Source organism: Domibacillus enclensis (assembly GCF_900156125.1).
Taxonomy (GTDB): domain Bacteria; phylum Bacillota; class Bacilli; order Bacillales; family Domibacillaceae; genus Domibacillus; species Domibacillus enclensis.
Genome location: NZ_FTLX01000001.1, coordinates 570,478 through 685,820 on the forward strand (window position 1 = coordinate 570,478; position 115,343 = coordinate 685,820).

115 protein-coding genes, 1 other RNA gene, 1 pseudogene and 3 other annotated features (1 of these 120 running past the window's edge) are annotated in these 115,343 nt (G+C 48.1%); of the genes and pseudogenes, 15 read left to right on the forward strand and 102 right to left on the reverse strand.

The window, feature by feature from the left end:
- From dnaK to gpr, 7 genes are all read right to left on the reverse strand, one after another.
- Positions 1-1,592, reverse strand: the 5' portion of a protein-coding gene (gene dnaK, locus BW952_RS02950; RefSeq protein ID WP_045851025.1) for a molecular chaperone DnaK. It extends 241 nt beyond the left edge of the window; only the first 1,592 of its 1,833 coding nucleotides appear in the window; its start codon is at positions 1,590-1,592; its stop codon lies off the left edge, out of view.
- A 40-nt stretch (positions 1,593-1,632) separates the two neighbouring features.
- On the reverse strand, positions 1,633-2,205 hold the full coding sequence (gene grpE, locus BW952_RS02955; protein ID WP_414735803.1) for a nucleotide exchange factor GrpE: 573 nt from the start codon (positions 2,203-2,205) through the stop codon (positions 1,633-1,635).
- A gap of 30 nt (positions 2,206-2,235) precedes the next feature.
- Positions 2,236-3,270 (reverse strand): heat-inducible transcriptional repressor HrcA, encoded by a 1,035-nt coding sequence (gene hrcA, locus BW952_RS02960; protein WP_045851027.1) that lies wholly within the window; start codon positions 3,268-3,270, stop codon positions 2,236-2,238.
- Between the two features lie 90 nt (positions 3,271-3,360).
- A complete protein-coding gene (gene hemW / locus BW952_RS02965; protein WP_045851028.1) occupies positions 3,361-4,485 on the reverse strand; it encodes a radical SAM family heme chaperone HemW in 1,125 nt (374 codons plus the stop codon).
- Between the two features lie 62 nt (positions 4,486-4,547).
- Positions 4,548-6,377 carry a translation elongation factor 4 gene (lepA, locus tag BW952_RS02970; protein WP_045851029.1) on the reverse strand — a complete coding sequence of 610 codons (1,830 nt, stop codon included), beginning with the start codon at positions 6,375-6,377 and terminating at the stop codon, positions 4,548-4,550.
- 89 nt (positions 6,378-6,466) lie between these two features.
- Positions 6,467-7,549, reverse strand: coding sequence for a stage II sporulation protein P (gene spoIIP, locus BW952_RS02975; protein WP_045851030.1), 1,083 nt, complete (start codon positions 7,547-7,549; stop codon positions 6,467-6,469).
- 58 nt (positions 7,550-7,607) lie between these two features.
- Complete coding sequence (gene gpr / locus BW952_RS02980; protein WP_045851031.1) at positions 7,608-8,609, reverse strand: GPR endopeptidase; 1,002 nt, start codon at positions 8,607-8,609, stop codon at positions 7,608-7,610.
- Between the two features lie 182 nt (positions 8,610-8,791).
- Here gpr and rpsT point away from each other — a divergent pair, with 182 nt between their 5' ends.
- Positions 8,792-9,046, forward strand: a complete 255-nt coding sequence (gene rpsT / locus BW952_RS02985) for a 30S ribosomal protein S20 (protein ID WP_045851032.1) — start codon at positions 8,792-8,794, stop codon at positions 9,044-9,046.
- A gap of 31 nt (positions 9,047-9,077) precedes the next feature.
- Here rpsT and holA read toward each other — a convergent pair whose 3' ends face one another.
- Entirely contained in the window at positions 9,078-10,097 is a 1,020-nt protein-coding gene (gene holA / locus BW952_RS02990) for a DNA polymerase III subunit delta (protein ID WP_045851051.1), read from the reverse strand.
- 201 nt (positions 10,098-10,298) lie between these two features.
- On the opposite strand from holA, the gene BW952_RS02995 reads away from it, so the two are divergent.
- Positions 10,299-10,430 (forward strand): YqzM family protein, encoded by a 132-nt coding sequence (locus BW952_RS02995; protein WP_045851033.1) that lies wholly within the window; start codon positions 10,299-10,301, stop codon positions 10,428-10,430.
- A 45-nt stretch (positions 10,431-10,475) separates the two neighbouring features.
- Here the strand turns inward: BW952_RS02995 and BW952_RS03000 are convergent, their stop codons facing one another.
- From BW952_RS03000 to BW952_RS03010, 3 genes are all read right to left on the reverse strand, one after another.
- Positions 10,476-12,755 (reverse strand): DNA internalization-related competence protein ComEC/Rec2, encoded by a 2,280-nt coding sequence (locus tag BW952_RS03000; RefSeq protein ID WP_045851034.1) that lies wholly within the window; start codon positions 12,753-12,755, stop codon positions 10,476-10,478.
- 18 nt (positions 12,756-12,773) lie between these two features.
- On the reverse strand, positions 12,774-13,187 hold the full coding sequence (locus BW952_RS03005; RefSeq protein WP_045851035.1) for a deoxycytidylate deaminase: 414 nt from the start codon (positions 13,185-13,187) through the stop codon (positions 12,774-12,776).
- Positions 13,188-13,272: 85 nt separating this feature from the next.
- Positions 13,273-13,902 (reverse strand): helix-hairpin-helix domain-containing protein, encoded by a 630-nt coding sequence (locus BW952_RS03010; protein WP_045851036.1) that lies wholly within the window; start codon positions 13,900-13,902, stop codon positions 13,273-13,275.
- A gap of 77 nt (positions 13,903-13,979) precedes the next feature.
- Between BW952_RS03010 and BW952_RS03015 the strand changes: the two genes are divergently transcribed.
- Positions 13,980-14,807 (forward strand): pyrroline-5-carboxylate reductase dimerization domain-containing protein, encoded by an 828-nt coding sequence (locus BW952_RS03015; RefSeq protein WP_045851037.1) that lies wholly within the window; start codon positions 13,980-13,982, stop codon positions 14,805-14,807.
- 663 nt (positions 14,808-15,470) lie between these two features.
- Here the strand turns inward: BW952_RS03015 and BW952_RS03020 are convergent.
- The 8 genes from BW952_RS03020 to BW952_RS03055 are packed head-to-tail and all read right to left on the reverse strand — an operon-like array spanning position 15,471 to position 20,439.
- Positions 15,471-16,205, reverse strand: coding sequence for a class I SAM-dependent DNA methyltransferase (locus BW952_RS03020; protein WP_045849743.1), 735 nt, complete (start codon positions 16,203-16,205; stop codon positions 15,471-15,473).
- A complete protein-coding gene (gene rsfS / locus BW952_RS03025; protein WP_045849744.1) occupies positions 16,202-16,552 on the reverse strand; it encodes a ribosome silencing factor in 351 nt (116 codons plus the stop codon). The genes BW952_RS03020 and rsfS overlap by 4 nt, the downstream gene beginning before the upstream one ends.
- Positions 16,553-17,122: a bis(5'-nucleosyl)-tetraphosphatase (symmetrical) YqeK gene (yqeK, locus tag BW952_RS03030; RefSeq protein WP_045849745.1), complete on the reverse strand. Its 570-nt coding sequence runs from the start codon at positions 17,120-17,122 to the stop codon at positions 16,553-16,555.
- Positions 17,091-17,681: a nicotinate-nucleotide adenylyltransferase gene (locus BW952_RS03035; protein ID WP_045849746.1), complete on the reverse strand. Its 591-nt coding sequence runs from the start codon at positions 17,679-17,681 to the stop codon at positions 17,091-17,093. Before BW952_RS03035 ends, yqeK begins: the two co-directional genes overlap by 32 nt.
- Positions 17,678-17,971 (reverse strand): ribosome assembly RNA-binding protein YhbY, encoded by a 294-nt coding sequence (gene yhbY, locus BW952_RS03040; protein ID WP_045849747.1) that lies wholly within the window; start codon positions 17,969-17,971, stop codon positions 17,678-17,680. The genes BW952_RS03035 and yhbY overlap by 4 nt, the downstream gene beginning before the upstream one ends.
- 1 nt (position 17,972) lies before the next feature.
- Positions 17,973-18,806, reverse strand: a complete 834-nt coding sequence (aroE, locus tag BW952_RS03045; RefSeq protein ID WP_045849748.1) for a shikimate dehydrogenase — start codon at positions 18,804-18,806, stop codon at positions 17,973-17,975.
- A 14-nt stretch (positions 18,807-18,820) separates the two neighbouring features.
- Positions 18,821-19,918, reverse strand: coding sequence for a ribosome biogenesis GTPase YqeH (yqeH, locus tag BW952_RS03050; RefSeq protein WP_045849749.1), 1,098 nt, complete (start codon positions 19,916-19,918; stop codon positions 18,821-18,823).
- Positions 19,915-20,439, reverse strand: a complete 525-nt coding sequence (locus BW952_RS03055) for a YqeG family HAD IIIA-type phosphatase (RefSeq protein WP_045849750.1) — start codon at positions 20,437-20,439, stop codon at positions 19,915-19,917. The genes yqeH and BW952_RS03055 overlap by 4 nt, the downstream gene beginning before the upstream one ends.
- Positions 20,440-20,724: 285 nt before the next feature.
- Here BW952_RS03055 and sda point away from each other — a divergent pair, with 285 nt between their 5' ends.
- Together sda and sigK are read left to right on the forward strand one after the other, a co-directional pair.
- Positions 20,725-20,868 (forward strand): sporulation histidine kinase inhibitor Sda, encoded by a 144-nt coding sequence (gene sda, locus BW952_RS03060; protein ID WP_045849751.1) that lies wholly within the window; start codon positions 20,725-20,727, stop codon positions 20,866-20,868.
- 44 nt (positions 20,869-20,912) lie between these two features.
- Entirely contained in the window at positions 20,913-21,671 is a 759-nt protein-coding gene (sigK, locus tag BW952_RS03065; RefSeq protein WP_045849752.1) for an RNA polymerase sporulation sigma factor SigK, read from the forward strand.
- A gap of 135 nt (positions 21,672-21,806) precedes the next feature.
- Here the strand turns inward: sigK and mtnN are convergent, their stop codons facing one another.
- The 18 genes from mtnN to cymR form a co-directional block, all read right to left on the reverse strand.
- On the reverse strand, positions 21,807-22,502 hold the full coding sequence (gene mtnN / locus BW952_RS03070; protein ID WP_045849753.1) for a 5'-methylthioadenosine/S-adenosylhomocysteine nucleosidase: 696 nt from the start codon (positions 22,500-22,502) through the stop codon (positions 21,807-21,809).
- A 122-nt stretch (positions 22,503-22,624) separates the two neighbouring features.
- Entirely contained in the window at positions 22,625-23,275 is a 651-nt protein-coding gene (locus tag BW952_RS03075) for a DUF1510 family protein (RefSeq protein ID WP_045849754.1), read from the reverse strand.
- Positions 23,276-23,382: 107 nt separating this feature from the next.
- Positions 23,383-23,859, reverse strand: a complete 477-nt coding sequence (gene greA / locus BW952_RS03080; protein ID WP_045849755.1) for a transcription elongation factor GreA — start codon at positions 23,857-23,859, stop codon at positions 23,383-23,385.
- A 108-nt stretch (positions 23,860-23,967) separates the two neighbouring features.
- Complete coding sequence (gene udk / locus BW952_RS03085; protein ID WP_045849837.1) at positions 23,968-24,603, reverse strand: uridine kinase; 636 nt, start codon at positions 24,601-24,603, stop codon at positions 23,968-23,970.
- 5 nt (positions 24,604-24,608) lie between these two features.
- Positions 24,609-25,880 (reverse strand): peptidase U32 family protein, encoded by a 1,272-nt coding sequence (locus tag BW952_RS03090; RefSeq protein WP_045849756.1) that lies wholly within the window; start codon positions 25,878-25,880, stop codon positions 24,609-24,611.
- A 24-nt stretch (positions 25,881-25,904) separates the two neighbouring features.
- Positions 25,905-26,834, reverse strand: coding sequence for a peptidase U32 family protein (locus tag BW952_RS03095; protein WP_045849757.1), 930 nt, complete (start codon positions 26,832-26,834; stop codon positions 25,905-25,907).
- The gene (locus BW952_RS03100) at positions 26,831-27,478 is read right to left on the reverse strand and encodes an O-methyltransferase (RefSeq protein ID WP_045849758.1); all 648 of its coding nucleotides are present in this window, start codon (positions 27,476-27,478) and stop codon (positions 26,831-26,833) included. The genes BW952_RS03095 and BW952_RS03100 overlap by 4 nt, the downstream gene beginning before the upstream one ends.
- Positions 27,479-27,591: 113 nt before the next feature.
- The gene (mltG, locus tag BW952_RS03105; RefSeq protein WP_045849759.1) at positions 27,592-28,695 is read right to left on the reverse strand and encodes an endolytic transglycosylase MltG; all 1,104 of its coding nucleotides are present in this window, start codon (positions 28,693-28,695) and stop codon (positions 27,592-27,594) included.
- A 172-nt stretch (positions 28,696-28,867) separates the two neighbouring features.
- On the reverse strand, positions 28,868-29,152 hold the full coding sequence (locus BW952_RS03110; RefSeq protein WP_045849760.1) for a DUF1292 domain-containing protein: 285 nt from the start codon (positions 29,150-29,152) through the stop codon (positions 28,868-28,870).
- A 13-nt stretch (positions 29,153-29,165) separates the two neighbouring features.
- Positions 29,166-29,582: a Holliday junction resolvase RuvX gene (ruvX, locus tag BW952_RS03115; RefSeq protein ID WP_045849761.1), complete on the reverse strand. Its 417-nt coding sequence runs from the start codon at positions 29,580-29,582 to the stop codon at positions 29,166-29,168.
- Positions 29,579-29,854 (reverse strand): IreB family regulatory phosphoprotein, encoded by a 276-nt coding sequence (locus BW952_RS03120; protein ID WP_045849762.1) that lies wholly within the window; start codon positions 29,852-29,854, stop codon positions 29,579-29,581. Before BW952_RS03120 ends, ruvX begins: the two co-directional genes overlap by 4 nt.
- Before the next feature lie 79 nt (positions 29,855-29,933).
- The gene (gene alaS, locus BW952_RS03125; RefSeq protein WP_045849838.1) at positions 29,934-32,564 is read right to left on the reverse strand and encodes an alanine--tRNA ligase; all 2,631 of its coding nucleotides are present in this window, start codon (positions 32,562-32,564) and stop codon (positions 29,934-29,936) included.
- 64 nt (positions 32,565-32,628) lie between these two features.
- Positions 32,629-32,836: a binding site (T-box leader), on the reverse strand.
- A gap of 52 nt (positions 32,837-32,888) precedes the next feature.
- A complete protein-coding gene (locus BW952_RS19310) occupies positions 32,889-33,053 on the reverse strand; it encodes a hypothetical protein (RefSeq protein ID WP_169714078.1) in 165 nt (54 codons plus the stop codon).
- A gap of 48 nt (positions 33,054-33,101) precedes the next feature.
- Entirely contained in the window at positions 33,102-35,468 is a 2,367-nt protein-coding gene (gene recD2, locus BW952_RS03130; RefSeq protein WP_045849763.1) for an SF1B family DNA helicase RecD2, read from the reverse strand.
- Between the two features lie 17 nt (positions 35,469-35,485).
- Positions 35,486-36,142 carry a tetratricopeptide repeat protein gene (locus tag BW952_RS03135; protein ID WP_045849764.1) on the reverse strand — a complete coding sequence of 219 codons (657 nt, stop codon included), beginning with the start codon at positions 36,140-36,142 and terminating at the stop codon, positions 35,486-35,488.
- Positions 36,143-36,220: 78 nt separating this feature from the next.
- The gene (gene mnmA, locus BW952_RS03140) at positions 36,221-37,342 is read right to left on the reverse strand and encodes a tRNA 2-thiouridine(34) synthase MnmA (protein ID WP_045849765.1); all 1,122 of its coding nucleotides are present in this window, start codon (positions 37,340-37,342) and stop codon (positions 36,221-36,223) included.
- 7 nt (positions 37,343-37,349) lie between these two features.
- The gene (locus BW952_RS03145) at positions 37,350-38,483 is read right to left on the reverse strand and encodes a cysteine desulfurase family protein (protein ID WP_094031936.1); all 1,134 of its coding nucleotides are present in this window, start codon (positions 38,481-38,483) and stop codon (positions 37,350-37,352) included.
- Positions 38,484-38,495: 12 nt separating this feature from the next.
- Positions 38,496-38,915, reverse strand: a complete 420-nt coding sequence (gene cymR / locus BW952_RS03150; RefSeq protein ID WP_045849767.1) for a cysteine metabolism transcriptional regulator CymR — start codon at positions 38,913-38,915, stop codon at positions 38,496-38,498.
- A 176-nt stretch (positions 38,916-39,091) separates the two neighbouring features.
- Between cymR and BW952_RS03155 the strand changes: the two genes are divergently transcribed.
- Positions 39,092-40,372 (forward strand): replication-associated recombination protein A, encoded by a 1,281-nt coding sequence (locus BW952_RS03155; protein WP_045849768.1) that lies wholly within the window; start codon positions 39,092-39,094, stop codon positions 40,370-40,372.
- On the opposite strand, the gene BW952_RS03160 is transcribed toward BW952_RS03155, so the two are convergent.
- From BW952_RS03160 to BW952_RS03205, 10 genes are all read right to left on the reverse strand, one after another.
- Positions 40,369-41,631 (reverse strand): EAL and HDOD domain-containing protein, encoded by a 1,263-nt coding sequence (locus BW952_RS03160; protein WP_045849769.1) that lies wholly within the window; start codon positions 41,629-41,631, stop codon positions 40,369-40,371. The genes BW952_RS03155 and BW952_RS03160 overlap by 4 nt on opposite strands.
- A gap of 159 nt (positions 41,632-41,790) precedes the next feature.
- The gene (locus BW952_RS03165; RefSeq protein ID WP_045849770.1) at positions 41,791-42,552 is read right to left on the reverse strand and encodes a tRNA threonylcarbamoyladenosine dehydratase; all 762 of its coding nucleotides are present in this window, start codon (positions 42,550-42,552) and stop codon (positions 41,791-41,793) included.
- 38 nt (positions 42,553-42,590) lie between these two features.
- Positions 42,591-42,776: non-coding RNA, 6S RNA (ssrS, locus tag BW952_RS03170), on the reverse strand.
- 90 nt (positions 42,777-42,866) lie between these two features.
- Positions 42,867-44,639: an aspartate--tRNA ligase gene (gene aspS, locus BW952_RS03175; RefSeq protein WP_045849771.1), complete on the reverse strand. Its 1,773-nt coding sequence runs from the start codon at positions 44,637-44,639 to the stop codon at positions 42,867-42,869.
- A complete protein-coding gene (hisS, locus tag BW952_RS03180) occupies positions 44,640-45,917 on the reverse strand; it encodes a histidine--tRNA ligase (protein ID WP_045849772.1) in 1,278 nt (425 codons plus the stop codon). It abuts the gene before it with no gap.
- A gap of 60 nt (positions 45,918-45,977) precedes the next feature.
- Positions 45,978-46,188, reverse strand: a binding site (T-box leader).
- Positions 46,189-46,243: 55 nt separating this feature from the next.
- Complete coding sequence (gene dtd / locus BW952_RS03185; protein WP_045849773.1) at positions 46,244-46,687, reverse strand: D-aminoacyl-tRNA deacylase; 444 nt, start codon at positions 46,685-46,687, stop codon at positions 46,244-46,246.
- Positions 46,688-46,707: 20 nt separating this feature from the next.
- Entirely contained in the window at positions 46,708-48,906 is a 2,199-nt protein-coding gene (locus BW952_RS03190) for a RelA/SpoT family protein (RefSeq protein ID WP_045849774.1), read from the reverse strand.
- 117 nt (positions 48,907-49,023) lie between these two features.
- A complete protein-coding gene (locus tag BW952_RS03195) occupies positions 49,024-49,539 on the reverse strand; it encodes an adenine phosphoribosyltransferase (protein ID WP_045849775.1) in 516 nt (171 codons plus the stop codon).
- A 1-nt stretch (position 49,540) separates the two neighbouring features.
- Entirely contained in the window at positions 49,541-51,868 is a 2,328-nt protein-coding gene (gene recJ, locus BW952_RS03200) for a single-stranded-DNA-specific exonuclease RecJ (RefSeq protein ID WP_045849776.1), read from the reverse strand.
- Between the two features lie 412 nt (positions 51,869-52,280).
- Complete coding sequence (locus BW952_RS03205) at positions 52,281-52,613, reverse strand: LapA family protein (protein ID WP_045849777.1); 333 nt, start codon at positions 52,611-52,613, stop codon at positions 52,281-52,283.
- 128 nt (positions 52,614-52,741) lie between these two features.
- Here BW952_RS03205 and BW952_RS03210 point away from each other — a divergent pair, with 128 nt between their 5' ends.
- Positions 52,742-53,785: a C45 family autoproteolytic acyltransferase/hydrolase gene (locus tag BW952_RS03210; RefSeq protein ID WP_045849778.1), complete on the forward strand. Its 1,044-nt coding sequence runs from the start codon at positions 52,742-52,744 to the stop codon at positions 53,783-53,785.
- Positions 53,786-53,817: 32 nt separating this feature from the next.
- Here the strand turns inward: BW952_RS03210 and secDF are convergent, their stop codons facing one another.
- Entirely contained in the window at positions 53,818-56,079 is a 2,262-nt protein-coding gene (gene secDF, locus BW952_RS03215; RefSeq protein ID WP_045849779.1) for a protein translocase subunit SecDF, read from the reverse strand.
- 117 nt (positions 56,080-56,196) lie between these two features.
- A complete protein-coding gene (locus tag BW952_RS03220; protein WP_045849780.1) occupies positions 56,197-56,511 on the reverse strand; it encodes a post-transcriptional regulator in 315 nt (104 codons plus the stop codon).
- Between the two features lie 111 nt (positions 56,512-56,622).
- Between BW952_RS03220 and spoVB the strand changes: the two genes are divergently transcribed.
- On the forward strand, positions 56,623-58,125 hold the full coding sequence (gene spoVB, locus BW952_RS03225) for a stage V sporulation protein B (protein WP_231581297.1): 1,503 nt from the start codon (positions 56,623-56,625) through the stop codon (positions 58,123-58,125).
- 36 nt (positions 58,126-58,161) lie between these two features.
- Here spoVB and yajC read toward each other — a convergent pair whose 3' ends face one another.
- From yajC to nadB, 14 genes are all read right to left on the reverse strand, one after another.
- Entirely contained in the window at positions 58,162-58,431 is a 270-nt protein-coding gene (gene yajC / locus BW952_RS03230; RefSeq protein ID WP_045849782.1) for a preprotein translocase subunit YajC, read from the reverse strand.
- Positions 58,432-58,467: 36 nt separating this feature from the next.
- Positions 58,468-59,607, reverse strand: coding sequence for a tRNA guanosine(34) transglycosylase Tgt (gene tgt, locus BW952_RS19195; RefSeq protein WP_045849783.1), 1,140 nt, complete (start codon positions 59,605-59,607; stop codon positions 58,468-58,470).
- On the reverse strand, positions 59,608-60,651 hold the full coding sequence (queA, locus tag BW952_RS19200) for a tRNA preQ1(34) S-adenosylmethionine ribosyltransferase-isomerase QueA (protein WP_045849784.1): 1,044 nt from the start codon (positions 60,649-60,651) through the stop codon (positions 59,608-59,610).
- A 16-nt stretch (positions 60,652-60,667) separates the two neighbouring features.
- Positions 60,668-60,874: a DUF2905 domain-containing protein gene (locus BW952_RS03240; protein ID WP_045849785.1), complete on the reverse strand. Its 207-nt coding sequence runs from the start codon at positions 60,872-60,874 to the stop codon at positions 60,668-60,670.
- Positions 60,871-61,875 (reverse strand): Holliday junction branch migration DNA helicase RuvB, encoded by a 1,005-nt coding sequence (ruvB, locus tag BW952_RS03245; RefSeq protein WP_045849786.1) that lies wholly within the window; start codon positions 61,873-61,875, stop codon positions 60,871-60,873. Before ruvB ends, BW952_RS03240 begins: the two co-directional genes overlap by 4 nt.
- A gap of 15 nt (positions 61,876-61,890) precedes the next feature.
- Positions 61,891-62,493 (reverse strand): Holliday junction branch migration protein RuvA, encoded by a 603-nt coding sequence (gene ruvA, locus BW952_RS03250; protein ID WP_045849787.1) that lies wholly within the window; start codon positions 62,491-62,493, stop codon positions 61,891-61,893.
- Positions 62,494-62,573: 80 nt separating this feature from the next.
- Complete coding sequence (locus tag BW952_RS03255; RefSeq protein WP_045849788.1) at positions 62,574-63,383, reverse strand: uroporphyrinogen-III synthase; 810 nt, start codon at positions 63,381-63,383, stop codon at positions 62,574-62,576.
- Between the two features lie 97 nt (positions 63,384-63,480).
- Positions 63,481-65,352, reverse strand: a complete 1,872-nt coding sequence (locus BW952_RS03260; protein WP_045849789.1) for a PTS fructose transporter subunit IIABC — start codon at positions 65,350-65,352, stop codon at positions 63,481-63,483.
- A gap of 1 nt (position 65,353) precedes the next feature.
- Entirely contained in the window at positions 65,354-66,280 is a 927-nt protein-coding gene (gene pfkB / locus BW952_RS03265; protein ID WP_045849790.1) for a 1-phosphofructokinase, read from the reverse strand.
- Complete coding sequence (locus tag BW952_RS03270; RefSeq protein ID WP_045849839.1) at positions 66,277-67,029, reverse strand: DeoR/GlpR family DNA-binding transcription regulator; 753 nt, start codon at positions 67,027-67,029, stop codon at positions 66,277-66,279. Before BW952_RS03270 ends, pfkB begins: the two co-directional genes overlap by 4 nt.
- 233 nt (positions 67,030-67,262) lie before the next feature.
- Complete coding sequence (gene safA / locus BW952_RS19760; protein WP_052698377.1) at positions 67,263-67,748, reverse strand: SafA/ExsA family spore coat assembly protein; 486 nt, start codon at positions 67,746-67,748, stop codon at positions 67,263-67,265.
- Between the two features lie 65 nt (positions 67,749-67,813).
- Complete coding sequence (gene nadA / locus BW952_RS03280; protein ID WP_045849791.1) at positions 67,814-68,914, reverse strand: quinolinate synthase NadA; 1,101 nt, start codon at positions 68,912-68,914, stop codon at positions 67,814-67,816.
- Positions 68,901-69,761, reverse strand: a complete 861-nt coding sequence (gene nadC, locus BW952_RS03285) for a carboxylating nicotinate-nucleotide diphosphorylase (RefSeq protein ID WP_045849792.1) — start codon at positions 69,759-69,761, stop codon at positions 68,901-68,903. The genes nadA and nadC overlap by 14 nt, the downstream gene beginning before the upstream one ends.
- Positions 69,715-71,301: an L-aspartate oxidase gene (gene nadB / locus BW952_RS03290; RefSeq protein ID WP_045849793.1), complete on the reverse strand. Its 1,587-nt coding sequence runs from the start codon at positions 71,299-71,301 to the stop codon at positions 69,715-69,717. The genes nadC and nadB overlap by 47 nt, the downstream gene beginning before the upstream one ends.
- Positions 71,302-71,399: 98 nt before the next feature.
- Here nadB and BW952_RS03295 point away from each other — a divergent pair, with 98 nt between their 5' ends.
- Both BW952_RS03295 and BW952_RS03300 read left to right on the forward strand, forming a co-directional pair.
- A complete protein-coding gene (locus tag BW952_RS03295; protein WP_045849794.1) occupies positions 71,400-72,503 on the forward strand; it encodes an IscS subfamily cysteine desulfurase in 1,104 nt (367 codons plus the stop codon).
- A 23-nt stretch (positions 72,504-72,526) separates the two neighbouring features.
- Positions 72,527-73,063, forward strand: a complete 537-nt coding sequence (locus BW952_RS03300; RefSeq protein WP_045849795.1) for a transcription repressor NadR — start codon at positions 72,527-72,529, stop codon at positions 73,061-73,063.
- Between the two features lie 31 nt (positions 73,064-73,094).
- On the opposite strand, the gene pheA is transcribed toward BW952_RS03300, so the two are convergent.
- The 29 genes from pheA to BW952_RS03445 all read right to left on the reverse strand — a co-directional run bounded on the left by pheA (position 73,095) and on the right by BW952_RS03445 (position 97,169).
- A complete protein-coding gene (gene pheA / locus BW952_RS03305; RefSeq protein WP_045849796.1) occupies positions 73,095-73,964 on the reverse strand; it encodes a prephenate dehydratase in 870 nt (289 codons plus the stop codon).
- 33 nt (positions 73,965-73,997) lie between these two features.
- A complete protein-coding gene (locus BW952_RS03310) occupies positions 73,998-74,453 on the reverse strand; it encodes an ACT domain-containing protein (RefSeq protein WP_045849797.1) in 456 nt (151 codons plus the stop codon).
- A 32-nt stretch (positions 74,454-74,485) separates the two neighbouring features.
- Positions 74,486-75,775, reverse strand: a complete 1,290-nt coding sequence (gene obgE, locus BW952_RS03315; RefSeq protein ID WP_045849798.1) for a GTPase ObgE — start codon at positions 75,773-75,775, stop codon at positions 74,486-74,488.
- Positions 75,776-75,789: 14 nt separating this feature from the next.
- Positions 75,790-76,317: a Spo0B C-terminal domain-containing protein gene (locus BW952_RS03320; protein WP_052698378.1), complete on the reverse strand. Its 528-nt coding sequence runs from the start codon at positions 76,315-76,317 to the stop codon at positions 75,790-75,792.
- Between the two features lie 158 nt (positions 76,318-76,475).
- Positions 76,476-76,760 carry a 50S ribosomal protein L27 gene (gene rpmA / locus BW952_RS03325; protein WP_045849799.1) on the reverse strand — a complete coding sequence of 95 codons (285 nt, stop codon included), beginning with the start codon at positions 76,758-76,760 and terminating at the stop codon, positions 76,476-76,478.
- Positions 76,761-76,773: 13 nt separating this feature from the next.
- Positions 76,774-77,106 carry a ribosomal-processing cysteine protease Prp gene (locus BW952_RS03330; protein WP_045849800.1) on the reverse strand — a complete coding sequence of 111 codons (333 nt, stop codon included), beginning with the start codon at positions 77,104-77,106 and terminating at the stop codon, positions 76,774-76,776.
- 12 nt (positions 77,107-77,118) lie between these two features.
- Entirely contained in the window at positions 77,119-77,427 is a 309-nt protein-coding gene (gene rplU, locus BW952_RS03335; protein ID WP_045849801.1) for a 50S ribosomal protein L21, read from the reverse strand.
- Positions 77,428-77,439: 12 nt separating this feature from the next.
- Positions 77,440-77,513: a sequence feature (ribosomal protein L21 leader region), on the reverse strand.
- A 47-nt stretch (positions 77,514-77,560) separates the two neighbouring features.
- The gene (locus BW952_RS03340; protein WP_045849802.1) at positions 77,561-78,385 is read right to left on the reverse strand and encodes a M50 family metallopeptidase; all 825 of its coding nucleotides are present in this window, start codon (positions 78,383-78,385) and stop codon (positions 77,561-77,563) included.
- Positions 78,378-78,815 carry a hypothetical protein gene (locus tag BW952_RS03345; protein WP_139325408.1) on the reverse strand — a complete coding sequence of 146 codons (438 nt, stop codon included), beginning with the start codon at positions 78,813-78,815 and terminating at the stop codon, positions 78,378-78,380. Before BW952_RS03345 ends, BW952_RS03340 begins: the two co-directional genes overlap by 8 nt.
- A 292-nt stretch (positions 78,816-79,107) precedes the next feature.
- Positions 79,108-79,914 (reverse strand): septum site-determining protein MinD, encoded by an 807-nt coding sequence (minD, locus tag BW952_RS03350; RefSeq protein ID WP_045849804.1) that lies wholly within the window; start codon positions 79,912-79,914, stop codon positions 79,108-79,110.
- Position 79,915: 1 nt separating this feature from the next.
- Positions 79,916-80,593, reverse strand: coding sequence for a septum site-determining protein MinC (gene minC, locus BW952_RS03355; RefSeq protein ID WP_045849805.1), 678 nt, complete (start codon positions 80,591-80,593; stop codon positions 79,916-79,918).
- Between the two features lie 66 nt (positions 80,594-80,659).
- Complete coding sequence (mreD, locus tag BW952_RS03360; RefSeq protein ID WP_045849806.1) at positions 80,660-81,172, reverse strand: rod shape-determining protein MreD; 513 nt, start codon at positions 81,170-81,172, stop codon at positions 80,660-80,662.
- Positions 81,169-82,062 carry a rod shape-determining protein MreC gene (mreC, locus tag BW952_RS03365; RefSeq protein WP_045849807.1) on the reverse strand — a complete coding sequence of 298 codons (894 nt, stop codon included), beginning with the start codon at positions 82,060-82,062 and terminating at the stop codon, positions 81,169-81,171. The genes mreD and mreC overlap by 4 nt, the downstream gene beginning before the upstream one ends.
- A 107-nt stretch (positions 82,063-82,169) precedes the next feature.
- Positions 82,170-83,180 carry a rod shape-determining protein gene (locus BW952_RS03370; RefSeq protein WP_045849808.1) on the reverse strand — a complete coding sequence of 337 codons (1,011 nt, stop codon included), beginning with the start codon at positions 83,178-83,180 and terminating at the stop codon, positions 82,170-82,172.
- 134 nt (positions 83,181-83,314) lie between these two features.
- Positions 83,315-84,022, reverse strand: coding sequence for a RadC family protein (gene radC / locus BW952_RS03375; RefSeq protein WP_045849809.1), 708 nt, complete (start codon positions 84,020-84,022; stop codon positions 83,315-83,317).
- A gap of 16 nt (positions 84,023-84,038) precedes the next feature.
- Positions 84,039-84,626, reverse strand: a complete 588-nt coding sequence (locus BW952_RS03380) for a Maf family protein (protein WP_045849810.1) — start codon at positions 84,624-84,626, stop codon at positions 84,039-84,041.
- A 110-nt stretch (positions 84,627-84,736) separates the two neighbouring features.
- Positions 84,737-85,312 carry an SPOR domain-containing protein gene (locus BW952_RS03385; RefSeq protein WP_045849811.1) on the reverse strand — a complete coding sequence of 192 codons (576 nt, stop codon included), beginning with the start codon at positions 85,310-85,312 and terminating at the stop codon, positions 84,737-84,739.
- 71 nt (positions 85,313-85,383) lie between these two features.
- Positions 85,384-85,800, reverse strand: a complete 417-nt coding sequence (locus tag BW952_RS03390) for a type II secretion system protein (RefSeq protein WP_076496190.1) — start codon at positions 85,798-85,800, stop codon at positions 85,384-85,386.
- A 5-nt stretch (positions 85,801-85,805) separates the two neighbouring features.
- Positions 85,806-86,630, reverse strand: coding sequence for a hypothetical protein (locus BW952_RS03395; RefSeq protein WP_045849813.1), 825 nt, complete (start codon positions 86,628-86,630; stop codon positions 85,806-85,808).
- Positions 86,627-87,235, reverse strand: coding sequence for a PilN domain-containing protein (locus tag BW952_RS03400; protein WP_045849814.1), 609 nt, complete (start codon positions 87,233-87,235; stop codon positions 86,627-86,629). The genes BW952_RS03395 and BW952_RS03400 overlap by 4 nt, the downstream gene beginning before the upstream one ends.
- 6 nt (positions 87,236-87,241) lie before the next feature.
- Complete coding sequence (gene pilM / locus BW952_RS03405; RefSeq protein WP_045849815.1) at positions 87,242-88,192, reverse strand: type IV pilus biogenesis protein PilM; 951 nt, start codon at positions 88,190-88,192, stop codon at positions 87,242-87,244.
- Positions 88,193-88,207: 15 nt separating this feature from the next.
- A complete protein-coding gene (locus tag BW952_RS03410) occupies positions 88,208-88,951 on the reverse strand; it encodes a prepilin peptidase (protein WP_045849816.1) in 744 nt (247 codons plus the stop codon).
- A gap of 5 nt (positions 88,952-88,956) precedes the next feature.
- Complete coding sequence (locus BW952_RS19765) at positions 88,957-89,412, reverse strand: type II secretion system protein (RefSeq protein ID WP_045849817.1); 456 nt, start codon at positions 89,410-89,412, stop codon at positions 88,957-88,959.
- Positions 89,413-89,535: 123 nt separating this feature from the next.
- A complete protein-coding gene (locus BW952_RS03420) occupies positions 89,536-90,750 on the reverse strand; it encodes a type II secretion system F family protein (protein ID WP_045849818.1) in 1,215 nt (404 codons plus the stop codon).
- 4 nt (positions 90,751-90,754) lie between these two features.
- Positions 90,755-91,792 (reverse strand): type IV pilus twitching motility protein PilT, encoded by a 1,038-nt coding sequence (locus BW952_RS03425; RefSeq protein WP_045849819.1) that lies wholly within the window; start codon positions 91,790-91,792, stop codon positions 90,755-90,757.
- Between the two features lie 4 nt (positions 91,793-91,796).
- Positions 91,797-93,455 carry a GspE/PulE family protein gene (locus tag BW952_RS03430; protein ID WP_045849820.1) on the reverse strand — a complete coding sequence of 553 codons (1,659 nt, stop codon included), beginning with the start codon at positions 93,453-93,455 and terminating at the stop codon, positions 91,797-91,799.
- 13 nt (positions 93,456-93,468) lie between these two features.
- Positions 93,469-94,767, reverse strand: coding sequence for a VanW family protein (locus tag BW952_RS03435; RefSeq protein ID WP_045849821.1), 1,299 nt, complete (start codon positions 94,765-94,767; stop codon positions 93,469-93,471).
- Positions 94,768-94,771: 4 nt separating this feature from the next.
- A complete protein-coding gene (locus BW952_RS03440; protein ID WP_045849822.1) occupies positions 94,772-95,602 on the reverse strand; it encodes a PRC-barrel domain-containing protein in 831 nt (276 codons plus the stop codon).
- Between the two features lies 1 nt (position 95,603).
- Positions 95,604-97,169, reverse strand: coding sequence for a hypothetical protein (locus BW952_RS03445; protein WP_045849823.1), 1,566 nt, complete (start codon positions 97,167-97,169; stop codon positions 95,604-95,606).
- A 120-nt stretch (positions 97,170-97,289) separates the two neighbouring features.
- Between BW952_RS03445 and BW952_RS19860 the strand changes: the two are divergent.
- The 4 genes and pseudogenes from BW952_RS19860 to BW952_RS03460 form a co-directional block, all read left to right on the forward strand.
- A pseudogene (locus BW952_RS19860) lies at positions 97,290-97,373 on the forward strand (prepilin-type N-terminal cleavage/methylation domain-containing protein); the annotation flags it as partial.
- A 99-nt stretch (positions 97,374-97,472) separates the two neighbouring features.
- The gene (locus tag BW952_RS19640; protein WP_231581299.1) at positions 97,473-97,787 is read left to right on the forward strand and encodes a hypothetical protein; all 315 of its coding nucleotides are present in this window, start codon (positions 97,473-97,475) and stop codon (positions 97,785-97,787) included.
- Positions 97,735-98,385, forward strand: coding sequence for a hypothetical protein (locus tag BW952_RS03455; protein ID WP_139325410.1), 651 nt, complete (start codon positions 97,735-97,737; stop codon positions 98,383-98,385). The genes BW952_RS19640 and BW952_RS03455 overlap by 53 nt, the downstream gene beginning before the upstream one ends.
- Entirely contained in the window at positions 98,385-100,703 is a 2,319-nt protein-coding gene (locus BW952_RS03460; RefSeq protein ID WP_045849826.1) for a hypothetical protein, read from the forward strand. The genes BW952_RS03455 and BW952_RS03460 overlap by 1 nt, the downstream gene beginning before the upstream one ends.
- Before the next feature lie 43 nt (positions 100,704-100,746).
- Here the strand turns inward: BW952_RS03460 and BW952_RS03465 are convergent, their stop codons facing one another.
- The 3 genes from BW952_RS03465 to BW952_RS03475 all read right to left on the reverse strand — a co-directional run bounded on the left by BW952_RS03465 (position 100,747) and on the right by BW952_RS03475 (position 107,810).
- Positions 100,747-103,629 (reverse strand): VWA domain-containing protein, encoded by a 2,883-nt coding sequence (locus BW952_RS03465; protein WP_045849827.1) that lies wholly within the window; start codon positions 103,627-103,629, stop codon positions 100,747-100,749.
- Positions 103,630-103,686: 57 nt separating this feature from the next.
- Positions 103,687-104,988, reverse strand: a complete 1,302-nt coding sequence (locus BW952_RS03470) for a bifunctional folylpolyglutamate synthase/dihydrofolate synthase (protein WP_045849828.1) — start codon at positions 104,986-104,988, stop codon at positions 103,687-103,689.
- Between the two features lie 179 nt (positions 104,989-105,167).
- Positions 105,168-107,810 (reverse strand): valine--tRNA ligase, encoded by a 2,643-nt coding sequence (locus tag BW952_RS03475; RefSeq protein WP_045849829.1) that lies wholly within the window; start codon positions 107,808-107,810, stop codon positions 105,168-105,170.
- Positions 107,811-108,059: 249 nt separating this feature from the next.
- Between BW952_RS03475 and BW952_RS03480 the strand changes: the two genes are divergently transcribed.
- The gene (locus BW952_RS03480) at positions 108,060-108,245 is read left to right on the forward strand and encodes a hypothetical protein (RefSeq protein WP_231581301.1); all 186 of its coding nucleotides are present in this window, start codon (positions 108,060-108,062) and stop codon (positions 108,243-108,245) included.
- On the opposite strand, the gene BW952_RS03485 is transcribed toward BW952_RS03480, so the two are convergent.
- The 7 genes from BW952_RS03485 to hemA all read right to left on the reverse strand — a co-directional run bounded on the left by BW952_RS03485 (position 108,205) and on the right by hemA (position 115,188).
- A complete protein-coding gene (locus BW952_RS03485) occupies positions 108,205-108,861 on the reverse strand; it encodes a hypothetical protein (RefSeq protein WP_045849830.1) in 657 nt (218 codons plus the stop codon). The two genes, BW952_RS03480 and BW952_RS03485, sit on opposite strands and share 41 nt — an antisense overlap.
- A 139-nt stretch (positions 108,862-109,000) precedes the next feature.
- Positions 109,001-110,290 carry a glutamate-1-semialdehyde 2,1-aminomutase gene (hemL, locus tag BW952_RS03490; RefSeq protein ID WP_045849831.1) on the reverse strand — a complete coding sequence of 430 codons (1,290 nt, stop codon included), beginning with the start codon at positions 110,288-110,290 and terminating at the stop codon, positions 109,001-109,003.
- Positions 110,291-110,302: 12 nt separating this feature from the next.
- Positions 110,303-111,274: a porphobilinogen synthase gene (gene hemB, locus BW952_RS03495; protein ID WP_045849842.1), complete on the reverse strand. Its 972-nt coding sequence runs from the start codon at positions 111,272-111,274 to the stop codon at positions 110,303-110,305.
- 11 nt (positions 111,275-111,285) lie between these two features.
- The gene (locus BW952_RS03500) at positions 111,286-112,041 is read right to left on the reverse strand and encodes a uroporphyrinogen-III synthase (protein ID WP_045849832.1); all 756 of its coding nucleotides are present in this window, start codon (positions 112,039-112,041) and stop codon (positions 111,286-111,288) included.
- The gene (gene hemC, locus BW952_RS03505) at positions 112,038-112,964 is read right to left on the reverse strand and encodes a hydroxymethylbilane synthase (RefSeq protein WP_045849833.1); all 927 of its coding nucleotides are present in this window, start codon (positions 112,962-112,964) and stop codon (positions 112,038-112,040) included. The genes BW952_RS03500 and hemC overlap by 4 nt, the downstream gene beginning before the upstream one ends.
- Before the next feature lie 33 nt (positions 112,965-112,997).
- Complete coding sequence (locus BW952_RS03510) at positions 112,998-113,831, reverse strand: cytochrome C assembly family protein (RefSeq protein ID WP_045849834.1); 834 nt, start codon at positions 113,829-113,831, stop codon at positions 112,998-113,000.
- Positions 113,832-113,844: 13 nt separating this feature from the next.
- The gene (gene hemA / locus BW952_RS03515) at positions 113,845-115,188 is read right to left on the reverse strand and encodes a glutamyl-tRNA reductase (protein WP_045849835.1); all 1,344 of its coding nucleotides are present in this window, start codon (positions 115,186-115,188) and stop codon (positions 113,845-113,847) included.
- Positions 115,189-115,343: the final 155 nt, after the last annotated feature.

A 115,343-nucleotide genomic window follows, 5' to 3' on the forward strand; every position in this document is an offset into this window, starting at 1 on the left:
TCCGCTTCATCTACTTTGCCTTCAAGCTCTTTGACTGTTTTTTCTGTTGTGAACACAAGCTGATCGGCTTCGTTGCGAAGCTCCACTTCTTCTTTGCGCTGCTTGTCAGCATCCGCATTTTCTTCTGCTTCTTTTACCATGCGCTCAATTTCGTCATCAGACAAGCCTGAAGAGGACTGGATCGTGATCGCCTGTTCCTTTTGTGTGCCCAAATCTTTCGCTTTTACATTAACAATCCCATTTTTATCAATATCGAACGTGACTTCGATTTGAGGAACGCCGCGCGGTGCTGGCGGAATGTCTGTTAATTGGAACCGGCCAAGTGTTTTATTGTCTGCTGACATTGGACGCTCACCTTGAAGAACATGAATGTCAACAGCCGGCTGGTTGTCTGCTGCTGTCGAGAATACTTGTGACTTCGACGTCGGAATCGTCGTATTGCGGTCGATCAGCTTTGTGAATACGCCGCCCATCGTTTCAATTCCGAGTGAAAGTGGCGTTACGTCAAGAAGAACAACATCCTTCACGTCACCTGTTAATACGCCGCCCTGGATGGCTGCACCCATCGCAACTACTTCATCCGGGTTAACGCCTTTATGCGGGTCTTTGCCTGTTGCTTTTTTGATCGCTTCCTGTACGGCTGGAATACGAGTAGATCCACCGACAAGAATGACTTTGTCAATTTCCGCATTTGACTTGCCTGCATCCTGAAGCGCCTGGCGGACAGGACCCATTGTGCGCTCAACAAGGCTTGATGACAGCTCATCGAATTTCGCACGAGAAAGCGTTGTTTCCAGGTGAAGCGGACCTGCTTCTCCTGCTGTGATAAACGGAAGGGAGATTTGTGTTGATGTTACACCTGACAAGTCTTTTTTCGCTTTTTCAGCGGCATCCTTCAAGCGCTGCATCGCCATTTTGTCTTTTGACAAATCAATGCCGTTCTCTTTTTTGAATTCATTTACTAAATAATCGATGATCACTTCATCAAAGTCATCGCCGCCGAGACGATTGTCGCCGGCTGTTGACAGCACTTCAAATACCCCGTCGCCAAGCTCAAGGATCGATACGTCAAATGTACCGCCGCCCAGGTCATAGACTAAAATGGTTTGATCCTGGTCTGTTTTGTCCATGCCGTATGCAAGAGCTGCGGCTGTTGGCTCATTGATAATACGTTCAACTTCAAGACCGGCGATTTTGCCGGCATCTTTTGTTGCCTGGCGCTCTGCATCGTTAAAGTAAGCAGGAACGGTAATAACCGCTTTGTCTACTTTTTCACCAAGATAGTCTTCCGCATATGCTTTCAAGTGCTGCAAAATCATCGCAGAAATTTCTTGCGGAGAATATTCTTTGCCATCAATCGATTCTTTATGATTTGTCCCCATGTGACGCTTAATGGAAATGATCGTATTCGGGTTTGTGATCGCCTGGCGCTTTGCCACTTCCCCTACTTGACGCTCTTCATTTTTAAATGCGACAACAGATGGCGTTGTGCGGTTGCCTTCCGGATTCGGAATTACTTTCGCTTCTCCGCCTTCAAGTACGGCCACACAAGAGTTTGTTGTTCCAAGGTCAATACCGATAATTTTACTCATCTTTAAAATTCCCTCCTGAAATCAATGCTTGTTTAGTTATTTATTGGTTTACTTTTACCATAGATGGGCGAATAACCCGGTCTTTTAGTTTATAGCCCTTTTGAAGCTCCGCTAAAACCGAATTCGGCTCCGCTGATTCATCGCTGTCCGTCATAACCGCTTGATGCACGGTTGGGTCAAAAGGCTTTCCAACCGTTTCAATCGGCTCAACGCCTTCACTTTGGAGAGCGGCAACGAGTGTTTTATACACCATTTCCATGCCTTGAAGCAGTGACTTCGTTTCCTCATGCTCCGCCGTCACCTGAAGCGCACGCTCGAAATTATCAAGCACCGGCAGCAGCTCGCCTACGAGCTTTTGCGCACGGTATTTCTCCTGTGCTTCGCGGTCTAGATTCGCGCGGCGGCGGAAGTTATCAAAGTCCGCCCGCAAACGTAAGTAGCGGTCTTCTGATTCATCGAGCTGCTTTTGAAGCTGCTCTTCCTTCGATTCTTCTTGTGCTTCTTCCAGCACGACTTCATCCGTTTCTGTTTCAACAGACTCATTTTCTTCCTCTTGAGCAGCCGTTTCGTTCATCGGCTCCTCTTCCGTTAATGGCTTTTGATTTTCTGCCACTATAGCCACCTCCAACATTCAATGATCATTTTAAGAACGTGTATTGTACAGACGCGTAAGAACGTTTGTCATATCATGACTTAAAAAGTCCACCAGTGTAATAACCCGGGAATACTCCATCCGTTTCGGCCCCAAAATCGCGATTGTTCCAACAGGTTCGTTGCCGACAGAATAAGAGGCGGTAATCAAGCTGCAGTCTTCCATTGCCTGCTCCGCATTTTCCGTCCCAATCTTTACCTGGATACCTGATTCGGTCGGGCGCACGAGCTCATACATATCGTGTTCTTTTTCCATCATATCCATCACAAGCCGCACCTTTTCAATATCACGGAATTCCGGCTGGTTAAATATATTTGTTTTCCCGCCAATAAACAGCTTGCCGATCGGCTGGCCGCCGGATGCTTCGGCAAACATATTCAAAACAGCTTCGTAATTATGAAGATGCCGTTTCATTAATTGGGCTGTTTCTTGAAAGATTTTCCGGCGAAGCTCGGATAAAGGAACACCTGTTAATCGGTCATTTAAAATGTTGACCATCTTTTCAATGTCCGCCGGTTCAATTCCATCCGGAAGGGAAAAAAGCCTGTTTTCCACATGCCCTGTATCCGTGACGATAATTGCCACAGCCGATGTCCTGTCGATCGGAATGATCTGCAGATTTTTCACCTTATGGTCGTTGAACTTCGGTCCAAGGACAATCGATGTATAGCTTGTCAATTCCGATAAAATGGTCGCTGCATTTTGAACGGCTTTTTCCATGCCTTCCTGCCTGTCGGCAAAAATGGAATGAATAGCTGTTCTTTCGCTGCGGCGAATGGATCCGGGCGACAGCATGTGATCCACGTAATACCGGTACCCTTTTTCAGACGGAACGCGCCCGGAGGATGTATGGGTTTTTTCTAAAAAGCCCATTTCCTCCAGGTCCGCCATTTCGTTGCGGATCGTGGCCGGGCTGTACGACACATCGTCTTTTTTGGCGAGGTTGCGTGATCCGACCGGCTGCGCCGAACGTATAAAATCATCAATAATGATTTGCAAGATAAACAGTTGGCGATCTGTCAGCACCTTTTATCACCTCTGTTAGCACTCTTTCGTTATGAGTGCTAAATCTACATATAAATTATCAAAAACCGGATTGTCTGTCAACGAGTACGCTTATTGAATTAAAAAAGACTGGAACACTTCGTTCCCTAAAAATTTGCCGTTATGTGTCAGGCAAATGAAATTGTTCTTTACTTGAAGCAGCCCGCGGTTTTTCATTTCTTCAACCGGTCCGCTGAAAACATGCAAAGGACTTTTTTTGTATTTCTTTTCGAAGTCCGAAATCGAGACGCCTTCCATTTTCCGGAGCCCAAGAAACATTTCTTCTTCCATCTGCTCCTGTGCGGTTGTTTTTTGCGCTGTCATGCGCGGCCACTTCATCTCTTCAATCGGCTCCATATATTTTTTCAAAGGACCGAAGTTGGCATACCGCTCGCCATTTACATAACCGTGCGCCCCTGCACCGAATCCGTAATACTCTTCATTGTTCCAATACGTCAAGTTATGACGGCTTTCAAAGCCGGGGCGTGCAAAGTTGCTGATTTCATATTGCACAAGTCCGTGTGCTTCCATACTGTTCATTACCGCTTCGTACATATCGGCTTCTGACTCTTCTTTCGGCAGCGGCAGCTTTCCTTTCGCCATTAGATTGTAAAACACTGTTTTTGGTTCAATAATAAGAGAGTATGCAGAGTAATGCGGCAGATCAAGAGCCAGCGCCTTTTCAACGGTATCAACGGCATCCTCCAGCGTCTGCTCCGGCAATCCGTAGATCAGATCAATGCTTACATGATCAAAGCCCGCTTTTTCGGCATCTTGAATCGTCTTGTATACATCCTGCTTCGTATGCATCCGTCCGATCCGCTTTAAGTGCTCGTCATTAAAGGACTGCACGCCAATGCTGAGTCGGTTGACGCCGCCTTCTTTTAAAATGCGCAGCTTCTCAAGCGTTAATTCACCCGGATTGGCCTCGAATGTGTATTCAACTCCCGGAAGAACCGGCAGCCGCTCCGCGATGGACCGGGTTAAAAAAGCGAGCTGCTTCTCATTCAAAGCAGTCGGCGTGCCCCCACCCACAAAAATGGATTGATAATGACCCGGCTCCGCCATCCCCATTTCACCGTCCAGACACTTCAAGTATTCTTCCACGGGCTGGTTTTTCATAAACACTTTATTAAAATCACAGTAATGACAAATTTGATGGCAGAAAGGAATATGGATGTATGCTGCACTCGTCATTCTGTCCCCACCTTTCGTTCAAAAATAAAGCAAGGTGCCCGAATCGGGCACCTTTTCACTCGTTACTTTTGCTGGTCGTCCATTTTTAAGACAGCCATAAAGGCCTCCTGCGGGACTTCAACAGAGCCGACCTGTTTCATGCGTTTTTTACCTTCTTTTTGCTTCTCAAGCAATTTACGCTTCCGTGAAATGTCTCCGCCGTAGCATTTGGCGAGGACGTTTTTCCGCATTGCCTTGATCGTGGACCGTGCCACAATTTTGTTTCCGATTGCGGCCTGAATCGGCACTTCAAATTGCTGGCGCGGAATTAATTCTTTTAGCTTTTCCACTATGATCTTACCACGCTCATACGCAAAATCACGGTGAACGATAAAGCTAAGCGCATCGACCGTTTCCGTGTTTAACAAAATGTCCATTTTCACAAGCTTGGACTGCTTGTAGCCGATTAATTCGTAATCAAAGGATGCGTACCCTTTTGTACTGGATTTCAGCTGGTCAAAGAAATCATAAACGATTTCTGATAACGGCATTTCATACACAACGCTGACCCGGTTTGTGTCTAAATACTGCATGTCGATGAAGATGCCGCGTTTTCCCTGGGCAAGCTCCATCACTGCACCAACGTAGTCATTTGGAACGATGATTGACGCTTTGACGTACGGCTCCTCTACATGAGCAATTTTTTGCGGGTCCGGCATATCGGATGGATTGTCGATCCGAAGCTCTTCTCCGTCCGTCATCGTTACCTGATAAATAACGCTCGGTGCGGTTGTAATTAAATCAATTTTAAATTCGCGTTCGATCCGCTCCTGGATAATCTCCATATGAAGAAGTCCAAGGAATCCACATCGGAAGCCGAAGCCGAGTGCTTGTGACGTTTCCGGCTCATATTGAAGAGCTGAATCGTTTAGCTCCAGCTTTTCAAGCGCTTCACGCAAATCGTTGTATCTCGAAGAATCGATCGGATAAAGGCCGCAATACACCATCGGGTTCAGCTTCCGGTAGCCGGCAAGCGCTTCAGTTGCCCCATTTTTCGCAGAGGTGATTGTATCGCCGACCTGTGTATCGCCGACCGTTTTAATGGCAGCCGCCAAATAGCCAACGTCCCCGACAGTCAGTTCATCCCGCTGTGTTGTTTTCGGTGTGAAAACGCCAATTTCAGTTACTTCAAATTCCTTGCCCGTCGCCATCATTTTTACTTTATCGCCGACTTTCACTGTCCCGTCCACAACGCGAATGTAGGCAATAACACCGCGGTATGCATCGTAAATGGAGTCAAAAATCAAGGCTTTAAGCGGCGCATTAGGGTCTCCTGTTGGCGCCGGAACCTTTTCCACGACTTGCTCTAAAATGTCTTCAATGCCGATCCCTGCTTTCGCAGACGCCAGAACGGCCTCCGATGCATCCAGTCCGATAACGTCCTCTACTTCCTTCCGAACACGCTCCGGCTCTGCAGCCGGTAAATCAATTTTATTGATGACCGGCAGGATTTCCAGATCGTTGTCAAGCGCCAAATACACGTTGGCAAGCGTCTGCGCCTCAATTCCCTGTGCGGCGTCCACTACAAGAATGGCTCCCTCGCACGCAGCAAGGCTCCGGGAAACTTCATACGTAAAATCGACGTGTCCCGGTGTATCAATCAAATGGAAAATATACTCTTTCCCATCTTTCGCTGTGTAGTTTAGCTGAACAGCATTTAATTTAATCGTAATGCCGCGTTCTCGTTCAAGATCCATTGAATCCAGCAGCTGACTTTTCATTTCACGTGCAGTTAATGCTTTTGTTTTTTCTAAAATACGGTCAGCAAGCGTTGATTTCCCGTGATCAATGTGGGCAATGATCGAGAAATTTCGAATCCGCTCCTGCCGTTCTAGTCGGTCGTTGTTGTTCATCCATTTTTCACTCCTGTTATCGGCACATATATACTAGTGTGATTATATCAGCGAGATTTGCAAATGACAACGAACATTCGCTAAACGGCTCAGCCATTTTGCTCGGATTGGATAAATCTCGTTAAGATGTCAGCAAACGCTTTTGCGCTTCTATCCAATTCTTCTCGTGTATTTTCCACGCCGCCCATTTCAATCAGCATCGCCCGGTTGGAAAGATCCTGATTGAATTTTCCATTTGTCTGGCTGCCGGATTTCACGATGACACCGCGTGACAAGCCAGGATAATGCTGTTCAAAGAGGGTATGAAGCGCCGAGGCAAACCGGGCATTTTCTTCATAATGGGCATGCTCGCCTCCGACGACAAACACTGTTTTGGCCATCGGCTGCCCATTTATCACAGTGGTGGTGATCTCTTTTTTCTGAGAGTCGCGGTGGATGTCTACAAAGTAGGAAATGGACGGTTCCTGTTTTTGTACAGACGCGACCACCGACCGGGATTCTTCATAGGAAGCACTGTATTTTTTTCCTTTTTTATTTAAAAGAGCGCCAATATCCGTTTTGTTCACTGCTGCATGCACGCCTTCTTCTTTTAAATAGTTGGCGATCATCGTCCCCACTTCCGTAATATTAATCGGGTCTTGTCCATTTTTGGGCGTAAAGGCTTCCGACGTATGAGTGAAGTATAGAAGAACTTCCTTTTCCGCTTCGGCCTGCTGGTCCTCCGGCTCTTGAGGGGGAGCTTCTGGAACAGGCACATCATCCGGTTCTTTCGATTCAATTGGCATCGTCGTATAATCCGTTCCCTCACCGGCAATTAAAATCTGGCCGTCGTAAATCGAAAACCCCGGCAGCTCCTTGCCAAGGAACGTTCGGGGATCCCGCAGGCTGATGCCCGCTGCAGACTGAAAAGCGGTATCAATGAATGTGAGTGTGTTTTGCTCCGGCTTGGCTGCTGATTCAAAAAGATGATTTTCACTGCGGAGGACTTCGAAAAAGTGAGCCGCTGGTATTTCCGCTGCCGCCCGGCTCATCGACTCAGAGGCAAAATGGTATGAAAATGGCATGACGGTTAATAAACCGGCTGTCCATAAAGGCATCGCTACAAGGCTTGCGTAGGCGGGAAAAAACCAAAAGGCTGTCTGCTTTTTTTTGTGCAAAAGGATTGTCGCCATCCCCTTTTTGTTCCTTTTACGATTACTTTATGCACATAAAAAAAAAGCAGACCAAGATTCAGCCTGCAAAAAACGATCTTGTTTCCTCCGGGGGACGGTCGTGCAAAGCTTCATTCAATGCGCTGGAAACAACGGCTGCCGCACCATGAATGAATAAATCCGCTTCCTTCGGTGTCACAATCATATTTAATCCTGCCGGTGTCAGCACATCTGTAATCAGCTGATGCTTTTCTTCTTCGTTCAGCAGGCCGATATTTCCTAAAAATGATTTTTTCCACTCCTGATCTGCCCGGCCGCTTTTTTCTTCTAAATGCTTCATCACCATCTCCACCGCATCCCGCGTAACCGTCGCAGCGTCAATAACTGTTGGAATGCCGATCGCAATCACCGGGATACCTGCCGTTTGCCGGCTGATTTCCTTTCGGCGGTTTCCAATTCCTGCGCCCGGCTGAATGCCTGTATCGGTCATTTGAATGGTGGCGTTTAATCGTTCAATCGAACGGGACGCAAGCGCATCAATGACAATTAAAAAATCCGGCTTTTCCCGTTCAATCAAGCCAAGCAAAATATCGCCTGTTTCGATTCCGGTCATTCCCATGACTCCGGGTGAAATCGCACTGACAGGCCGGTATCCGGTTTGAACATGCTCCGGATGCAGCTTGAATAAATGATTGGTGACAATCAGGCGGTCTGTTACGCGAGGCCCGAGGGAATCGGGTGTGATTAAATCATTGCCAAGTCCCGCCACTAAGCAAGAGGCGGTCTGTGGTAATTCAGCGCCTTTAATAAACAAGCGGATTTCCTCCGCGACCACCCGGCTGATCGCTGCATGCCGGCTGGAATCAGACTGACGCAAATCAGCCGATTCGATGGTGACGTAGTGACCCGCTTTTCGTCCTGTAATTCGTTCTGCTCCTTCAGATATTTGAACAGTTGTCACTTTTGTTTGTTCTTTTTCTTCTTCCTTTATGTTAATGCCTTCTACTTTGCCGCCCTGCTCCTGCTCCGCTATTAAAGCGGATTCCAATGCAAGATCTGTGCGCGGAGACCACTTTCTCATACATTTCACCTCTCCATTTTTTTCACAGTTTGCCCGGGCGTGTAAAAGTTTATTCCTTTACAGCGGAATGCTATTGCAATTCTGTCATTCCTTTGCTAAAATACTTCTTGTTGTTTAATTCAATAATGATTGATAATCGGGTACGAATGCAACTTCGATCCATTTTTAGGAGGTGACAGTAAATGCCAAATATTAAATCTGCCATCAAACGCACAAAAACTGCTCAAATTCGTTCAGCACGCAACACGCAAGCTAAATCAGCTATGCGCAGCGCAGTGAAAAAGTTCGAAACAGCAGCTGCTAATAATGACGAAAACGCAAAAGAATTGCTTGTACAAGCAGTCAGCAAACTAGATAAAGCTGCAGCAAAAGGCCTTATCCACAAAAACGCTGCGAACCGTCAAAAAAGCCGTCTTATGAAAAAGCTGGCAAACTAATAAAAAAAGTGTCCATTTACGGACACTTTTTTTATTTGGCTTTCATCATCGTTTGAAGACGGAAGAAAAACAATTCAATAATCATCTTTTTTTCCATTCCGCTGCTTTTCATTTCATAATCACATTCAGCCAGCATTTGAATCGCGGCCGCAAGCTGTTTTTCTGAAAAAGACCGCGCTTGATTGCCGGCAATTTTCACCCGGAACGGATGCACTTTTAATTGCCCGGCAATTTGCTGCTGGCCATAGCCTTTTTTCACCAGCTCCTTTACTTGATAAATGAGCCTGAACTGCCCGGCCACAATCGCCAGTATTTTCAATGGCTCTTCATTTAACCGGATTAAATCGTAGTAAATGCGGAGAGCTTCCTGAAGATGCCCTGTCACGATTCGGTCGACGAGACGAAAAATATCACTTTCTAACGTACGGGATGTTAAGTCCGTTACATGCTCTATTGTAATTTCATTGCCTTCCCCCACATGAAGAGCAAGCTTCGCTATTTCCATAGCCAGCACCGATAAATGAAAGCCGGCGATCGCGAGCAGCTGTGCAGCCGCCGCCTCTCCTATAACCGCACCCTCCTCTGCAGCTTTGCTTTTAATCCAGCCCGTCAGCTCCCGCTCAGCAGGGCGCTTGGCTTCCAAAATGCCCGCTTGTTTCTTTATAAGCTTTGTTATTTTCTTGCGCTCATCCAGCTTTTCAAACCGCCCTTGAAACACAAGGATTGTAAAAGGGGCCGGGTCATTCAAATACTGCTCCAGCTTTTTTAAATCATGCTCTACTTTTGTTTTTTCCGCTGTGAAGAAAAGCGGATTTTGAACAAATACGAGCTTTTTTTCGCCGAGAAATGGCAATGTTTCAGCTTCTTCGATTGCGGCATCTATTGGCACTTCTGTCATATCAAACGTGACAATATTTAAATCGGCGTCCTCTCCGCCTACTGCTCCTTTCAGCAGCGACTGCCGCGCTTCTTCTATAAAATACTGCTCAGGCCCGTATAATAAATACAATGACCGGAAGCGTCCGCTCTTTAATTCTTTTAATACATCCATATTCACGACTCCATTCTGTTCCTCTCCCATTTTAGAAAAAAAGCCAGCTGTCCGCAAGCTGCTGTAAATGTGAACATTTTTTGTCCGCCCTTTCATTTCAATGAACACTATAGATTTTTGCGCTTTCATTGTCTATACTTAAAACAGCAGAGAGCGGTGTCCGTTTAAGCGGGCGCTGTGAATGAAACAGGAGGGATTCATATGAACGAATTCGAAAAAAATGTTCAGTCAAAGCGCAATGATGCTGTAGACTCCGGCGTCGGCTTTGTCGTATCATTCGGCTTTTTTGCCACAATGTTTATCCTTGCTACGGTCATTCAACTTGTTGGGTGAGGCACAAACAGCAAATCCATTCTGGTCCAGCCGGGATGGATTTTTTTATTTTTCAGGAATCACGGTTGAAATCCTCCCCTCTTTTCCTTTAAACGTGTAGGTAACGGCCCCGTGCTCGTCCGTTCTGTAAATGAATACACCCGCTTCCTCTAATGTTTCCACCACCTCTTTATGCGGATGTCCGTAACGGTTTTTCACACCTGCTGATATTACACCAAATTCCGGTGAAACGCCGTCAATAAACGCTTTACTGGAAGAGGTTTTGCTGCCATGATGCCCAACCTTCAGCCAGTCTGCTTGAAGCCGGTATGTTCGAATCAGCTCCATTTCCCCTGCTTCTTCTAAATCACCCGTAAACAGCCAAGATTGCCCACCTATTTCCGCATACAAAACGAGGGAGTCATTGTTTCCTTCATACGTTCGATCTTTGGGCAATAAAAATTGAAAAAAAGCATCGCCTGCCGCCCATTGTTCGCCGCCTATCCCTTCCCGCACAGGCAGTCCCGTCTCGAGAATACCAGCCATTACCTCCACACTGCCCGATCCTGGAGAAATGATGATTTCTTTTGCCGGAATCGACTCCAGCACCTCAGCCGCCGCTCCCGCATGATCAAAATCTGCGTGAGTCAAAATCAGTTTGTCGATTTCCGTCACGCCTTTTCGTTTTAAAAACGGAACAATCGTGTCTTTTCCCACTGAAAATGAATGGTCACGTGCCATCCAGGCCTCTTTTTCAAATGGCACCTGCCCTCCTGTATCGATCAAATAGGTGCCTTGGTTGAAGGGGAGCTTAATAAAAATGCTGTCTCCCTGCCCGACATCTAAAAAGGTGACTTCCCCGTATGGTGTGTACTTGTTCAGGAACACAAGACCGATCAGTAAAAAGCCACAGACGGCGAGGCTGTATTTCAGCCGTCCTGTGTTTTCCCATAGGACAAAGCAGCCGGCGGCTATGAACGCCACCACGGCTAATACAGCCATTCCCGGCTGGCCTGTGACCAGCACCGCCACTGGCAGATCGGATAAAAAGGCGGCCAGTTGGTTCATCTTGATTAACAGCGCATTAGCCAGTGCGGCTGGCAGCGATACAGGCATGACAAAAGAGAAAAGAAACAGAATCAGCAAAAGCGGAAGCATAAGAATCGAATAAAAAGGCACAAACAAGAGGTTTGCCAGCGGAGAAATAAGTGACAGCTCTGAAAAGTGGTAAAGAAGAACGGGCAACGCGGCGATTTGCGACAAAATAGAAACAAACCAGGAAAGTTCGAAAGCCGATTGAGCCCTTTTTAAAATGATGCCAGAGGACAGGACAAGCGCGAAGGTCACGATAAACGACAGCTGGAAACCCGCTTGAAACAAACTGAATGGGTTATACAAAATCATGGCGATAAACGCGATGGAAAGTGCCGAGGACGCCTTGAGCTGCTGATGATGGGAAGCGGCAAAGAGGATGGCACCGGTCATCAAGCAGGCACGAATCACCGGAGGCGATGCACCTGCCAGTAAGCAGTAAAGAGGAAGAGCCGCAAGCAAAACCACCCGGCTCCGCTCGCGTGTAACGCCTAGGCGGATCATAACGAAGAACAGCAGGCCTGTCAGCAGCGTGACATGAAGGCCTGATATCGATAGAATATGAACGATGCCAAGGCGCTCGTAATCCTCATTCACCTCCTCAGATCCCCCTGTACGATCACCAAACAGCAAAGCGGCTGCCGTCGATGAAAGAGGCTCTGGAAACACTGCTTCAATTTGATCGATGGCTGCCATCCGCCATTTGCCGGGCAGATGGTGAATAGACGTACTGTGGACACACTGGCTCAGCTTCAGCTGATCAGCCGTTAACACGAAAAACGTTCCTGAAGTAGCTAAATACTGCCGGTAGTTAAATTCGCCTGGATTTCTCGACGGCGCAGGTGGGCTGGCTTCCGCCTTTATCCGGCAGGTCATTCCAACCGCCAGCTCTTTTTCCAGCGCATGCTTTTCTTTTTCCGTTTGCATTCGATAACGCAATTGAAACGGCTCTCCAGTTGACGTTTCCACCACACCTGCCTGCAGTCGGTCGCCTCCTAATCGAATATCGTCTGTGAAGGAAATGACCCACTCTGCTTCAGTTCCTTGAAACGCAGAATGATGCGTCGAGGCGTGAATCGATGTGGTAACGGTCATCAACAAGCATATACACGCCATTTGAACACGCTCATTGTTTTGAGCTCTCATGAACAGCAGGCCTGCCGCCACCAAACATAAAACAACGATCGGTGCTGGTGCATCCAGCACGATTAACACAGCCGCCAGCGAGGGTACCGTCATTCGAAGAGGTGTCATCTGCTCCGTCCTTTTCAATTAATGCGGAACGTGCACCACCTCAATGTTTTTCAAAAAGTGGCTGTTCCATTTATTTGGATAAGCATGCCGGTAAATAATTCGCGCGACCCCCGCCTGCGCCAGCGTTTTTGCACAATTTTCGCACGGCTCATGGGTCACATACGCAGACGCTCCCTTTAGTTTATCGCGCTCCGCGTGCAAGACAGCGTTCAGCTCTGCGTGCAGGCAGCGAATGCACCGCCCTTGATCAGACAGTAAGCAGCCCGCCTCATGACAATGCTCGTGGCCATGAATGGAGCCGTTATAGCCTGTTGAGACAATGTGCTTGTCCTTAACAATGACACAGCCTACATTCAAGCGATTGCACGTTGAACGTGTCGACACCTCGTCCGCAATGTTTAAAAAATAATCATCCCAGCTTTTTCGTTCCATTCGTTTATTCCTCATTTCTATCTTTCCAGCTGCTGCCGGTTTCTTTCTTTAGTTTAGCGATAATTCTTTTCATTCGTCAAACGCTTTATTGTATCGTAATAAGCGGAGCCAGCTTTTCAAATGTTTTGTCGCCGATCCCCGATATGTTTTTCAAGTCCTCTATTGATTGAAAAGGTCCTTCTGTTTCCCTGTAGTCTAAAATCGCTTGGGCTTTTGATTCTCCGATGCCGGGAAGCTCCTGCAGTCCGGCTGAATCAGCACTGTTCAAATTAATTAATTCAGCTTCAGAAGAGGTGCCTGCAGCTGATGATGAATTCGGGACCGCCGTTTGTATGACAGGCGCTTCTTCCCCCTTAGCTGGCACGTAAATGACCATTTCATCCTGCACTTTCTGAGCCAAATTAATCGCTGCGGCATCGGCCTGCTCTAATAAGCCACCTGCCCGGTTAATCGCATCATTCACTCTTTCATCGCTGTTCATCATATATATGCCGGGCATTGAAACAGCTCCCTTTACATCAATGGCTACTTCTACAGGTTCTGCGGGCTGCTCTTGCACATCTGCTTGAACAAGCGGCTCTGTTTCGACGATCGTCACAGACTCTGCCGGCGGAACAGGCGCTTCTTCTGTTAGTCCATACAGCCAGAACAGCAGAATAGCCGCTCCGGCTGCTGCGGGTAGTTTATATTTTTTGATCAGTTCCTGTACGTTCATGTTCCACTCCTTTTTTCCGGTATATTCTCCGTTCTCAGACGTACAGATGTTAAGTGAACAAGAAAGGAGCATCCATGATGAAAATCGGCATCATTGGTACAGGCAGCATCGGCACGGTATTGGCAGAAGCCATGCTTACATCTGCTGTGATTGAACGGGAAAACCTTTTTCTTTTTAACCGGACCATCGAAAAAGCGGCGCAATTAAAAAAGAATTTCCCCGGAACAACGGTGTGTACGTCCGTAAAAGACGTGCTGAAAAACGCACAGCTGATTTTTGTTTGCTTGCGGCAAACGGATTTAAAACCGGTTCTTGAATCCATCGCTCCTTTCTTGACAAGTGAGCACTGCGTTCTTTCCACCGCAAGCGCTGTTTCAATCAAGCAAATGGAATCGGTTCTCCCCTGCCCCTGCGGAAAAGTGATTCCATCGGTGACAAACACAGCACTGGCCGGCGGTATTTTATATTCATTCGGGCAAAGATGCGGGCAGGACTGGCAGCGCGACATTAAAAACGTGCTCGAGAGCATCTCCGGCGTGGCGCTGGAGATAGACGACCGCACTGTACGCGCCGCTTCTGATTTAACCGGATGCGGTCCTGCTTTTTTTTCGAAAATGGCGGTGATGTATGCGGAGGAAGCAGCTGCATATGGATTGTCTAAAAACCAGGCGGAAGAGCTCGCTTTTCACATGATGATCGGACTTGGAGAATTGTTAAAGCAAAAAAAGTGGTCATTGGAGATGTTAACAGAACGGACGGCTGCTAAAGGCGGTGTGACAGCACGAGGGCTGACGGTTATTGATGCAGAGGCAGGAGAGCTTTTTTCTTCGTTGTGCAGCATGACACAGAAAAAAGCAGCGGAAGACCGAAAAGAGGCATCTGCCCTATTTGGCATTAACAACTAATATTCGACAATCTACTCTCCATCCCTCCTTCTTTACAAAATCTTAACAAACATACTAACAATGAGAGTAGCCATTGAATACGAACCATTTAGTAGCTGAGAGCCTTGCTTCTTCTTTTTTCTTTAAGAAGCACATACAGGGGCTCCGGGCTGCCGGCTCCGCTTTTCTATGTGGCGAACGCTGAACCAGCCCAAAGTGCGCGGCTGTTTCAGCCTGTCCGCTCGTCACATGGAAGTCTCCGCCGGCCTCCCTCCGCCCGTTGTGGTTCTAATGAAACAGTAAAGATAAAAATGCTTGAAAAGGGCTTGATTCCAATGATGAACGAATGACTGGAGGAGAACTGCCTTTTCTTTTTTACATGAATAATAGAGTGAGGTTTGTTGTTACGCATTCAGCACGCTTCTTTTAGGGTTACCAGTTGCTTTTCCTCCCCACTAGGGCGGCTGGCGCAGGACGAAGACTCGGGAGGGATCAGCGGGGCAGGTGAGATCCACTTTTGGAGCAAAGCGACAAAAGTTAGCTCACCGCCCGCCCCTCCGAACGCGAAGTCCTGCAGAAGCCGCCCGGACTGTGTTCGCGCAAGCACGATAGCCTTGAAAAAGAGAAATGGTCAACTGGTTTTCAATGACACATTGTTTTTTCAACAGCACGAAAAAGAACAGCTCAGCAGCTGTTCTTTTTGGCTTTGAAGAAAATTCGTTCTGACTGCTCGGTAGGTTCGCTTGCTGTAAAGTCAGCTGTTATGCTTTCTACGGTGAAGCCTGCCTTTATCAGCCAGTCTTTGTACTGCTCCGGCTGGAAGGTACGCTGGCGGTGCAGTTCATCAAACCGTTCATACGTCCCATTTTCTGCTTGAACAAAAAACGTTAGTTCATGCTCGACACTGTCTGCTTCTTCTCCGGGAAAAGCGTTCCAAATAAAAGATACGTCTTCTCCGGCATCTGCAAACGTCTGGCTCGTAAACACTTCATTTACTTTAAAGACGCTGTGGACGTCGAACAAAAACAAGCCGCCTTCCTTCAAGTGGGCAAACACAGAGCGGAATGTCCGCTCCACGTCCTCTTCTGTTTCCAAATAATTTAACGAGTCACAAAAAATAGCAGCGATATCAAACAAGCCGAGCCCTTCCATTTCCCGCATATCCTGCTGGAAAAGCGGCATGGACACCTGATGCTGGTCTGCTTTATCACGCGCGACAGCAAGCATTTCATCAGAAAGGTCGATTCCCGTTACACGGTAGCCGGCCCTGGCGAAACGGACTGCCAGCTCGCCTGTTCCGCACCCGATATCTAAAAGAGAGCCTCCGGCCGATTCCTGCTTTACGTATGCTTCCCACTCATCATAGGGCGCATCATTCATCAGCGCATCGTATACAGAGGCAAACCGGCTGTAGCTCATGATGTCAGCACATCAACATGCGGTGCATCGCCCCAAAGGCGCTCCAGGTTGTAATACACTCGTTCATCACGGTGGAATACATGAACAACTACGTCACCGATGTCAATCAGCACCCAGCGCGCTTCGTCGAATCCTTCCATCCGTTTAATGTCCAATCCGAGCTCTTCAGCTTTTTCTTTTACTTCTCGTGCAATAGCCTGAACCTGCTTATCTGAATTCCCATGACAAATAACGAAATAATCGGCAACCGGTGAAATGCCTTCCATATCAAGGGCCGTAATATTCTCTGCCCGTTTATCATCCGCTGCTTTCGTTACTGTCTGAAGTAATTGCTGTTGTTCTGTCAATTAACCATCGTCTCCATTCTGAATAAGATCATTGTACGTATCCATCGTAACCGGAAAAACCGGCTGCTTTTTGCTCATTAAAAATAAAATCGAATTTTTCACAGCGGCCAGAACCGCTTTATTTAAATCCTGTTCAGCCGTTTTTCTTACTTCTTCTACACCCGGAAACACGCGGCCAGGCTCAATATAGTCTGCTAAATACACAATTTTTTCAAGTAAAGTCATGCCAGGACGGCCTGTTGTATGCCACCGGATTGCAGACAAGATATCCTCATCCTCAATGCCGGCTTCTTTTTTCACCAAAATCGCACCGGCCGGAGCATGCCACAGCTCGTGGTGAAAGTGAAGAAGACGCTCATCCTCTTGCTCCTCGATCAGCAGCTGCTTCATTTCTTCTTTTGGACGAAACTTTGCGTAATCGTGAAAAACAGCGGCGATTTCTGCTTTTTTCGCATCGGCACCGTAGCGTTCAGCGAGCTGGACAGCCGTTTTCATAACGCCTAAAGTGTGCTCATACCGTTTGTCTGTTAATTGCTTCTTAACGAGCTGAAGGGCCTTTTCCTGATCCATATATCCCATTCTCCTTTATATATCCGATCACCGGCTCCGGCAGCAAATAGCGAAGTGTTTCGTTGCTTGCCGCTTTGTTCCGGATCACTGTCGAGGACAAATGAATTTCAGGTGTTTCAACCAGCGTCACCGGATACGGTGTTAGGGTGGAATAGCCGGGTCTTTTCACACCAACAAAGGTGACAAGCTTCGTGAGTTCATCGATGTCCTTCCAGTTCGGCAAATATTCAATCATATCTGCACCAATAATGAAATAAAAAGAGGAATCCGGCTCTTGCTTTATCAATTCCCGCATTGTCTCAATCGTATACGACACGCCCGCCCGTTCAAGCTCAATTGTTTCTGTAGAAAAGGCTTCGTTGTCTTCGATGGCGAGCTCTGTCATTCGCAGACGGTGCTCATCCGGCACGTGCCCTGCCAGCCGTTTATGAGGCGGAATCGAGTTGGGCATAAAACGGACTTCATCCAGCTTTAATGCACCGAGCACTTCATTGGCTGCAATTAAGTGGCCAACATGCGGCGGATTAAAGGTTCCGCCTAAAATGCCAATTTTTTTCATCGGGGCAGCACGATTTTTTTGTTTTCTTTCGATTCTTTATATAATACGACGGTATGCCCGATCAGTTGAACAAGTTCTGCTTTTGCGCCCTTTGCAAGAGCCGCTGCCACTTCATGCTTGTCATCTTCATTGTTTTGCAGAATGCTGATTTTGATCAGTTCGCGTACTTCTAGCGCTTCCGCAATTTGTGTCGTCATGTTTTCACTGACGCCGCCTTTCCCCACTTGAAAAATCGGGTCTAAGTGATGGGCTTCTGCCCGTAAAAATCGCTTTTGTTTTCCAGTTAACATGTTAACCTCCAAGTTTGTTGTAAATAATGGTTTCCATACGCGACGGGTCCGGCATCGTTCCCGTCCACTTTTCAAACGCCAGTGCTCCTTGAAACGAAAGCATTTTTGCTCCATTTTGCGCGCTGGCACCGTGTGCTCTTGCTTCCTTCATGAGCACTGTTTCAATCGGGTTGTATATGATATCGGCCACAAACGCATCCGAACGAATATGATCAAGTGATAAAGGCATCGACTCCGCATGCGGTGACATGCCAATCGACGTCGTTTGAATAATAATGTCGTAATTGGCGAGCTTGTTTGATGCTTCCTCCATCGTTAAAACGACGGTTTCAACCGGATAAGGACATCTTTTCTTCAATTCTTCTGCTCGCGCCGCTGTCCGGTTGGCAATGTCTATTTTTTGCGCTCCCTTTTGGCTCAGCGTGTAATAAATCGCTCGCGCCGATCCGCCTGCGCCGACAAGCAGGATACGCTTTGAAAGAACGTCACCATCGTACTCTGCCATCAAGCCTGCTAAAAAACCTTCCCCGTCGGTGTTATAGCCGATAAAACGGTTCTGCTCCCGCACGACCGTGTTCACTGCACCGATCGCTTGAGCAAGCGGATCTACCTCGTCTAACAAAGGCATAACAGCCGTTTTGTGCGGGACTGTGACATTAAAACCCGAAATACCGAGTGCCTTCATGCCTTCTACCGCTTTTGGCAAATCAGCCTCCTTCACGTGAAAAGGTTGATAGTGTGCTTGAATGCCGAGTGCTTGAAAAGCGTCATTGTGCATATCGGGCGACATCGAATGACTGATCGGATCGCCAATGACCCCATATAGCTTTTTCATTAAACGACCCACTCCTATATTAACGACTTGCGCAGCGTCACAGCTGCACCCTTTGGTACATATGCGGCTATTTTTGCTCCCGGGTCATTGACCGTAATCCAGCCAAGGCCTGAGAAAACGATATCTGTTTTTCCTTCTTTAATTGTCCACTCCTGACGAACGAGATCAAGCGCTTTGCCGCCGTGACCTGCCGGCTTTAGGAGTTCTCCTGCATGATTCTCATAAAGAGCGTCGGCTTTCTCCAGCTTCGTCCGGTGGATCTCGATGTCATTCGACACGTGGCACGTAAAGGCACGTCTTCCGCCTGACAAATAATCAAACCGGGCGAGACCGCCGAAGAATAACGTCTGTTCTTCGTTCAGCTGAAAAACTTTCGGCTTAATTTCTTTTTTCGGCAATACATATTTCAAGTTTTCCTTGTCCACAAAGTGCGCCATTTGATGGCGGTTGATAATGCCCGGTGTATCGACAAGCACATGGCCGTCAGAAAGCGGAATTTCAATCATATCAAGCGTTGTGCCCGGAAAATGAGACGTCGTGATCAGATCGCCTTCACCTGTTACCTCTTTAATAATGCGATTTATAAAGGTGGACTTGCCCACATTGGTACAGCCGACCACATACACATCCTTGCCGTCGCGATAATGTTCAATCGCATCAGCTGCATCACGGATTTCTTTTCCTTCGGTGGCACTTGTTAAAAGGACGTCCACTGGCTTTAGCCCAAGCTGGCTTGCTTCGTATTTCATCCAGTGCTTCACCCGTTCTTTTTTGACGGATTTCGGCAGCAAATCTGATTTATTTCCAATGAGCAAAACGGGATTCTTCCCTGCAAAACGATGCAGACCCGGCAGCCAGCTTCCATTGAAATCAAAAATATCCACTATTTTCACAATTAACGAATCTGTATCGCCGATTGTATTTAAGATTTTTAAAAAATCATCGTCTGTCAGTTCAACATCCTGTACTTCATTGTAATGCTTTAAACGAAAGCACCGTTTACAAACGACGGTTTCTTTCTCCAGTGACGATGGAGGCGCATATCCAAGCGCATTTGGGTCTGTTGTTTGAATGGCTACCCCGCAGCCGTCACATGTCATGACTTCATTCATTTCGTTCGTTCCTCCCATTGAATCATTCCTTTCCGTTCAAAAAAGGCCATTAGCTGCCGCTCAATTTTACGGTTAATTTGTGTCCAAAATCCATCGGTTGCTGCAATAGGAATGACCAGAATCGTGTGAATTCCGCTTCGATTGCCGCCGAACACATCGGTCAGCAGCTGATCGCCGATCACCACCGTCTCATGCTTTTTCACCCCAAGCAGCTTAATCGCTTTTCGGAATGCTCGGCCCATCGGCTTTCTTGCTTCAAAAATAAAAGGCAGGTCCAGCGGTGTTGAAAAGGAACTGACCCTTTTTTGATTATTGTTCGAAACAATCAGCACTTTAATGCCTGCATCGCGTATTTCTTGAAACCAGTGCAGCAGCTCCGGCGTCGCATCCGGGCGGTCCCAGGCAACAAGCGTATTATCAAGATCCGTAATGATCGCTTTAATTCCTTTTTGTTTCAAGCGTTCCGGGTCAATTTCCAGGACACTTTTCACTTGTTCATTAGGCAAAAATAATTTCAGCACTCAAGACACCCCTACTATTCGTTTGCTTCTCTTATCATAGCCCATTTTTTCGTATGTGACAAAGCAATAATGAGAACAAAAACTTTTCGACATATTCTGCAAAATGACTGGCTGTGGATAACGTTATACACAAATTCACACCTGTTTTAAAAGGGTTTCTTCCTGTTATTCAGAGTGAAGTGTCCATTTATCCACGAGTCATTGTGGAAAAAAGAACAATTGTTCCCAAACTGTTTCTTTGCTACACTAATAAAAAACGAATGAACGACTTGGAGATGATGACTTTTGCATTCTTTATCGGACAAATTATTGCTTTCCTCCTATAAAAAAGCAACCCAGTTAAAGCTAAACGATGATTTTATTGCATTGATGGAAAAAGAGATGAAACGGCGCGCCATTCAGTCTCAAAAAAAAGCCAAACAAGAATAGCCGCCCTCCCTTCTGAATATTGTCTTATAAAGGAGGGATTCATCATGATTGAACTGGCAGCCGCACTCTCTTTTTTATTGAAGGAAGCATTTTTTTTCGTTTCGTACGTAAAGCATAATGCCTTTCCGCAGCCTCTGTCTGCTGAGGAAGAAAAAAAATATTTAGCCCTGCATGAAAAAGGAGACCGGCATGCCCGGGCCAAGCTGATTGAACACAATCTCCGCCTCGTCGCCCACATCGTGAAAAAATTTGAAAAAACGCACCATGATACAGAGGATCTTATTTCTATCGGCACGATCGGCTTGATTAAAGGGATTGAAAGCTATTCCGGAAAAAAAGGAACAAAGCTTGCGACGTATGCGGCACGCTGCATCGAAAATGAAATTTTAATGCACTTTCGATCACTAAAGAAAACAAAAAAGGACGTTTCTCTTTATGATCCAGTCGGCCGCGACAAAGAAGGAAATGAGATCAGCCTGCTTGATTTATTAAAAACAGAAGACGAGGATGTTGCCGGCCGCCTGTCCCTTCAAATGGACATTGATCAAATGAAAAAATGTCTGTCGGTCCTGGATGAACGAGAATTGTCGGTCATTGCCGCACGATACGGGCTGCAAAGGGACGAGGATGAAACCCAGCGCGAAATCGCGGCGCGAATGAACATTTCAAGAAGCTACGTATCCCGCATTGAAAAAAGAGCACTCGCTAAAATGATGCAGGAATTCAAGCGACTTCAAACCAAACAAAAAAGGGCTCCAAAAGATCCGGAGCACCCTTCTAATACGTTTTCATCAATCGATTGAAACGGAGATCATAACGCCTGTTACTGTCGCTAAAAGCAACCCCATAATCATCATAACCATGTTCAAATCCATCTCCTTCTTATTCACCTATTCCATTACTTCCACTTTACCATACAAAATACTTTTTGTATTTGATTATTGCAGCTGTTCCGCCATTTTCATCACAAGATTCGCTGAATGAAGCCCTGCTTTCGGCAAAAATTGATCAAACGAAATGTCAGACTCTTTTCCAGCAATATCTGAAAGCGCGCGAATGACAACAAATGGCACCTGAAATTGGTGGGCCACCTGCGCGATCGCTGCCGCTTCCATTTCCACCGCTTGTAAATTTGTGAATTTCTCACCGATTGCCTGTACACGAACCGGATCATTCATAAAGGAATCCCCTGTGGCAATGAGTCCTTTTACCGTTTTCACATCGGTCAGTTCTTTTGATGCCTCCAGCGCCACTTGAACGAGCTTTTCATCGGCTTTAAATGCGGCCGGCAGCTGAGGCACCTGTCCATATTCGTAACCAAATGCCGTAACGTCTACGTCATGATGACGCACTTCTGAAGACACAACAACATCCCCTACCTGCAGATCAGGTGACAGACCGCCCGCAGACCCTGTGTTGATGATGATGTCCGGCTTGAATTCATGAATCAAAACGGCTGTCGTCATCGCTGCATTGACTTTGCCGATACCCGAGCGAAGCAAAACGGTGTCGGTGCCTTTCAACAATCCGGTTGTAAATTCACTTCCGGCAATTGTTTTTACGTCCTTGTTCTCCATTTCACTGCGTAAAATCGTTACTTCTTCTTCCATCGCACCAATAACGGCTATTTTCATTTGTCTCGACTCCCTTTTCATTTGTATCCGCAAAAAAACCCGCTGTTAAAGCGGGAAATGACCAGCAGGTTCCACGATCATTCCGCAGACGGAAAAACCCTTCCGGCGGAATGATGTTTTACTTAGCGTCCTTTGTCATTTTCTTTCAGCTTTTGAACCTTTGTCGGTTTCCAGCCTTCACCGTCCACCCATTCAATGTGAACACGGTATGCCTCATTCTGGTTTGATTTTGGGGAAACTGTACCGATCGCGGCTTGTGGACCGTTTCCGCTAATGTACCAGACGGTCATGTCACTTAATGGAATCCCTGTAGCATAAGCAAGTGCCTGTTCTTTTTCCTGCCAGTCGGTTGAGTCCATTTCAAATGAATTGGTATGCTCGCCCGACTGCGAAGTACCGACGCTTTCCCAGCCCGGATTCACAATATCCTGCTCAACATTCGGTTCTGTGCCTTCTGATACAACTGTTTCTTCATCTTTCGTTTCTTCTTCTGCAGGTTCATCTGATTCTTCATCTGCTGCAGGCTCTTCCGTTTGCTCAGGCTCTTCTGCCGGTTCTTCTGCCGGTTCATCTGATTCCTCATCTGAAACGCCAGCGGATTGTTCCTGCTGCGTTTCTTCCTGAACAGCCTGCTCTTCATCATTATTTCCACCTGCGAAAATCGTAAATCCTACGATAATAATAAGCAGGACAACAACCGCGATGGCTGTATTTAAAATGCGGTTTGTTTTTCTCCGCTTGGTTTTGCGCTCCGCACGCGACGATTGATCCATATGCTTCTCCTCCTCGTTACGCTTTCATTTTAACACGTCTCGTTCACCTGTTAAAAGTTTTTACGAAAAAAAAGCGCGAAAGGCGTCAGCCTTTTGCGCTTTACTTTTTATCCAATCGATACGATTTTCACGTTCATTTCGCCTGCTGGCGTTTGCACCATAACTTTATCGCCTACGCGGCGGCCAAGCATGCTTTTGGCAATCGGTGAATCATTTGAAATCTTTCCTTCAAATGGATCCGCTTCCGCACTGCCGACGATCGTATAGCTTTCTTCTTCGCCATCGGGCAGCTCCACAAATGTAACCGTTTTACCTAGCGAGACTTCGTCCGAATTCATTTCGTTTTCTTCGATAATCTTCGCATTGCGAATCATTGTTTCAAGCGTGCCGATGCGGCCTTCCACAAACGCCTGCTCTTCTTTTGCTGAGTCATACTCAGAGTTTTCAGACAGGTCGCCGAAGCTGCGTGCGATTTTAATGCGCTCGACAACTTCTTTCCGTTTTACTGATTTTAACTGTTCTAGTTCTGATTCCAGCTTTTCTTTGCCTTCCCGGGTCATCGGGTATACTTTTTCGTTCGACAACTTTTTCCACTCCTTTAATGTTCAAAAAAAGCAAATAAATATGAGCGCGCCCCTTCTTTTCGGAAGGCGCGCGTTTTTCCCATTGTATGCCTGTTTCATAAAAACATACTATAAAATGTCTTTTTGTTCAAGAATTGTTTGTATTTTTGCAATTAATAAATCAATGGCGACCTTGTTTTCACCGCCGATCGGGATAATGACATCCGCATACCGCTTCGTCGGTTCAATAAATTGATTGTGCATCGGCCGGACTACCTCGGTGTACTGAGCGACGACAGAATCCAGCGACCGTCCGCGTTCTTTTATATCCCGTGTCAGACGGCGGATAAACCGCAAATCCGCATCGGTGTCTACAAACAGCTTAATATCCATCAAGTTGCGCAGACGCTCGTCTTCGAGGACGAGAATGCCTTCTAATATAATCACGTCTTTCGGATCGAGCGGAACCGTCTCTGTTGAACGGGTATGATTGGCGTAATCGTACACCGGCTTTTCAACAGGCTGTCCGTTCATCAGATCCGTCATCTGCTCAAACAGCAGCGCATTATCAAACGCAAACGGGTGATCATAATTTTGATTCAGCCGCTCTTCAAACGTTAAATGGGACTGATTTTTATAATAATAATCCTGCTCAATCATCATGATGGAGCCGCCTTGAAAATAATCGTAAATCGCACGGGCGACACTTGTTTTACCGGATCCGGATCCGCCCGCAACGCCGATAACAATCGGCTTTCTCGTCATGAATGTCACAGTCCCTTCCGCATCATATCATCTTTAGAAACAGGGTGCTCCACCCGAAACTGAACGATTTGAAGCGGATGGCGCGCTGCATCCAATTCGTTCCCGTCTTCATCTTGAATGGCTCCGACTGTTTGTGTAAATGTGCTCATGTTCGGACCGAAAAATTCAACGGTATCCCCCGGACGGAAGAAGTTACGTTGCTGCAACGTCACCATTTGCGTTGTTTCATTATAATCAACGACAAGCCCGGTGAAATCATGAGAGGCTTTTTTTCCATGAACGCCGAAAAGCTGTTCATCAGCGCCCGGTGTGCCGGCAAAAAAGGCCGGTGCAGCCGGACGATTCGCACATTTTTCCAGCTCTTCAAGCCATTCGTCCTTGATAGAGAAGTTTTCCGGGTCTGCGCAGTACGCGTCAATGACTTTCCGGTAAACGCCGACAACGGTTGCCACGTAGTGAATGGACTTCATGCGGCCTTCAATTTTCAAGCTGTCGATTCCAAGTTCAATAAGCCCCGGAATGCTTTGCAGCAAGCGCAAATCCTTCGGGCTCATCGCAAACGGAGAGTCTCCCTCCTGCGTAATGGCGGTTTCCTGCCCGTCTTCCATTTCCACTAAATTGTAATCCCAGCGGCATGACTGGCAGCAGCCGCCCCGGTTTGAATCACGGGCTGTCATATGGTTGCTCAGCACACAGCGGCCGGAATACGCGATGCACATCGCTCCGTGAATAAACGTTTCAATTTCAATATCCACTTTTTCCTTCATCATGCGCATTTCTTCACCGGTCGTTTCACGTGCCAATACGACCCGGTCCAGTCCTTCATCCTTCCAATACTTCACGGCACGCCAGTTTGACAGCGACTGCTGCGTGCTTAAATGAACCTCTACGTTCGGCGCGACACGGCGGCACGTTTCAATAATTAACGGATCGGCCACGATAATGCCCGTGACGCCCGCCTCGCCTACACCGCGCAAATAGTCTTCAAGACCTTCAATGTTTTCATTATGGGCAAAAATATTTGTTGTCACATATACTTTCGCTCCGAAGCTTTTTGCAAAGGCAACGCCTTCCTTCATTTCATCAAAAGTGAAGTTGCCGGCGTTTGAGCGAAGTCCGTATTCCTGACCGCCAATGTAAACAGCGTCTGCTCCGTAGCGAATCGCTATTTTCAGCTTTTCAAGTGTGCCTGCCGGTGCCAGCAGCTCAGGCTTTTTCACAATGACACGCTTGCCGTCAATTATTTCTGAAAGATGATCATTTTTTAATCCATTCATGCCAGAATCCCCCTTCTTCGTTTATTAATAAACCGTTTCTTTAAAGAAAAAGCCTGAGTCAAGCGGACGGTGCTCTTGCTGAAGGGCTTCTGCCGCCTGAAGCATATCTTCTTTTTCTTCCTCGTACTGATCCGGATTTTCAACGCACAGATCAATCGCTTTCCGGTACAATGTCGTTGTGGCAATACGGTATTCTTCTGTTTGAAGGACACCGTCAATTTTAAAGGAGTCGATGCCTGCTTCCACCATTTCCTGCAATTCGTCGATGATGCACATATCATTCGGGCTCATAATGTGAGTGCCGTTTGCATCTTCATAAATCGGGTATTTATTGCTCCGCTCTTCGTCATGAAGAAGCATGTTTTGTGCACCGTGTCTTTTTTCAATCTCCAAATTTTTGCCCATATATTCGAAATAATGGCCAAGAAGAGGGCGCTTTGATTGAAACATGCACGTCATGCCATGCACCTGCACTTCAATTTGAATATCTGCCTGCTCTTTTGTTTCAATAACGGCATCCATGCTCAGCTCCCGGGCCAGCACAGCACGAACGGCGCCGCGTTTTCCCCAGTAGTTGGCCGTGTAGTAATTGGTCGCAATCGTCTCAGGACTCCAGTGCAAAGGAAACCCCGGAGCGGCTTCACGCACAGCCATAATAACCGCCGGATCGCCGAATACAATCGCATCCGCATTGGCTTCTTTCACAAAGGCCACATAGTCGTCCAGCTCATTCGCAATGTCATTATGAAAAATCGCATTTACCGCTACATATACTTTTTTCCCCTGTTCGTGGGCAATGGTGATCGCTTCTTTTATGTCTTCGCGGCTAAACTCGCCCGCCAAACGCAAACCATAGCGCTGCTCCCCGATCAGAAAGGCATCGGCTCCAGCTTCAATTTGTTTTCGTATTTCAGCGACGCTGCCAGGCGTCACAAGCAATTCCGGCTTTTTCACTTTTCTCCACCCCGTTTTAAACTTATCGCTATTCCATCTCCGGCTGGTACAATTGTTGTGTCATATCCAGGATGCGTCATTAGCCATTCATTATAGGTTGTTATTTTTTGGACCATTTTTTCCAGCCGTTTCGTCGGCGCTGACCGTCCGGCAGCGTACCCTTTAAACAAAACATTATCTGAATAAATAACGCCGCCTTGTTTTAGCAGCGGCTCATACAATTCAAAAAAGCGGCGGTACTGTCCTTTTGCTGCATCAATAAAGATTGCGTCAAACGGACCATCTTCCGCTGCTTTTTCGGCCAGTTCAAGCGCGTCTCCTGCCAAAACATGAATGCGGTCTCCAATGGTTGACCGGCCAATATAGTCGTTCGCTTTTTGCAGCCGTTCTTCATCCCGTTCAAGTGTCGTCACATGAAGTCCTGGTACAGCCTCCGTCATCCGGAGTGCTGAATAGCCGATGGCTGTGCCAATTTCAAGCAGCCGTTCGGGACGCTGCAGCTTCAGCATGGACAGCAGTGTGTCCATTCCAACCGGCTCCATAATCGGGACGCCGTACTCCGCTGCATAGCGCTCCATCTCAGCCAGCAGCCCTTCTCTCGGCGCTAGCAATGATTCAATATAATCGTGTATATGATCATTCATGGTAAGAATACCCTTCTTTCTAAGAAAAAGAGAAAGCTAATGATAGCTTTCCCGTGTCTTCAAGTGCCCGAATTATTTTATCATAGAACACGGATAAAATCCATGTGTCCTTTTTATTCAGCATTTGTAATATATTTTGCTTTTAGCGTATTGTGTTCATCAAGTGTTTTGGAATAATACACATCTCCTGCCGGCGAGGCCAGGAAATATAAATAGTCCGTCTGCTCAGGCTGCAGCACTGCTTCCATTGAATCCACCCCGCTGTTTCCAATCGGTCCTGGCGTTAAGCCTTTTACTTGATACGTATTATACGGAGAGTCTATTTCCAGGTCTTCATACAACACCCGCGCTTGATGCTCGCCTTTTGCATATAAAACGGTTGGATCGGTTTGCAGCGGCATATCAATGTTCATGCGGTTGTAAAAAACGCTGGCTATTTTTTTGCGGTCTGTTTTTCCCGTTGCTTCCTCTTCTACAAGAGACGAAAACGTTAAAAACTCGTGGACCGTCATGCCTGACGCTTTAATTTGCTCAGAAAACCCTTGCACTACCTCATCGGTTTTGGCGATCATTTCTTCGGCGATGTCTTCAACAGGCGTATCCGGACTTGGCACGTCATACGTAGCCGGATACAAGTAGCCTTCAAGCGGATAGCGAACGTTTTCGCCAAAAACTGCATCCGTTACCAGCGCCGGATGATTCGCTTTCATTTTCTCGACAAATGCCCGGTCATTAATGACTGCCAGAACGTCCTCTGCTTCCCGGTCTGTTTCCGAAGCAATGACTTCCGCAATTTGCGTCAGCTGATAGCCTTCAGGAATAGCCAGTTTCCCTTCCTCCGTCCCAATCACTTTCCCTTGCTTTAAAGAGGACATGATTTCCTCGGGAGACATCGACGGCGAGAGGACATACTCTCCTGCTTGAAAATCCCCTTCTCCTTTGTATTTCACGTAATACTTAAATAATGTCGCATTTTCGACAATTCCGTTGTCTTCAAGCGTCTGTGAAATCGAAGACAGGCTTGAACCGAGCGGAATAGAAATATCCACTTCCTCATTGCTTGCGGCATCCGCCGGCGATGAAGCACTTTGCCATACATAATAAGCACCCGCTGCACCTGCAGCAGCCAGCAGGAAAAACAAGAGAAACAAAGCCATAATCGCCCGTTTTATTCGTTTCTTTTTTCCTGAAGCCGGCGGAAAAACATCTTTCGACATAAAAATCCCCTTTCGACACCATCTTTCTTTTTTATAGTATACAAGAAATAGGCGGAAAGAAAAGCGTTTCACTCTGCAAAATAAAAAAAGCCGAACGAATGCGGTTTTTTCCGCATAATCGTTCGGCTTTCTTTCTATTAAATCCTTTTATTCCAAGCTTTCGACGTTTCTCTTATTGCTCTTCGTCGTCTAGGAACGTATTAAGCATTTCTTCGATCATTTCCCACTCTTCATCGGATTCGATCGGCTGAAGCTCACCGTCTTCACCGTCTTCTTTCGGTGTGAAAGAGGATGCGTGGATTTCGATTTCTTCATTGTCATCTTCTTCCGCTCCAACCGGGAAGTAAAGAACATAAGATTTACCGAATTCTTCGTTATCAAATGTGAACAAAACTTCGCAAAGCTGCTCGTTCCCATTTTCATCAATTACTGTAATTTGCTTTTCTCCGTGTTCCATTATGGTCACCTCATTATTTTTGGCTGTCAAGATATCCTTGCAGAATCATCATGGCTGCCATTTTGTCGATTACTTTTTTACGTTTTTTCCGGCTGACATCCGCGTCAATTAATACACGTTCCGCCGCCATTGTCGTCAGCCGCTCGTCCCAAAGGACAACGGGCAGGCTGAAGGTTTCCTCGAGGAGCGCTGCAAACATTTGAGCCGCCTCTCCCCGGGGCCCTACTGTATTATTCATGTTTTTCGGGAAACCGACAACAAATTTGCTCACTTCATGCTCCTGCACTAATTCGCCGATCCGGTCAATGCCGAATTCTCCTGCTGCCTCATTGATCTTTATTGTTTCAATGCCCTGCGCGGTCCAGCCGAATGCATCGCTGATAGCAATGCCAACCGTTTTCGTGCCGGCGTCAAGGCCCATCGTTCTCATGATGTCGGATCCTCCTGCTGCTCTTTCAGGTACGTTTTGACCAGCTCTTCAATAATTTCATCCCGTTCAAGCCTGCGGATTAAGTTTCGGGCATCATTATGGCGCGGGATGTACGCCGGGTCTCCGGAAAGCAAATAGCCGACAATCTGATTGATCGGATTGTACCCTTTTTCTTCAAGTGCGCCATGCACTTTAAGCAGTACTTCTTTTACATTTTCATCATACGGCTCTTCCGGAAAATTAAACCGCATTGTTTTATCAAAAGAACTCACTGTCAGCACCTCACTTCAGGCGGATTTCTTTGCCCGCTTCTGTACGATATGTTTCATTGTACAACAAATGACAACATATTCAAATGGATTTAACCCACTCGGCAGCAGATTGTAGTGCTTCGTCGATTTTCGACGCATCTTTGCCGCCTGCCTGAGCCATATCCGGACGGCCGCCACCACCGCCGCCAAGAACGCCTGCTACTTCTTTGACAAGCTTGCCGGCATGGAAGCCTCCTTCCGTCAGCCCGCCCGTGACAGCTGTAACGACGTTGACTTTGCCGTCCGCTGCAGCGACGAGAACAATCACGCCTGGCGTGACTTTTTGCTTTAACTCATCTGCCATTGTACGAAGCGCGTTCATGTCCGGAGCCTCTACCTGTGCAGCAAGCAATTGCACACCATTCACCGTTTCAATCCGGTCAGTCAGGCTTCCTGCTTCTATATTGGACAATTTTTTCGAAAGTGATTCATTTTCACGCTGCAAATCGCGCATTTCCGCTTGCAGGCTGTCCGCTTTCACTAAAATGTCTTTCGGGTTTGTCTTAAGCTTCGCCGCTGCGTCTTTTAACAAATTCGCCTGATCGTTTAAGTAACGGAACGCGCCTTCTCCTGTTACGGCTTCAATCCGGCGTGTACCGGCACCAATGCCGCCTTCAGACAGCACCTTAAACAAGCCGATTTCCGCCGTATTGATCACGTGGCAGCCGCCGCAAAGCTCCAGGCTGTAGTCGCCGATCGACACCACACGGACGATGTCGCCGTACTTTTCGCCGAACAGCGCCATCGCACCCATCGCTTTGGCTTCCGCAATCGGCTTCATCGCCGTTTCCACTGCTAGACCTTGCCAGATTTTTTCATTAACGATCGTTTCCACCTGTGCGATTTCATCTGCTGTTACCTGGCCGAAGTGAGAAAAGTCAAAGCGGAGGCGGCCTGTTTCAACGAGTGAACCGGCTTGATTCACGTGCGTGCCGAGAACATCCTTTAATGCCTGGTGCATTAAGTGCGTCGCTGTATGGTTTTTCACAATTTTGCTCCGCGATAAAACGTCGACTTTCGCCGTTACTGCACTGCCTGCAGCGATTGTGCCGCTTTCCACGACCGCACGGTGCACGTTTTGGCCGTTTGGCGCTTTTTGTACGTCCAGTACGCTGATGCGCACTGTCTCTGATTCAAGCACGCCCCGGTCAGCAATTTGACCGCCGCTTTCTGCGTAAAATGGCGTTTCGCTTAAAATAAATTGAATTTCATCGCCCTCATGCGCTTCGTCCGCAAACGCACCGTCTTTTAACAACACCGCGACCGTCGTGTCAACCGTCAGCTTGTCGTAGGTGAATGTGCTTTTTTCTTTTACAGAAGACAGTACACCGCCCTGCACCTGCATGGAATCCGTATCCTGACGGGCTGCACGCGCGCGGTCCCGCTGCTGCTTCATTTCACGCTCAAAGCCAGCATGATCAGCTTTCATTCCTTCTTCTTCTGCATATTCCTCTGTTAACTCGACCGGGAAGCCATACGTGTCATACAAGCGGAAAATATCTGCGCCATCAACCGTGCCTGAACCGGATTCCTTTGCTTTTTTGATCACAGCCGACAAAATGGCCAGACCTTCATGAAGCGTTTCATGGAACCGTTCTTCTTCGTTTTTAATGACTTTTTGGATAAACGCGGCTTTATCGCTTACTTCCGGATAGTAGTCATTCATCACCTCGCCAACAACAGGCACCAATTCAAACATAAATGGGCGGTTAATGCCGATTTGCTTGGCGTAGCGAACCGCACGGCGAAGCAGGCGGCGAAGAACGTAGCCGCGCCCTTCATTGGACGGAAGCGCCCCGTCTCCAATGGCGAAAGCAACGGTCCGGATGTGGTCGGCAATGACTTTAAACGCGGTGTCTTTTTCCGGATCTACACGGTACTGTTCTCCGGAAATACGCTCGGTTTCACGAATAATCGGCATAAACAGATCCGTGTCAAAGTTAGTCGGTACGTTTTGAACGACAGACGCCATCCGCTCAAGCCCCATGCCGGTATCGATGTTTTTCTTTGGCAGCGGTGTGTAGGTGCCGTCCGGGTTGTGGTTAAATTCAGAGAAGACAAGATTCCATACTTCTAAATAGCGGTCGTTTTCGCCGCCCGGGTATAGCTCAGGGTCTTTCTCGTCCGCTCCGTATTCCGGTCCGCGGTCATAGAAAATTTCCGTATTCGGTCCCGATGGTCCCTCGCCAATGTCCCAGAAGTTTCCTTCCAGGCGAATAATACGCTCATCCGGCACTCCGACTTCGTTTTTCCAGATCAAATACGCTTCTTCATCTTCCGGATGAATGGTGACAGACAATTTTTCCGGATCAAACCCGATCCATTTGTCATCAGTTAGAAATTCCCATGCCCAGTGAATCGCTTCTGTTTTGAAATATTCCCCGATTGAGAAATTGCCCAGCATTTCAAAAAAGGTATGATGGCGCGCTGTTTTGCCGACATTCTCAATATCGTTCGTCCGAATTGATTTTTGGGCATTGGTGATGCGCGGATTGTCCGGAATGATTCGTCCGTCAAAGTATTTTTTTAATGTTGCCACACCGCTGTTAATCCAGAGCAGGCTGGCGTCGTCAATCGGAACAAGCGGTGCACTTGGCTCCACCCGGTGTCCCTTTTCCTGAAAAAATTCTAAATAAAGGCGGCGAATATCCGCACCTGTTAATGTTTTCATCATTTCATCCTCCTTCAATATGTATACAAGCCGAAAAAAGAACAGCAAAAAAAGCCTCATCCCTAACAGGGACGAAGCTTGTTCGCGGTACCACCCTGATTGCCGGTTCAACAAAGACACCGGCCTCTCAAATGCCTTAACGCGGCCCACGGCAGTGTTTGCTGCACTCAGGACACAGCTTTCCATCATTCTTCATCCGAAGTGCTTTTCAGCCGGGAGCACTTCTCTCTTTGAATGGGCTATGATGTACTTTTGTCCTTCTTCGATTTGTCCAAATTCTTCTACCCGAATTATAAAAAGGAATGAAGTGTTTGTCAATGACACTTACGTCCAGTCATCAAGTGGAATAAGCGTTCCATCCTCTTCCACTTGATGAATGACGAGGCCGCCTTCAAGCTCAGACATTTCCACACAGCAGTCATGGCAGTAATAGTGGTCGGAGCCAATCCGGCCTACTTCCCGGCTTCCACAGTTCGGACACGATTGCAAAATGATCCCTCCTGTTTTTGCCTTCAGTATGACCGGTTCCCGCCGCTTTTATACAGCCATAAAATCAAACGGCGTCACGCCATCCATTCCGATCATCGGGTCTGCTGTCATCCACGTTTCTTCGGTCAGCGGTCCATTTGACGTCTGTGCACCTTCTTCTTCGGACAGACGCTCTGCGAGGGCCGTTTTGCGGATTAAATCATCATTGCGGGCAATGCCGATTTGAAACGCTTCTTCCTCCCCGCATAAAATTAAAAACTGCTTGCTGCGCGTAATCGCCGTATACAGCAGATTTCTTCTCAGCATCCGGTAATAGCTTTTGACAACAGGAAGGATAACGACCTTGAACTCACTCCCCTGCGATTTATGAATCGAGCAGCAAAACGCATGGGTAATCTGATTTAAATCGTTCCGGGTGTACGTCACTTCGTTTCCTTCATACGACACGATGACCATGTCTTCTTTCTCGGTGTTTTCCTTTGCGTAAAAAACTGAGACAATTTCCCCGATATCGCCGTTAAACACATTTTGCTCCGGCTGGTTGACGAGCTGCAGCACTTTGTCGCCAATCCGGTATTTCACAGAACCGAAGACAATCTCTTTCCGCCGCCCGTCTTCATTCGGGTTCAGTACCTGCTGCAGCACCTCGTTTAATTTATCAATGCCGGCTGGCCCTTTGTACATCGGCGCCAGCACCTGGATATCCCGGGCTTCAAATCCTTTTCCGGCTGCGTTTTTCACGACCTTTTGAATAACATCGGCAATTTGCCCGGTTCCGCACCGGATAAAGGAGCGGTCCTTTTGCGGACTGACAAGTGTATCCGGCACGATGCCGTCTTTAATGCTGTGAGCGAGACTGATAATGGACGAACCTTCCTCCTGCCGGTATATGTCGGTCAGCCGTACAGAAGGAACCGTTTGGGAGGCCAGCAAATCCTTGAGCACCTGGCCCGGACCGACAGATGGCAGCTGATCTTCGTCTCCAACTATAATCACCTGCATATCGTCCGGGATCGCTTTAAATAATTGATGAGCCAGCCATATATCAACCATTGACGCTTCGTCAATGATTAGCAGCCGCCCGCCAATGGCGTTGCCTTCTTCCTCCGGGTCTTCCTGTCCGGTAAAGCCGAGCAGCCGGTGAATCGTGACCGCCGGCAAGCCGGTGGACTCCATCATTCGTTTAGCGGCACGTCCTGTTGGTGCGCACAGCTTAATGGGAAACGGCTCATCCTTATCATATTTTTTCGGGTCAAGCGAAAGACCATGAAGCTCTCCATACAGCTCAACAATTCCTTTAATCACCGTTGTTTTTCCAGTTCCGGGTCCGCCGGTTAAAATCATTAAGGGCGATGACAGGGCGGTCTGGATCGCTTCCTTTTGTGACGGCGCATACGAAATGCCGGTCCGGTCCTCCAGCTCCCCGAGCGTTAATAAAAATTCCGATTCGGGAAAGGACTGCTGCTCCTGGTCCAGTACACGCTTAATGTTCGTGACAAGCCCTTTTTCAGAGAAATAAAGAGACGGCATATACACCCGCTTATTTTCGCCTGCTACCTTCCCTTCCTCCTCCAGCCCAACGAGACGTTTGGCAATCTCATCGAATTCCGCCGTTCCGTTTGCACTTTTGTCCAGCAGCTCCTTCACGATTCGGAGCAGCTCCTCCGCTTCCACATAGCAATGGCCGTCCTGCAGGCATTTTTGCTCCAGTGCATACAGGATCGCTGCTTTTAAGCGGTCCGGATGCCCGCCCGTAATGCCGATCTGGGCACCGATTTCATCGGCACGGATGAACCCAATCCCTTCAATGTCCTCCACGAGACGGTACGGGTTTTCCTGAATAATCGCGAGCGAGTCCTCATAGTACATTTGATAAATTTTCATCGACAGCTGCGGGCCAAAGCCGAACTCGTTAAGCGTAACCATGATTTGCTCGAGTCCCTGATGCTTCATGAGGGTGTCGTACAGAACGTCCGCTTTTTCTACGGGAAGCTTTGGCACCTGCTTGAGGCAGCTTTTGTCCGAAATAATTTTTGAAATGGCCTGTTCGCCCAGCGTCTCGACAATCGTCTCGGCTGTTTTTTTGCCGATTCCTTTAAATAAATCCCCCGACAAATACGTGATCAGCCCCTGCTTTGTCTGCGGCATTTCCTTTTGAGCCGTGCGGGCGATAAACTGACGGCCAAAGCGGGGGTGGTCTTTGAAATGACCATGAAAGATGTACATTTCATGCTCATGCACCGCCGGGAAATACCCCGTGACCACCGCTTCTTTTTCCTTATAGGTGCCATCCGTTTCTGCCACACGCACCCGCAGCACTGTGTAAAAGTTTTCATTGTTGCGGAAAATCGTCACAATATGGCGGCCTTTTAAAAACTGTTCTCCTTCTGTAAATAAATCGCGTTTCTCCTGCACAACGCCGGTCACCTCTTTTATTCAGATTTCTCCAGTAATTTTTTCCCGTAGCCTGCCAGCATATGGTCCGGCTGGATGTCCAGTGCCCGGTCGAAATATCGGTGCGCTTCTGACGGCTGCTCGAAGTGCCCGGCGTACAACACACCAAGGTTGTAAAACGCATCCGCGTGATCAGGCTCCCGGCTGATGACGATTTGCAGGTTTTTCTCGGCTTCCTCGTACTGCTCGGTTTTCGCTAAAGCGAGCGCAAACTGAAAACGGGCTTCCACGTCCTCTTCGTCAAGCTCCACAGAACGCATTAAATAAGGAAGCGCCATCACCGTTTGATCCAAATATAGAAAAGACAGACCGAGCATAAAGAACGCATCTGCTTCTTCCATGCCGTTCCGAATGGCTCTTTCAAATGATTGTGCCGATTCTTCAAAGCGTTCCCCGCTGAAATAAAACGAACCGAGTGCGTAGTGTGCCGCGCTTGAAGCAGGATCTACTTCGACCGCTTTTTCATAAAATTTCAGCGCCCGCTCTCCATCGTTCATTTCGGCAAGCACATGGCCGAAATTAATATACGCGGCCGGATCGTTCGGCATTTCCTCAATTTGTTCAGTGAACAGCTTTAATGCGTCCTCCCATTTTCCTTCTTGTAGCAATGCAATCCCCTGCTGATTTTTATCCATATAATGTGATGCCTCCGCTTATTTTTTTCTTCATTATAACAAAGAAATCCGCCCCACGTGTAAAGGAGCGGATCGTCATTAGCCGACAAAATCGAGCTGTTTGTTTTCTTTATACACTTTGTCAATCGTGCCTCCGCCAAGGCAAATGTCGCCGTCGTATAATACAACAGCCTGCCCCGGGGTAATGGCACGGACCGGTTCGTCAAACACAATGCGGGCAGTGCCCTCACCTGTCCGTTCAACCGTCACGCCAGTATCCGCCTGGCGGTAACGGAATTTCGCCGTGCAATGGAACGTTTGCGGCATTTCTTCATCTGTCGTAAAGCCCATCTGCACCGCATCCAGTGAATCGGAATAAAGCGATTCATGGTGAAAGCCCTGCACCACATACAGTTCATTCGTTTGCAGGTTTTTGCCGCCGACAAACCACGGCTCGCCGCTGCCGCCAATGCCAAGACCGTGGCGCTGGCCGATGGTGTAATACATCAATCCGTCATGACGGCCCATTTTACGCCCGTCAAACGTCACCATGTCTCCTGGCTGCGCAGGCAAATACTGGCCTAAAAACTCTTTGAAGTTCCGCTCGCCAATAAAGCAGATGCCCGTTGAGTCCTTTTTAGACGCGGTGGCAAGTCCGGCTTCCGCCGCGATTTCCCGCACCCGCTTTTTCTCAAGCTCTCCGATCGGGAACATGACTTTATCCAGCTGGCTTTGCGACAGCTGATTTAAGAAATACGTCTGGTCTTTGTTGTTGTCTACGCCGCGAAGCATTTTCACGCCATCGCTTGACCGGTCAATTCTTGCGTAATGTCCGGTCGCCAGGTAATCAGCGCCCAGCTTCATTGCGTGATCAAGAAAAGCTTTAAACTTAATTTCCTTGTTGCACATCACATCCGGATTCGGTGTCCGGCCGGCTTTGTACTCATCCAGGAAATAAGTGAACACTTTATCCCAGTACTGCTTTTCAAAATTGACTGCATAATATGGAATGCCGATCTGGTTGCAGACACGGATCACATCATCATAATCCTCAGTCGCTGTACAGACGCCGTTTTCATCGGTATCATCCCAGTTTTTCATAAAGATGCCGACCACGTCGTACCCTTGCTCCTTTAACAGAAGCGCTGCAACAGAAGAATCCACGCCTCCTGACATGCCAACGACAACACGAGTGTCTTTCGGAGCTTTCATCGTTTTCATCCTCTTTCTATTTGAGCCGCTTTGCGATATCCGCTGTTTGAACGGCGGCTTGTTGAATTTGCTCTTGTGTATTGTTTAAGCCGAAACTGAACCGAATCGAAGAGCGGAGTTTTTCAGATTCAGCGCCAAACATGGCTGTCAGCACATGGGATGGCTCAATCGCTCCTGCTGTGCAAGCTGAGCCGCTTGAAGCCGCAATGCCCGCCATATCAAGATTCACTAAAAAAGCTTCCACATCCGTTCCGGGAAAAAATAAGTTTAGCACATGGGGCAGTGATTGTTCAAGATCGCTGTTTACTTGAAAATCCGCTCCTGACGCTGCAAGAGTTTCGGTAAATGTCTTTTTAAATTCCGTGTATTGTGCTGCGCGGGCTTCACGGGTCTTTTCGGCAATGGCAACGGCTTCTGCCATCCCGGCAATAGCCGCCGTATTCTCTGTGCCTGCCCGGCGTTTCCGCTCCTGCTCGCCGCCGTGCAGCATGGGCTCTAATAAAGTACCCTGCCGTACATAAAGCGCACCGATTCCTTTTGGTCCGTTAATTTTGTGGCCCGACACGGACAACAGATCCACATTCAGCTCGTTCACATCTATCGGCAAAATGCCAAAGGCCTGAACAGCGTCCACGTGAAAAAGAGCCGGATGATCCTTCAGCAGCTGACCGATTTCTCGGATCGGCTGAATAGACCCCACTTCGTTATTGCCATACATAATCGTCACGAGCACCGTATCTTCACGAAGCGCTTTTTCCACCTCTTCTAACGAAACGATCCCCTGTTCATTAACAGGCAAGTACGTGACGTCAAAGCCGTCCTTATGCAGCGCCTTGCACGCATGCAGCACCGCATGATGCTCGATCGCTGTTGTGATGATATGCCCGGGTTTTTGGGAGCGGGCAGCACCGAAAATCGCCATGTTATCCGACTCGGTGCCGCTTCCTGTAAACACAATATCCTGAAAGTTCGCGCCCAATGCGGCCGCTACCGTGTTTCTTGCTTCATCGACAATCCTGCGCGCATCACGGCCGAATGAATGGATGCTGGACGGATTCCCGTACGTGCCCGTCAGGACGTCAAGCATCTTAGACGCCACTTCCGTGTGCACCGGGGATGTTGCCGCATGATCTAAATAAATGTTCATTATGCTGCCACCTCTTTAAATATAAAACATATACGCATCGGACTCACCGGCTGCTGTATGATTGGCTAAATCTTCAAGTGTTGTATTTTCTAAAACACCTTTAATTGCTTCACTGATCCGAATCCACAATTCCCGTTTAGCCGGTTCTTCTTCTTCAATTCCCTCCACAAGGGTAATCGGTCCTTCAAGCACTCGAATAATGTCGCCGGCTGTGATCTCTTCTGGTTCATGCCCCAGTACGTAACCGCCGTACGCACCGCGAATGCTCCGCACAAAGCCTGCATTGCGGAGCGGCGCAATAAGCTGCTCCAGGTAATGTTCAGATAAGTTATGCGTACCTGCAATGACACGCAGCGACGTTGGTCCTTCTCCGTGACGTTTCGCAAGCTCGATCATAATCGTTAATCCGTACCGTCCTTTTGTTGAAATTCTCATCTATTATGGCCCCTCTTCTGATTAATCCAATGGTTCGTTTAGTATATCATTATACTGGGGCAAAAAACATGCCGGAATACTTGGGTATTGGTCAGACCACGATTTGACTTTCTTTTCATCAATTATCAATCATGATACAGTTAATCCAATAACAGAACGGAGAAAGAGGGATTGCCATGAAGCCGCTCGCTTTTCGAATGAGGCCCCGCACGATTGATGAAGTCGTGGGCCAGGAGCATTTAACCGGAGAAGGAAAAATTATCCGTCGAATGACAGAAGCGAAAAAGCTGTCTTCTATGATTTTATACGGACCGCCCGGCACAGGAAAAACGTCGATCGCCAGCGCCATTGCCGGAACGACACAGTACGCGTTTCGCATGCTGAATGCGGTAACGAGCAATAAAAAGGATATGGAAATCGTCGCCGCTGAAGCAAAAATGTCCGGAACCGTTATTTTGCTGTTGGACGAGGTGCACCGGCTGGATAAAGCAAAGCAGGACTATTTGCTTCCTTTTTTAGAGAACGGCATGATTATTTTAATTGGCGCTACGACGAGCAACCCGTACCACGCCATCAACCCGGCGATCCGCAGCCGCTGTCAAATCTTTGAGGTAAAGCTGCTGGAGCCGGAATCAGTGAAAAAGCTTTTGCAGCAGGCATTGGAGGATGATGAACGTGGACTCGGCGCTTTGCAGACGAGCGTGGATAAAGAAGCACTGGATCATTTTGCTTCTGCGTCCGGCGGTGACGTCCGCAGCTCATTAAACGCCTTGGAGCTGGCGGTTACATCGACAAAGCCCGATAAACAAAATGTGATCCATGTGACGCTTGAAGCGGCTGAAGAATGCCTTCAGCGAAAAAGCTTTGCCCACGACAAAGACGGCGATGCGCATTACGACGTGTTAAGCGCTTTTCAGAAATCGATTCGGGGCAGCGATGTGAATGCCGCGCTGCATTATTTGGCCAGACTGATCGAAGCGGGCGACCTCGTCAGCATTGCCCGCCGCTTGATTGTCATTGCCTATGAAGACATTGGCCTCGCAAGCCCCCAGGCGGGCGAACGCACACTGTCAGCCGTTGAAGCAGCAGAGCGGCTCGGGTTTCCCGAGGCACGAATTCCGCTGGCGAATGCCGTTGTCGAGCTTTGCCTGTCGCCGAAATCCAATTCGGCCTACAAGGCGATCGATGCCGCGCTGTCCGATATCCGTGCCGGCCGTGCCGGTGAAGTCCCTGCCCATTTAAAAGATGCGCATTATAAAAGCGCCGCCAAGCTCGGACGAGGTGTTGACTATCAGTATCCGCATGATTTTGACAGTGGCTGGGTCGCTCAGCAATATTTGCCGGATACACTCAAGCAAAAGCGGTACTTCGAGCCAAAAGCAACCGGCAAATTCGAACAAGCTCTGGCCAGCGTGTACGAAAAAATCGAAAAAAGCCAAAAGAAACCCACACGTTAAAGGGACGTGTGGGTTTCTTCAGCAGCGTAGTCGGTGACTTCGTTTGACCATTGTCTCGCTTCCTCGTAAATTTGCTGAAGAAGGCCAGATCCGATGTGCAGCTCAGCCGCTTTTTCTTCAATTGCATGCCAGTTCACTTCATCCATCGCCCGCACAAGCCGTAAAAAAGGCGTAATGATGGTATCGGCATCGAGCAAGGTTTCTTTCACAGTGTCGGACAGCGGAACCTGCGCGAGAATATCGGACATTTCTTTGTTCATCAGGACATCAACGAGCGAAAACATACCTGCCAGAAAAAACTCGGAGGCATTGCCCGCCTGCGTTGATTTTGCCAGCAGCTCACACGCCTTTGCCCGAAACAAAGCAGACGCCATTATTTCATTGGACCGGCCGCTGTCGTCGCTTCTCTTAATTTCCCGCAGGGCCAGCACATAAAGCCATTTTGACAGCTCAATAAAACCAAGCATCATAATCGCCTGCCGGATCGATTTAATTGTCGCTTTTGTTCTGAGAGCAGGGGAATTCACCAGCTTAAGCAAATTGTAGGACAGCGGCACGTCTTTCTCGATAATTCGGCAGACATCTTCAATATCCGCATCATCCTGCTTTAACAGCTGGCTTAAATGAAAGTAAGACACGACACTAGAAGGCATGTCAGCAGAACGGATCAGCTGCGGCTTTGAAAAAAAGTAGCCTTGAAACAAAGAGTAGCCGGATCGTTTCGCCTGCTCAAACTCTTCTCTCGTTTCCACTTTTTCCGCCAGCAGCCGGATATGCGGAAACTGCTTTTGCACCTTTTTCTCAATCATCAATCGCTGCAGACGCGTCGAGTTCATAAAATCCACTTTAATGTACGTCGTCAGCATAAACAGCTCATCGTATAATTCGACATGCTCCTCCATTACAAAGTCATCGAGCGCAATGGAATATCCTTGCCACTTCAGCGTTCGAAGCGTGCTGATCAGCTCCGGTGTGATCGGCACATCCTCGAGCACTTCAATCACAACATGATTCGGGTTGAAGTTTTCCGCTATCCGCTGCTGGAGCAGGGCTTCTGTAAAATTGATAAAACATGGTCTGCCATGGGCAATCTTATCGACACCTACCGTCACAAAGGAATGCACCAGCACTTCAATTGTCGCTTGATCGCGGCTTATGTCCGGAAAGGCGTTTAATTCGCTGTTTCGGTAAAGCAGCTCGTACGCAAAAACATTTTCCTGTGCATCAAAAATTGGCTGTCGGGCCATAAAAATATCCATTTCCCCTACGCTCCTCGCTATTTAACAAGGAAATTATACCAAAAAGCAGTTAAAAAGTCTTGGTTTCATTTTTAAAAAAGAGGATGCCTATTCAGACAATAAAAAAACCGCTTCCTCCCTCAAGCATCGGGCAGAAAACGGTTTTAGCGTATTCGTTTGTTAATCATTCACACGGGCAATTTTAATGTCCTTTAAAATATCTCGGACGACCCAGCTTGCCGCAATCAGACCGGCAACCGACGGCACAAAAGCGTTGGAAGCAGGCGGCATTTTGGCTTTGCGGATCTCGGCGTCCTCTTTGCCGACAACCTTCCGTACGTCCTCCCGAATGACAATCGGGCTTTCATCGGAGAAAATGACCGGAATGCCTTTTTTTATGCCTTCTTTACGCAGACGTGTCCGAATCACTTTGGCAATCGGATCGGTGTGAGTTTTGGAAATATCCGCAATAGTAAAACGCGTCGGGTCCATTTTATTGGCTGCCCCCATGCTGGAGATGATCGGAATCTCACGCTTTAGGCATTCCTTCATTAAATGGATTTTAAATGAAATCGTATCCGACGCGTCAACTACATAATCAAGGCCGTAGCTGAAAAATTCTTCGTACGTTTCTTCTGTATAAAACATCTTTAGTGCGATGACTTCACACTCAGGATTTATATCGGCTATCCGTTCTTTCATTAAGTCCGCTTTCGGCTGTCCGACTGTTGACAGAAGCGCAGGCAGCTGGCGGTTGACGTTCGTAATATCAATGACGTCTTTATCAACGAGTATTAAGCGCCCGACACCGGATCGAGCCAGCGCCTCTGCTGAAAACGAGCCGACGCCGCCGATGCCTAGAACGGCAACGGTTGTTCCTTTTAACAGCTCAAGGCCTTCTTCGCCAAAAGCCAGTTCATTTCGTGAAAATTGGTGAAGCATCGAAAAATCACTCCTGTTTTTAAGCATAAAAAAAGACGGCGAATCCCAATCGTGCCGTCGTTGTAAAACATATGTTTTGAACCCGCTCTACAGCAGGTGGGTGCCCTGTTTCGGGCGTTGCAAGTCCCCGCAAAGGGCATGTGCGCAGTCCAAAAACTCAGACTCCCAAACATATAGTGTTCGGTCAAAACAGAATGTGTAACTAACGTACACATTAGGATTCGCCTCATTGGAATCATATTATCACACGTTTTTTTGAAGGTCAACTAAGAACCATCAAAACTTATCAGAAAATTAAAAATATGTCTTTTTGCTTATTTAGCGGTCTGACTTACCCGCAAATGAAGCTCTTCAAGCTGCGGCTGCGCTACTTCTCCCGGTGCATCCATCAACACATCTGATGCACTGGCCGTTTTCGGGAACGCAATGGTGTCACGCAGGTTTGTCCGGCCGGCAAGAAGCATAACCAAACGGTCAAGACCAAGGGCAATACCGCCGTGTGGAGGTGTGCCATATTCAAATGCATCCAGCAGGAAGCCGAATTGTTCTTTCGCCTGCTCGTCTGTAAAGCCAAGCAGCTTGAACATTTTTTCCTGTACGTCGCGTTCGAAAATACGGATCGAGCCGCCGCCTAGCTCGTAACCGTTCAATACGATGTCATACGCCTGTGCACGAACGGCACCCGGGTCTGATTCCATTTTATCCAAGTCGTCACGGAACGGCATTGTGAACGGGTGGTGAGCGGCGAAATAGCGGCCTGCTTCTTCGTCATACTCAAGCAGCGGCCAGTCCGTCACCCAAAGGAAATTGTAAGTCGACTCATCAATCATGCCGAGCTCTTTGCCAAGCTTTAAGCGAAGCGCACCAAGGGCATCGGCGACAACCTGCTTTTTGTCAGCGACAAACATGATCAAATCGCCTGTCTTTGCGCCGGCTGTTTCGAGCATTTTCGCCTGCTCTTCTTCTGTAAAGAACTTGATGATCGGCCCCTTCATTCCATCCTCTTCAACCTTCAGCCACGCAAGGCCTTTTGCTCCGTAAATCGCCGCAAATTCCGTTAAGTTATCAATGTCTTTACGTGAATACTTCTCGCCGCCACCTGGTACACAAAGGGCTTTCACCTGGCCGCCTGATTCCACAACCTGCGCAAACACTTTAAAGCCTGAACCGCGTACAACGTCTGCCATATCGATTAATTCCAGGCCAAAGCGGGTATCCGGCTTGTCCGATCCAAAACGGTTCATTGCCTCGTCATATGTCATGCGCTGGAACGAGCCGTCGATCTCCACATTTTTCACACGCTTCATGACTTTTTTCAGCATTTCCTCAGTCATTTGCATAATGTCTTCCTGGCTCATAAAGCTCGTTTCAATATCGACCTGTGTAAATTCCGGCTGGCGGTCTGCACGCAAGTCTTCATCACGGAAGCAGCGGGCAATTTGGTAGTAGCGGTCTACACCAGATACCATCAGGAGCTGCTTGAAGATTTGCGGCGACTGCGGAAGCGCATAGAACTCACCCGGATGGACGCGGCTCGGTACCAGGTAATCACGTGCGCCTTCCGGTGTTGATTTTGTTAAAATCGGCGTTTCAACATCCAGGAAGCCGCCTTCGTCCAAATAATCACGAATCGTTTTTGTCACATCGCTGCGCATTTTCAGCGTCTCAAACATTACCGGACGGCGAAGATCCATGTAGCGGTATTTCAAGCGGACATCTTCATTTACCTCTGTGCCGTCTTCAATCATGAATGGCGGTGTTTTCGCTTCGCTCAGCACATTGATTTCGGTAACGTGCACTTCAATTGTCCCTGTCGGAATGTTTTCGTTGACCGTTTCCGCATCACGCTTTACAATCGTCCCTTTTACATCCAGTACATATTCATTGCGGACTCTTTCAGCGACAGCAAGCGCATCTGCTGAGATTTCCGGGTTAAACACGATTTGCATGATGCCTGTACGGTCGCGCAAATCAATAAAAATCACGCTTCCGAGGTCACGGCGGCGCTGCACCCATCCTTTTAATGATACTTCCTGTCCAATATGCTCTTCGGTCATTTCACCGTTATAAAACGTGCGTCCAAACATTTAGTTCGCCTCCATTGTTGTTTTTAAATAAGCAGCCAGTTCGTTAAGTGGCACCTGCTCCTGTGTGCCGCCTGACATGTCTTTTACTGTAATCCGGTTTTCCGCCAGTTCATCTTCTCCTAAAATGGCGGTGAAGCGTGCTTTTTGACGGTCTGATGCTTTCAGCTGTGCTTTCATTTTGCGATCTTGATAATCACGGTCTGCGGACAATCCAGCAGCACGCACGTCATGAACGAGCGATACCGAACGGTCTTTGGCCGCATCGCCAATCGCAACAATAAAGCAGTCGAGTCCTTCGTCTACCTGCCACTCGACTTGCTCTGCCTCCATCGCCGCAATAAACCGTTCAATGCTGAAGGCAAACCCGATTCCCGGTGATTCCGGCCCGCCAAGCTGCTGAACAAGGCCATTGTAGCGGCCGCCGCCGCAAAGCGTCGTGATCGCTCCAAAGCCCTCTGCCTCACTCATAATTTCAAAAGCCGTATGATTGTAGTAATCAAGGCCGCGAACGAGTGTCGGATCGATCACATATTCAATGCTCATCGCATCTAAATAGCTTGTGACCTTTTCAAAGTACGCTTTTGACTCCTCGTTTAAATAATCCAAAATGGACGGGGCTGTCGCCATTAATTCGTGGCCACGGTCTTTTTTGCAGTCCAGAATCCGCAGTGGATTTTGTGTTAGCCGAGATTGACAATCGCTGCAAAATTCATCGATTCGCGGCTTAAAGTGCGCAACGAGCGCTTCCCGGTGAGCCGTTCTGCTTTCCGCATCCCCCAGTGAATTGATAACCAGCTTCAGCTTTTTCAATCCCGCTTCCTTGTAAATCGCCATTACGAGTGCCATCACTTCAGCATCAATCGCCGGGTCCTCACTGCCAATGGCTTCAACACCAAATTGAACAAACTGGCGGTAGCGGCCTGCCTGCGGGCGTTCATAGCGGAACATCGGACCGGTGTAGAACAATTTTACCGGCTGGTCGGGGATTCCGAACATTTTATTTTCAACAAAGGAGCGGACGACAGCCGCCGTTCCTTCCGGGCGAAGGGTTAAGCTTCTTTCTCCCCGGTCTTCAAACGTATACATTTCTTTTTGAACGATATCGGTCGTATCGCCAACGCTGCGCTTGAATAATTCCGTGTGCTCGAAAATCGGCGTCCGGATTTCCTTGTAGTGATAGCGGCGGCAAACGTCTTTGGCGATGGATTCTATGTACTGCCATTTCTCTGACTGACCAGGCAAAATATCCTGTGTGCCGCGCGGAATGTTCACTGACATCTGCAATTCCTCCTTATATATGGAAAATGACACAAAAAAAACTTCCACCCCTGCCATATGCGCAGGGACGGAAGTTTTCCGCGGTGCCACCCTCGTTAAAGCCGAAGCTTTCACTTTTTGTTGATAACGCAATTCGCGGTTTTTCCTACTTATTTCAGAAAAACGCCTCAGAAGTGTCTGTTCATGAAGGTACACCGTAAATGCTCTCAGTCGCGGCATTTTTCTCTGTCCGGGCACGTGCTTCACTACTTTTCTTCCTCACAGGCTTTTGTATTTATTTATTGTTCACCAAAAAAGTATAAAAAACTTTCACGCTTATTTCAAGCTTAATCTTTTGTATCCAGGATGAGGGTCACCGGTCCATCATTCACGAGTGCTACATCCATCATGGCTCCGAATACACCCGTTTCCACATGAATGCCTCTCGCACGGAGCCGTTCATTCAGTGCATCGTATAGGTTCTCTGCCTGTTCGCCGCCGGCTGCCTTCATAAAATTCGGCCGGCGTCCTTTTTTACAGTCTCCATATAACGTAAACTGCGACACGGACAGGATCGAGCCGCCACGGTCGAGCAGTGACTCATTCATTTTGCCCGATTCATCTTCAAAAATGCGCAAATGAACAATTTTTTCAGCAAGCCAGTCTGCATCCTGCTCCGTGTCTTCGTGCGTCACACCGACGAGCAGCACGAGTCCGGACTCAATCTGCCCCGTGACCTTTCCGTCAACGGTGACACTTGCTTGTTTGCTTCTTTGTAAAACCACTCTCATCTCTACACACCTGCTGCCTTTTAATTCATAATTCGCCGAACGGCATAAATATCAGGAATCTGCTTGACCCGCTCGACCACTTTTTGCAAATGATTCACATTGCGGATGAAAATCGACATGTCAATTTTCGCCATCTTATTCCGGTCCGAACGTCCCGATACGGCTGATATGTTGGTTTTTGTTTCGCTGACGACATGCAGCACTTCGTTCAGGAGCCCCTGCCGGTCATAGCCGGAAATTTCGATATCCACCAAATACTCTTTTTGATTGGCACCGCCTGATTCCCATTCAACCGGAATCAACCGGTTTTCTGCATCATCATCCGCCGTGACATTTGGACAATCCTGCCGGTGAACGGACACACCGCGTCCTTTTGTAATATAGCCAACAATGTCATCGCCCGGCACCGGGTTGCAGCAGCGCGATAAGCGGATGAGCAAATTGTCGATCCCTTTCACAGTCACGCCGGCATTTTTCTTTTGAGCTGCCGGATTTGGCGGCGCCTTGATTTCTTTGACGACTTCGTTGAGCGCGGCTTCCTGGTCACGCTGCTTGCGCAGTTTTTCAGTTAAGCGGTTCGCCACCTGAAGCGCCGTCACACCGTTATAGCCTACCGCTGCATACATATCTTCTTCATTTAGGAAGTTGAACTTTTCCGCGACACGCTTTAAGTTTTGCTGCGTCATCACTTCTTTTACGTCAAATTCCATCTGCTTGATTTCATGCTCAACCATTTCAAGCCCTTTTTCCACGTTTTCTTCGCGGTTCTGCTTTTTGAAAAACTGACGGATTTTGTTTTTCGCCTGGGACGTCTGCGCCATTTTAATCCAGTCTTTGCTCGGTCCGTACGAATGCTTGGACGTCAGTATTTCCAATATATCGCCTGTTTTCATCTTGTAATCAAGAGTGACCATCTTGCCGTTCACCTTGGCGCCGATCGTTTTATTGCCGATCTCCGAGTGAATGCGGTAGGCAAAGTCAATCGGCACTGAACCTGCCGGCAGCTCAAGCACGTCGCCTTTTGGCGTAAACACAAAAACCATGTCGGAAAACAGGTCGAGCTTTAATGACTCCATAAACTCCTCAGCATCCTGCGACTCATTTTGGAAGTCGAGAATTTCACGGAACCAGGTCATTTTTTTGTCAAATGACGCTTTTTCGTCAACCGATTTGCCTTCCTTGTACGCCCAGTGCGCGGCCACACCGAATTCCGCTATACGGTGCATGTCTTCTGTCCGTATCTGGACTTCCAGCGGGTCACCCTTCGGTCCGATAACCGTCGTGTGAAGCGACTGATACATATTCGTTTTCGGCATAGCAATGTAGTCCTTAAACCGCCCTGGCATCGGCTTCCAGCATGTGTGGATAATCCCGAGTGCCGCATAGCAGTCTTTAATATTTTCTACTACGATGCGAACGGCCAGCAAGTCATAAATCTCATTAAACTGCTTGTGCTGAAGCGCCATTTTCCGATAAATGCTGTAAATGTGCTTGGGACGGCCGGAGATTTCTGATTCTATGTCCATCTCGTCTAAACGGCTCCGCATCAAATCAATCACATCATCTAAATACTGCTCGCGCTCTTCCCGCTTCCGTTTCATTAAATTCACGATCCGGTAATATTGCTGCGGGTTCAAGTAGCGAAGCGCTGTGTCTTCAAGCTCCCACTTGATTTTGGACATACCGAGACGATGGGCGAGCGGCGCAAAAATTTCCAATGTTTCATTTGAAATACGGCGCTGTTTTTCCTGCGGCAGATGCTTGAGTGTCCGCATATTATGAAGGCGGTCCGCAAGCTTAATTAAGATCACTCGAATATCCTGCGCCATGGCAACGAACATTTTCCGATGATTTTCTGCCTGCTGCTCTTCTTTTGATTTATATTTAATTTTCCCGAGCTTCGTTACACCATCTACGAGCATCGCGACTTCTGCATTAAACTCATTCGCCAAATCCTGCAGCGTAACGTCTGTATCCTCCACCACATCGTGCAAAAAACCGGAGGCGACAGTAGCCGGGTCCATTTCAAGGTCCGCCAGTATGCCCGCTACTTGAATCGGATGGATGATATAAGGCTCGCCTGATTTGCGAAACTGATGCTTATGCGATTCTTTCGCATACTCAAACGCCCGCCGGACAAATTCAACGTGCTCTTCATTTAAATAAGCACGCGTCCGGTCAATGACCTGGTCGGCGGTTAATATCTGGTCTTTCGCCATATGTTTTGTTCACCTTCGCCCTTTCCGAAAAAACTAATTGTTCTTATTATCGAAAAAAAAGCGCAGGATGTAAAGTCATCCTGCACTTTTTTTCTGAATTGGGCGGTTTTTGTCGAATTAATCGTATGGAATAATCGTTAAAATATCGTAGCCCTCTAAATTTTTACGGCCGTTCAAGTAGTTTAGCTCAATGAGAAATGCAATTCCGACGACAACGCCGCCAAGCTGCTCGACAAGCTTGATTGTCGCGTCAATGGTGCCGCCAGTAGCCAGCAGGTCATCCGTAATTAAGATACGCTGACCCGGCTTGACCGCATCTTTATGAATGGTCAGGACGTCTTTTCCGTACTCTAAGCCGTACTCCACCTTGATGGTTTCGCGTGGCAGCTTGCCTTCTTTGCGAACAGGCGCAAAACCTACGCCAAGTGAATACGCCACCGGGCAGCCGACGATAAATCCGCGCGCCTCAGGTCCAACAATTAAATCCGCTTGTTTTTCTCGTGCATACGCCACAATTTGATCCGTCGCGTAGCGGAATGCGTCGCCGTTATCCATCAGCGGCGTAATATCCTTGAATTGAATACCCGGCTTTGGCCAGTCGGGCACAATCTTAATGTATTCTTTTAAATTCATTTCACTTGTTCCTCCCTATGTGCACAGGCTCCTGCATCCACCCATCTAGAATGGCTTTTAGTTCCCGGTAAGATGAATAAACAAGCTTTTGTTCGAGGTCAAATTGCGTTTGTTTTCTGACATACGCAGGCGACTCGCTCAAATCACGCTTGTCCGCATCCTTTTGCACTTCAATCTTTCCATCGTTTAGTTTAACAAATCCAAGCTCAAAAAACACCTTTGACATAAAGCGGATTGATTCATACGGCCACCGCTGCTTTTTCGCCAGCAGCTCTCCATGCTGCTTAATATCAAACACGCCTTTTTTCAACAAAAAGCCGTAATACCATTTGAATTGTTCGCGTGTAGGCATGGCGCTGAAAAAGTGACTTTCTTCTGTCCGAAAGTGAGCATAAACACGGGCAGGTTCTTTTCCTGCAAACAGTGCCTTCATGAACAGTTCGTTTTCCGGTAAGTTAAGGAGCACGACATTTTGATGGTCGATCTCCACCTCTGCCGCTTCCTCTTCTGACTGAAGCCATACGATGGATGGATCCGCTGTTTTTTCAAATGAAAGGGCTCTTTTTGGTTCAGGCACGTCCTTGAACCAGTGCAGATGGCTTTTGCCGCCTCTCATATCAAAAAGCTGACATTCATCCACTTTCATATCACGCAGCATCATTTGCGGCCGGCGCATATTATTCCATTCGTTAATGGATAATTCGCCAACGACCGAAACCTGGGCTGTTTTCGCAATCTGATCCGCATAATCGCCCATTCCGAAGCCGACGCTGTCAATCGTCTTTCCGTCCTGTTCAAAAGCAGCTTTTAAATGCGTTTGATTGGCGCCGATCTTTTTCATGGAGGCAATCTGGGCATCCCGGATCACAAAAAGCGGCTTCGGATTGTTCATGCCAAAAGGAGCCAGCTTCTGAAGCGCCTCGATGCTTTGAACGGATATATCGTTGACGGACGCTTCCCCATCTATTTGAACAATTGGCGTAAAATCCTCTTCTGTCAGCGTTTCATTCGCAATCTTCACCATTCGGGCTCTCAGTTCATCTACATCTTGTATGGACAACGTCATACCTGCGGCCATTGGATGCCCGCCAAAATGAGGCAAAATATCCCGGCAGGTCGATAGGCTCTTAAACAAATCAAATCCTTTAATGCTGCGGGCCGATCCTTTGGCGATGCCTTTTTCCGAATCAAACCCAAGCACAATGGCCGGCCGATAAAACATATCCGTCAGCCGGGAGGCAACGATTCCGACAACACCCGGATTCCAGCCTTCCTTCCCGACGATAATGACCGGGTAGTCCTCCGGCGGGTAATCGCGGGTCACGATGTCAATCGCTTCTTTTGCCATTTCGTTTACGATCGTCTGGCGCTCTTTGTTCATCGCATCAATTTCTTCCGCAAGCATAAGCGCTTCTTCCGCGTCCTCTGTCAGCATCAGCTCCGCAGCGGGTCCGGCATCATCCAGCCTTCCTGCCGCATTAATGCGCGGCCCAATCATAAAGCCGACCGTTTCCTCGTTAATGGAAGACTGCTCTGTGCCCGTTTGCTTGCAGAGTGCGACAATTCCTGCCCGCTCTGACTGCCGAAGCGCCCGAATGCCTTTTTTCGCAAGCAAACGGTTTTCTCCATTTAAGGGAACTAAATCGGCAATGGTCCCGATGGCGGCTAAATCAAGCAGGTGCTCCGGCACGTGTCCGTATAACGCCTGCGCTACTTTAAACGCGACGCCTACACCCGCGAGATACTTAAACGGATAGGAACCGTCCGGGTGGTTCGGGTGAATTATCGCCAGCGCATCCGGCAGCTCGGGACCCGGCTCATGGTGGTCGGTAATAATTAAATCGATGCCGATTTCTTTTGCTACACTTGCTTCATGGACACCGGAAATACCCGTATCCACCGTGATAATCAGCCCGAATCCTTGTTCCTTCGCATGACGAAAAGCCGGCTCATTCGGGCCATACCCTTCCGTAAACCGGTTTGGAATATAATAATCCGCCGTAACACCAAAATCCCGCAGTGCTGTAAGCATGACCGATGTACTGCTGACACCATCCGCATCATAGTCGCCAAAAACGAGAACAGGTTCCTCCTGTTCCTTCGCCTGCTGAATACGGTGAATGGCCTTGTCCATATCTTTTAATAAGTAAGGATCATGCAGCTCGGTTTCTTCATCGAATAAAAACGCTTTTGCGTCGTGAACATCCGTTATGCCGCGTCCCAGCAAAAGGGATGCAGCCAGCGGACTCGTGCCCACTTCTTCCGCAAACGCTTTACTTTTCACCTGGTCCACTTCTTTCACAGACCAGCGCATTTTTGGTTTCAGCATATCTTTCACCCCATAACGTACTTATTATACGGTTCACCGATTTAAAAAACAACCAAGAAAAAACCAGGTGTTGAAAAAGAATATGTCAATGAAAAGCAGGTGACTACTTCTCTTTTTCAAAGCGACTGTGCTTGCACGAACACAGTTCGGGCGGAGAGATGCCGGCGAAGACTTCAGTGGGACGAGCGGACAGGCTGAAACAGCCACGGTTTTTAGGCTGGTTCAGCGTTCGCCCCACAGAAAAGCGGAGCCGGCAGCCCGGAGCCCCTGAATCTTCTTTTGTAGAAAAACCAGGCCATTCCTTTGCTCTAAAAAATAGAACAATCTTAAAAAGACAGTTAAGATTCTCTTGACACGTTGGTTTTTCAACACTAGAAAAAACCAGCTGCCCTCATTGGACAGCTGGTTTCATTTAATCTCCATCCGGTGCCAATCGAGTGGAATCTGCAGATGGCATGATTCCTTCACGATGTTCAACCTTCAGTTCATCCATTTCCTTTTTTAATTGTTCATTTTGGCGGATCAATTCTTTGTTCTGACGCTTAAGCGCCATTGTCCGGAACAAGCTGAACATAAAGATGGCCAGCCCGCCCATTAAAACGGAAAATAGAATAACAAGAATGAGCGGCCACTGAGCGGAACCAAAAGCATAGTTCACGGTCACCGGGTCCACGTTGATCACAGCAAAAAGTGCAATGACAAGCGCAAATAGTAAGCCTAAAATAAGTGCTGTTTGTGTTTTCATCTAATTTCCCTCCTTACCTGCCCTTTCTTTTCCCTTTTTTCTTGCGCCATTAAACATTTCCGAACACTTCATCCTTGAATTTTTAAAGAATAAGGGTCACGATAAGAAAAAAAGAAAGCAGGAATCACATGCAGCGTTATTACGTCGACGTTATCCAGGGCCGGGGCAGCTATTATGACCTTGGTCTGCTAGCCGGCCAACAGTTAAAGGCCTCCGCTTTGTTTTCCGTTCACCAAAATCGGCGAAAAAAATCAATTCGATCTTATGAGATTGACTTTCAGCAGGTGAAAGAATACTTCCGTACCTATGCGCCAGTGATGTGGGAGGAATTTGAAGGGTTAGCCGAAGCGCTCGACTGGCCACTATATGACGTTGTTCATGAGTACAGCGGTTTTCAAGCAGATGATGTGAACAGTGGCTGCTCAGCGATGATGAGCGGCGGCATCTTTGCCCGAAACTATGACTTCCACCCGAAAACGTATGAAGGCCGCTTGCTTCTCTGGCAGCCCGATCACGGGTATGCCTCTGTCGGCATTAGCGGGCGGATGGTTGGGCGGATTGACGGCATGAATGAACAGGGACTGGTCATCGGCTTTCATTTCGTGAACAGGCGCCGGGCTGAGGATGGCTTCACGTGCAGCGTTATTGCCCGGATGGTTCTTGATTCGTGTGCGACAACTGAAGAAGCCATTTCCCTTCTGTCTGCTATTCCGCACCGTCATTCCTTTAACTACTCTCTTTACGATGCCTCCCTGCAAAGCGCAGTTGTGGAAGCATCTCCAAGGGGTATACATGTGAACCGGAACGCCTCTGCCTGCGCCAATCATTTTTCATCGGAGCAGCTGACAACGGAAAACCGGTACCATACCGTCGAATCCAACGAACGAATTCGTTTGCTTCAGCAGTATGCCGATGCTGAACTGGATGCAGCACGTGCGTATGAAACCTTTAACAACCCGGTTCACGGCATTTTCAAGAAAAAATACAGCAGCTGGTCCGGAACCTTGCACACCACCGTGTACGACCCGCAAAACCTGCAGGTGCTCGTCGGAATCGGCGAATCCGCCCGCCCCCTGCCGATTGATTTTAAAGAGTGGCTTGCCGGCAATCGGCTCCCGGTTACCCGGCTGTTCGGAGAGATAGATACAGCGGAAAAATTTGTTCATATGTAAAAAAAGCGCCCGGCTATGCCGGACGCTTTTTCTTATACTTGAAGCTCGTCTGTATTTGTTTTCTTTTCTTTATACGTAATGAGCTTGCCTTTTTTCTTCAGCTCTTTCTTTTTCCAGATCAGCCATAGCTGCGCGGCGATGAAGATCGATGAATAGGCGCCTCCGATTAAGCCGACCAAAAGAGCAATCGAGAAGTTTAAAATGGAGGTGCTTCCGAGAATGATCAAGGCAATGACCGCGATCACGACGGTTAAAACGGTGTTGATTGACCGCGCCAGTGTCTGGCGGATACTTTTGTTTACAATCATATCAAGCTGCTCAGGTTCTGTGATTTTCTTTGCTTTCACCATGTTTTCACGAACCCGGTCAAACGTTACGATCGTATCATTGATCGAATAACCGACAATAGTCAGAACAGCGGCAATGAATGTAATGTCGACCTCCAAACGGGTCAGGCTGAAGAACGCAATGATGAAAAACACATCATGAAGCAGCGCGACAACGGATGCGACACCCATGTACAGCTCAAAACGGAATGCGACATACAAAATGATGCCAATCGCAGCAATGACCAGCGCCTTGACGGCATTTTTCGCTAATTCTTTGCCGACCACCGGCGATACGGTGCTAACATTCGGCTCTGTGCCGAATACATCATTTAAGCTTGCTTTAATTTCGGCAATTTCCTGCTGGTTCAGTGCTTCGTCAAAGCGGGCAGACGCAACATTCTGGTTGTCGCCGCCAAGTGTTACATTGACATCATAGCCGAGTGTATCCAGCTCCGCTTCAACCGCTTCCTCTGTTAACGGCTCGTTTGACAGAAGCTCCATGCGCGAGCCGCTTGAAAAATCGATGCCGAGATTTAATCGGAACACCGCCAGAACAATCATGCCCGCGACAATCGCCACCGCCGAAAACGCAAACAGCTTTTTGTGCGGCTTGACAAAGTCCAGCTTGTCAAATTTCGTCGGAAGATCCAGGGCATCGTACCCTTCTTCGATCGGATGAATGTCTTTTTTCTTAACGCCGAACCAGCCAGGCTTGTTGTTCAGCCAGTTGCTTTTCACAAGCAGGCTCATCAACACCCTTGCTCCCCAAATTGCGGTCACAAAACTAACCAAAATACTAATAATGAGCGTCGTCGCAAATCCTTTTACCGAGCTTGTGCCAAAGTAAAAAAGCACGCTGCCGGCAAGCAGTGTCGTCAAGTTGGCATCTACGACAGTCAAGAAGGCATTGCTGCTTCCTGTTTTAAACGCGGATTTAATCGGACGGCCAATCTTGATTTCTTCGCGGACACGCTCCGCCGTAATAATATTCGCATCCACTGCCATCCCCACACCGAGAATAAGCGCGGCAATGCCCGGCAGTGTCATTACTGCATTAATCAAGTCAAAAAGAAGCAGTGTCAGATAAAGGAAAACGGACAGCGTAATGACCGCTATAATACCCGGTAAACGGTAGTATAAAATCATAAACAAGAAAATAATCGCAATCCCGACGATACCAGCCAGGACGGTTTCATTTAACGCCTGCTCCCCGAACTGTGCACCAACAGAGGTTGAGTAGATTTCATTCAGCTTCACCGGCAGCGCACCCGCATCAAGCAAAGCGGCCAAATCCTGCGCTTCCTCAACGGTAAAGCTTCCGGTAATCGTGACATCTGTAGTGTTAAACACTTCATCTACATTCGGTGCAGATAAAAATTTCGGATTTTCTTTTTGCACTTCTTCCGCAAACGAATCAACGCCTTCTTCAAAATCAAGCCAGATAACCAGCTGATTGTTCGGCGCCATTGCGACTATTTTTTCGGTCACTTCTTTGAATTTATCACTGTCTTTTAATTTAACCGCTACATTGGGCTGGCCTGTTTCCGTAAAGGACTGTTCTGCTCCCCCTTCGACAAGGTCGCTTCCGTCCATCATTAAATTATCGTTCACATCACGGAAAGAAAGGTTCGCCTGTGTAGACAGCAGGCTTCTTGCTTGCGCCTGGTCTTGAATTCCGGCCAGCTGCACACGAATACGGTTGCCTTCTTCTACTTGAATACTCGGCTCGCTGACACCAAGGGCATTAATACGCCGATCTAATGCTTGAGTGGTGTCAGTTACAGTACTTTCTGTAATTTCCTGTCCTTTTTGTGCAGGTTCCACTTCATAAAGAACTTCAAAGCCCCCCTGCAAATCAAGGCCAAGCTTAATATTTTTGACGATATCGCCCGCAGTTACGCCCATTGCGCCAAACAGCATGACAACAATAAGCAAAAACGCAACGATCCGGCTCCGTTTTACCATTCTTCATTCCCACTCCTTATTGTATGTAAAAAACCAGTTGATAAAAAAAATTCCGGTAACGAATACCAGAATTCCTCAGCAATACCCATTATGAATGAGAAAAAACAGACTGTCAATTTACTCACGGTCTTTCGGACGGTCGAATAAAGCGTCAAGTTCGTCATCTGATAACGGCGCTCCCCACTGAGGCGTTTTAAACGCAGCCACCTGTGTATAATTCATATAATCACCGGGCTTCACCGATAAAATGTCCCCCACCAGACGAGCGAATGTCCGCTCTTCATCTGTTTTTTTCCACTTCTTTTTCAGCAGGCATTCCCAGAGCGTTGAAACATTCGCTGAATCATATCCATACAGTCTAAATTCTTCCACTTTACTGATTAATGCCGGCAGCAGTCGTTCGTAATGTACAGCGTATGGATGATTTTCCATTGTCAAAGCCCCCTGTCATGCTCGTCCCTTTTCTGACATATACCTCATTATACAATATTTTCTGTACAATTACTTTTTTCAAAAAAGGACGGTGGCAGGTTGTCGTCATTTATGAAAGGAACGATGTGGCTGGCCGGCGCCATTTTCCTTGTGAAAATTCTCGGTTTTATTAACCGCATGGTGATCGCCCGGTTTATTGGCGAAGAAGGCGTGGGGCTGTATATGGCTGTGTTCCCGACGTTTATTTTAATTGTGACAGCCGTTCAGTTCGGGCTGCCGGTTGCCGTAACCAGAAGTGTTGCTGCAGCCGAAAACAATACACAGCGAAAACACATTTTATGTACGACACTTTTCATTACGGTTTCTTTGTCCGCTCTTTTCACGCCGCTTTTATGTATTCTTGCGCCGTATTTAGCTGAGAGCCTGTTTCATGACCCGCGGGCTGCACTGCCGCTGTATGCCATCGCCCCCTCTATTCCGATCATTGCGGTTTCCTCCATTATGAGGGGCTATCTGCACGGAAGGATGAACATGAAGCCCGCCGCTATCTCTCAGCTCATTGAACAGATTGTCCGGATTGGGCTTATTCTTTTTACCGGGCGAATGCTTGTCCCGTACGGAATTGAATATGCCGCCGCTGGAGCAATGGCAGCCGCTTCAGCCGGCGAGCTTGCTTCGCTTTTGTATCTTTCCGCCGCTTTCCGTTCCGAGTGGAAAAAGATACGCAAGTGGCCCGGCAGGCGGACGAGCCGGGCGCTTTCAAAAGAGCTGTCTGAAACGGCGCTTCCGGCAGTCGGCAGCCGGTTAATCGGCTCCGGTGCCTGGTTTTTAGAGCCGATTGTGGTGGTCAAAAGCCTTGCTATCGCAGGTCTTGCATCAAACGAAGCGATGAAGGAATACGGCATTTTAACCGGCTATGCCCTGCCGCTCATGTTTTTGCCTTCATTTTTAACGGTCGCTCTTTCCTCGTCTCTCGTCCCGGATATTAGCGAAGCGTTCAGCCGAAAACAGCTGAGCCGTATTGCTCTGCGGATCAACGAGTCGATCCGGTTTTGCTTGTTTTCAGGGGGCTTTGCTGTCATTGTGCTTTTTCTTTTTTCCGACACGCTGATGCTCGTCATGTATCATACGAAAAAGGGGGCGGATTTAATTCAGCTGATGGCGCCCTTTTTCCTGCTGTATTACTGTCAGGGTCCTCTGCAAGCCGTTCTGCAGGCGCTGAATTTGTCCCGTGCAGCCATGCTGAACAGCTTTTACGGAGCAGCCATTAAATTATCAATTATCTTTCTGCTTTCCAGCCAGCCTTTATTCGGTATACGCGGCACAGCCATCGCGATTGCGGCCAGCATTACACTCGTGACCCTTCTTCACACAGCGTCGATGCTGAGGGCAGTTCCGTTTCGTTTGCAGTACGGCTTATATGCAAAGGTGGCGTTGCTGCTTACGTTTACCTTTCTGGCTGCCCAGCAGTTTCTTCCTTTTCTCGAGCGCAATACCGCTCTGTATTTAGGCGGCGGCATAACAGGCTGTCTGCTCGTTTATGCAGCCGGTGCGGTTGTGCTCGGCATTTTGACCAAAAGGGACGCTTCCCTGTTCCTTTTTTGGAGACATTAAAAAAAATCCCCCGATGATTCGGAGGATTTCTTCATTTTATAAAGTGCCTTTATCGACGACATCACGTACCGCTGAACGGTCGAATGTCAGGCGTGTGCCATCGCCGACAACGATTGTAATCGTCGTTTCATCAGATGATTCGATCATGCCATGTAGGCCGCCGATCGTGACGATTTTATCACCTTTTTGCAAGTTGTTTTGCATTTCCATTACTGTACGCTGGCGTTTTCGCTGCGGACGGATCAACAGGAAATAAAACAACGCAAACATGACAATCAGCGGGAGAAATTGTGCTAAAGCTTCCATTCTATTTCTTCACTCCTTTCCAAAAACAGAACAACGTCAAAAGTTTTTTGCATCCGGTCGGTTAAACCCGTATTGCTCAAAGAACTCCTCGCGGAAATCACCAAGCCGGTCCTCTCGGATCGCTTGACGTACGTTTTCCATTAAGTTTATCAGAAAATGAAGGTTATGGTAAGTCGTAAGTCGAATTCCAAACGTTTCATTGCAATGAAGCAGGTGGCGAATGTAAGCACGCGAATAATTTTTGCACGTATAGCAGTCGCAATTCGGATCAAGCGGACCGAAATCACGCGCATACTTTGCGTTTTTCACGACAAGACGGCCTTCGCTGGTCATCAGTGTCCCATTCCGGGCAATTCGCGTCGGCAGCACGCAGTCAAACATGTCCACACCGCGCATCGCTCCGTCAATTAATGAATCAGGCGATCCAACGCCCATTAAATAACGCGGCTTGTCAGACGGCAAATGCGGCGTCGTAAAATCAAGCACGCGGTTCATCACATCTTTCGGCTCACCGACAGACAGACCGCCAATTGCATAGCCAGGGAAATCAAGTGACACGAGGTCGCGAGCGCTTTGCTTGCGAAGCTCTTCGTATTCTCCACCCTGTACAATGCCGAACAGCCCTTGGTCTTCAGGACGCTTATGGGCCGTTAAGCACCGCTCTGCCCAGCGGGACGTACGTTCAACCGATTTTTTCATATAGTCGTATTCAGCTGGATAAGGCGGGCATTCGTCAAACGCCATCATAATATCTGACCCGAGCGCATTTTGAATGTCCATCGCTTTTTCCGGTGATAAAAACAGCTTGTCGCCGTTAATATGGTTGCGGAAATGAACGCCTTCTTCTTCAATTTTACGGAATTCGCTTAAAGAAAAGACTTGAAAGCCGCCGGAATCCGTTAAAATGGCCCCATCCCAGTTCATGAATTTATGAAGGCCGCCTGCTTCCTTGACAATATCATGGCCAGGACGCAGCCATAAGTGGTAGGTGTTGCTTAATAAAATATTGGCACCCATCGCCTTAATGTCTTCCGGTGCCATCGTTTTCACAGTCGCAAGCGTGCCGACCGGCATAAATACAGGTGTTTCAAAGCTGCCGTGTGGTGTGTGCACACGCCCGAGACGCGCACCGGTTTGTTTACATGTTTTAATTAATTCATATTTAATGGCCGTCATTTACTTGCCGCCTTTCGTATCCATAATAAGCATTGCGTCGCCAAAGCTGAAAAAGCGGTACTGTTCTTTCACGGCTTCTTCATAAGCTGCCAGAACCTGTTTCTGTCCCGCGAGTGCACTGATCAACATAATCAGTGTTGACTTTGGCAGGTGAAAATTCGTAATCATGCCGTCAATGGCGCCAAATTGAAAACCAGGATAAATAAAAATATCGGTCCACCCGCTTGATTCCTTGACCGTGCCATGATCCCGTGCAGCCGTTTCAAGTGTGCGAACCGAGGTAGTGCCGACAGCAATGACACGGCCGCCCTGCTGCTTCGTTTCTTGAATCGCTTCTTCTGTCTGTTTAGAAATCGTGTAAAACTCGGCATGCATATCATGGTCTTCGATTGAATCAACGGAGACAGGTCGGAATGTGCCAAGGCCGACGTGCAGCGTAATAAACTCGATCCGGATGCCGCGCTCCTTTAACTCACTGAGCAGCGCATCGGTGAAATGAAGACCTGCTGTCGGTGCCGCAGCCGATCCGCGTTCTTTTGCGTAAACGGTTTGATAGCGTTCTTTTTCCTCAAGCTGCTCTTTAATATACGGCGGCAGCGGCATTTCGCCAAGCTCTTCCAGCACCTCATAAAAAATCCCTTCATACTGAAAGCGGAGCATGCGGCCGCCCTGCTCTTTTTCACCGGTGCAGACCGCTTTAAGCTTCCCATCACCAAAAGAAATGATGCTGCCTTCCTTGATGCGCTTCGCCGGCTTCACGAGTGTTTCCCAAACATCCGTTTCTTCCTGCTTCAGAAGCAGCACTTCAATGTTCGCGCCTGTTTCTTCTTTTACACCATGAAGTCTCGCCGGCAGCACCTTTGTATCATTTAACACGAGCAAATCACCCGGCTTTAAGTAGCGGGTAATGTCTTTAAAAGAAGCGTGTGTGATCGCCCCGTCCTTCTTATCGAGCACCATCAGCCGGCTTTCCGCACGCTCTTTTAAAGGCGCTTGGGCGATCAGCTCTTCCGGTAAATTAAAATTAAAATCCTCTACTTTCATTTCGTACACCTCGAATTTATTTCCATTTTCCGATCACATAAAAAAGAATCGACAGGACCACACTGGCCACAATCGACGTGACAATCGGAAAATAAAAAGTTGCATTTTCTTTTTTAATGACAATATCGCCCGGAAGCCTGCCGAGCTTTGTAAACTGAACAAGTACACCGAGAACAAACAGCACAGCACCGCCAAGCATCAAAAGTTTGCCGATTCCTGTCATCGGTTCGGCACCTCGATCCCCAAATGCTCATACGCGGCAGGAAGCGCCATACGCCCGCGCGGTGTCCGCTGCAAAAAGCCAATTTGAAGCAAATACGGCTCATAAACATCCTCAATCGTTGTTGATTCTTCACCGATGCTTGCAGCCAGTGTATCAAGGCCAACAGGTCCGCCTGTAAAACGGGTCAGGATCGTCGTCAAAAGCTTATGGTCAATGTGATCAAGGCCGAGGCGGTCGACCTGCAAAAGCTCCAGTGCTTCGTTCGCTTTTTCGATCGTAATATGGCCTTCGCCGCGAACTTCTGCATAATCGCGCACGCGCTTTAACAGCCGGTTCGCAATCCGGGGTGTTCCCCGTGACCGCCGTGCAAGCTCCTCGGCCCCCTCCGGATCAATGGCTGTTCCAAATATATCCGACGTCCGCAGCACCACTTCCTTCAGCTGCTCGGCCGTATAATATTCCAATCGCGAATGAACGCCGAACCGGTCACGCAGCGGAGCCGACAGCGCACCTGCCCTGGTTGTGGCGCCAATGAGCGTAAAAGGCGGCAGATCCAGCCGGACGGACCGTGCTTCCGGCCCTTTGCCGATCACAATATCCAGACAGAAATCCTCCATGGCTGGATACAGTACCTCTTCAATAGAACGGGGCAGCCGGTGAATTTCATCAATGAACAACACATCTCCCGGTGCAAGCGCCGTTAAAACAGCGGCCAAATCGCCGGGCCGTTCAATAGCAGGGCCAGATGTCGTCCGGAAGCCTGCGCCCATCTCATTCGCAATCACCGCGGCCATCGTCGTTTTCCCGAGCCCCGGCGGTCCGTAAAGCAGCACATGGTCAAGCGTTTCTTCCCGCTTTAACGCCGCTTCAATAAAAATGGACAGGTTTTGCTTTACCTGGTCCTGGCCGATATATTGACGCAGGGTTTGTGGCCGGAGCGACTGTTCTTCAAACCGCTCATCCGCACCGGCACTGCCGGATACTACACGATTTTCGTCCAATTTATCCACCTTCCTTTACCCGAGCAGCAGCTGCAGCCCTTTGCGAATGTATTCATCCGTGGACCGTTTTTCTTCTTTTTCAAGACGGCTCGAAATACGCTTGATTTCACGGGCTGAATAGCCAAGTGCCTCCAGCGCCAGCAGCGCCTCGCTAAGCTCTGTATTTTCGGACGGTGCCGGCTCTTCTTTATCTTCTGCAAACAAGCCGGAAAACGGATCGCCCGCCACATGCTCAAGCTTGCCTTTTAAATCTAAAATCATTTGTCGTGCTGTTTTTTTTCCGATGCCCGGGAACTTAATTAAATACGATTCATCCTCACGTTCGATAGCTTCTACAACGTGTGAAGGCGTACCGGATGCAAGTACGGCCAGCGCTCCCTTAGGACCGATGCCGGACACGCTGATCAGCTTTTCAAACAGCCGCTTTTCTTCAGCTGTCGCAAACCCGAACAGTACGTGTGCATCTTCACGGACATGCTGATACACAAACACCTGCTGTTCTGTTTTCACAAAAGCAAACGGATTCGGCGTTAACACGCGGTAGCCAATCCCGCTGTTCTCCAGCACAATGTATTCCGGTCCAATGAATGTAACCGTTCCTTTAATATATTCGTACAAATGGTCGCTCTCCTTTTAAACACAGTTCATCCATTGTATCATATCACAGCTTCCCTCAAAACAAAACATCCGTTCTCAGGTCATTCATGCGATTTAAAATAATCATCCACGGCTACAACGAGTGCACCCATCCGTTCATGTTCAGGGGCAACGACACGCGTTACGCCGTATTCGTGAAGCGTGCCCGTCGTGACTTTGCCGACAGAACCAGCTACGGCTTTTGTATTAAAAGCCTCCGCCAGCCGGCCGGTGGCACCGAGCTTTTCAGCTTCCTGAAACAAGACCCGGACTTGCGGCGTAGCTGTAAACAACACCGCATCGATTTCGCCGTCTAACACTTCATGAACGAGTGCAGTGACCATATCCGGCTGCGGGACGGTTGTTTTATACGGCAGGATGTAGGTTAATTCCGCTCCTTTATGAGTAAAGCCGTTTTCAAGCGCCGGCACCGGTTCTCCGTGGAGCTGCAGGAAAACCCGCTGACCTGACAAATCCGTTTCTTCAAACGCAGCCAAAAGACCGGCATTCGTTCCATCGCCATCTCCCAGGAAAGGCACAAGTCCGACCTTTTTCAGCTCCTGAACTGTTTTATAGCCTCGAGTAGCAATATTCGAGGCGGCAGCGGCTTTATGGAAGGGTTCAGCTAATCCCAGCTCTTCTGCTGCTTCAAAAACCGCCGCCGCACCGATGCCGGTTGTAAAAACGGTCCAGTCGGCTCCATTTGCAATGTACGAGTCAATCGCGGGCTTCATGTCTTCTGCTGAACACTTTATTGTTTCCTGCAGCGGCCGTTCCACTGCTTCTCCGCCTTTTTTAACCACCATCATGCCCATTTCCATCATTTTGCGCGACCCTGTAATCGCAATCCGCTTCCCGTTCAAGTTCCCCATTCCATCTCCCCGTTTCTCTTTTCTTTTTATACTATCTTTTTCACACTCTTTTTTCCATAGAAAAGACGGCTCAACATGGTTGAGCCGCCTCAATACGTTACGATTTAATTGGTTTTTTCAAGAAGCCGAGCAGTACCGCTGTAACAGCTGCACCTGCGAGAACGGCTACCAAGTATAAAAGGGCGCTTCCTTCAACGATTGGGAAAACGAAGATACCGCCGTGTGGAGCTGGAAGCTTCACGCCGAAGATCATTGTCAGCGCACCTGCTACCGCTGAACCGGCAATTGCTGCTGGAATAACGCGCGCTGGATCTTTTGCTGCAAATGGAATGGCACCTTCTGTAATAAACGATGCACCCATAATATAGTTGGTTTTTCCTGCGTCACGTTCCTGCGTTGTGAAGCGGTTTTTAAAGAACGTTGTAGCAAGAGCGATGCCAAGTGGCGGAACCATGCCGCCTGCCATTACCGCTGCGTGCGGGGCAAAGTTGCCAGCATCAATCATGGCAATCCCAAATGTAAAGGCTGCTTTGTTAACCGGACCGCCCATATCAACGGCCATCATACCACCTAAAATCACACCAAGAAGAACGAGGTTGCTTGTCCCCATGCCGCCAAGGGCATCGACTAACCAAGTGTTTAACGCACTGACTGGACCATTGATGACATAAATCATGGCCATACCGGTAATGAAAATACCGAATAACGGATACAGCAGAACCGGCTTAATGCCATCTAGTGCCTGTGGAAGACCGGCAAACAGCTTTTTCAATCCAACGACTGCATAACCTGCAAGGAAACCGGCGATCAAGCCGCCAAGGAATCCGGAACCGCCGTTTGCGGCCAAAATACCGCCAACCAAACCAGGAGCAAGACCAGGACGATCCGCAATACTCATGGCAATAAAGCCGGCTAACACTGGAATCATCAGAGCAAATGCGCTGCCGCCGCCAATATCCATCAATGCTTTCGCAAACGGATTAAAGGACGGGTCATCCGGGTTTACTGCGTCAATGCCGAAGAAAAAGGAAATTGCGATCAAAATCCCGCCGCCGACAACAAGTGGCAGCATAGCGGATACACCGCTCATTAAGTGTTTGTAAAATGCGTTTCCTGCAGAGCCGCTGTCAGATGAAGAAGACGATCCGCCCCCGCCCTGGAATACAGGCGCGTCCTGCTTTACAGCCCGGTCGAGCAGTCCATCCGGATTCCGAATCCCTTGTGCAACCGGCACCTGGATCACGTGCTTGCCTTTAAAGCGCTCCATTTCTACCTGTTTGTCCGCTGCGACGATGATCGCTGTCGCATTGGCGATTTCCGCGTCTGTCAACGCGTTTTTCACGCCGCTTGAGCCGTTTGTTTCGACTTTAAAGTTAATGCCTTTTTCTTTTGCTTTTGCTTTTAGCGCGTCTGCCGCCATGTAGGTGTGGGCAATTCCAGTCGGACAAGCTGTGACAGCGAGAACCGATGGCGCGCCCGCTTGAGCTGGTGCAGCCGTTTCTTCTTCTGCCGGTGCATCTTCCCGTGATTCAAACGCATCGATAATATCCTGTTCGGTCCGTGCATTCAAAAGCACGTCGCGGAATGCCGGGTCCATAAGAAATCCTGACAGGCTGGAGAGCGTTTCTAAATGCGCTTCGTTTGCGCCGTCTGGAGCTGCAATCATGAAAAACAAATTCGATGGCTGCCCATCCAGTGCTTCGTAGTCAATGCCGTTTTTCGCACGGCCAAAAGCAACAGCAGGTGTTTTTACAGCGGCTGTTTTCGCATGAGGAATCGCAATGCCTTCCCCTACACCGGTTGTGCTTTGCGCTTCACGCGCTAAAATCGCTTCTTTATAAGCTGCCCGGTCGTTTAACCGCCCGGCCTGGTCGAGCTTCGCTACTAATTCATCGATCACAGAAGCCTTATCTGCTGCAGACAAATCCATGATAATCGTGTCTTTTTTCAACAAGTCTGTAATTCTCATGTTATTTTCCCTCCTGTTCTGCTTTTCTAACGCTCACACGCTTGTACACTTCTTCTACTTCTTCTTTCGTGCACAGATCATCGGAAAAAGCAGTCGCACTGCCTGCCGCAACAGCCCAGTGAAACGCTTCATGCGGTTGTAAGCCTGCGTCAATTTTAGCCATAAACGCAGCTACCATCGAATCGCCGGCACCGACTGTGTTTTTCACTGTCCCTTTCGGTGATTCGGCAAAATAAGCTCCTTCTTTGCTGACGAACACGGCTCCGGCGCCCCCCATGGAGACGATCAAGTTTTCCGTACCGTCATCAATCAATTGTTGGGCAATGGCGGCTGCTTCCTCTTTCGTCTGAATGTCCGTTTGAAACAGTTCACCAAGCTCATGATGATTCGGCTTAATGAAAAACGGGTTGTACGGAAGAAGTGCTTTGAGCGCCGCTCCGCTCGTATCGACGACAACTCGGGCTCCTTTGCTTCTCGCAGCGTCAATGAGCGTACCCGCGAAGTCGCCTGGCAGGGAAGACGGGACACTTCCGCCAATGTGAAGCCAGTCACGTTCTGTTAATTCACTCGTTACCTTTACAAGACGATTAGCATCTTCATCTGAAATCGCGGGTGCCGGACCATTGATTTCCGTTTCCGTGCTTGATTTCAGCTTCACGTTAATGCGCGTGACACCGTCCACTTTCGTAAAGCGGTGAAAGACCCCTTCACGATCCAGCTCGTTTTTAATAAATTCACCGGTAAAGCCGCCGGCAAAGCCGATTGCGCACGTGTCGCTGCCGAGACGCTTTAAAACACGTGATACGTTGATGCCTTTGCCTCCAGCGTACATATCTGCACTTTCCGACCGGTTTAATCCGCCCGCGTTAAATTCTTCTACCCGCACGACATAGTCAACTGCCGGGTTTAATGTACATGTGTAAATCATGATAAAGCCTCCTTGATGTCCGTTGCTTCCTCGAACATCCGTCTTGTTTTCTCAGGAATTCTTCCCGTAATAATAACGGCCGCATCCAAATCCGCGATATGCGTAAACGTGCTTTCCTGAAATTTCGATGCATCGGCCAGAATAAACGGCTGCTGGGCACGCTTTAACGCTTCCCGCTTAACGGCTGCTTCTTCTGGATCCGGCGTTGTGTAGCCCGCTTTTAAATGAATGCCATTGACACCGAGAAACGCTTTGTCAAACCAGTATTGCTGAAGACCGTGAACAGCTCCCGTCCCCGTTAACGCTTCGGTCGACGGCTTCAGCATGCCGCCTGTTCCATACGCTTGAATGCCTCGTTCTGCTAAAAGGCGTAAATGATCAAACCCGTTCGTCACCGCTACAATGTTTTTTGCTTGAATATAAGGAATGAGAGCAAGAGTTGTTGTACCTGCATCAATAAACACACAATCGTCATCTTCAATGAAGGATGCAGCCAGCCGGCCAGCCGCGCGTTTTTCTTCGGAAAAACGTGCGCTTTTTTCACCCATTGTCGGTTCAATGCGTTTTCTGGATACTTTTGCCGCGCCGCCGTGAACACGCCTGAGCAATCCCGCATCTTCTAAATCGGTCAAGTCTCGCCTGATCGTCGATTCAGAAGCGCCTGTAGCCTCGGTTAATTCATGAATCTTTACTGCTTCTTTTTCTTTTAAAAAGTTTAAAATCGTAAAATGACGTTCTTCGGTCAACACTGGCTGCATCCCTCCTTTATTCTTTTGTTGCTTTCATTATACAACCGCTTTCATAGAAAAACAATCATTTTCAATCATTTTTATTCAAAAACATTCAAAAACCCTTCAAATGTGGCTATATCGTCACAAAACATCTGATTTTTCTAACTTTTCAATTATTAAAACAGTGTAAATAGACCCATCTATTTTTCATGGCACATAAAAAAAGACGCGCATTTCTGCACGTCGTTCCGTCACCGATGGCAATATGGGCAGCGCGGCATCATGTGCGGCGGCTGTTTTGCTTCTTCCATCTCTTCCGCTTCCTGCATCATGTCCGGCATCATCGGCATCATGTAGGGCATCGGGTAAGGCATTGGGAAAAAGTAGCACGGCATTGGCGGGCAGGGCATCATCATCATGTCCTCTTCCATTTCTTTCGGTGCCGGTACAGGCTCCGTCATCCAGTTTTCCGGCATTTGAAATTCTGGCTGCGGCATCTCTTCCATTTCTTTTACTTCCTCCATCTTTGGTGGATAAGCGAACGGTTTTTGATCCGCGTAAGGATGACCCTTTTCCATTGCTGATGCGGTGTCCGGAAGTTTGATTTTCATTCCCGGTACGATCATGTCCGGGTTCGCCAGGTGGGCATTCAGCTTTTTCACTTCTTCAAATGATACTTGATGCTTTTCTGCAATAGACCAAAGTGTGTCACCGCGCTGCACAATATGGATTTTCATTGTGTCCCTCCTCAATGATCATTCACCCATATTGTATGCGCCCGGTTTTTCTTTGTGCGAAAAAATCAGCGGGCCCGTGCCAGCATCCTGTCCAGCGACAGCTTTGCTTCCTGTGCTGTTTTTTCTTCTACTTGAATGATGTTGCCAGAACCGCCTTCCATTATCGTTTCAAGCGACCAGAGCAAATGCGCAAGGTCAATCCGGTTCATCGTTAAGCAAGGGCACATATTCGGATTAAGTGACATAATTTCTTTGTCCGGGTGCTGCTGAATAATCCGTTTTACCAGGTTCATTTCTGTGCCGACCGCCCACGATGTGCCCGGGTCTGCTTGTTCGATCGTATCGATGATGTATTTCGTTGACCCGTTGTCATCAGAAAGAGCGACCACTTCTCTGCGGCACTCGGGATGAACGATAATCTTTACATCCGGTCTCGTCCGGCGCAGCTCTTCAATGTTTGAAACCGTGAAGTTTTCATGAACCGAGCAATGACCCTTCCACAGAATCACCTGTACGTCTTCAAGCGATCCATCGTACTCGAGTGTGTCTGTAATCGGGTTCCAGACGGCCATGTGATCAAGCGGGACACCTAAATCAAAAGCAGTATTGCGACCCAAATGCTGATCCGGCAAAAATAAAATGCGCGGCTTTTCTTCAAACGCCCATTTGACCATGGAGCGGGCATTGGAGGAAGTCACGCATGAACCGCCATTGCGCCCGGTAAAGGCCTTGATCGCAGCCGTTGAATTCACATAGGTGAGTGGAATCATCGTATCGCCAAATAGTTTCTGCAACGCTGTCCACGCACGCTCCGTTTGATAAATATCCGCCATATCCGCCATTGAACAGCCGGCACGCATATCCGGCAAATAGACCGTCTGATTCGAATTCGTTAAAATATCGGCTGTTTCCGCCATAAAATGCACGCCGCAGAACACGATATACTCGGCCTGCTGATTGGCAGCGGACACCTGGGCCAGCTGAAGCGAGTCCCCGACGGCATCCGCAAATTGAATGACTTCATCCTTCTGATAATGATGTCCTGGAATAAACAGAGCCGTACCGAGCTCCTTTTTAATCGCCTGCACTCGCACTTCCATTTCTTCCTTCGTCATCTGACGGTACAAATCCGGCAGCATTCCTTTTGTTAATTCAGTTAATGCCATGGTAAACAGCTCCTTTCATCTCCACCCGCGCACTAATATCGAGCGCTTGAACGGAATGGGTTAACGCACCAAGTGAAATCCAGCCAATTCCTGTTTCGGCGTACTCACGCAGGTTGTCAAGCCGGATGCCGCCGGATGCTTCTGTGGCGATGTGCGGCGGGACCACTGGCAGCCATTCTTTAATATCCGCCGGCGAGCAATTGTCAAACATAATGATGTCCGCACCCGCTTCAACCGCTTCCTCCAGCTGTGCCTTGGATTCAATTTCCACTTCTATTTTGACAGTGTGCCCACATGCGTGGCGCGCTTTTTGAACGGCCTGTGCAATTCCGCCGGCAAACGCGATGTGATTGTCCTTCAGCATAACCGCATCGTACAGACCGTTCCGGTGATTGAATGCACCGCCGATCCGCACTGCATATTTGTCAAGCATACGCAGCCCCGGCATCGTTTTTCTCGTATCACAGACGCGTGCCTGCGTACCCGCAGTTTCCTGTACTGCTTCCGCCGCTGCGGTCGCAATGCCGCTCATGCGCTGAACGATATTTAAAATGACCCGCTCTCCGGCTAACAGTGACCGGTATGATCCGTTGATCCGGGCTAGACACTCACCTGATTCGATCCGATCTCCGTCCCTTTTCAGCACCTCAACCGCAACCTGCTCATCTATCAGGCGAAACCCTCTTTCAATGATCATTTTCCCGCAAAAAACGCCAGATTCCTTCGCATAAAACGAAAAATGGCCGGATTCTTCCTCCGTAAAAATACTTTCTCCGGTGACATCCCGGTCCCCAATGTCTTCAATAAAAAAGGCTTTCAGCGCTTCGTCCAGCTTCAGTCCATTCATCGTCCCCGCTCCTTTTTGTCATCTGTCCTTTTTCAAACGTGATCCAGGTTTGCTCCCATTGGTCCTGCTTCAGCGGATAATCTGCGCGAATATGGGCACCACGCGATTCGGTTCTGGCCAGGGCAGATGCCGCCATTAAATAAGCGGTTGTATGCATAAACAAGCTTTCGATTTTTTCAGCCGGCCAGCCGCTGATGTCTCCTTTTGTCTGCGCTGGCTGCCACAAGCAGTCGGCAAGCGCTTGAAGTGTTTCTTTTGAGCGAATGATTCCCGCTGACTCCATCATCATCGCCTTCAGTTCCTTGCGTTCGAAAAGGGGAGGAATGGGTGCCGCAGCCAGCAACGTCCGCGATTCTTTTTTGGGGGCTGCGTGATCTGCGTGCACGACTGCATGGGCAAACCGCTTCCCGAATGCGAGGCCTTCCAGAAGAGAATTGCTCGCAAGCCGGTTGGCACCGTGCACACCGGTGCAGGCTGTTTCACCGATGGCGTATAACCCTTCAATCGACGTCCGGCCGCACGAATCCGCTTTTACGCCGCCCATTAAAAAATGACTGCCCGGTGCAACCGGGATGCGTCCCTTTTTCACCTCTATTCCGTTCTCACGGCAGAGACGCGCGATCGTCGGAAACGTCTGGTCAAACTCGTTAATCATCGAGATATCAAGATACACCTCGCTCCCTTTTGCCCGCGCTTTATACAGTTCAAAGGCGGTCACATGGCGAGGCGCCAAATCCTCCAGTGGATGAACGCCTGCCATGATGCGGCGGCCGTCTTGATCCACTAAAACAGCGCCTGCTCCTCGGACAGCCTCTGAAATGAGCCCCTTTGTTGCGCCATTTACGTATAAAAGAGTCGGATGAAACTGCATAAACTCCATATCGGTAATCGCGGCTCCTGCCCGGTAGGCAAGGGCAATGCCATCACCGGTAATCGTTTCCTGATTGGAGGTGAAGGAGTAAAGAGAGCCGGCTCCCCCGGTTGCGAGAACAATATGATCGGCTTCATATTCAAACACTTGTCCGCCTGCCTGTTTTGTTTTCACCCCTGTACATGTCCCATCCTTAACAATGAGCTGAAACGCCATTTCGTGCTCGCGGATGGACACTTGCGGCGGAAGCAGGGAGATCAAGTGTTCAACCGTCCACTTTCCCGTTGCGTCGCCTCCTGCATGAATAATTCTGTTCATACTATGGGCCCCTTCAAGCCCGAGCGACAATGTTCCATCCTTTTGCCGGTCTGCCGGGAGCCCTTTTTTCAGCAGCTCCTCTACCGCGGCTGCACCTTCTACCACAAGATTCTTCACCGTGCCCGCATTCTGATGGAATTCTCCCGCAACGAGTGTATCCCTCATATGAGCGTCATATGTATCGGGCGGCGACACAACAGCTGCAACACCGCCCTGGGCCATATAAGAATTGCTTTGCCGCACACTCGCCTTTGTGATAACTATCACATTCATATGCACTGCTAAATGCCTTGCTGCCTGTAATGCCGCAATTCCTGATCCGATAATGACAGCACGTGACCCATTTTTCATCGCCACCCCTCACTTTACAGTTGTCTTGACACCTATCTTTACATAAAATAAACAGAAAGACAAGAATAAAATTTAAGACAACGAAAGCAGGGAAGCCCATGTATTTTGACTATGCAGCCACGTCCCCAATGAAAAAAGAAGCACTGGATACGTATCTCGAAGCAGCCCGGCTTTTCTGGGGCAATACGTCAAGTCCACATGATGAAGGAACACGCGCATCTTTATTGCTTGAAGAGTGCCGGAAAAAAATTGCCGAACGAGCCGGTGTGCTGAAAGAGGGCATTTATTTTACCGGCAGCGGAACAGAAGGAAATGTGCTGGCGATTTTGTCATTAGCACGAAAAGGAACCAAAAAGCACATCATTACGTCTGCCGCCGAGCATACGTCTGTTCATTCCGCCATGACACTGCTTGAGTCGGAAGGATTTGATGTCACAAGGCTGCCGATGAATGAACATGGAGTTGTAACGGTTGATTCCGTTGTAAATGCCATCCGTCCTGACACCGCTTTAATTAGTATTCAGCACGTCAATCCGGAAATCGGTACCATTCAGCCCGTGGAAGCCATTGCGGCAGCAGCAAAAAAAGAAGGCATTTTATTTCACACGGATTGTGTTCAGTCCTTTGGCAAGCTGCAGCTGCACGCCATCCAGGCAGACGCGATGACCTTTTCCGCACATAAAATGGGCGGGCCAAAAGGGTGCGGTGCCATTTACCTTTCACCTTATCACGCTGTTGCACCCGTTTTTCCCGGCTTAACCCACGAAAAGGGTATTCGCGGCGGAACGGTTGATACGCCGGCCATCGCGGCTTTTGCCGAAGCAGCTCAAACAGCGCCTTCTTTAGATTCATTATGGGTGCTTCGAAATGAGCTGAAAAAGCAGCTGGACGGCTCTTCTGTGAAGTGGATTGAAGGCCCTTCTTCTGCCCAGTATCCCGGGGTCATTGGATTGTGCATTCCTGGAATGGAAGGACAGCTGGTCATGCTTGCTTTAAATGCACAGAACATGTTTATTTCAACCGGGAGCGCTTGCGATGCCTCGTCCGCCTCTGGCATGAAGGCCGCTCTTGCCATGGGAATGACACTGGAGGAAGCCCGCCAGTTTTTCCGCATTTCATTTGGACCTGAAACGACGAGAGCAGAAGCAGCCAGGCTCGGGCAGGCTCTTTTATCTATTGCCGGGCAGACGGTTATGCTATGATATCGTGTGGAGGGATTTGAGTCATGACAGATAAAAAGAAGTTAATTGGAGAAGAGCGGCGGGCACAAATTTTGAGCTGGCTCCAGTCTGAGGACATGCCCTTGACGGGAGGAGATCTTGCCGAACGGGCCCGCGTCAGCCGCCAGGTGATTGTAGGAGATATAACGCTTCTCAAGGCGCGGGGCGTTCCGATTATCGCCACCAGCCAGGGGTATATGTACGCAACACCCCCGGAGGAAGCAAGCATTGAACGAATTGTCGCCTGCTTTCATCCGCCTGACCGGACAAAAGAAGAGCTGCTGCTCCTTGTTGACCTCGGCGTCCTCGTAAAGGATGTGAAAATTGAACATCCGGTGTACGGGGATTTAACAGCGTCAATTATGGTGTCCAACCGAAAAGAAGCCCTTCGTTTTTTGGAAAAGGTCAACGAAACAAACGCCGCTTATTTGTCAGAGCTGACAGAGGGCGTCCATTTGCACACGCTGTCTGCCAAAGACGAAGCAACACTTGATGAAGCCGAGCAAGCGCTGCGCGAAGCTGGATTTCTACTAGAGGCATAAAAAAAGAAGCTCTTCGGCGAGAGCTTCTTTTTTATGCTTTTTCAGCGGTTTGGCCAACTTCATAGCCGTAATAGCTGCCCAAAACCTGCACGTTGCAGCCAAGCGCTTCCATTTCGGCAAAGGCACCAGGAACTAGCACATCGTCAATGCGCTGGGCGACATCGATAATAAAAAAGTAGTTGCCAAGCCCCGTTTTTAACGGGCGGGACTCAATTTTTGCAAGGTTCAGATTTCGCCACGCAAAGGTCGCCAGCGCTTGATGAAGCGTTCCCGGCCGGTCCGTCGGAAGAGTGACCACAATGGTTGTTTTCCCGCCCATTTTCGGAAGGTCCAGCGCTAATTCTTCATGTGTTTTCGACAAAATCAAAAAACGCGTATGATTAAACGTATAATCATGTATATCGGTTTGAGCCGTAAACAAGCCGTATTCCGCCGCAGAAAGTGAATTCGCAATCGCTGCGATACATTCCTCGGGATGCTCACTTACATACTTGGCCGCTGCCGCTGTTGATGTCATTTGCTGAGAGGGTACGCGGTAAAACTGACGGTTTAAAAATTTATGGCACTGCGCAATCGCATGCGGATGTGACAAAACCCGTTCCGCTTCCTTCCATCTGTGGGCATTGTCCGGATGAACAAGCAAATGCTGCTGAATCGGCGCCGTTAATTCGCCCACGATCGTTAAATCCGCTTCATGGAACAAATGGTCAATCGTCATATTGACGGTGCCTTCAAGCGCATTTTCAATCGGAACAACCGCGAGATCCGCTTTTCCCTCCAGCACATAATCCATGCATTCCGGAATGGTTACGCAGGGAATGCGATGATCGCGGGGAAATGCGTCTGATACGGCAATGTCCGTAAAGGTCGCAGCCGGTCCTAAAAAAGCAATATTTCTCAAAACAGTTCACTCCAGTCTTCTCATTCAAACGGATTAAGCACCCGAGCCGAGCACTTCTACCGTATCGACAAATTCAAGTTTTTTCAGCCGCATTAACAGCTCGTCCAGCCCCGTTTTCATGCCGGTCACATTCAACGAAAGCGTGACGTTGGCGCGGCCTTGCAGCGGAATGGTCTGATGAATCGTCAGCACATTTCCGCCGCAGCCCGCTACAACCGCCAGCAGTTCAGACAGGGTCCCCGACCGGTCTTCCAAATGAAAAAATAGTGTAATGATCCGCTCTTTGACTACTGTATGAAAGGGAAAAACCGTATCCCGGTATTTGTAAAAAGCGCTGCGGCTCAAGTCCACTTTCTGTACCGCTTCCCAGACAGAATCGGCTTTTTTCCGTTCAATTAATTCTTTTGCGTCAAGCGTTTTTTTCATCGCCTCCGGAAGGACATCCTCCCGGACCAGATAAAACTTTTCATTTTCCTCTTTTTTCCCCATGCCGTTCCCCCTCCAAACCGCCGCAACAGCTTTTAGTCGACAAATTCAAATTCGTAGTCAAGCAGACGAACGATATCGCCATTTTCAGCTCCGCGCTCACGCAGGGCTTCATCTACACCCATTGTGCGAAGCTGGCGTGCAAAGCGCTGAATCGATGGTTCCCGTGAGAAATCCGTCATTTTAAACAGCTTTTCAATTTTGCTGCCAGTCAGCTCAAATGCACCATCCGGACCGCGTGTAATCACAAATTCCGCCGCTTGTTTTTCATGGCGGTATACAACACGGTTGACCGATAAATCCTCTTCCTCGTGCTCAAGCGGGAATTCCGGTGTTTCTTCTACTTTATCGGCAATCGCGAATAATAAATCACGCAGACCGCTTCTCGTCAGGGCTGAAATCGGGAAGATCACAGCGTCAGATCCGACTTTTTCTTTAAACGCCTGCAGATTTTCTTCTGCTTCCGGCATATCCATTTTGTTTGCCACGATAATTTCCGGACGCTCTGTCAGACGAAGGTTGTATTCTTTTAATTCATTATTGATCGTGACGTAGTCTTCATAAGGATCGCGCCCTTCCATACCGGACATATCCAGCACGTGCACAATAACCCGCGTCCGCTCAATGTGGCGAAGGAATTGATGGCCAAGGCCGGTTCCTTCATGAGCACCTTCAATAAGACCAGGAAGATCGGCCATGACGAAGCTGCGGCCATCTTCTGTTTCCACCATGCCGAGGTTCGGCACTAGTGTTGTGAAATGATAAGCGGCAATTTTCGGCTTAGCGGCTGTAATAACGGATAAAAGAGTTGATTTCCCTACACTCGGGAATCCAACAAGTCCCACATCAGCTAACAGCTTTAATTCCAGTGTCACGTTCCGTTCAATTCCCGGCTCTCCATTTTCCGAAATTTCCGGAGCAGGGTTGGCCGGCGTTGCGAAACGGCTGTTGCCGCGTCCACCGCGTCCACCTTTAGCAATAACCGCCTGCTGGCCGTGCTCTACAAGGTCCGCAATAACAGCGCCTGTTTCGTCGTCAGTGACAACCGTTCCCGGCGGCACCTTGACAATCATATCCTTGGAATTGCGCCCGTGCATGCTTTTGCTCATGCCATGCTCTCCGCGCGGCGCTTTAAAATGGCGCTGATAACGGAAATCCATTAATGTGCGAAGCCCTTCTTCCACTTCAAACACCACATTCGCGCCATTTCCGCCATCTCCACCGGCAGGACCGCCGTTTGGCACATATTTTTCGCGGCGAAACGCGACCATTCCATTTCCGCCGTCTCCGCCTTTTACATATATTTTTACCTGATCTACAAACATATTGTCTGTTCCTCCTAAAACGTTGCTTCTATTAGTATTTCCGAATCTTCTGTTTCCGTAACCGTACTTTCCTGTTTCAATGCGGCTGCTTGGTCGATGAACACTGGCTGTTCTGACAGCGCGCCCATCCACTCCATGCGGACGAAAAGCTGATCGTCCGCTTCTGAAAAACGGACAAACAGCTGGTGGTCTTTATATTCTGCGATGTGCCGTTCAATCAACGAAAAGAACTGACTGAAATAACGCAGAACCAGCTGATCGTCAGCGAGGCCTGATGCCACATCGTCATCCACCTCATACTCCAGTCGAAACAGATGGTTTGACCAGTTAAAGGTGATAAACAGCTCCGCCATCCCCGGCATGCCAAGATTGCACAGTTTGGATTCCTGCGCAGCTTTTACAATAATATGATCCGCAGCTCTTGCTGCCTCATCAAGCTTACTCAAAGCAAGATACCCTTTGACAACCTGAATATCATTCATCCAGTCATGACGCGCATGACGAAGTGTTTCTACAAGCGTCCACTCAGTTTCTTTTCTCACCTGGCTGATTGCACCTCCTGGTCGATCCCGAACATCCTATTCCTTCTGTTAGTATAGCAGAAAAACGACTGTATTGAATGTGAAACATCGCTCATTACACAATAAAAAGAGGCGCTCCGAAAGGTTGACTTTCAGAACGCCTCCATCCGACTGTCTGCTTATTGAGCAGCAGGATACACACTTACTTTTTTACGATCGCGTCCAACGCGCTCGAAACGTACGATACCGTCTGTTTTCGCAAACAATGTATCATCGCCGCCGCGTCCTACGTTTTCACCCGGGTGAATTTTCGTACCGCGTTGACGGTAAAGGATAGAACCACCTGTTACGAACTGGCCGTCGGCACGTTTAGCGCCAAGGCGTTTCGACTCAGAGTCACGTCCGTTCTTTGTAGAACCTACTCCTTTTTTGGATGCGAAAAATTGAAGATTTAATTTCAACATGTGTTTTCACCTCCTACAGGATGTTTATTTGAATATACTGTCCGTACTCTTCTTCAATCGTTTTTAACGAAACAATCATGCCTTCGAGTAAAAGCTGCACTTGATCGCGCTTGTCCTCCGGCAGTCCATCCGGGACCCGGCAGGAAAGCAGTCCACCGTCTTCTCCTTGATCAATATCAGGGATAATACCGGTCAACGCCATCACTGCATTAAGAGAACCGAACGATACGGCGGAAGCACCGGCGCAAACAAGGTCTTTGCCGCTTTCATCATAGCCGGCATGGCCTTCCATCGTAAACGATGTAATCAAGCCGGACTCGTTTTTGTTAATCTCAACATAAATCATTGGATCATCGCCTTATGCGTTGATTTTTTCAATGACTACTTTTGTGTAAGGCTGACGGTGTCCTTGCTTTTTGCGGTAGTTTTTCTTCGCTTTGAATTTAAAAACGACGATTTTCTTCGCGCGTCCTTGCTTTTCGACCTTCGCCGTTACCGTTGCGCCTTCTACGATCGGGCTTCCGACTTTCACGTCGTCGCCGCCAACGAAAAGAACTTTATCAAAAGTGACTGCGTCACCATCTTGTGCGTTCAATTTTTCGATGTAGATTGCTTGACCTTCTTCAACTTTAACCTGCTTGCCGCCTGTTTCAATAATTGCGTACATTTCTGCACCTCCCTGTTTACTCAGACTCGCCACGTGACAGGTGATCGACTGATACTTAAACCTGCTGTGTGCGGTTGTAGCACGGGTGCTACAAACAATAACATATGAATTCTATCACCTTTAACGGAGCCTGTCAATCGATATTTTCAATCATATCCTGAACGTCTTTTTTTCCACTGAAAAAGGAGTGAAGAAGCTGTTCTTCTGTTACTTCAATGCGTGAATTGATTTGAAACACATGCGTCCGGTTTCTTCTCAACGTCCGGACAGCCTGGAGCAAGGGCTCTGTTTTCGAAAGAGGCACATCAAGCAGCTTTAGTGATCTCGGTTCATAAAAGCGTGCGGTCAAAAAGCGGATCAGCATCACGTCTTTTTCCTTCCACATGACAAGCAGCTGAACGGTGATATAGGAGATCGTCAAGAAAAAGGGCGCGTAAAACGGCAGCAGCAGCGCTGCGAAGCCGACGATGAAAAGAAGCGATGTAAAGGACAAAAAAATGGACAATTTATACGCGCGGAAAAACGGCTGCCCGGCGCATAAAAGCAGCTGAACCATTTTCCCCCCGTCAAGCGGCAGCACCGGAAGTAAATTAAACAAAAAAAGGACAGCGTTCATTTGAAAACACCATTCATAAAACGACGCCTCGATCCAGTCCATGTGAAGGAGAGCCATCATTGTGATTAATATCGGCACGTGCATAAACGGTCCGGCGAGCACAACGAGCCACTCTTCACCAGCCGGCCTGCCCGCATGCTCATCTGTCTCCAGCTTGCCGCCGAACGGCAGCAGCTCCATCTTTTGAATTCGCCAGCCCATCGCTTTTGCAGCCAATGCATGGCCAGACTCATGAATAAGCAGCATCAAACCGATCGTTAGCGCTTCTAAAAACAGGCCATTCAATGCCGCAGCCGCACCAAACAGCCACGTTAACGGGTGAACCTTCACTGGATTATTCATTTACATTCACTGTTCTGGATGAAATGATTTGACCGTCCTTCCGCTCGGTCCACTGGATGACAGAGCCGGATGGATCACCGATCATTTCCCCTTTTTTGATCCGTTCGAATAACCGGTACGAGCCGGTTTTCAAGCCGTGTATTTCCACTTCAGTCCCGTCCTCCTGCTGCACAACCACATGCTCATCCAGGATTCGAATGACTGTGCCGTCCTGCTCAGCTGCCAGCGGACTGTTTGTGCTCACGTATGACAAAGGCGCCTGGCTCGTCCGCCCCACGGCCGGCAGCAGCAGGCCAAATCGTTCTTCATATGCTGAGGAGAAAAGGGCAAACGGCAAATCCTGTTCGAAAACGCTGGTGACAAGCGCTGTATGCTGATTAAAATAAACAAACGCAAACAAGCCAAAAGAAGCGATCACTTTTTTCATCACACGAATCCCTCCCACCTGTACATTTATATGTTCTCTCATCCAAAAAACTACTTTGATCGCGGTATTTTAAGGAGAAACCATCCTGTATTAAGGAGAAAGTCTATTTTTTGGCGCAATAACGGCGAATACGGCGCAATTCTCACGGAATTGCGCCGTACTGGAGACAATTGCGCCAACATCCTTGTAATTGCGCCGTACCGGAGATAATTGCGCAATAATCTTGATAATTGCGCCGTACGATAGCAAGCAAACAAACAAAAAAACCGCTTCGATAAAAGCGGTTTTCAGAAATTTAACGGCCGATGCCGATAAAGCGTTTGAATTTTGTGAAGAACGTTTCTTTTACAGGATCGAGCTGCTGCAGCGGAACCGATTCACCGAGGATACGGCGCGCGATGTTCCGGTAAGCAATGGATGCACGGTTGTTCGGATTGTGAGCAACAGGCTCGCCGTTGTGCGACGATTTAATGACTTCATCATCATCGGCTACTATGCCAATCAGCTCAATCGATAAGTGAGCGGCTACTTCATCAACGTCGAGCATATCTCCATCCTTCACCATATGATGGCGGATCCGGTTTACGATCAGCTTCGGCGGTGCCATGCCTTCTTCTTTTTCCAAAAGGCCGATCACGCGGTCTGCATCGCGAACGGATGATTTCTCCGGTGTCGTCACAACGATGGCACGATCCGCTCCAGCTACCGCATTTTTATAGCCTTGCTCGATCCCGGCCGGGCAGTCGATTAAAATGTAATCGTAATCCTGCTTCAGCTCATCAATCAGCTTCTTCATCTGTTCAGGATGCACAGCCGACTTATCGGTCGTCTGGGCAGCCGGAAGCAAATAAAGAAGGTCATTAAAACGCTTGTCCTTTACAAGAGCCTGATGCGTTTTGCACCGTTCCTCCACCACATCCACGAGATCATAAATGATGCGGTTTTCCAGCCCCATGACAACGTCAAGATTGCGAAGCCCGATGTCTGTATCCACAAGACATACTTTTTTCTCCTGCAATGCAAGCGCAGTGCCGAGATTAGCGGTGGTCGTTGTTTTGCCGACACCGCCTTTTCCAGAAGTAATGACGATTGCTTCACCCACTTCAAAAGCCCCCTTTAAACGTCGATAAATCAGGCCGCAAGTATTTCAGCACTTGCAGACGATCAATCACCAATTGTTGTGCTTCGTTTATAAACGCGCATTCTGATTCTGTCAGTTCTTCCTCATCGTACCGGTCCGGAGAACGGGTTAAATGATCGCTGATCCGCAGCTGTGAGGGCATCATCTTTCCTGCAGCGATCACAGCAGAATCATTGCCGTAGCAGCCTGCATGCGCCATTCCCTTCAGGCTTCCCATGACAAAAATGCTTCCACCCGCCAAAACAGACCCGCCCGGATTCACGTCTCCGATCAGCAGAAGATCTCCCGGCACTTCAAGCACCTGTCCGGAACGAATGCGGCCCGCGTACGAAACAATTTCATTTTCTTCCTTCCACTGAACCGCTTCCTCCATCGTCAGGACGTTTGATTTAATTTCTTCCACGACGAGATGACGATGCTTTCGGATCAGCTGGCGAAGCTCTTCTTTTTCTTCTTCTGTAACATACCGGTTGCCAGTTTGCACGGTGACGGTAATCAATGTATCTTCTTGATCCTGTACGACGCCGTCTAACTTTTCCGTTAATTCTTCTATTAATTCATTATACGCACATTTGTCGTTTAATTGAAGAGTCAGACCGTCCTTCGTCCCTTTAATGACGACGTTTTGACTTTGTTTCATCGAAAGTATCCCACCTCTGTACGTCTCAATATTCGACAGCGCGTTCCACTATTCCTTTTTTCCGCGTCAATCAAACACTTTTTTCAAGTGGATGAACGCGTTCCGGAGTGGAATCGCGAAGATCATATAAAACAGGCCATTTAACACAAGCACAGCGATAAGCCTTACGTAAGCAAACTGTTCAAACGAAACAGCCGTCCGCTGAACGAGTACATTTAATCCGTAAATCATCAGTTCAATCAGCGCCACGTCAAAAAGAATAATGATAAACAGAACAGGCAATGTGCCGTGCAGCCATTTGGTCAATTTAGATGTGATGTAAACAAGAAGCGGCAGGAAAAAGAAGTACGCGCCAAGAAGTCCTGTATAAAACATATCAAATAAAAAGCCAAAGAAAAAGCCATATTTTATTGCTGTATTCCTGTCAAAAAAAACAGCCATCATCAAAAGGCCGATCAGGAAAAAACGGGGGACAGGCGTATAAGCACCGTCAAAGGCCTGCTCCGAAAAAAAGAGCATAAAAACGCTGTCGCTGTAAAACAGAATGACCATCAAAAGAGGAAGAAGTCCTTTTTTCACAGCCCTTCCTCCTCAATAAGCACTTGCTGGCGATCCTCTTCCTGCGGGAGCACACTGGTCATTTCCCGTTTTGACACCATGACGTGCTCAAGATCATAAAAGCTGGCCGCCGGCTGAACAAGTGCTGTCTGCGTCAGGCCAAATTCGTCCGGCACAAGCTCGGTCACCGTTCCAATGACAAGTCCTTTCGGAAAGACACCGCCAAGACCGGATGTTGTCACAGCTTGTCCTTTTTTCACCGTTGAATCCGATGGTATTTTGGTCATTTGAAGCATTCGTTTTTCTTCATCATAGCCTTCAATTAAGCCGTAAACCGTTGACTCTCCTTGAATAAGAGCCGATACACGATTTTGTGAATCATGCGCAGAAAGCAGCTGAACCGTCGAGGTAAACTTGGATGTGCTTTGAACCTTTCCGACTAAACCGCTGGCTGTCATAACGGCCATGTCCGGTGCAATGCCATTCGACTCCCCTTGATCAATCGTAATCAGCTCATACCAGCGGTCCGGGTTACGTGCAATGACCGTTGCCTGCACCGGCTCGTAATCAGCCAGGCTTTCTTCTTTCTCCAGCACCTTCCGCAGCTCCGCATTATCCTTTTCAAGACGGGTGACATCACTTTCCAATTGCGCAAGCTCTTCCAAATGCGACCGCAGCTCTGCATTTTCTTCGTATGTATGGCGCAGTCTCTGAACGTCGTCGAAAAAAGATTCAACAGCAGACGCTGGCTTTGATACAATATTTTGGCCAAAGCCCGTTACGTCCTTCACAAACTTTTCCGGCCAGGTAATGTTGTCGCGATCTCTCATGGAAAAGCCGATCATCGCGACCAGCAAAATAATGCTGCCGAGCAATATAATCAACCGCTTGTTTGTAAAAAGTTGCGGCATGAATTCCACCTCAGTTTTCTAAGCATTCAAAACGGTGAGGCAGGTCCAACGCGCTTCCGGCAGCCGGATAGAACGCACGGAGAACCGGCCTCATCATCAATCGTTTGTTATTTGTTTTTAAATAAATGAATGTGGTCAAGCGCAAGGCCTGTCCCAACCGCTACACAATCAAGCGGGTTTTCGGCAATAATGACCGGCATGTTTGTTTCTTTGCTGATGACCTTGTCTAAATTGCGCAGCAGCGCGCCGCCGCCCGTTAGCACAATACCGCGGTCCATAATATCCGCCGCAAGCTCAGGCGGTGTTTTTTCCAATGTTCCTTTTACTGTATCCACAATCGCATAAACGGTGTCCTTCAGCGCATCGGCGATTTCCTGTGCCGTGATTTCAATCGTTTTCGGAAGGCCTGTCAGCAAGTCACGTCCGCGGATTTCCATGTTCGGAATGTCGTCCGTATCTCCGGCAGAGCCGATTTCCATTTTAATTGTTTCAGATGTGCGGTCACCAATCAATAAATTGTACTGCTTGCGAATATACGCAATGATCGCATCATCCATTTCATCCCCGGCAATTCGCAGCGATTCACTTGTGACAATGCCGCCAAGGGAAATAATCGCTACTTCAGTTGTTCCGCCGCCGATATCGACGACCATGCTGCCCGTCGGCTCCCAGACGGGAAGATTTGCTCCAATCGCTGCCGCAAACGGCTCTTCAATCGGATACGCGTCGCGCGCTCCTGCCTGGCGTGTTGCATCAATGACCGCCCGGCGTTCAACGGCTGTAATGCCAGATGGCACACAAACCATTACGTAAGGCTTACTGGACAAAAAGCCGGATGATCCTTTTGTTGCCTGTTTAATATAGTACTTGATCATTGTGGCGGTTGTTTCATAGTCGGCAATAACGCCATCCTTCATCGGACGAGTAGCTACAATATTCCCTGGTGTCCGTCCAATCATGTTGCGGGCATCATTCCCGACGGCCACGATTTGCTTCGTATCCGTCTGCAAAGCTACAACAGACGGCTCCCGGACGATGACTCCTTTTCCTTTTGCGTAAACAAGTGTATTTGCGGTGCCAAGGTCAATGCCTAAGTCGCGGCTCCCAATTCCAAACATGTCGTGTATCTCCCTTTCCTCAGTAGATCCTTTTTATCGTGATCATTTCACTAGTAATGGCTGTTAAATTGTGTGAAAAACTTCTCAAAAACCATAACTTATATTATAGCGGAACGAAAAAAAAAAGCATAGCGTTATAAATAACCTTTTTCTTTCAAACTGACATATTTCTTCTCTCCAATGATCAAATGGTCGAGAACATCAATGCCTAATATTTTTCCACATTCCACAAGACGCTTTGTGACATCAATGTCTTCCCGGCTCGGCGCCGGGTCGCCTGACGGGTGGTTATGAAGACAGACAATGCTTGCTGCAGAGCGTCTGAACGCTTCTTTAAATACTTCTCTCGGGTGGACAATCGATGCGTTTAAGCTCCCGATAAACAATGTCTGCTTATGCATCACCTGATTTTTCGTATTTAAATACAATGCGACAAAATGCTCCTGGCTTAAAAAGCGCATTTCCTCCATCATATAATTCGCCGCATCCTCAGGCGAGCGGATCATAAAACGGTCTTCGTACTTGAGGCGTTCAATGCGGCGCCCGATTTCAATCGCTGCTTTTAATTGGATGGCTTTCGCACTGCCGATCCCTTTGACTGCCGTGATTTCTTCAATGGAGGCATCCTTCAGCAGACGAAGGCCGTCGAATTCATTTAATATGCGGTTGGATAGCTGCAGGACCGATTCTTCCTTTGATCCTGTCCGGAGTAAAATCGCGAGGAGCTCGTGGTTGGATAAGCTGGACGGCCCGCTTGCGATCATTCTTTCACGCGGGCGGTCATGAGGCGGTACATCCCGAATCATCATCGACTGGGAAATAACATGTTTTTCCTGGTTCATTCACTGATTGCCCCTTTCATGATCGGGAAGGAAAACAGCTTGAAAGAAGCCCCATTTGAACCAGCTGCCGGGACAGCGTGGACACAGGCAAGCCAACCACGTTGAAATAGTCGCCATGGATGGCTTTCACAAACAGCGCACCAGCTGACTGGATGCCGTAGCCGCCTGCTTTATCAAACGGTTCACCTGTTTCAAGGTAAGCAGAAATGTCCGCTTCTGTCAGCTCCCAAAATTCAACATCGGTTTTTTCGAAAAATACAACCTGTTCATGACGTGTTATAATCGCGACACCGGTGTAGACAGCGTGTGTTCGGCCGGATAATGATAGGAGCATAGCCTTGGCATCCTGCTCGTTTTCAGGCTTGCCGAGAATGCGTCCTTCTGAGACGACGACGGTGTCCGCGCCGATCACAGCCGCGTCCGGGTTTTGTGCGGACACAACAGCTGCTTTTTTCAACGCGAGCTGCTGGACCGCTTCGGCCGGTTTTGTGCCTGGCTGGATGGTTTCGTCGGCATCGGCTGCTTGAATCGTAAACGGAATGAATACTTGAGAAAGCAATTCTTTTCTGCGGGGCGATGAAGAAGCTAAAATAATGCGGGTCAAAGAGGATCACCTTTCTTTTTAAAGAGATGCACTGCAGGTTTGGGAGATACGGTTTCATCATATCAGACAGGAATCAAATCAACAATAAAAACCTGCCGGATTCTGGCAGGCTAAGGGGAAAGGATCGTTGCCATTTGGTCCAGCTGCTGTGAGGCGGCTGCTTTTCTTAATGCCTCCTCCTCTTCACTCGTGACAGTGGCTTTCGTTTCTTTTACATAAGCAGCGGCGCCATCCGCTTCCAGACGTTTTTCCACATCGTCCGCTTCGCTTTTTGCGAAAAATGCGCCGTAAATCATGCTGTACTGGCCGTCTGAAGGAATCACAGCCGACAGCTGCCTTGAAGAGGCGGCCGCTTGCTGGGCTGCTTCGGCCGTTGAATACACGCCTCCCTGCACAATGAAAAGCGAGACGGCTTTTTCAACAGGGGTCTGCACGGATTGTTGAGCTTGTTCTGCTGGCGCCGTGACGGCAGGCGCTCTGGAGGCTGTTTCTTCCTCTGCCTGCTTCGGCACGGCGCTCATCATTAAAAAACCAAACGTGCTGCCTGTTATAAGAGCTGAAAAAATGATCCCCACACTGGCCGCTGTTTTTAACACGGGCTTTTTTTTTGGCGCTGCTGTTTCTTCGCCCGGCATATGCCATACGAGCACATCGCTGCTATGGCGTGTCCAATCCGGCTCTTCCATACACATTCCTCCTCACTGCTATGTATACGGCAGGGCACATAAAAAAGAACAAAACGCAGGTGCGCTTTGTTCTACTTTGGTTGAATGTTTTCTGTTTTTAAGTCAGATGGCGCTTCACAAAGGAGATATTCCTCCCCGTGCAAACAGACCTTCGTAATTCGTCCATTTTGGGCCGAAACCGTTGTTTCGCTGTTTGGCTCAATGAAGTTGCCGGTAAAAGGATCTTTTATTTTTTCCAAAAATCCTTCTTGAAGCAGCGTCTCATAGGTGACTTTAGACGGGATTGAATCGGGATTTTTCACCCGTTCACTTGTGATCAGCAAATTGGCTGCTTCTTTTAAATGAAGCGCCTGGCTCACAAAGGCACGCTCTTTCGACTGGTTAATCAATTGCCCGATGCCGACAACCGCAATCGCTGAGATAATGCCCAAAATAACGACAACAGCGAGCAGCTCAATGAGGGTGTAGCCCTTTTCATTCGTATTCATACTGTTCATTGTTCAATAACGACAAACGGGTCTTGTTTGTTCGCCGGGTCCGGTGCATCGATCTCCGGTGTATCCTCTAACAGGTCTGTCAGCTCCGGCATGTAGTAAGCAGCCACCGTTAGATTGTATGTCACAGGCTCCGTTACACCTTCTACCTTTTGTGCTTCTTCCGGTCCGGTAAATTCAAGCTGCTCCACTCGAATCATGCGCAGCTGATTTTCCACTGAATCGATAAACGCGTTCATTTCAGCAAAGCCGGGTGATTCAATGGTCAGCTGCGCCCGGATTTTCCGGATGCCCGCAGGAAGCACTTCTTCCGGAATCGGCTGGTTCTCCACCTGCGTCGCTTCTTCAGTTCCGTCTGTTACGTTTTCTTCCGTTGTTTCGTTGGACTGTTCTTCTTCAGAGGCTGTTTCCTCATCCGTGGCTGTCGCGGGGTCCTCAGCCGTTTCCGTGTCGGCCGTCGCATCTTCATTGTCCACTTCTTCTTGAACAGGAATAGCTTCCTCTTCTCCTTCTGTGAACACAATCGCTGTAATTAAGCTGTCGGAGAGCAGTTCTGCTTTTTCAAAATCAAGCATCAGTTTTTCACTCATCGGCTTCACCGGCACCTTGTTTTGCAGAGAGCCGGTGGCAACTAATGGCCCCTGCACACCTGATGCCGTGCTATTGGCTTGAAACGCTTCGATCAGCTGTTCCTCCGCCTCCAGCTGCTGCTCGGTCGTGTCAAGCTCGACTGCTGCTGTCCGGTAAAACGCAAAATACACATAAACAAACAAAAGCAAAACGAGAAGGAGCAAAAGGCCGCTATACACTTGTTTTTTCGTCATGGGTTCTGCTCCTCCAGCTTCTGCAGCACAACCTGCTCGTCGAACATAATTTCAAACTGAACGAAATAACGCGGAAGCGCATCGGCTGCTTCTAATATCGCCTTTGCTTCTTCCTCGGATTCGTCCACAGAGGTATCCATTTGCAATATCGAGGCGTTTTCCACCCAGTCCGATGCCTTCAGCTCGGCTAAATAATACGCCCCCTGCCGGCTCGTATCAAACTGAACCGTTAAGTTCATCGTTTCTTCACTTACATATGACATCGACTGGAAAAATCCGCGCTCCGGCAGCAGCGAGACGAGATGCTTCAAAATCGGTGAAGCGGGCAGGCGCCGCACCTGTGACCATTGAACAGCCTGACGGAGCTGATCGGCACTTGTTGTTTCTGTACCGGTCGTCACGGAGGCAGCTTGTTCCATCGCTTCACGAAGCTGCTGCTGGCTGGACAATTCGCGTTCGGCACGCTCGACCTGGCCTTGCTTGATTTGAATGCCGGCGAACAGCGTAATCGCAGCGGCTAAAAGAATCAGGCCAGTGACCAGCCAGACCCATAACGAGACGCTTTTTTTCTTTTTGGCCGGCAGTAAATTAATATCAATCAGCATTTGTGATCACCCGTCCTTTAGCGCAAGCCCGGCCGCTGCGAAAAAAGCGGGTGCCAGCCGTTCGTTTTGCTTTGTTTCTATTTCCAGCAATTCATCCGTCATAACCTGAACATCAAGCGATTGCTTCATGTATTCCTCTACGAAAAACCGCTGCGGATGATGGCTTGAAAATAAAACCCGCTCGATTTTCACCTGGCCGCCATGCACGGAATTCTCGTAAAAATTGATGACACGGTCCAGCTCGGATAGCGCATCCGCCAGATCACCGGTGCTTTCTTCCTCTTCCAGCCCGAGCACATCTTCACTTTTTTCAATAAACACCGGCTTTAAAAACTTTAGTTGATTTTGGTGAAAGATCGATAGCGTCATGACGTTTGTTTTTAAATGAATCAGCAGCTCATGAGCGTGTTCATCCGTTTGCCCGAAAGCATGAAACAGCCGGTAAACCGCAAGCGGGGCGATGTCAGCTGCTACAGGCTGCAAGCGAGCATGTTCAAACACAGAAGCATACTCCTGCACGATCTGCTCCGGGGCCGCAACAAGCAGCACTGTCTGCTTTTTTTCCTCAACACCTGTCACCACTACATCAAAAACCGGCTCATCAAATGGCAAATGAATGCTTGAGCCAATCTGCATGAAAAAATAATTTTTAATTTCATCGAGCGTCATATCCCGGTCAACCGTTTCCTCCCGAATCGCCACATACCGGTCCGGAATCGTAAAGCGGATCGTGCGGTTTTTCAGCTTCCATTCATCCACCAGATTGTCCATCACCTCTTGAAACTCATCGAGGCGGGCGATGTCTCCGCGCACAATCATTCCTTCCGGCAAAGTGCGTTCGCCCGCTTTTTCAATGATTGGCGGATCGACCTGGCGCAGTTCAACGAAATGAATGGCTTCGTCGGTAATGATGAAATTGACCGTTTTATCTTTTTTCTGAAATAAACGAAACGCCATGCGCTTTTCTCCTTTTTAAAAAAACTGAATATACCAGTGAATGAGTCGGTTTCCTTGCGTGTACGCAACGACTGTCGCAAGGGCAATATACGGGCCAAACGGCATCGGCTTGCCGCGTTTGACTGCTCCGGCCGCCATAAACATCAAGCCGAAAACGGCCCCGAACAAGCAGGCGAGAAAAAACGTCAGCAGCACAAGCTTCGTTCCGAGAACAAAGCCGAGCACGCCGAACAATTTAATATCCCCTCCGCCCATGCCGCCTTTCGACACAACCGCAATGAGCAGAAGCAACCCAAAGCCAATCGCTGCCCCGAGAAGCGAATCCCACCACGGATTAAGCGGCTGAACAAAACGCAGCAGGACAAAAAGTGGCAGAAAAAACAGCAGAATTTTGTCTGGGATAAGCATATACGCAAGATCCGACACGACGAGGATCATCATCATCGAAAACAGGACAATCGCTACCCAGAACGACAGACTGAAGCCGTATAATACGTATGAATACAAAAATAACAGCGCTGTGAGCAGCTCTGTTACAGGGTAAATGATAGAAAGGCGTGTCCCGCACTTGCGGCAGCGGCCTTTAATACTTATGTACGACAGCACCGGCACCAGATCGCGAGCAGCCAATTGATAGCCGCACTGCGAGCAAGCGCTGCGCGGCTTCACAACCGACTTCCCGGCCGGAATCCGGAGCCCGGCGACGTTATAAAACGAGCCGAGCAGGAGACCGTAAAGGAAAACTAAAAATTTAACCATAAATTTTAGTTATCTTCAACGGAAGAACGAGAAAGATCATCTAATGCAACATCGGTAATATTTCTTTCCGATCCAACCAGAGTGACCGAATAGCTATATGATGCGGCTGTAGTATCCGTAGCAGCATTTTTTGTAATGCTTACAAGTGAAGTGTCCTTCTTATAATTCTTAGCCCCAGAGTCTGGATCCTCCATGTCATCAATTAATCCTTCACTGATTAAAGTCTCAAGTTTGATATCCATTGTATCTATATTGGGGTTACTAGCAACGTAAGTTTTTGCAGAATTAATCATCTGCGTCGCATTTGCCACGTGAGCATCCTTTTTCGAGTTATCAATTAACCCTCCAATTGATGGAATCGCAATGGCAGCGATAATCCCCAAAATAACAACAACCGCCAAAAGCTCGATCAGCGTTAAGCCTTTTTCATTTTTCACACGTTTTTTTAGTGCGTTTAACATGTTTCAATCTCCTCTCTCTTTTTACAATATTTTCGTATTTATGCAACTAACACTAGTAATCTTACTTACATTCAGCTGCAAAAGCAATAAAAAATAGGCAAAAAATCTCAATATTCTTCTTTATCAGCCATTTTCCTGCACCGTATTAAAGATCTCGAACATCGGCACCATAATGGAAATGACGATCGTTCCGACGATGCCCGCCAGCAGGACAATCATAAGCGGTTCAATGAGGGCCTTTAGCCGGTCCGTCACGGTTTCGACCTCTGCTTCGTAGAAATCGGCTACTTTGGACAGCATTTGGTCAAGCGAGCCGGTTTCTTCACCAATTGCGACCATTTGATGCAAAAGCGGTGGGAAAGCCCAGTGGCGCTGCATCGGTCCGGTAATCGATTCGCCTCGTTCGAGTGACCGCTTGGAATCACGGATGACACTGGCGATCACTTCGTTTTCCACTACTTCGCTTGTAATGTCCATTGCCCGTAGAATCGGGACCGAATTGGAAAACAGCGAGCTGAGTGTTCGTGTCATTCGGGCGAGCACCGCTTTTTGCATTAAGTTGCCGAAAATCGGCATGCGCAAAACAGCGTAATCAATGTACATTTTCGTTTCCGGGCGCTGGCGGAGCATCCAGATAGCTCCAAACAGGAGGCCGGCCAGCAGGGCAATCACATACCAGAACCGCTGCATCCATTCACTTGCGTTAATAACAAACTGAGTAATCGCCGGAAGCTCGCCGCCAAAGTCTTCAAACATGCCAACAAATGTCGGCACAACGGAAACAAGCAGGAAAATTACCACAAAAACCGCCACGATGCCGACGACAATCGGGTATGCCAGTGCCGAAATAACCTTTTGACGTGTCCGGTGCTGCCGTTCGTAATGGATAGCCAAATCGTTAAACGTTTGATCAAGCGTCCCAGTCGCTTCACCGGCTTTCAGCATGTTAATAAAAAGCGGCTCGAATATTTTCTTTTGTTTTTCCGCTGCGTCGGACAACGGCCGCCCTTCCCGCATTTCCGTCTCCATATTGGCGAGCGCCCGTTTCAGCGGCTTGCTGTCGGTTTGCTGGGATAAAATAAACGCGGAATCAACGACTGTCACACCCGCCTGCAAAAGCGCCGCAAACTGGCGAAGGAAAATGACCATATGCTCAAGTTTAACCGCGCGTCCGATCACAATGTCCTGCTCCCAGAAGGCTTCTTCCTTTTGAATAATCTCTTTGACGCGGATGCCGCTGGACTGAAGCTTTTCAATTGCTTCTTTTTTTGACTTGGCGGTTAATGTGCCTTTTTTCGGACCGCGCCTGTCCCGGCCGCTGTACGCGAATTTAGCCATTCCGTTACTCCCTTTCTCTTAAGTAAGGAAGAAGCGCTGATTTCGCCACCACTTCCTGCCGGAACAGCTCCTGTGCGTGGTCTGTCATCAGCTGCATTCCCTGCGCTTTAGATGTTTGGATCACATTGACAATCTGATGCACCTTTTCCGAGCGGATCAAGTTCGCCACGGCTGAATTGTTCAGCATGATCTCAAGCGCCGCTCTTCTGCCTTTTAAGTCCGCAGTTGGAAACAGCCGCTGGGCAATAACAGCCGTCAGAACGGTCGCCAGCTGTGTCCGAATTTGCGGCTGCTGCTCGGCCGGGAATACATCGATAATCCGCTCAATTGTCGCCGGTGCACTGGACGTATGAAGTGTGGCAAACACTAAGTGTCCCGTTTCAGCCGCGGTAATGGCGGTTTGAATCGTTTCAAGATCACGCATTTCCCCGACGAGAATTACATCCGGATCCTGACGCAAAGCGGCGCGCAGCCCATTCGCGAACGTTTGCGTATCGTAGCCGACTTCACGCTGATCAATGATGCACTTGCCGTGTTTATGTAAATACTCAATCGGATCTTCCAGCGTAATAATATGCTTTCGCGTGTTGCGGTTTAAATAATCAATCATGCTGGCAAGAGTTGTTGATTTTCCACTTCCGGTCGGCCCTGTAACAAGCACGAGACCGTGTGGCCGCTCAGAGACTTTTTTCAAAATATCCGGCATATGCAGGTCTTCAAGTGACGGTACGCCGGAGGCAATAACCCGGAAAGCGAGGGCAATGCAGTTCCGCTGATGGTACGCATTCACCCGAAAGCGGGACACGCGCGGCAGTCCAAACGAAAAGTCGAGCTCCCCTTTTTCTTTAAAGGTCTCCCACATTGTCTCTGGCACAATTGCCTTTGCCATCGCTTCTGTGTCGGCGGGCTTCAGTGGATCTTTTCCGTACCGCTTTAAATCACCGTGAATCCGGAGCACCGGGGCCGTTCCAACAGTTAAATGAATATCAGACGCTTTTAATTCAAACGCTGACCGCAATATAAATTCCAGTTTTTCTCTCATGGCTCTACTCCATTAGTACAGCGCGAAGCACTTCTTCTGTTGTCGTAATGCCCTGCTTGATTTTCAACAGGCCATCATCGAGCAAAAAGATCGTTTTGTTCTTCATCGCCATTTGTTTTAATGTGGACAGTGGTTCATTGTTTAAAATAAGCCGCTTCATTTCTTCCGTAACTGTGAGCACCTCGTGAATCGCGATCCGGCCTTTATAGCCGGTCATATTGCAGGAGGCGCATCCTTTGCCCCGGTTAATTCGTTCAATCTTCAAGCCGCGCTTGCCGAAAATCTCTTTTTCCCGCTCGGTTGCCGGCTCCTCGTGGCCGCAGTCCCGGCAAACCTTCCGAATAAGTCGCTGGGCGACAATGCCGCTGACTGATGAGGCCACAAGAAACGGCTCCACTCCCATATCGATCAGCCGCGTAATACTGCTGATGGAATCATTCGTATGAAGCGTACTGAGCACAAGGTGACCGGTTAAAGACGCCCGGATCGCAATTTCGGCCGTTTCTTTATCGCGGATTTCCCCGACCATAATGACATTCGGGTCCTGGCGCAAAATCGAGCGCAGACCGGCCGCGAATGTTAAGCCGACATTTGGATTCACTTGAATTTGATTAACGCCTTCAAGCTGATACTCCACCGGGTCTTCTACGGTAATTATGTTCACTTCTTCACTATTCAGCTGATTGAGTGAAGCGTACAGTGTCGAGGATTTTCCCGAACCGGTCGGGCCCGTTATTAGAACGATTCCGTTCGGACGTTCGAGCATTGTCTCTACTCTTTTTAAGTTCACTTTATTAAAGCCAAGCTGATTCATGTCATTTAACGAGCTGCTTAAGTCCAAAATCCGCATGACAATTTTTTCCCCGTAAACAGTGGGCAGAGTGGAAATACGGAGGTCAATCGGCCGGAAATCAATATTCGTTTTAATCCGTCCATCCTGTGGAATACGATGCTCGGTAATATCCATATTCGCCATAATTTTAATGCGCGCCGTCAGCATGCTGAGCATCGATTTTGGAAGCTGGCGGTCAAGCTGAAGCACACCATCCACCCGCATCCGCACAACCACCTTTGTTTCGTGCGGATCGATATGAATATCACTTGCTTTTTCCGTCATTGCCCGTGACATAATTTGATTGACGAGACGGACGACCGGAGAGTCTTCATCCGCTATTTCCTCAGCCTCACCCGGCTGCTCGGCGCTTTCCTGCATGAATTCCTCGAGCGAGTCATCAATATCGTAATACTTATTGACCGCACGCAAAATGTCCTGCTTGGCCGCAATCGCCGTTTCAATTTGAAAGCCCGTCGAAAGGCGCAAGTCCTCAACCGTAAAATAATCCATCGGGTCCGCCATTGCCACAAACAGCCGGTTTTCCTCTTTTTTCAGCGGAATCATCAGATTTTTTTTCGCCATCTCTTTTGGAACGAGGCTTAACAGCTTCATATCGACCGGATAGCGGTATAAGCTGACGTGCGGGATGCCCAGCTGAAATTCAAGCACTTCAATTAATTGCTGTTCGGTAATAAAGCCACGGTTCAAAAGGGCGTCTCCAAGCTTTTGCGCGTCTTTCTTTTCTTTTAAGGCAATCTGCAGCTGCTCCTCTGTAATGAGGCCTGACTCAACCAGCAGATCCCCCAGCCGTTTTCGCTTTGTTTTCATTCCGCATCACCTTTTATTGTCCATTTTCCGTGCTGTCTTCCCCGTCAGACTGGCTTTCTTCCTCTGATTGACTTTGATCCTCTTCAGCATCAACTGCTTGCTCTGCCTCTTCATCGTCTGTTGTTTCCTCCTCCGGCTCTGGCGGCGGTGGCGGTGGTTCCTGCGAGCTGTACAATTCTATTTGATGAACAGGAGGATAGAAGTCAGCCGCCACTTGTTCGCTTTCCCGCTTTTCAGATCCTTCCAGCCGATTGCGGTACAAATCAATCATCATGCCGCTTTCCCCATACTGCTCTACTCTCATTGCCCCATAATCTAAAAGAGGGCTGAAGTGCAGCACCGTTTTGGCCTTAAGCGTTTCTTTGTTTTTCAGCTCAGGCGCATACGTATAGTAAAACGGCAGACCCGTTAAAGCACCGTACAGCTTTCCGTTTGTCACCGTCCAATTGATTGTATACGAATGGTCATTCCGGTTAAAAAAAACAAAATCCTGGTTTTTCGCTTTATCGATACTTGCTTCATACCCGAGCTCTATGTACTCTGGCAGCTCAGTGCTCTGGTTTTTCTCCATAATATCGAAATTCGTCTTCAGCACCAGCCTGTACAGAGAGGAAGATAAAATATTCAAACTCTTCTCGCTTATTTTGTCCCCTGCAGGCTCCACCCAGCTGTTAAATGAAACAGATGAATTGTTTTTGATCGATATCGCCGGATTCGCTTTAATAAAATCGGCCGCGGCATCATCCATTCCTTCCGCTACGACCTCTGCTACTTTGCTGTTTCTCGTCTCTTCAGGCAAATAAAGAGAAAGATCAATGACCGATTCTCCCGTTTTTAAATAATCGGCTATATCAGCTAGATCGGATGCAAGCATGTTCATATCAAGCTGGTCAGCCACACGCAAGGAGGGCATTTTCCGTTTCAGTTCATCTGATAAATCGCCCGCGTTAATGGAAGCGATCAGCGGATTTTTTTGGCTGTCCGCTGCCTGGCTAACCGATTCTTCAACTTGGAAGGAAACGAGCCCAACGCTCATTTCCGCTTCCTTTTCTACATATTTAAACTTAATATTGGCTTCCTGCTGCCATGCTTCTACTTTTTCATTCAGCATGCGGACCGTTTCCGCATCCGTCAGCGCGTCAACCTTTTCCGAGCCGATAAACGTGTCTTCGTCAAACACCGTATCGGCTAAAAAAACCTGGTCAAACAGTCTGCCACCGTAAAATGAAAAAACGGTAAAGTACAAAATGAGCATAAAGAATAAAATAAGCAGCGTACCTACTTTATTTCGATTCTGACCTGCGCTCTCCATCTACTTATGCTCCGCTGTTCATGCTTAATTCAACAAGGATTTCCGGACCAGCTGATCTCGCTTTTTCAATATGTTCTTCCTCGAGAACGGTGCCCGCCGGTATAAGCACTTCCTCATTAAATTCGATATCTTTTGTTGTGGTTTTCCCTTTTAATAGCTGGCTTTGCTGATCATCAATCAAGCGGAGCCAGCGGTCGATCGATGGAGCTTCTTCTTGAAGCGGCTCCTCCGAAGGGCTTGCTTCTTCCAGCTTAGCTTCTGCTGATTCCACTGGCGTTTGTTCTTCCACTCCAGGTGAAATGGCTGCTTCATGTTCCGGAGCTGGCGCAGCGGATTCCTCTTGAACTAGTGTTCCTTCAAGAGATTCTTTCACCACATCCTCCGTAACGACAATTAAATCTCGTCCGTATGTCACGACGTGCTGACCATCTACCGCAAACGTACCTTCCTGGTCTTTCACAATAAGCTGCGTAATTTCTCCGGTTTCATCATCAATGATATATTCTACCGCCTGGCCAATCAGCTGGCCTTTTTTGGTCATCAAACGGTTTTGCACAATCTTTGTATTGCGATTCAGCAATTCGTTCGCGACCGGAATATTGTTCATTTCAATGACGCTGCTTTCATGATCAATCGTCATCGCATAATCACCGATTCCGATAATTTTATTGAATGGAATGGCTTTTCCTTCCTGCTCCCATTCCTCATGGCCGATTGTCACAAAATCGATGCTTCTTTTTTCCGGATTAATAATAAGCGACTTAGCCTGGCCGATCTCTGCTCCATTTGCAATGCTGATAATGGGCAAACCTTGTACTTCACTGCTTTTCTTCATCTCATTCACCTGTTTCCATTGATTGTTTGATAATAAACTCTTTCATACTTTCTATTTCTTCCACCAGTGCAGGGTGCTTTTGCAGCCGCTCCTTCAGTACATCTGTGAAAAGCATTGCCTGAAGCGTTTCCCCATTCGCCGCATAAAATGCCACAAGCATGCGGGCAATCGTATAATAATCCCTGTCATGAAGCGGTGCGTTTAGGTATTTAAGCATAAGGTCTTCTACCTGCTGGTATGGAAGCGCTTGTTGCTTTACGGCAATTTCCTGCCGAATAATGTGGAGCCATTCTGCCGACAAAAATGGACGCTCTGGTACAGCCTCGACTAGCGAATCCGGTTCGTTGTGATCGGTTTCTTCAGTCGAAAACTCCGACGGTTCTTCCGAGGCAGTTTGTTTGTGCAGATGAGTAGCCGGATCAGCTTCTTCTTTTAGTTCCAGCTGGACTGCTTCTTCAGGTGAGGCCGAATTGTCAAGCTCAATCTCCTCAAGCAAATTGTCTTCTGCGATTTTAAGGTCCTCTTCGGGCAATTCTTTCTTCCATTCCAACAGGACTGGAAGAATATCATCATCTTCCACTTCCAGATGAACCTTATCTTTTACGTTTTCGTCTACAACAGCAGTTTCTGGCTCGTCCTCAAATAGGTCAGCCAGGTAATCTGTTTCTAAATCGTCTTTTTCGTCTTTTTCTTCCTGCAGTACTTCATCAAGCTCCAATAGAGTTAATTCTTCGTTTTCCACTCCACTCTCTTCTTTTGGAGGAGCTTCCATTTGATCAAGCGCTGCTGATTCTTCTTCAAAAAGTTCCTGCAAATAAAGGTTCTCCTCGTTTTCTGCGCTTTCTGTAGGAACAGCTTCGTCACCCATTTTCTTGACCTCAATCCATCCTTCTGAATCTTCATCTGACTGTTCTTGATCCATTTCTTCAATCGTTTCAACCTGTCCAACAGATTCAAGATGAGCCAGCAAATCCTCTTCCTCAAGATCCATGTCAAGGACCGGTAGTTCTATCTCTTCTTCTTGATGACTGCTTTCTTGCTGCTCTTTCTGATCCTCCGCCCACGAAAGTTCTTCTAACGGCTCCAAACCAGTGTCTTCCTGCTCTACTTGCTGTACTGGAGCATCTTGTTTCTCCTCAGTCGCCAGGACGCGAGGCACCTTTTGTTCCTGTTCAAGAGAAGCATTGTTTTCCTGAACAGTCGGTTCGTATTTATTTTCAGTATGTATCAGCCGTTCTGGCTTCTCCTCCACTTTCTTTGAAAAAGAAAACCGTTTTTTCTTTGTCTTATTTTCCTCATACTCCTCTTCGATCTTTACCATGTCTGCTGCCCAAACCGGAAGTCCATATTTCAAGGTGAAATAGCTTGCCATGATAAAAACGAGAAGCCCAATCAGAAACCCCTGCCACCATGGTAAATATGAAACCGCAAGCATAATGCCCGATGCGATCGCAAGGCTTTCAAGCGCAATAATCAGCTTTCCTTTTAACGAAATACCGAGCGGAAGCCATGGCAAAACCGGCAGTATCAGCAGAAAAGCTAGAAACATCATGACTGATTTTGTCATTTACAACCCTCACTCATACTAATGTAGTAGAATAATTACAATATTTACTCGAAACGAATGTTATACAATAGAAATATTGTATAATAAAGTGACGTAATTGCAAAGAAAGGAAAGGACAACGTGACGAAAAAGATAAGAAATTGTCAAGCTGGTGTCACTTTACTCGAACTTTTGGTATCTCTTACTATATTAAGCATCATTCTGCTATCCGTCACTAGTTTCTTTTTTCAAGCAGGTACTTTTACTGCGTCAAATGAAAGCAGAACCGTCGCCGTCAATGTGGCCCGGAATGCTCTTATGTATATGGAAAAGCAGCCTTTCGTTCAAATGCGCCATGAATTTGAAGATGCAACCACCGTGAAGTGGCTGAAAATGTGCCCATCTGAGGGTGATGCGGCTGAGCTCGTTTACACAGTTGAGTCTGATGCAGTCAGCGTGGAAGACTGTGAAGCTATTTCGGTTAATGACGGCAGTTATGGTGTAACTGTCACATCTTCTGATTCAATTGAAGAAAACACAAAAAAATATTATATTCCGATTACCGTGAAAGTGAGGTGGAAGGAAAATGAACCGGAAGTCGAGCTGGATGGCACAATTAAAAGCGAGGATATGCGATGAGCGCGGACTAAGCCTGCTGGAGCTTCTCGCTGTATTAACTGTGCTGGTCATTGTCGGCTCAGTCATGACCAGCACGCTTGTTACTGGACAGAAGATTTTCACAAAACAAACGGCGGAAACCCAGTTTCGTGAGGATGCGGACTACGTAACGACACGGATCATGAATGAATTTTATTCCACTCCTTTTGACGAGGTTGAAATGTGTACACCCGCTCCCTGCATCCGGATCATCGATAGCACCGACACTTCTTTTAACGCAGTAGAAAACGAAAACCAGGACAGCGAAACCGATTATTATTATGATCTTGATTCCTCCAAAAAGGACACAGCAAATGAAACCGTTATAACGATTGTGGACGAACAGGTTCATATTCAAAAAGCGACAAGAAAGCCCGGCGAAGCAACTGTTTTGCAAAGTGACGAGCTTCTCGAAACACGCTCTTTCTTTACCAGCAGCAATGAGACATTTAATCTGGCCACATGCTCTGCCGAAACAGAGGGCGGCTCTTGTACAAGCGGTACGATGGAGCTGCTTTTTATCTTAAGCAGCGATCGGACAAGCGAACAAATGACACTAGAAAGTAGGTTTGGATTTTAATGAAGCGACTTCGTGAAGAAAAAGGAAACGCTCTGCTGCTCGTTTTGTTAGTGACCGTGGTTGTTTCTACAATCGGCCTCGCTGTTGTGTCATCCACGATCGGCGGTGCCAAGCGGACAACCGTCCGGGTCGCCGACGTGGATGTGACGTATGAAGCGGTCAAAGCCATTGATTCCTACTCTGCCCGTTTGTCACAGTCATTGCGAGAAGATCCTAATTTATCCATCGACAGCTTAACATTAAGCGAAGAGCTTGATCCTTCTTTCGATATGCTTCTAGAAGGCCTGACAAACACCATTGAGAATGATCTTCTGATGGACCCGCTTATTGAAGCCGTTGAAACAGTTGATGTTACTGAAGACCGCTATAATATTGATTCAAAAACGACTTTGACAAGGGTGCTTCAAGTATCCATTACAGCAGAAGAAGCGGACCGTGGGTCTGTCTCTCGAACAGCGACAAAAGAATTAATCGTTTCTCCGTTGCCAAGCTTTTTAAAATATGCACTCGGCTCTGAAAAAGGAACGCTTTCTCTTCATGGCTCTCCTCATTTCCAGGGGGACCTTTTCGCCAACAGCCTTTCGATTCAGGAGCAAGCTGAATATGAAACGGCTAGCGGGACAAAGCTGAGCAAAGCGACTCCAATGCCTTCTTTGTCAGGTGACCTGTATGTTGGAACCCCTGGAAGCTACGAAGGATGGGATTTTGACCCAACCGAGCTGGCCGGTTTATTGACAGAAGAAAACTTTTATAAAGGAAAAGTACCTTTATTAAAAAATGACAGTCAGTATCAGTCCATTGATTTTGACAGTGCCTATGCAGAAAATCGGGCTGCTGCTGATGAAAAAACAGCTGTTCCCAAACCATTTGACAGCAGCACGTTAACGAATGAAGCAAAATCTGTTGTGGAATCCAGCAATATCCTTTACGAAAGCAAGCTGGTTGGTGGCATTCTTAAATCGGTTTTACGGCCATTATCTGCGTATGCAGACTCCGCTCCACTGGTAAAGAACATTAATTATATTGGCGATGCTGTACTTCGGCCGACAGGTGAATTAATCCAAAACCTTCGGGTAAAAGGAGCTTTAACGATCTTTGTTGATGAGGATATAACGCTTGAAAACATTTACGTTTCCAGTGGCGTTCTCAAGATTGTTCAAACAGGAGGAACTCTTCAGCTAAAAGGAAACATCGTCTCCGATCAGGGCATACAGCTTGAGAATGAACAGGGTATTTTTACATCTGAAGCTGCTGTTTTGTACGATGAAGTAGCGATAGACATACAAAATGATGGTGACATGATCCTTGGAGAAACTTACAGCCGTGGTGACGTTATCGTAACAAATGGCTCCGGCTCTTTAGTAGCTGCCGAAGCTTTTCAGTCCGGGACAGATTCTGTCAGTGAATCAAGTGATATTGTATTAACGAACAATACTGGAGAAATGGACATTCTCACTGCAGCTCGGGCAGGAGAAAATTTAATCGTCAGCAATAACGGCCTTCTTTCAATGGAAGCGCCTAAAGAAGGAGCAAATACATTTTTTGCTGCTGAAAATGTAAATATTTCTTCTACCGGTGAATTATCGATAAAAAATCACCTGGAAGCAGAAGGCTCCATTACACTGGACCTGACGAAAAAAGCGTCGATTGAAGGTCTTCTTTTATCGAACGATAATATTAATTTATACGCAAAAGAAAGTACGGACAATGATCTCTATCTCGATGGTTCACTATTCTCAGAAGGGGATGTGACTATTCAGGGTGATGATGAAGCGGGAAATGATGAAGAAAATGATACACTTTCCATCGATGGCACGATGTATGCAAAAGGCAAAACGAATATTTCTAATCTGTCGATACGCGGATGGCAGGATGGCCAGCTTGTATCCCTTTCTAAAGAATCCCTTCTGATTACAAGGATTAATGAATTTCAAAACTTCGGTGACAGCGATGAACCTGATGGCGGACCTTATGTACCACAATCAGAGGACGTCATTCAGCCTCTGAAAGGATTTTTCTACACAGACAAGGACGTTGTGACGGACGGCTCACCACCAGCGGCAGATCTTTACGGTGTAGGCTCCCTGTTCTTTGTTGAAGGCGGTCTTTTTGCGAAAGGTGATTTTTTAATTAATGCGGTACGCGGCGAAACAGATGGCTTTGACATTAAAAGTGCCATCCCAACCAAAGGCTCTCAGGAGGATCACTTTTCTCGTTTTATTGTGAACTATGACCGGACGATTCTTCTAGGTCAGCTGGATTATTTGCCAAAAGTAGAGCATTTATCTTTATACAGCGACCAGTTAATTGTTGAATAAAAAAAGCATCGGCGGGAATAAAACCCGTCGATGCTTTTTGGTCTTACCAGCGTCCATCAATGCTTTCCGCTGATTCGCCTCCGCTGTTTTCTCCTGTTTCAAAAACGGCGGTTGCTTTTTTCGTTTCTGTTGAACCATCAGGCTGTGTTTGCTCCACTGTGACTGTGACGTTCGTGTAGCCGGTTCCGCCTTCTGCCGCTTCAATGTAGAACTCGCCTTCGCTTGGCTCTGTAATGCTGACGACACCATCGCTTGAAGCTCTTACGTCGACAATCTCAGGATCAGTTGCATCCTCTGGCGTAAATTCAATTAACTGATCTACCTGCTCGTACGACTTGTTTGTATATTTCGCTTGCTTGAATGAAACCCCTTCAAGCTCAACGAATGCCGATTCCACAATGACAGGTATCGTAACAGAAACATTAGGATTGCTGTTCGAAACAACTGTTAATTCTGTTGATCCTTCTTTTAACCCGATGATCGTTCCTTTACTTTGTTCATTATCTTGAAGTACTTCTGCTATTGAACCATCTTCTATTTTTGCTGTCCACGACCGGTCAGTCGCATCTTCCGGAAGCACTTTAATCAAGAAATCTGCTGATGCTCCTTCAACAGCGGAAATTCCGCTCAATTGAACCGGGTTCTTGCCAGTCGACCATATTTCAATGCTTTCAACCTTTTTCTGTATGGTTACTTCTTTTTTGGTCACTTTGTCGGCTAAAGAGAATCCGCCTGTTGACTTTACTTCAACCGTGTTCAAGCCCGTTTTTGTGAGCGGAATGACAAAATCCTTCGTCATCGGCAGCCAAGCGACTGAGCCATTCACCCGGTAAAAGTACAGTACATCTTCGCCGGCGACAAGCTGCGACACCTTCGCATTGACATGCTCTTGAACAGTGTCTCCATTTTGAATGGATGCTCCGCTGTCTTTTCCGGTCAAAGACAGGTCCGCAACAAAACGAATCAATGCGGTCGTATTATCTGAGTACGTCACTGTTACAGCCGTTTTATCCGATCCCTCTGCAAATACAAGATCCTTGATCGGTTTTGGCTGAAGACCATAATCATTCGGGAACGTTGTTTCAGCGGCTGTCACACCTAACGCCTTTGTCACTTTTCTGATCGTGCCGTTTGCATAACCATCATAATAATGGCTCGCTCCATCATCGAGTCTCACTTTACTGGTAATCCGCTCGGATGCTGATGGAATAGTGGATGTATATGTTTTTTTGAAGCGAGTATCTTCATATTCTACTTTGGCCTGCGGCATTGTGACATTATTTAATGCCCAGTCTGTTTTTAATTTCAATGCTGCTGTAAAGGCAGGTGGTGTAAATACTCCATTTCCGTAAGAAACGGTTTGAGTAAGCGTAACGACCGCTTCTTTATCGCCATTTGCACTGTCACGAACGGTTACGTTAGAAGCTGATTCATCAATGCTAACACCGTTTGGAAGCGGTTGAACCAGCTTCATGTTTTGCAGTTTTCCGCTAACGGAATTGTTCGTTAAACCCTTTGGCTTTAAATTGTATTCAGCGCTGAAATAATTTCCGCGAGTACCTGCTTGCTTGATCAAGCTGTTGACTGTATTATCTTCCCCTTTTAGCGTCATCGATCCGTCAATCGCTGGTGGGGCTTCTGCCGATACGGTGATCGTAACAGCCGGAATCGTTACCGACGATGTCGATCCATCCGGTCGTTTAAAGGATAGTTTCATATTGTCAAATGTATACGTGCCCACTTCGCTGAACTCGAGCGGCAGCGTTAAATCAACGGGTGCTGGTGCGTTTTGCAGATATTCATATTCGAACGATTTTCTTAACGTTATGTTGGTTCCTTCTACTGCTGCATTTGCTCCTTCAGCTACGGTTACTTTTCCATTGAATTTCGCTAGGTCTAACGTAATCTCAGCATCGAGCTTTTGCTTGCTGATGGATTCCGCGATATCAAGAAAGATTTGATCGACATTTCCCTCAGAGGCTCTGCTCGCATAGGCACCTGTGACGGAGGATAATTCCTCAAGGTATTCTTGATCAAGCTCGCCCGAATTGTTTCCGAAGCCAATTGAGTACATTTTCATACTTTTTGATCCTAGTAATTGAGCCTGTTTCTTGGCATTGATTCTAAAAAGTTCAATTGCTTTCTTTCGTTCACTGCTATAAGAAGTATCAAGCCAAGAAGACCCGTCATAAATTTCCGGGTTAGACACATTTCCAAAACGTGATGAGTAATAACCAAATGAACCATTCGTATATTGCAATACTGTATTTAGTCCATCCTCATAACAATTAAACCAGCCGCAATACCTTGTCTTTTCTTTGGATACAGTTAATTCTCCGTCCGTCATGAAAATAATGTTTTTCTCATTCGATGAGCCGCTTAAGAATTTTTCTGCTTGCTCCATAGGTTCGCGATAATTCGTTCCACCATTCGCTTCCAACTTTTTCACTTTATCCGCAATCAAGTTTAATTTTTGTTCAACCAATGCTTTACTGCCTGTTCCGAAATCAATATTGATCATATTACCTGTATCAACATTTGTATTAAAGGGAATAAAAGCAAATCGGTCATTAGGTCCTGACGTCTTCTTAAAATGCTCAAGTGCCTTATACATCGCATCCTTTGCACTTCTAAATTTCTCGGGACGCTTTCCTGATTCATTCATGGAACCGGAAGTATCAAAAACAAACACCACATCTACTGGCTTTCGTGCCAACTGATCATACTTTCCATAAGGCATCAATTTCATATCGATTCGTGCCTGGGCATTGCTGTCCACTGGCTTCACAACCACAGTTTGGGATGGTGCTGCAGTAACAGAAACACCAATATCATTTGCGGCTGCTTTCGTTTGGAGTGCACCATGAGGCATTATTAACAAAACGGCGATAATAGATAATAGAACATTCACTAGATATTTCTTCATTACACACCAGCCTTTTCCTGATAGGCGTTCTTTCTTACTATTATATATACCCTATCTTCATTTGAAAAGAATCGTTTTTATGTCTTTTTTCACATTGGAAATAAAGTAAAGAGAGCCGGTAATGATTAAAACATCCTGATCAGAGGAGTTTTGTTGAAATAATTGAATCATAGATGAATAATTTTGCACAATTTGAGCTGTTTCAGATTGATATTTCTCGTATTGCTTCGCTCCTGCTGCACGCGGAAAATCAAAGGTAGTCAAATACAGATAATCCGCTGCATCACTCAATTGATTGATCATTCCTTCAAGCGGCTTGTCCTTCATCGCTGCAAACAAAATGTGAATTGTTTGATCCGGAAACCGCTGGCTAATGGTCTTTACAAGTGCAGCGACGCCTTCTTCGTTGTGCGCGCCGTCCGCTATCATAAGCGGCGTCTCGGATAACGTTTCAAATCTGCCGGGCCAAACGGCTTTTTGCAGTCCCTCTTTTATATCGGCGTCTTCGATCAAAAAAGAATAGTACATGCGCAAATAATCAGCAGCCATCACCGCCATCGAGGCATTTTGCACCTGATGGAGTCCGGCAAGGCCGGTTTGGAGCGATGGACGTCGGCTGTACGGAGAAGCGAAATCAAACTGCTCGCCTTCTTTTGTGGACCCTTTCCATTCGCCGCTGAAATCACGGCCATATTCATAAAGAGTCGCCCTCATTTCGGCTGCTTTCCCTGCAATCACCGCCCGTGCTTCCGGCTGGTGAACGGCAGTAATCACCGGGACACCGCTTTTGATGATGCCGGCTTTTTCACCGGCAATGTCTTCGAGTGTGTCACCGAGAAATTGAATGTGGTCCATGCCGATGGTCGTAATAATAGATAAAACAGGATGAACGATATTCGTTGAATCAAGCCGTCCGCCAAGTCCTACTTCAAACAGGACGATATCGACCGGGTGCACGTAAGCAAAATAATAAAACGCCATGGCGGTAATAATTTCGAATTCGCTCGGTCCGCCGATCTCTAAACTTCCCATGTCGTCCGCGATCGCTTTTATTTTGCCGGCTAAAAGAGTAATCTCTTCATCTGACACAGGCACGCCGTTCACGCTGATCCGCTCGTTAAACTGTTCGATATACGGTGAAGTAAATGTGCCGGTTTCAAAGCCTGCTTCTGTTAAAATCGACCGGAGCATCGCCGTTGTGGAACCTTTTCCGTTTGTGCCGCCAATGTGGACTGCGCGCAGCCGGCGTTCCGGGTGGTCGAGGCGCTCCATCATATAGTCCATGCGGGCAAGGCCCGGCTTGATGCCCGTGCGCAGGCGTCCGTGTATCCATTCGATTGCTTGTTCATACGTAGTCATGGTTTTATTCTCCTTTAAAGAGTGGATCGACCGGAAAAAAGCGAAAAAGGACCGGATTCAAGCACAGACGACCGGATTCCGGTTATTCCGGTCGATCGTCTGTGCAATCCGGTCCAAAACAGCTCTATCCGGTCCAAATAACGCGTAATCCGGTTTTTTAGACGTTGCTGCTGTTTTAATTAGTTTTTTAAATCGTCAATCCGTGCTTCAACTGCTGCGAGCTTTTCGCGGTAGTCGCTTTCCTTCGCCCGCTCTTCGTCGACGACCTTTTGCGGTGCTTTCGACATAAACCGTTCGTTCGACAGCTTTTTCAGCACACGGTCGACTTCAGACTGCCATTTTGTCTTTTCTTTTTCCAGACGGGCAATTTCCTCGTCAATGTTCAGAAGACCCGCAAGCGGCATAAACAGCTCGGCTCCCGTGACAACCGCTGTCATCGCTTTTTCCGGCGCTGCCGGGTTCAAGTCAATCACAAGCTCGTCCGGGTTGCAGAAGCGCTCGATGTAGTAGCGGTTTTCCGTTAAAGCAGCCAAAACTGCTTCATCCTTTGCTTTTAACACGAGTGGTACTTTTTTGCTCATTGGCGTATTTACTTCCGCCCGAATGTTGCGGACCGCACGAATGATGTCAACCAGCAGCTTCATGCCTGCCGCTGCTTCCTTATTCGTCAGCGCAGCATCCGCTTTTGGCCAGGCCGCTTCCACAATGGTTTCTCCTTCATGCGGAAGGTTCTGCCAGATTTCTTCTGTAATAAATGGCATGAATGGGTGCAGAAGGCGCATCGTATTGTCAAGCACATACGCAAGCACGGAACGAGTCATTTGCTTGGCTTGTTCATCCTCGCCATACAGCGGCAGCTTGGCCATTTCAATGTACCAGTCACAGAAATCATCCCAGATAAAGTTGTACAGCGTCCGGCCGACTTCACCGAATTCATATTTATCGGACAAACTTGTTACGCTTTCGATCGTTTCATTTAAGCGCGTTAAAATCCATTCGTCGGCGACGGATTTTTTGCCGGTTAAATTGATTTGGTCATACGTCATGCCATCCATGTTCATCAGAGCAAAGCGGGAGGCATTCCAAATTTTATTCGCAAAGTTCCATGTTGCTTCGACCTTTTCTGTCGTGTAGCGCAGGTCCTGTCCCGGCGAGCTTCCTGTCGCAAGGAAATAACGAAGGGAATCCGCTCCGTATTGATCAATGACTTCCATCGGGTCCACGCCGTTGCCAAGTGATTTCGACATTTTTCGTCCTTCTGAATCGCGGACGAGACCGTGAATGAGCACATCCTGAAACGGACGTTCACCGGTAAATTCAAGCCCCTGGAAAATCATCCGTGATACCCAGAAGAAGATGATATCGTAGCCTGTCACGAGTGCAGCTGTCGGGTAGTACCGATTGAATTCAGCGGAATCCGCATCCGGCCAGCCCATTGTGGAGAACGGCCACAGGGCAGATGAGAACCACGTATCGAGCACGTCATTGTCCTGCTCCCAGTTTTCCGGGTCCTGCGGCGCTTCATGCCCAACGTATACTTCTCCGGTTTCTTTATGGTACCAGGCCGGAATCCGGTGGCCCCACCAAAGCTGACGTGAAATACACCAGTCACGGATGTTATCCATCCAGTGCAAATACGTTTTCTCAAAGCGGTCCGGTACAAAGTTTACTTTGTCCTCTGTTTTTTGCAGATCAACGGCAGCTGCTGCAAGAGGCGCCATTTTCACGAACCATTGCGTGGACAAATACGGCTCGACAACGGCACCGCTTCGCTCTGAATGGCCGACAGAGTGCATGTGGTCCTCGATTTTAAAGAGCACACCTGATTCCTGAAGATCCTTCACAATTTGCTTACGGCACTCAAAGCGGTCCATTCCATTGTATGTACCGGCTTCCGCGTTCATCGTGCCATCCTCGTTCATCACAAGAATACGCGGCAGATCATGACGGTTGCCCACTTCAAAGTCATTCGGGTCGTGCGCTGGCGTAATTTTCACGACACCGCTTCCGAATTCCGGATCAACATAATCATCGGCCACAATCGGAATAACGCGTCCAACGATTGGAAGAACGACATTTTTCCCGATTAAATGCTTGTAGCGCTCGTCTTCCGGATGAACGGCTACGGCTGTGTCGCCGAGCATTGTTTCCGGGCGGGTTGTCGCCACTTCAATAAAGCCTGTGCCATCTTCAAGCGGATACTTCATATGATAAAACGCGCCCTGCACGTCCTTGTAAATGACTTCAATATCAGAAAGTGCCGTTTTCGTTGACGGGTCCCAGTTAATAATGTACTCGCCGCGGTAAATCAGCCCTTTTTCATACAGCTTGACGAACACTTCGCGAACCGCTTTGGACAAGCCGGCGTCCAGCGTAAAGCGCTCACGGCTGTAGTCCAAGCCAAGCCCGAGCTTTGCCCATTGCGCGCGAATATGGCCGGCGTATTCGTCCTTCCATTTCCACGATTCCTCCAGAAACCTTTCACGGCCCAGGTCATAGCGTGACGTGCCTTCTTCTTTTAATTTCTGTTCCACCTTTGCCTGCGTGGCGATGCCGGCATGGTCCATTCCCGGAAGCCAGAGCACATCATAGCCCTGCATGCGCTTCATTCTCGTTAAAATATCCTGCAGTGTCGTATCCCATGCGTGCCCAAGGTGAAGCTTCCCTGTGACATTCGGCGGCGGGATGACAATCGTATACGGTGTTTTCGATGGATCGTTTTTCGCTTCGAAAAATTGGCCGGCAGTCCACCAGTCATAACGCCCTTGTTCAATAGACTGCGGATCATATTTTGTCGGCATGGATGTTTCTTGTTGTGACATTATTTTTTCCTCCTTGACATACGTAAAAAAAGCCTCTGCCGTCTGAAAAGGACGAAGAGGCTGCTTGCGGTACCACTCTAACTCTCGGTCCACACGTTTCTTTTCAATACCATTATCTTAGCCGAAAACGCTTCTGTGCGTCAACCTCACGCACACGTTTTCCGGCAAATCATACGATATAAAAAAGCAAAAATTGCCTTCTCACGCGGGCAATGGAAGCGAGACCGATGTAAAAAGGATGTGTAGAATATGATGCATCATTATAACAGATGGCCGCCCTGGCTGCGCCGATGCCGGTGTATGTGCTGCAAAATCATTATTCCGATCTGCTGCTTTCAAGGCATTCGCACGCTTTTCCTGCCGACCACACTCGACGTGATCTTGTTGGCGCTGCTTATTCTTCTTGCGGCTGCTCTTCATCTTGAGTGGATATAAGCTCCACGTTGCCGGATGACACTTGAAAACGCCATTTTGCTTGCTGGGCAGGCCGCTCTTCAAGCCAGCTGAAAATGGACGGATCGTCTTCCGTTCGTTTCTGCACTTGAACAGCGGCTTCTTCTACTTCTTCTGTTTCTTCTGTTTCTTCTATTTCCTCTTGTTCTTCTAATTCCTCATTCACATCGTCTTCCTCCACGTCTTCGCTGTCCTCTTCTTCTATGTGGGCGACAACCTCCAGCGGGTCGATCTCCTCTTCTTCAGACGCTGCCGCTGAAACAGCGATGGCCAGCTCCGCCTCCAACAAAAGATGATCCGGCTTTTGAACGGTGTAGTCAAACGTGTGTATTTGAATGTCCGATTCATTTGACGCCTGCTGGTTTGACGGAAGGACGGCCTGCACGGGAATATGCCGGAAAAACTGCCGAACGGATTCCTCCTCAAACCCCGGTTCTGTGTAAATGCGATAATCGCCCGTTACTTCGATAGACCCCTGTATGACGGAATCGGCAATCGTTATTTGCGGGTCGAGTGAGATGGACAGCAGTTCATCTACTTCCTCGCCTTCTGGAAAAACGACATCCTCCTGTAACGAAATAAAAAACAATTCTTCCATTACGCACCCCTCCCTTTCGCGCTAGTGTATGCGGCGCAAAGGAAAAAGATGAACGGAAGCGCACGACAAACAGAAAAAATCCGGACAACTCTGCGAAACGGCAAGCTGCCTTTTGCATTCGTCCGGATTTTTTCATTTGTTATTTTTTCAAGCGGCTGAATGCTTTTTCAGCGGCTTCAATGGTTTTTTCAATATCCTCGTCTGAATGCGCTGTGGAAAGAAACAGGCCTTCAAATTGAGACGGCGGCAAAAACACGCCTTCAAGCGCCATTTCCCGGAAGTAATCCGCGAATAAAGCGAGATCCGACTGCTTGGCGTCATCATAATTGCGAACCGGTCCTTCATGAAAGAAAAAGCCGATCATCGAGCCCGCGCGATTAAATGTAATCGGCACACCATACTTGGCCGCTGCTTCTGTCAGTCCTTTTTCAAGCAGATCCGCTTTTCGTCCGAATTCCTCGTACGATTCCGGTGTCAGCTGGCGAAGGGTTTCAAGTCCTGCGGTCATGGCCATTGGATTGCCGGACAGCGTGCCCGCTTGATAAATGGTGCCGGCCGGTGCGATATTGTTCATAATCTCCGCCTTGCCGCCATAAGCGCCAACCGGAAGACCGCCGCCGATGACTTTGCCGAGGCACGTTATATCCGGCGTCACACCGAAATGTCCCTGGGCACAGTTGTAGCCGACACGGAAGCCTGTCATCACTTCATCAAAAATAAGCAATGACCCGTGTTCCGCTGTCACGTCACGCAAGCCTTCTAAAAAGCCCGGCTGTGGTGGAACAACGCCCATGTTTCCTGCTACGGGCTCCACAATAATGCAGGCAATGTCGTCGCCGAACTGTTCAAACGCGTAGCGGACACTTTCCAGATCGTTGTACGGAACGGTAATGGTGTTTTTGGCGACACTTTCCGGGACACCGGGGCTGTCAGGAAGCCCAAGCGTGGCTACACCGGAGCCTGCTTTAATTAAAAGCGAGTCTCCGTGCCCGTGATAGCAGCCTTCAAACTTCAAAATTTTATTGCGTCCCGTGTACCCGCGCGCAAGACGAAGGGCACTCATCGTGGCTTCGGTTCCGCTTGAAACCATCCGAACCACTTCGATAGACGGCACACGCTCAATGACGAGTCTGGCCATTTCATTTTCAAGCAGTGTCGATGCACCAAAGCTCGTTCCCGTCTCCGCACTGCTTTTCAGTGCTTCCACGACACGGTCATTCGAGTGCCCTAAAATAAGCGGCCCCCAAGAAAGAACATAATCAATGTATTCATTTCCATCGATATCGTAAATCCGGGACCCTTTGCCTTTTTCCATAAAGATCGGATCGATGTTCACTGATTTAAACGCGCGGACGGGGCTGTTTACACCGCCCGGCATCATGCTTTCCGCTTCTTTAAATGCTGCTTTTGATTTTTCAAATGAACGCATCCTATTGCCTCCTTATCCTTCTTTCAGCCAGCGTGCCGCGTCTTTCGCATGATAGGTCATAATCAAATCCGCTCCTGCACGCTTCATGCTCGTTAATGTTTCAAGGACGATCGCTTTTTCATCTACCCAGCCGTTTAGGGCTGCGGCTTTCACCATCGCATATTCACCGCTCACATTGTACGCAACCACAGGCGCATTGAATTCATTTCGTACGTCACGGACAATATCCAAATAAGACAGCGCCGGCTTCACGATTAAAAAGTCCGCTCCCTGTTCAATATCCGCTCCTGCTTCACGGAGTGCTTCACGCCGGTTTGCCGGGTCCATCTGATATGTTTTCCGGTCGCCAAACTGCGGAGCAGAATCAGCTGCATCACGAAACGGTCCGTAATAAGCAGAAGAATATTTCACCGCATATGACATGATTGGCACTTCTGTAAAGCCGGCCTTATCAAGTCCTTTGCGGATCGCTGCGACAAACCCGTCCATCATGTTGCTTGGCGCAATAATATCCGCTCCTGCTTCCGCCTGGCTGACTGCTGTTTTTGCAAGCAAATCGAGAGAAGGGTCATTTAGAACCTGCTCGCCTTCAATGACACCGCAGTGACCATGGTCCGTATATTCACACAGGCACGTATCGGCAATCACCACAAGATCCGGGAAATGCTGCTTCACATAGCGCGTCGCCTCCTGCACAATTCCGTGATGATGATACGCACCCGTTCCAACCGCATCCTTCTCGTGCGGCAGTCCGAATAAAATAACCGACTTGATGCCTAAAGACACTACTTCATCCATTTCTTCCTTCAGCTGATCAATAGACAGCTGGAAGACGCCCGGCATTGAGGAAACCTCATTGCGAATTTTCTCTCCTTCTGCCACAAAAAGCGGATAAATAAAATCATTTACATCCAGCTGTGTTTCACGAACGAGCGCACGCATACTGGCTGTCTGCCGCAAGCGGCGATGTCTGTCAAATGTCATATCCAACCTGCTCACTCCTTATAATAAGTCGTTATTTCCTTCATCAGTGCATCCACGGTATACTCCTCAGGGCTAATCGAAATGGGGATGCCGAATGCCTTCGCTTCTTTTTCCGTTACGGGTCCAATCACCGCATAATCGGCTGCGGGAAGCGGTTCGCCCGCGCTTGTTAAAATCGCCGCAAAATGCCGGACAGCGGACGGACTGGTGAACGTGTACATGTCTGCTGCCTTCGATCGAATCAGCTCAAGCATTGAACGCTTTGCTTCCTCCGGGAAATACGTTTCATATACAATCCAGTCATCCGCCTCGCCCCCGTTCTGCCGAATAGCCTGACCGATGAGGCTGCGCGCCAGATTCCCTTTTGGGATCAGGGCGTTTCGCGGCGAAAAACGGCCGCTTTGTATTTCGTCTGCTACATCATCGGCCGAAAAGGACAGCGGCATATAGGAAACCGTTAGTCCGTAAGCGTTCATTGCCTTTGCTGTTTTTGTTCCAATCGCCGCCCATTTGACGTCAAGCTCCTGCAAGAGGCTTCCCGCTTTTCGCATAAAAAAATCAACGCCGTTTTTGCTGGTGAAAATAATCCAGTCGTATGTATGCAGGCGGCTTACCATTTTCTCGTCCTGCTGATCAAAAGCTTCTTTGAATGCGATAAGCGGCACTGCGTATGCTGTGCCGCCCGCTTTTTCTATTTTACCAATAAACGGTGCCGACTGTCCCGCAGGACGGGTTACAACAATTCGTTTACCAGCGAGCGGCTTCACTCTGCCGCCGCTCGTGCCGCTTCGATCAGCTCTGCTGCACCGCGGCTTTTCAAACGGTTTGCCGCTTCAAGGCCGACCTGTTCCGCATCCTTGCCTGACACCGTTTCTTTTAAAATGGTTTGGCCATCCGGTGACGCCACAAGAGCCGTCAAAGTGACGTCTTCCCCTTCAATCACGCCAAAGCCCGCAACCGGCACCTGGCAGCCACCGTCTACCGCATTTAAAAAAGCACGCTCTGCGGAAACTGTCCGTTTTGTCCGTTCACAAGTAAACCGGTTTAAAAGAGCCAGCAGTTCCTCGTCATCGCCGCGGCACTCAATCGCCAGTGCGCCTTGCCCCACAGCAGGCACGGACAATTCCTCATCCAAAAACGCTGTGATGATCTCATTGGACCAGCCCATGCGCGCAAGTCCGGCAGCCGCTAGAATAATCGCATCGTATTCTTCGTTTTGGAGCTTCTTCAGCCGCGTGTCAATATTGCCGCGAATCCATTTGATCTCAAGATCCGGTCGTGCCGCAAGCAGCTGCGCACCGCGGCGCAAACTGCTTGTGCCAATAACAGAGCCGGCAGGCAGCTCACGAAACGGGATGTGTCCGTTGGCAATATAGGCATCGCGATGGTCTTCCCTTTCCGGAACAGCTCCGATCACAAGCCCTTCCGGAAGAACAGCCGGCATATCCTTCATACTGTGGACCGCCATGTCAATCTCTCCGTCAAACATCGCCTGTTCGATTTCCTTTACAAACAGCCCCTTGCCGCCTACCTTTGACAGCGTGACGTCTAAAATCCGGTCACCCTTTGTCACAATTTCTTTTACTTCGAATTCTGTTCCCGGCGACAGCGCTTTAAGCTGATCAATCACTTGATTCGTCTGCGTCAGCGCCAGACGGCTTCTTCTTGACCCAACAATAATTTTCCGCACGATAATCCCTCCATAACCGCCCGAAAGCCGGTGTCACGAATACCAGAAATGGAACGTGGACAACCGGCTTCCGAGGAAAAAGTTCATTAAAATAATAAAAAACGCCGCTGCGTTAATGTAAGCCAGCGTTTTGCCCGACACACCTTTTCGTACCTTTACATACAAAAACGCACTGTATACAAACAGTAAAACAAAAGACGTCACAATTTTCAAATCAAACCAGCTCACGTCAGGCAATTTAATCGTTTTCCAAACGAGCCCGAGAATTAAGCTCAGCAGCAAAAGCGGCACGCCCATTGCATTTAATATCACCGAAAGCTTTTCCAGCTGCCCGAGATCTCCCAAGCGCCACAACCGCTCATTCCATTTTTTCGTTTTCAGCAGCCGGTACTGCAATACATACAGCGCTGAGAAAATAAACGACAGAGAAAACGCCCCGTAGGATAAAATGGCAATGGTAATATGAAGCAGCAAAAGCTCAGAAACAAGCTTTTCGGCCGCCGCCTGTGACTCTACCTGCACAGGCGCAAAAGTATGAATGGTCATGATCATAAACCCGATCACGTTTGTGAAAAACACTGTAAAGTCCATTCGAAGCAGCTTGTTGAGGATGAGGGAAAACGTAATCAGCACCCACGCATAAAAATAAAGCCCTTCAAAAAGGGTCAATACCGGAAAACGGCCTGTGTTCACCATATAAAGACATAAAAAAATGGTTTGGAGACTCCAAACAATCGTTAAAATCCAGAAGGCGATTCGATTCGCCCGCTGGTTTTTTTGAACAAAATCAAGGAAATAAAGCAGTACACTCACTGCATATAAAATAATCATCAGTTCATGAAGACGTGTCATTCCCTGCTCCAACATCGCATAACCTCACTTAAAACTGGAGTAAAGGCTTTGCCTGAACTGCATGAACGCGCTCTTCTTCTTCCTGCGCACGATTCAATTCACGAACGTCTTCTTCAATGTTGAAAATGTGCATAAAGAGCTCAAGCTTTTCAGCCGCCTGCTTATCACCAGCCAGCTCCTTTGCCTGCAAAATCGGGTCCTTCAGCATTTGGTTGACGATGCTTTTCGTGTGCTTGCTCAGCACCTTCAAATCACGTTCAGTTAAATGCGGCAGCTTCCGTTCAAGGCTTTCCATCGTTTCCGACTGGATCGAAAGTGCTTTCTGGCGCAAAGCTGAAATAACCGGCACAACGCCTAACAGGTTCACCCATTCATTAAAAGCAACAATTTCTCCTTCAATGAGCAGTCCGATTTTTTGAGCCGCTTTTTCGCGTTCAGCGAGATTCGCTTGCACAATGCCTTCCAAGTCATCAATATCGTACAAAAAGATGCTGTCGAGATCCGCAATTTCAGGTGCGATATCACGCGGCACCGCAATGTCGACCATAAACAGCGGACGACCCTTGCGCAGTTTTTGTACGCCTGCCATTAATTCTTTTGAAATGACGTATTCCTTTGATCCTGTAGAGCTGATTAAAATATCAGCTTCAACGAGGGCACACTGCAGTTCGTCTATTCCTTTTGCCTGTCCGTCAAAACGGCCGGCAAGAGTCGCTGCTTTTTCAAATGTACGGTTCATCACCGTCACTTTTGTAGCACCGCTTCCCTGCAGGTTTTTAATCGCCAGCTCACCCATCTTGCCAGCGCCGAGAACTAACACATGCCGGCCATCCAGTCGGCCGAATATTTTTTTCGCCAGCTCCACTGCCGCGTAGCTGACAGATACGGCATTCGCACCGATGTCTGTTTCCGCATGCGCGCGCTTTGCCAGTGTAATAGCCTGCTTAAATAAATGGTTAAACACTGTCCCGCAGGCGCCCACTTCTTGAGACTGCAGGAAGCTTTGACGCACCTGTCCAAGAATTTGGGTTTCGCCAAGCACCATTGAGTTTAGTCCAGCGGATACGCGGAATAAATGCTCAACAGCCGCCTCTTGCTCATAAATGAACAAAAACGGCGTGAACTCTGCCTGTGGAATGTGAAACCAGTTGGATAAAAACTCTTTAATATAATAACGGCCGGTATGCAGCTGATCGACGACCGCATAGATTTCTGTACGGTTGCATGTCGATACGATGACGTTTTCAAGCACACTTTTCTGTTTTTGGAGCTCCGTCATGGCTGCTGAAAGCGAATCTTCCTGAAAGGACAGGCGCTCGCGGATTTCTACCGGGGCTGTTTTATAATTTAATCCCACCGTGATGATATGCACGTAGCTTGCACCCCCGAAAAACGAATCATTGTGGTCCCATTATAACATAATGTGACGTTTTATTTATTTAAAATTTGTGAACATGTGCTAACATAAAAAGCAGTCCGTTTTCTATACCCTGATTCTCACCTGCTAGTCTTATTTATAAACATTAT

What these genes read in the sequence shown, in the direction of transcription:
- hemW (WP_045851028.1), bottom strand. Translation starts at nt 4,485, where the DNA reads ATGACGAGTGCAGCATACATCCATATTCCTTTCTGCCATCAAATTTGT.
- lepA (WP_045851029.1), bottom strand. Translation starts at nt 6,377, where the DNA reads ATGAACAACAACGACCGACTAGAACGGCAGGAGCGGATTCGAAATTTC.
- spoIIP (WP_045851030.1), bottom strand. Translation starts at nt 7,549, where the DNA reads ATGGCGACAATCCTTTTGCACAAAAAAAAGCAGACAGCCTTTTGGTTT.
- gpr (WP_045851031.1), bottom strand. Translation starts at nt 8,609, where the DNA reads ATGAGAAAGTGGTCTCCGCGCACAGATCTTGCATTGGAATCCGCTTTA.
- rpsT (WP_045851032.1), top strand. Translation starts at nt 8,792, where the DNA reads ATGCCAAATATTAAATCTGCCATCAAACGCACAAAAACTGCTCAAATT.
- holA (WP_045851051.1), bottom strand. Translation starts at nt 10,097, where the DNA reads ATGGATGTATTAAAAGAATTAAAGAGCGGACGCTTCCGGTCATTGTAT.
- BW952_RS02995 (WP_045851033.1), top strand. Translation starts at nt 10,299, where the DNA reads ATGAACGAATTCGAAAAAAATGTTCAGTCAAAGCGCAATGATGCTGTA.
- BW952_RS03000 (WP_045851034.1), bottom strand. Translation starts at nt 12,755, where the DNA reads ATGACACCTCTTCGAATGACGGTACCCTCGCTGGCGGCTGTGTTAATC.
- BW952_RS03005 (WP_045851035.1), bottom strand. Translation starts at nt 13,187, where the DNA reads ATGGAACGAAAAAGCTGGGATGATTATTTTTTAAACATTGCGGACGAG.
- BW952_RS03010 (WP_045851036.1), bottom strand. Translation starts at nt 13,902, where the DNA reads ATGAACGTACAGGAACTGATCAAAAAATATAAACTACCCGCAGCAGCC.
- BW952_RS03015 (WP_045851037.1), top strand. Translation starts at nt 13,980, where the DNA reads ATGAAAATCGGCATCATTGGTACAGGCAGCATCGGCACGGTATTGGCA.
- BW952_RS03020 (WP_045849743.1), bottom strand. Translation starts at nt 16,205, where the DNA reads ATGAGCTACAGCCGGTTTGCCTCTGTATACGATGCGCTGATGAATGAT.
- yqeK (WP_045849745.1), bottom strand. Translation starts at nt 17,122, where the DNA reads ATGGATCAGGAAAAGGCCCTTCAGCTCGTTAAGAAGCAATTAACAGAC.
- BW952_RS03035 (WP_045849746.1), bottom strand. Translation starts at nt 17,681, where the DNA reads ATGAAAAAAATTGGCATTTTAGGCGGAACCTTTAATCCGCCGCATGTT.
- yhbY (WP_045849747.1), bottom strand. Translation starts at nt 17,971, where the DNA reads ATGTTAACTGGAAAACAAAAGCGATTTTTACGGGCAGAAGCCCATCAC.
- aroE (WP_045849748.1), bottom strand. Translation starts at nt 18,806, where the DNA reads ATGAAAAAGCTATATGGGGTCATTGGCGATCCGATCAGTCATTCGATG.
- yqeH (WP_045849749.1), bottom strand. Translation starts at nt 19,918, where the DNA reads ATGAATGAAGTCATGACATGTGACGGCTGCGGGGTAGCCATTCAAACA.
- sigK (WP_045849752.1), top strand. Translation starts at nt 20,913, where the DNA reads ATGATTGAACTGGCAGCCGCACTCTCTTTTTTATTGAAGGAAGCATTT.
- mtnN (WP_045849753.1), bottom strand. Translation starts at nt 22,502, where the DNA reads ATGAAAATAGCCGTTATTGGTGCGATGGAAGAAGAAGTAACGATTTTA.
- BW952_RS03075 (WP_045849754.1), bottom strand. Translation starts at nt 23,275, where the DNA reads ATGGATCAATCGTCGCGTGCGGAGCGCAAAACCAAGCGGAGAAAAACA.
- udk (WP_045849837.1), bottom strand. Translation starts at nt 24,603, where the DNA reads ATGACGAGAAAGCCGATTGTTATCGGCGTTGCGGGCGGATCCGGATCC.
- BW952_RS03090 (WP_045849756.1), bottom strand. Translation starts at nt 25,880, where the DNA reads ATGAATGGATTAAAAAATGATCATCTTTCAGAAATAATTGACGGCAAG.
- BW952_RS03100 (WP_045849758.1), bottom strand. Translation starts at nt 27,478, where the DNA reads ATGAATGATCATATACACGATTATATTGAATCATTGCTAGCGCCGAGA.
- mltG (WP_045849759.1), bottom strand. Translation starts at nt 28,695, where the DNA reads ATGTCGAAAGATGTTTTTCCGCCGGCTTCAGGAAAAAAGAAACGAATA.
- BW952_RS03110 (WP_045849760.1), bottom strand. Translation starts at nt 29,152, where the DNA reads ATGGAACACGGAGAAAAGCAAATTACAGTAATTGATGAAAATGGGAAC.
- ruvX (WP_045849761.1), bottom strand. Translation starts at nt 29,582, where the DNA reads ATGAGAACGATGGGCCTTGACGCCGGCACGAAAACGGTTGGCATTGCT.
- alaS (WP_045849838.1), bottom strand. Translation starts at nt 32,564, where the DNA reads ATGAAAACATTAACAGGTGCGGATATTCGCCGCCTTTATTTAGAATTT.
- BW952_RS03135 (WP_045849764.1), bottom strand. Translation starts at nt 36,142, where the DNA reads ATGGATAAAAATCAGCAGGGGATTGCATTGCTACAAGAAGGAAAATGG.
- mnmA (WP_045849765.1), bottom strand. Translation starts at nt 37,342, where the DNA reads ATGAAAACGATGAAAGCTCCGAAAGACACTCGTGTTGTCGTTGGCATG.
- cymR (WP_045849767.1), bottom strand. Translation starts at nt 38,915, where the DNA reads ATGAGAATTTCAACAAAAGGACGGTACGGATTAACGATTATGATCGAG.
- BW952_RS03155 (WP_045849768.1), top strand. Translation starts at nt 39,092, where the DNA reads ATGAAGCCGCTCGCTTTTCGAATGAGGCCCCGCACGATTGATGAAGTC.
- BW952_RS03160 (WP_045849769.1), bottom strand. Translation starts at nt 41,631, where the DNA reads ATGGATATTTTTATGGCCCGACAGCCAATTTTTGATGCACAGGAAAAT.
- BW952_RS03165 (WP_045849770.1), bottom strand. Translation starts at nt 42,552, where the DNA reads ATGCTTCACCAATTTTCACGAAATGAACTGGCTTTTGGCGAAGAAGGC.
- aspS (WP_045849771.1), bottom strand. Translation starts at nt 44,639, where the DNA reads ATGTTTGGACGCACGTTTTATAACGGTGAAATGACCGAAGAGCATATT.
- hisS (WP_045849772.1), bottom strand. Translation starts at nt 45,917, where the DNA reads ATGTCAGTGAACATTCCGCGCGGCACACAGGATATTTTGCCTGGTCAG.
- dtd (WP_045849773.1), bottom strand. Translation starts at nt 46,687, where the DNA reads ATGAGAGTGGTTTTACAAAGAAGCAAACAAGCAAGTGTCACCGTTGAC.
- BW952_RS03190 (WP_045849774.1), bottom strand. Translation starts at nt 48,906, where the DNA reads ATGGCGAAAGACCAGATATTAACCGCCGACCAGGTCATTGACCGGACG.
- BW952_RS03195 (WP_045849775.1), bottom strand. Translation starts at nt 49,539, where the DNA reads ATGAATTTAAAAGAATACATTAAGATTGTGCCCGACTGGCCAAAGCCG.
- recJ (WP_045849776.1), bottom strand. Translation starts at nt 51,868, where the DNA reads ATGCTGAAACCAAAAATGCGCTGGTCTGTGAAAGAAGTGGACCAGGTG.
- BW952_RS03205 (WP_045849777.1), bottom strand. Translation starts at nt 52,613, where the DNA reads ATGAAAACACAAACAGCACTTATTTTAGGCTTACTATTTGCGCTTGTC.
- BW952_RS03210 (WP_045849778.1), top strand. Translation starts at nt 52,742, where the DNA reads ATGCAGCGTTATTACGTCGACGTTATCCAGGGCCGGGGCAGCTATTAT.
- secDF (WP_045849779.1), bottom strand. Translation starts at nt 56,079, where the DNA reads ATGGTAAAACGGAGCCGGATCGTTGCGTTTTTGCTTATTGTTGTCATG.
- BW952_RS03220 (WP_045849780.1), bottom strand. Translation starts at nt 56,511, where the DNA reads ATGGAAAATCATCCATACGCTGTACATTACGAACGACTGCTGCCGGCA.
- spoVB (WP_231581297.1), top strand. Translation starts at nt 56,623, where the DNA reads ATGAAAGGAACGATGTGGCTGGCCGGCGCCATTTTCCTTGTGAAAATT.
- yajC (WP_045849782.1), bottom strand. Translation starts at nt 58,431, where the DNA reads ATGGAAGCTTTAGCACAATTTCTCCCGCTGATTGTCATGTTTGCGTTG.
- tgt (WP_045849783.1), bottom strand. Translation starts at nt 59,607, where the DNA reads ATGACGGCCATTAAATATGAATTAATTAAAACATGTAAACAAACCGGT.
- queA (WP_045849784.1), bottom strand. Translation starts at nt 60,651, where the DNA reads ATGAAAGTAGAGGATTTTAATTTTAATTTACCGGAAGAGCTGATCGCC.
- BW952_RS03240 (WP_045849785.1), bottom strand. Translation starts at nt 60,874, where the DNA reads ATGACAGGAATCGGCAAACTTTTGATGCTTGGCGGTGCTGTGCTGTTT.
- BW952_RS03255 (WP_045849788.1), bottom strand. Translation starts at nt 63,383, where the DNA reads ATGGGGAACTTGAACGGGAAGCGGATTGCGATTACAGGGTCGCGCAAA.
- BW952_RS03260 (WP_045849789.1), bottom strand. Translation starts at nt 65,352, where the DNA reads ATGAGAATTACAGACTTGTTGAAAAAAGACACGATTATCATGGATTTG.
- pfkB (WP_045849790.1), bottom strand. Translation starts at nt 66,280, where the DNA reads ATGATTTACACATGTACATTAAACCCGGCAGTTGACTATGTCGTGCGG.
- safA (WP_052698377.1), bottom strand. Translation starts at nt 67,748, where the DNA reads ATGAAAATCCATATTGTGCAGCGCGGTGACACACTTTGGTCTATTGCA.
- nadA (WP_045849791.1), bottom strand. Translation starts at nt 68,914, where the DNA reads ATGGCATTAACTGAATTAACAAAAGGAATGCTGCCGGATTTGTACCGT.
- nadC (WP_045849792.1), bottom strand. Translation starts at nt 69,761, where the DNA reads ATGAATGGACTGAAGCTGGACGAAGCGCTGAAAGCCTTTTTTATTGAA.
- nadB (WP_045849793.1), bottom strand. Translation starts at nt 71,301, where the DNA reads ATGAAAAATGGGTCACGTGCTGTCATTATCGGATCAGGAATTGCGGCA.
- BW952_RS03295 (WP_045849794.1), top strand. Translation starts at nt 71,400, where the DNA reads ATGTATTTTGACTATGCAGCCACGTCCCCAATGAAAAAAGAAGCACTG.
- BW952_RS03300 (WP_045849795.1), top strand. Translation starts at nt 72,527, where the DNA reads ATGACAGATAAAAAGAAGTTAATTGGAGAAGAGCGGCGGGCACAAATT.
- BW952_RS03310 (WP_045849797.1), bottom strand. Translation starts at nt 74,453, where the DNA reads ATGGGGAAAAAAGAGGAAAATGAAAAGTTTTATCTGGTCCGGGAGGAT.
- obgE (WP_045849798.1), bottom strand. Translation starts at nt 75,775, where the DNA reads ATGTTTGTAGATCAGGTAAAAATATATGTAAAAGGCGGAGACGGCGGA.
- rpmA (WP_045849799.1), bottom strand. Translation starts at nt 76,760, where the DNA reads ATGTTGAAATTAAATCTTCAATTTTTCGCATCCAAAAAAGGAGTAGGT.
- BW952_RS03330 (WP_045849800.1), bottom strand. Translation starts at nt 77,106, where the DNA reads ATGATTTATGTTGAGATTAACAAAAACGAGTCCGGCTTGATTACATCG.
- rplU (WP_045849801.1), bottom strand. Translation starts at nt 77,427, where the DNA reads ATGTACGCAATTATTGAAACAGGCGGCAAGCAGGTTAAAGTTGAAGAA.
- BW952_RS03340 (WP_045849802.1), bottom strand. Translation starts at nt 78,385, where the DNA reads ATGAATAATCCAGTGAAGGTTCACCCGTTAACGTGGCTGTTTGGTGCG.
- minC (WP_045849805.1), bottom strand. Translation starts at nt 80,593, where the DNA reads ATGAAACAAAGTCAAAACGTCGTCATTAAAGGGACGAAGGACGGTCTG.
- mreC (WP_045849807.1), bottom strand. Translation starts at nt 82,062, where the DNA reads ATGCCGCAACTTTTTACAAACAAGCGGTTGATTATATTGCTCGGCAGC.
- BW952_RS03370 (WP_045849808.1), bottom strand. Translation starts at nt 83,180, where the DNA reads ATGTTTGGAATTGGGAGCCGCGACTTAGGCATTGACCTTGGCACCGCA.
- radC (WP_045849809.1), bottom strand. Translation starts at nt 84,022, where the DNA reads ATGAACCAGGAAAAACATGTTATTTCCCAGTCGATGATGATTCGGGAT.
- BW952_RS03385 (WP_045849811.1), bottom strand. Translation starts at nt 85,312, where the DNA reads ATGGAAGAGCCGGATTGGACACGCCATAGCAGCGATGTGCTCGTATGG.
- BW952_RS03390 (WP_076496190.1), bottom strand. Translation starts at nt 85,800, where the DNA reads ATGAATACGAATGAAAAGGGCTACACCCTCATTGAGCTGCTCGCTGTT.
- BW952_RS03395 (WP_045849813.1), bottom strand. Translation starts at nt 86,630, where the DNA reads ATGACGAAAAAACAAGTGTATAGCGGCCTTTTGCTCCTTCTCGTTTTG.
- BW952_RS03400 (WP_045849814.1), bottom strand. Translation starts at nt 87,235, where the DNA reads ATGCTGATTGATATTAATTTACTGCCGGCCAAAAAGAAAAAAAGCGTC.
- pilM (WP_045849815.1), bottom strand. Translation starts at nt 88,192, where the DNA reads ATGGCGTTTCGTTTATTTCAGAAAAAAGATAAAACGGTCAATTTCATC.
- BW952_RS03410 (WP_045849816.1), bottom strand. Translation starts at nt 88,951, where the DNA reads ATGGTTAAATTTTTAGTTTTCCTTTACGGTCTCCTGCTCGGCTCGTTT.
- BW952_RS19765 (WP_045849817.1), bottom strand. Translation starts at nt 89,412, where the DNA reads ATGTTAAACGCACTAAAAAAACGTGTGAAAAATGAAAAAGGCTTAACG.
- BW952_RS03420 (WP_045849818.1), bottom strand. Translation starts at nt 90,750, where the DNA reads ATGGCTAAATTCGCGTACAGCGGCCGGGACAGGCGCGGTCCGAAAAAA.
- BW952_RS03425 (WP_045849819.1), bottom strand. Translation starts at nt 91,792, where the DNA reads ATGAGAGAAAAACTGGAATTTATATTGCGGTCAGCGTTTGAATTAAAA.
- BW952_RS03430 (WP_045849820.1), bottom strand. Translation starts at nt 93,455, where the DNA reads ATGAAAACAAAGCGAAAACGGCTGGGGGATCTGCTGGTTGAGTCAGGC.
- BW952_RS03435 (WP_045849821.1), bottom strand. Translation starts at nt 94,767, where the DNA reads ATGGAGAGCGCAGGTCAGAATCGAAATAAAGTAGGTACGCTGCTTATT.
- BW952_RS03440 (WP_045849822.1), bottom strand. Translation starts at nt 95,602, where the DNA reads ATGAAGAAAAGCAGTGAAGTACAAGGTTTGCCCATTATCAGCATTGCA.
- BW952_RS03445 (WP_045849823.1), bottom strand. Translation starts at nt 97,169, where the DNA reads ATGACAAAATCAGTCATGATGTTTCTAGCTTTTCTGCTGATACTGCCG.
- BW952_RS19640 (WP_231581299.1), top strand. Translation starts at nt 97,473, where the DNA reads ATGGAAAAGCAGCCTTTCGTTCAAATGCGCCATGAATTTGAAGATGCA.
- BW952_RS03455 (WP_139325410.1), top strand. Translation starts at nt 97,735, where the DNA reads ATGAACCGGAAGTCGAGCTGGATGGCACAATTAAAAGCGAGGATATGC.
- BW952_RS03460 (WP_045849826.1), top strand. Translation starts at nt 98,385, where the DNA reads ATGAAGCGACTTCGTGAAGAAAAAGGAAACGCTCTGCTGCTCGTTTTG.
- BW952_RS03465 (WP_045849827.1), bottom strand. Translation starts at nt 103,629, where the DNA reads ATGAAGAAATATCTAGTGAATGTTCTATTATCTATTATCGCCGTTTTG.
- BW952_RS03470 (WP_045849828.1), bottom strand. Translation starts at nt 104,988, where the DNA reads ATGACTACGTATGAACAAGCAATCGAATGGATACACGGACGCCTGCGC.
- BW952_RS03475 (WP_045849829.1), bottom strand. Translation starts at nt 107,810, where the DNA reads ATGTCACAACAAGAAACATCCATGCCGACAAAATATGATCCGCAGTCT.
- BW952_RS03480 (WP_231581301.1), top strand. Translation starts at nt 108,060, where the DNA reads ATGATGCATCATTATAACAGATGGCCGCCCTGGCTGCGCCGATGCCGG.
- BW952_RS03485 (WP_045849830.1), bottom strand. Translation starts at nt 108,861, where the DNA reads ATGGAAGAATTGTTTTTTATTTCGTTACAGGAGGATGTCGTTTTTCCA.
- hemL (WP_045849831.1), bottom strand. Translation starts at nt 110,290, where the DNA reads ATGCGTTCATTTGAAAAATCAAAAGCAGCATTTAAAGAAGCGGAAAGC.
- hemB (WP_045849842.1), bottom strand. Translation starts at nt 111,274, where the DNA reads ATGACATTTGACAGACATCGCCGCTTGCGGCAGACAGCCAGTATGCGT.
- BW952_RS03510 (WP_045849834.1), bottom strand. Translation starts at nt 113,831, where the DNA reads ATGTTGGAGCAGGGAATGACACGTCTTCATGAACTGATGATTATTTTA.